Here is a 109,506-nt window from a genome sequence, read left to right as displayed (position 1 = left end):
GATGGCGGTGAGTCAGCCAATGCATAAGTTGACTGATTCACCGCTATCGGGAGCAAGCCCCCTCCCACATATGTTCTTTTTCAGGCTTTAGAAAGGAACGTCGCCCAGGATTGTCGCCCGGTGCATCACCCGCCGCTGCGGCCGGTAATCGTCCACCGCGTAATGCTGCGTCACACGGTTGTCCCAGAACGCCACGTCATTCTCCTGCCAGCGCCAGCGAATGGTGAATTCCGGGCGTGTGGCGTGGGCAAACAGCAGTTTGAGAATCGCCTCGCTTTCCGCTGGTTCCAGTTCATTGATCCGGGTGGTGAATCCCTCACTGACAAACAGTGATTTGCGCCCGCTCACCGGGTGCGTACGCACGACCGGGTGCGAGAGTGGCGGGTTTTTCTTGCGGGTTTCTTCCCAGCGCGCCAAGTCTTCGGCGCTGTTGCCAAAGCGCTCCAGCGGGAAAGACTTGGTGAAGTCGTGGGTGGCGGTCAGGCCGTTGAGTAAACGCTTCAGCGGTTCGGAGAGCGCCTCATAGGCGGCAATGCCACTGGCCCACAACGTATCGCCGCCAAACGCCGGCAGCTGCTTGGCGCTGAGTACCGCACCGAGTGCCGGGGTGGGCAGGAATGTCACGTCGGTATGCCAGACGGCGTTGTCGCGCACATCGGTGACGGCGGTATCGAGGATCAGCACTTCGGGCTGCTCCGGCACGTTGGGGTAGATCGGGTGAATGTGCAGGTCGCCAAAGTTCGCCGCGAACCGTGCTTGTTGCTGTGGGGTGATCGGCTGGCCACGGAAGAACAGCACCGAGTGGCTGAGTAACGCCTGCTCGATGGCATCGCGGTGTTCGGTGCTCAGCGGCTGGGTAATATCGACGCCGCTGATCTGTGCGCCCAGGGCAGTGCTTAGTGGGGTAACGGTCAGGCTGCTCAATTCAGTTCTCATCACTCAGTGTGCCTGGCCATGCCAAGGCACTAATTTACGCTGCAGGGCACGCAGGCCCATTTCCATGGCGAAGGCGATCAGGGCAATCACCAGAATCCCCAGCACCACCACATCGGTGACCAGGAACTGCGCCGCCGACTGCACCATGAAACCCAGGCCGCTGGTGGCGGCGATCAGTTCGGCGGCGACCAGGGTCGACCAGCCCACGCCCAGGCCGATGCGCACACCGGTAAGGATGTCGGGCAGTGCGCTCGGCAGGATCACGTGGCGAATCAACTGGGCACGGGTAGCGCCCAGCGATTGCGCGGCGCGTAGTTTGGCCGGGTCGACGGTGCGTACGCCGGTCGCCGTGGCGATGGCGATCGGCGCAAAGATCGCCAGGTAAATCAGCAGTACCTTGGACAACTCGCCGATGCCGCACCAGATCACGATCAACGGCAGGTAGGCCAATGGCGGGATAGGCCGGTAGAACTCGATCAGCGGGTCGAGAATGCCGCGAGCGATACGGTTGGCACCGATGGCGATGCCCACCGGCACGGCGGTCAGCACCGCAAAGCCCAGGCCCAGGCCGATACGACTCAAGCTCGAGGCCAAGTGCTGCCACAAGGTGGAATCCATGTAGCCCGTGGTCGCCAGCAGCCAGCCTTTTTGCAGCACCGCAGACGGTGGCGGCAGGAACAGCGGTTCGATCAGGCCAGTGGCGGTGACGGCCCACCAGAGCGTCAGCAACGCGACCAGGGTCAGCACACTGATCCAGCGCGTGCTCAGGCTGCGACGCACCGCGATAACCGCATGCGCCGGACGCTTGGCGGTGGTGGTGGAGGAAAGTTCGTAACTGCTCATGCGCGCACCTGCCGTTGCGAGAATACTTTGCCCAGCACGTGCTCACGGGTTTCGATAAAGCGTGGGTCGGACTTGATGGCTCGCGCCGATTCGCCGGCGGCGTAACGCTGGCCAAAGTCCAGGTGCAGGCGTTCGACGATCTGGCCAGGGTTGGGGGCCAGCAGGATCAAATCAGTGGCGAGGAACACCGCTTCTTCGATGTCGTGGGTAATCAGGAACACCGGCTTGGCCGTGCGCCGCCAGACCTGCAGCAGCAGTTCCTGCATCTGTTCGCGGGTGAAGGCATCGAGGGCGCCGAAGGGTTCGTCCATCAGCAACACACGAGGATCGGCCGCCAGGGCACGGGCCAGGCCCACGCGTTGTTTCTGGCCGCCGGAAAGTTGCCAGATACGGCGCTTGTCGAAACCCGCCAGGTCCACCAGGGCCAGCATTTCCCGGGCGCGCACTTCACGTTGTGCCTTGGGCACACCGGCCAGTTCGAGACCGAAGCCGACATTGGCCAGCACGTCCTGCCAGGGCAGCAGCGCGTCATCCTGGAACACCACGCCACGTTCGGCGCTGGGGCCTTTGACCGGCACGCCGTCCAGGGTGATGCGCCCGGCGCTGGGTTCGACGAAACCGGCTATCAGGTTCAACAGCGAGGTCTTGCCACTGCCGGACGGGCCGAGAGCGACCAGCAACTGCTGGGGCCCCAGGTCCAGTGAAATGTCAGCCAGTACCGGTGATGTGGCGCCTGGGTACTGTGCGCTGATGCGCTCCAGTTGTAGCAAGGCCATCGCTATGGACTCCCGATCAGTGGGTGATGAATTTGGCGCTGACGTAAGGTGCGTAGTCCGGCAGTACGGCGTCGACCTTGCCTTGCTCCTTGAGGAACACCGCCGTGTCGGTCACGGCCTGGGTGGTCGGTGCGCCCAGCAGGGTCACCTGGTCAGCGGCCAGCGGGTAGACATTGCCTTGCAGCAGCAGGGGGATATCAGTGGCCTTGGCGCCGGAGAGCTTCACCAGCTTGTCGACGTTGCCTTTATCGGCCAGCCAGGCTTGTGGGTCTTTGCGGTAGGCGGCGTAGGCATCCAGGGTGACTTTGGCGAACGCACTGACGATTTCCGGGTGCTTTTCGGCGAAGTCTTTGCGCACGATCCACGCATCGAAGGTCGGTGCGCCGAGCTTGGCCAGTTCGCCGGAGGTGATCAGCACCTTGCCGTTTTCCTTGGCTACGCCCAGGGCCGGGTCCCACACATAGGTCGCGTCAATGTCGCCGCGCTTCCAGGCGGCGATGATTGCCGGTGGCGCGAGGTTGAGGATGGTCACTTTGGACGGGTCGATATTCCAGTGTTTCAGCGCCGCCAGCAGGCTGTAGTGCCCGGTGGAGACAAACGGCACGGCGACCTTTTTACCGATCAGGTCCTGCGGGCTGTTGATCCCTGAACCATCGCGCGCCACCAGGGCTTCGGCGCCGCCGATCTGGGTGGCGACGAGGAAGGTTTGCACCGGCACTTTGCGGGTAATGGCTGCGGTCAGCGGGCTCGAACCGAGGTAGCCGATCTGCACGTCACCGGAGGCAATGGCGGCGATGATGTCGGCGCCGTTGTCGAATTTGCGCCAGTTGATCTTGGCCTGGGTGGCTTTCTCATAAGCACCGTCGGCCTGGGCGACTTTGGCCGGGTCTACGGTGGTCTGGTAAGCGATCGTCACATCCGCCGCCTGGGCAAACAGGCTGGCACCGGCCAGGGACAACGCCGCCAGAAGGCGCAGTGGGATTAAACGTTTCAAAGGGGATGCTCCTCAATCAGGCGGCCGAGGGTCGGCGTGTGAGGAGACTAAATGATCTAAGAACTCTAAAATAAATAACTTATTAGAATTAGCTTATGAGAAGAACGCTGACCTGTAGTGAGCGGGCTTGCCCCGCGCTGGGGGGCGCAGCCGCCCCAAATCCAGGCGCTGCGGTCTTTCTGAATCACCGCGGCGTCCTTGGTTAGGGCGGCTTCGCCACCCAGCGCGGGGCAAGCCCGCTCACTACTGAAGTCTCTTTAGTTGCTGATGGCCAGGATGCTGGCCTGGTACGAGCCAACAAACACATCGAAGTCGCCCACTTCGTTCTGTTCCAGCTCCGCTTGCTGTGCCAGCGACGTGCGTGCCAGCTCCTCAAAGCGCGCCTGTTCTTGCGCCGGCAGCGGTTCTTTGCGGAAGTGCTCAGCGTGCAGTTGGCTCTGGTGCAGGGAGAACTGCGCAAAACTCTCTTTACGCTCGGCCATTGCCGCCAACACTTGGGCCGACGGCGTCAGGGACGAATCCTTGACCTTCGCCAACTGGGCGTCCAGCGCCTGGCTGTGCTCGGTGATGCCGTGGCTCTCATCCAGCAGCGCGGCCAAGGGTGCGATCTTCTCCAGCAATTCGGTGGCCCATTGCTTCATGTCCACCGCCGCCCCGTCACGTTGCAACTGCAGGCCAGGGCGGCGACCTTCCTTGACCACACTGAGGAAGTTGGACGTGGCGTTGCCGCAGGCGTTGTTAGCGAACAGCGGGCTGTCGTTCAGGGCGCAGTACAGCAGGAAGGCGTCGAGGAAACGCGACTCCGGCAGGTCAATACCCATCGGCAGGAACGGGTTGATGTCCAGGCAGCGCACTTCGATGTACTGGATACCACGGGCCATCAGCGCCTGGATCGGCCGCTCACCGGTGTAGGTCACCCGCTTGGGGCGAATGTTGGAGTAGTACTCGTTTTCGATCTGCAGGATGTTGGTGTTGAGCTGAACCCACTCACCGTCCTTATGCGTGCCGACTTCGACATACGGCGGGTAGGGCGTCGCCACCGCCGTGCGCAGGCTATCGGTGTAGCTGGCCAGGTCGTTGTAGCACGGCGTGAGGCCGGCCTGGGCGTTGCTCTGGTAACCCAGGTCGCTCATGCGCAGGCTGGTGGCGTAAGGCAGGTACAGGGTGTCGGCGTCCAGCACTTCCAACTGGTGCGAGCGACCGCGCAGGAAACCGGCGTCCAGGGCCGGCGAGGCACCGAACAGGTACATCAGCAGCCAGCTGTAGCGGCGGAAGTTGCGGATCAGCGCGATGTAGGCATCGGACTGGTAGTCACGGTCGGTGCCGACGAAACCTTCGGTCTCCTTGAGCAACGGCCACAACGCTTCCGGCAGGGAAAAATTGTAGTGGATGCCGGCAATGCACTGCATGGTCTTGCCGTAACGCAGGGCCAGGCCCTTGCGGTAAACGTACTTGAGCTGTCCGATATTGGAGGTGCCGTAGTAGGCAATCGGAATGTCTTCCTCGGCCGGCAACGGGCACGGCATCGAGGGGCTCCACAGGTATTCGCTGCCGAGCTTGGTGTAGACAAACCTATGGATCTTGTCGAGGCTGCTCAGGGTGTCAGCCGGGTCGGGCAGGGCGGGAGTAATGAACTCCAGCAGCGACTCCGAGTAGTCGGTGGTGATCTGTTCGTGGGTCAACGCGGCGCCCAAGGCTTCAGGATGCGGTGTTTGCGCCAGGCGACCTTCAGCTGTGACACGTAGGCATTCGCGCTCGATGCCGTGCAAGCACTGCTCTAGCAGGGAGAGGTGTTCGCGCTTGCCGAGCAAGGCCAGGCGGCGGTTGAGAAGTTCGCTCAAGTTGGATTCCTTCACGCGTCAGTCGCCCCAATATGGGGGTGGGCAGGACGGTCTACAAGGGTGAAGTTAAAACTGGCGTGATCGCCTGGTTTAGAGTCGATATGACCCGATCAGTAAAAGCCGACTTCACTCCATGAATTGGGCTATAGCGCAGCAAGAAAATTCCGACGCTGTTATCGCAGCGCCGAAATTAACTCAAATCGAGGGTGGGGAGCTATAGGGCAGCGAACGTGCCTTGTGCTTTTGCGACTAATCGTTCGTCCTGATACACATCGGCTTCGACCACCAATGTGCGTCGACCCGCGTGGAGCACCCGGGCGGTACACAGCACGTCACCGTCAGACACGGCACGGATGTAGTTGATCTTGCACTCGATGGTCGCGCTCTGCTGGTCAAACCCATGGGAGCTGGAGCAGGCCAGCCCCATCGTAATGTCCACCAGGCTGAAAATCGCCCCGCCATGGAGCTTGCCCGCGCGGTTGCGCAGTTGCGGCTCCAGGGTCAGGGCCACCTCGGCAACGCCCTCGTCCAGGCGTTGCAGGCGGCAGCCGATCAGCTCGCTGAACGCGCTTTGGGTCAAGCCGGCCGGGATTTCCATCAGCGTTTCTTCAACTGTTTGGCATTGGCGAACAGTGAGGCCATGGCGTTGTTGCTCGGTGCGGCAGTCGCGGTTTCCTTGCGTGGCGCGTTGTTTTGCGACTGGCGCGGTGCCGAGCCCGGGCGGGCACCACGGGCGCCGTCGATTTTCTCGCCTGGGGTGTCGCTCATGCGCATCGACAGGCCGACGCGCTTGCGTGGGATGTCGACCTCCATAACCTTGACCTTGACCACGTCACCGGCTTTAACCGCTTCGCGTGGGTCTTTGATGAACTTCTCCGAAAGCGCGGAAATATGCACCAAACCGTCCTGATGCACGCCGATATCCACAAAGGCACCGAAATTGGTCACGTTGGTGACTACGCCTTCGAGGATCATGCCCGGCTGCAGGTCCTTGAGGTCTTCGACACCCTCCTGGAATTCAGCGGTCTTGAACTCGGGGCGTGGATCGCGGCCAGGTTTTTCCAGTTCTTGCAGGATGTCGGTGATGGTAGGCACGCCGAAGGTTTCATCGGTGTACTTCTTCGGGTCCAGGCGCTTGAGGAAAGCGGCGTCGCCGATCAGCGAGCGGATGTCGCGGTCGGTCTCGGCGGCGATGCGCTGTACCAGCGGGTAGGCTTCCGGGTGGACTGCGGACGCGTCCAGCGGGTTATCACCGTTCATCACGCGCAGGAAGCCGGCGGCCTGTTCGAAAGTTTTTTCACCCAGGCGTGCGACTTTTTTCAACGCGGCGCGGGTTTTGAAGGCACCGTTTTCATCGCGGTGGGTGACGATGTTCTGGGCCAGGGTGGCGTTGAGGCCGGAAATACGCGCCAGCAACGCTACGGATGCGGTGTTTACGTCCACGCCCACGGCGTTCACACAGTCTTCTACCACCGCGTCCAGGCCACGTGCCAGTTTCAGCTGCGACACGTCGTGCTGGTACTGGCCGACGCCAATGGATTTAGGGTCGATCTTCACCAGTTCGGCCAGCGGGTCCTGCAAGCGACGGGCGATGGACACCGCGCCACGGATTGACACGTCGAGGTCCGGGAATTCCTTGGATGCCAATTCCGACGCCGAGTACACCGAAGCACCGGCCTCGGAGACCATGACCTTGGTCATCTTCATGGCTGGGTATTTTTTGATCAGTTCGGCGGCCAACTTGTCGGTTTCGCGGCTGGCGGTGCCGTTGCCGATGGCGATCAGGTCCACGGAGTGCTTGGCGCACAGGGCGGCCAGGATCGCCAGGGTCTGGTCCCACTTGTTGTGCGGTACGTGGGGGTACACGGTGGCGTGGTCGAGCAGCTTGCCGGTGGCATCGACCACGGCGACCTTGCAACCGGTGCGCAGGCCCGGGTCCAGGCCCAGGGTCGCGCGCGGGCCCGCCGGGGCGGCCAGCAACAGGTCGTGCAGGTTGTGGGCGAACACGTTGATCGCCTCGGTTTCAGCGCCGTCGCGCAGCTCGCCCAGCAGATCGGTTTCCAGGTGGGTGTAGAGCTTGACCTTCCAGGTCCAGCGCACGACTTCACCGAGCCATTTGTCCGCAGGACGATTCTGATTCTGGATGCCGAATTGCTGGCCGATCATGCCTTCGCACGGGTGCATGGTGCCCGGCAGTTCGTCACCGACTTTCAGTGAGGAGCTGAGAATGCCTTCGTTGCGGCCACGGAAAATGGCGAGCGCACGGTGGGACGGCATGCTTTTGAGCGGTTCGTCGTGTTCGAAGTAGTCGCGGAACTTGGCGCCTTCTTCCTCTTTGCCGGCGATGACGCGGGCGCTGAGCGTGGCTTCCTGCTTGAGGAAGGTGCGCAGTTTTTCCAGCAGGCTGGCGTCTTCGGCGAAGCGCTCCATCAGGATGTATTTGGCGCCTTCGAGGGCGGCCTTGACGTCAGCGACGCCTTTGTCGGCATTGACGAAGCGGGCCGCTTCGGTGTCCGGGGTCAGCGATGGGTCGTTGAACAGGCTGTCGGCCAACTCACCCAGGCCGGCTTCCAGAGCGATCTGGCCCTTGGTGCGGCGCTTTTGCTTGTATGGCAGGTAGAGGTCTTCGAGGCGGGTCTTGGTGTCGGCGAGCTTGATGTCGCGTTCCAGCTGTGGGGTCAACTTGCCCTGCTCTTCGATGCTGGCGAGGATGCTGATGCGCCGTTCGTCGAGTTCTCGCAGGTAGCGCAAGCGCTCTTCCAGGTGGCGTAGTTGGGTGTCGTCGAGGCTGCCGGTCACTTCTTTTCGGTAACGGGCGATGAAGGGCACCGTGGAGCCTTCATCCAGTAGAGCGACGGCCGCTTCGACCTGTTGTGGGCGTACACCGAGTTCCTCGGCGATGCGGCTGTTGATGCTGTCCATAAAACCACCTGAAATTCTTGAAAGCAGCTCGCAGGCCCGGAAAACAAGGCTTGCAAGGCTGGTTGAGCGGCCCGTCTGGCGCCGCTGCCTGGGTCAAGAGGCAGCCTATTGACCCTCGAAATTGAAAAAATCACGACAAGCGGATGAAAAAAAGCCCGGCAGTAAACGGTAACGATCTGACGTTGCCCTGCACGAAGGCGCCGCATTATAACCAGCGTTCCGACCTTGGGGGGTACTGCGCCGCTGGTCGCCGCACGCGGGTTCGCTGGCGGCAGAGGAAAAATCTGCTAACAATGCACACGGTGCGTATAACGGCACCTAAGCCATAATGCGCGCCGAGATAAGAGGAGCATCCAATGAGCAGCACTGTACAAACTGCTGAAGGCGAAAAAATTCTCATCGTTGACGACGATCCAGGGCTGAGCAGCCTGCTGGAGCGCTTCTTCAACTCCAAGGGCTACCGTGCCCGCGCGGTGCCGAACACCGAGCAGATGGATCGCCTGTTGGGGCGCGAAGTGTTCAACCTGGTCGTACTCGACCTGATGCTGCCCGGCGAAGACGGCCTGACCGCGTGCAAGCGCCTGCGCGGTGCGAACAACCAGATTCCAATCATCATGCTGACCGCCAAGGGCGATGAGCTGAGCCGCATCAAGGGCCTTGAGCTTGGCGCTGATGATTACCTGGCCAAGCCATTCAACCCGGACGAATTGATGGCCCGGGTCAAGGCGGTATTGCGTCGCCAGGCTCCGCCGGTACCGGGCGCGCCAGGCAGCGAAGACGAAAGCGTCACTTTTGGCGACTACGAATTGTCGCTGGCCACCCGTGAACTCAAGCGTGGCGATGAAGTGCACATGCTGACTACCGGCGAATTCGCGGTCCTTAAGGCGTTGGTGATGAACGCGCGCCAGCCATTGACCCGCGACAAGCTGATGAACCTGGCCCGTGGCCGGGAGTGGGATGCCCTGGAGCGTTCCATCGACGTGCAGATTTCCCGTCTGCGCCGGATGATCGAGCCTGATCCGTCCAAGCCGCGGTATATCCAGACGGTGTGGGGCGTGGGTTATGTATTCGTGCCGGATGGCAATAAAACCAGTTGATCCATGATTTGCAGGGGCGGGTATTTCGGTGTTTGGCTCCATGAGAGTCAACGGGATGCCCGGCGTCTGCAATTCTGCGAGCGCCCCTCGTTCCTGCAAGGTATCTAGCTGTCCTCTATGAAAACCCCGCTGTGGTTCCCGCAAAGTTTCTTTTCCCGCACGCTCTGGCTGGTGCTGATCGTCGTTCTGTTTTCCAAGGCCCTCACGCTGGTTTATCTGCTGATGAACGAAGACGTGCTGGTTGATCGGCAATACAGTCACGGCGTCGCCCTGACCCTGCGCGCCTATTGGGCTGCCGACCCGGAGAACCGCGAGAAGATCGCCAAGGCCGCGACGCTGGTTCGCGTGGCGGGTGCGGGTGTGCCGGAGGGCGAACAGCATTGGCCCTACAGCGAGATCTACCAGCGACAGATGCAGGCCGAGCTGGGGGACGACACCGAGGTGCGGCTGCGCATGCATGTGTCGCCTGCGCTATGGGTGAGGGCGCCCAGCCTGGGCCAGGATTGGCTGAAAGTACCGCTGTACCCGCATCCGCTGCGGGGGCAGAAGATCTGGAACGTGTTGGGATGGTTCCTGGCCATTGGTTTGCTTTCTACCGCATCCGCCTGGATTTTCGTGCGCCAGCTCAACCAGCCCCTGAAACGTCTGGTGTTCGCAGCCCGCCAACTGGGGCAGGGGCGTAGCGTGCGCCTGCCGGTCAGTGATACGCCCAGTGAGATGACTGAGGTGTACAGCGCGTTCAACCAGATGGCGGAGGATGTCGAGCAGGCGGGTCGCGAGCGCGAGCTGATGCTGGCGGGCGTATCCCATGACTTGCGCACGCCATTGACGCGCTTGCGGTTGTCCCTGGAATTGATGGGCAGTCACAACGATCTGACGGATGACATGGTCCGCGACATCGAGGACATGGACGCGATTCTCGATCAGTTCCTGGCGTTTATCCGTGATGGACGCGATGAAGTGGTTGAAGAGGTCGACCTCACGGACCTGGTGCGTGAAGTCGTGGCCCCCTATAACCAGAACGGTGAGCAGGTGCGCATGCGTCTGGAGCCGATCCAACCGTTTGCGCTGCGTCGGGTGTCGATGAAGCGTCTGCTGAACAACCTCATCGGTAACGCCTTGCATCATGCCGGTTCAGATGTGGAAGTGGCGGCCTACGTGTCCGGCGACAGCGCCGCACCCTATGTCGTGTTGAGTGTGATGGACCGAGGTACGGGGATCGACCCGGCGGAACTGGAAGGTATCTTCAACCCCTTCACCCGTGGCGATCGTGCCCGTGGGGGCAAAGGCACAGGCCTGGGGTTGGCGATTGTGCGGCGGATTGCCTCGATGCACGGAGGCAATGTTGAGCTGCGCAATCGTGAGGAAGGTGGCCTGGAGGCTCGTGTGCGCCTGCCGCTTGGCTTGATGCTGCCTAGAGATGCGGTATAGGTATAGGAGCAGCTGCAAGCTATAAGCTACAAGCCACAAGAAAAAGCTGCCTGCCTTTCTCTTGCAGCTTTTAGCTTGTCGCTTGCAGCTGCTTCATTAGCCCTTCCCTTTGGTTCGGGTCATATTCGGCCCGCCATTCTTCTCCAGATGCTGAATGATGATCCCCGCCACATCCTTGCCCGTGGTGGTCTCGATGCCTTCCAGGCCCGGTGACGAGTTCACCTCCATCACCAGGGGGCCATGGTTGGAGCGCAGGATATCCACACCCGCCACGCTCAACCCCATCACTTTGGCGGCGCGCAGCGCGGTCATGCGTTCTTCCGGGGTGATCTTGATCAGGCTGGCGCTGCCGCCACGATGCAGGTTGGAGCGGAACTCCCCTGGTTTGGCCTGGCGCTTCATCGCCGCAATCACTTTGTCGCCCACTACGAAGCAGCGGATATCCGCGCCACCGGCTTCCTTGATGTATTCCTGCACCATGATGTTCTGTTTGAGACCCATGAATGCCTCGATCACTGATTCTGCGGCCGTTGCCGTTTCACACAGCACCACGCCAATCCCCTGGGTGCCTTCCAGCACCTTGATCACCAGCGGCGCGCCGTTGACCATGTCGATAAGGTCGGGGATGTCATCCGGTGAGTGGGCAAAGCCGGTAACCGGCAGGCCGATCCCCCGACGCGAGAGCAGTTGCAGCGAGCGCAGCTTGTCCCGCGAGCGTGCGATGGCTACCGATTCATTGAGGGGGAATACCCCCATCATTTCGAACTGACGCAACACCGCGCAGCCGTAGAAAGTGACCGACGCACCGATGCGCGGGATCACCGCATCAAAACCCTCCAGCGGTTTGCCCCGGTAATGGATCTGGGGCTTGTGGCTGGCAATGTTCATGTAGGCCCGCAACGTGTCGATCACCACCATTTCGTGGCCACGTTCGGTACCGGCCTCAACCAGGCGGCGGGTGGAATACAGACGCGGGTTTCGCGACAGCACAGCGATCTTCATGCAGCACCTGGGGCAGAAATAGTTGAGACCGGGAACACCGGCTTGTCTTGAACGTACTTGACGCCGGGATTGACCACCAACTGGCCGTCAATCAACGCCTTGGAACCGAGCAACAGGCGATAACGCATGGCCTTGCGGCAGGCCAGGGTGAACTCCACCCGCCATACCCGGTCACCCAGCGCCAACGTAGTGCTGATCACGTATCGCACCTGCGCATGCCCGTTGGAGCTCTTGATGGTTTTCATCGTCACCAGGGGCGCTTCACAACGGCGGTGACGCAGTTGCACAACGCTGCCCAGGTGCGCGGTAAAGCGAACCCACTTTTCACCGTCACGCTCAAAGGGCTCTATATCGGTGGCATGCAGGCTTGAGGTGCTGGCGCCGGTGTCGATCTTCGCGCGCAGGCCCGCTACCCCCAAATCAGGGAGGGCCACCCACTCGCGCAGACCCACAACGGTCAAATGGTCAAATGTCTTCAATATAGGTAACCGGTCAATTCGCCCAGGCGTGAGGGGAAACCTCGGCCAGGGCTTTGAATGCAGGCTTGGCGAACCAGAAGCCTTGCATCAGAAATATTCCGCAGTCGGACAGGAAGTCGCGCTCACCGGCACTTTCAATGCCTTCGGCGATGACGGTAACGCCCAACTGCTCACAAATTGTGACAATCCCCTGGACGATCACCTGACGGACACGGTCCTGATCGACATCGCGGATCAGCGCCATGTCGAGTTTGATCAAGTCAGGTTGGAAATCGGCCAGCAGATTCAGCCCCGAATAGCCCGCGCCGAAATCGTCGATGGCGGTCTTGAAACCGAATTCGCGATATTCACGCAGAATATTCGTCAAATGGCGATAGTTATCTACATGCTCGTTTTCAAGTGTCTCGAAAATCAGCTGGTCGAGCGGGAAGTTATGTGCCCGAGCCGCCTCTAGAGTGCTGCGGATACACAGCTCTGGCCGATAGACGGCATTGGGCATGAAGTTGATGGACAGGTGGGTTTGCATCCCCAATGCCGCTGCGCCGGCGATCGCCTGGGTGCGGCAACGCTGGTCGAAGCGGTAACGGTTGCTCTCGTTGACTTGCGCCAGTATCGATAGCGCCCCTTCGCCATTGACCCCCCGTACCAGGGCCTCGTTGGCGAAAATGGAATGATCGCGAAGGTCTACGATAGGCTGGTAGGCGAAAGCGAAGTCGAAACCCAGCGGCTCGCTTTGCTGGCAGCCCACGCAGCGTTGGCCAGGCGAGGTGAGTGAAACGGGGAAGTCGGTCACGGCGTATCCTCGCGAAAACAGGGTGCTACCTGGCGTATCTTAGGTGAGCCTTGGGGTTTATGCGTCGAAGGGGTTCAACGGTTAAGTTGCGACATTTTTCAGCGAGAGGAATTCAAGTGGCTCAGAAGCAGGAAGAGGACGAAAAAGTCCGTTTGGACAAGTGGCTATGGGCCGCACGTTTTTACAAGACCCGTGCCTTGGCCAAGGCAGCCATCGAGAGTGGCAAGGTGCATCACCGGGGCGAGCGCTGCAAACCGGGCAAGGAACCGCGCGTAGGGGATGAGTTCCAGATTCGTACCGGCTTTGATGAAAAGACCATTGTGGTTCAGGCTCTGTCGATTGTACGACGTGGCGCTCCCGAGGCTCAGACGCTGTATGCCGAGACTGATGCGAGTATCGCCAAGCGTGAGCATGCAGCAGCCATGCGCAAGGCGGGGGCTCTGGGGGTCAGTACCGATGGGAAACCGAGCAAGAAGCAACGCCGCGATCTGTTCAAGTTCCGTGGCAGTGGCGGTGACGAATAAAGTCGCCGGTAATCGCTTGGGGCTTCACTTGGCTTGGAACAAACCCGGATTGTTCATAAACTGCGTCATCTTCGCGTCAATATTATTCAACTCAGATACCCAGACCTATGACTGATCTACCGGATACCGACTTCACCCAACGCTTTATCTTCGACGAGACCGACGCCCGCGGCGAACTGGTCTCGTTGGAGCGCAGCTATGCCGAAGTCCTCGCCAAGCACCCCTATCCGGAGCCGGTCGCGCAACTGCTCGGCGAGCTGATGGCGGCGGCGGCGCTGCTGGTGGGTACCATGAAATTCGACGGTTTGCTGATCCTGCAAGCGCGTTCCGAAGGGCCGATTCCGCTGCTGATGATCGAGTGCTCCAGCGAGCGCGACATCCGTGGCCTGGCCCGCTACGACGCTGACCGGATTGCCGCGGACGCGTGCCTGGCCGACCTGATGCCCAATGGTGTACTGGCGCTCACCGTTGACCCGACCGAGGGCCAGCGCTATCAGGGGATTGTCGACCTCGATGGCGAAACCCTGTCGGACTGCTTCACCAACTACTTCGTGATGTCCCAGCAAGTCGGTACGCGTTTCTGGCTTAAAGCCGACGGCAAGCGTGCCCGTGGCCTGTTGCTGCAACAACTGCCGGCCGATCGCATCAAGGACGACGACGAGCGTGCCGAAAGCTGGCGCAACCTCACCGCACTGGCCGGCACCTTGACCACCGAGGAGTTGCTGGCGCTGGACAATGAAACCATCCTGCACCGCCTCTATCACGAAGAAGCTGTGCGGCTGTTCGATGCCCAAAGCCTGCGCTTCCATTGCAGCTGCTCGCGCGAGCGCTCGGCCAATGCACTGGTCAGCCTGGGCCTTGAGGATGCACAGAATCTGGTGGTGGAGCACGGCGGCCATATTGAAATCGACTGCCAGTTCTGCAACCAGCGCTACCTGTTCGATGCCGCTGATGTAGTCCAGTTATTCGCCGGCGCAGGCATCGACACCCCTTCCGACACCCGCCACTAAAACGTTTAAGCACAGGTAAATCACCTGACAAACGCCGGATTAGCGCAGTTCTGACGGGAGGGCCCTACTCTTTTTGGGCTTTTCTGGCATAATCCGGCCCACTTTTTTCGCGGTAGTAGTGCGCAACTTTCTACTACAAAACGTTTGGAGCACTCGGCTACAGGCCGACGGGGAACCTCATGACGCAAGCCAATAACGCTGTATACACCGATCTGAGTGTTGATGATCTGGTCAAAGAAGCCCTGCAGCGCGGTGAAGGCGTGCTTGCCGATACTGGCGCGCTGGTCGTAGAAACCGGTCACCGTACCGGCCGTTCGCCAGTCGATCGTTTCATCGTTGAAGAGCCTTCCACCCAGGACGCCATCGCCTGGGGCCCGATCAACCGCAAGTTCCCGGCCGACAAGTTCGACGCCCTGTGGGCGCGTGTCGAAGCCTTCAACAATGCGCAAGAGCATTTCGTTTCCCACGTTCACGTCGGTGCTGCGCACGATCACTACCTGCCCGTGAAAATGACCACCCAGACTGCCTGGCAGAACCTGTTCGGTCGTTGCCTGTTCATCAACCCGGCCCAGTACAACCCGGCCGGTCGTGAAGAGTGGCAGGTGCTTAACGTAGCCAACTTCGAGTGCGTGCCAGAGCGTGACGGCACCAACTCCGACGGTTGCGTGATCCTTAACTTCGCACAGAAAAAAGTGCTGATCGCCGGCATGCGTTACGCCGGTGAAATGAAGAAAGCCATGTTCTCGGTGCAGAACTTCCTGCTGCCGGCCGCCGACGTACTGCCGATGCACTGCGCCGCCAACATCGGCGAAGCCGGTGACGTGACCCTGTTCTTCGGTCTGTCGGGCACCGGTAAAACCACCCTGTCCGCCGACGAAAGCCGTTACCTGATCGGTGACGACGAACACGGTTGGGGCGAAGGCGTGGTGTTCAACATCGAAGGCGGTTGCTACGCCAAGTGCATCGACTTGTCCGAGAAGAACGAGCCGGTAATCTGGAAAGCCATCAAGCACGGTGCCGTGCTCGAAAACGTCGTGATCGACGACGCCAAGCACGCCGACTATGCCGATGTCAGCCTGACCCAGAACAGCCGCGCCGCCTACCCGCTGGAGCACGTGGCCAAGCGTTCCGAGAAGAACCTGGGCGGCGAGCCAAACGCTGTGATCTTCCTGACCTGCGACCTGACCGGCGTGTTGCCGCCAGTGTCTATCCTCAGCGAAGAGCAAGCGGCCTACCACTTCCTGTCCGGCTACACCGCTCTGGTGGGCTCGACCGAAATGGGTTCCGGCAGCGGCATCAAGTCGACCTTCTCCACCTGCTTCGGCGCGCCGTTCTTCCCACGCCCGGCCGGTGAATACGCAGAACTGCTGATCAAGCGCATCCGTGGCTTCGGCTCCAAGGTCTACCTGGTCAACACCGGCTGGACCGGTGGTGGCTATGGCGTCGGCAAGCGCTTCAACATCCCGACCACTCGCGGCGTCATCGCAGCGATCCAGAGCGGCGCGTTGATTGGTGCGCAAACCGAGCACCTCGACACCATCAATCTCGACGTGCCACTGGCCGTACCGGGCGTTGAAACCGGCCTGTTGAACCCACGTAACACCTGGGCCGACAAAGCTGCATACGACGAAGCGGCGAAGGCACTGGCCGGCCTGTTCATCGAGAACTTCAAGAAGTTTGAAGTGAGCGATGCGATCAAGGCCGCGGGTCCCAAGTTGTAAGGTTCGAACGTTGTAAAAAAGCCGCCCCTAGTGGGCGGCTTTTTTATTTTTGAAGTTTTGGGGCTTCTTCGATCAGAGACCTTCAATCTCTTGCTGCCTCGATCTATAGGTGCAAGATAATCGCCCCGACCAGCACTAACGCAACCCCTGACACCTGCACCGCCGACAGCCGTTCCTTGAAGAACACAAACCCCAGAATCGCTGCAATCCCGCCCGACAAAGTACTGATCACCGTCACTACTGACACCGACCCCGCCATCGCTCCCCACGAAAACGCCGAGAAACCGCCCAGGTTCATCAAACTCGCCCCGGTCAATGCCGCGCAGTTTTTTAGCGGCGGGATTTTCAAACCGTCCTTGATGTTAAGCACCATAACCACCAGCACGCACAGACCCACCAGGTAGCCGAGCCACAGCATAATGATTGGCCCCAGCACCGGCAGTGTGTAGCGGCCTTGCAGCCAGAAACTGGTGCCATACAGCAACGCGGCGAGCATGGCGTAGGCGATGGAAAGGCGTGGGTTGTTGTGGGGGAGGTCGTTGTCCTTGTGGATGCTGGAGAGCATCACTCCGACCACGCACAAGGCGATGCAGCCCAGTTGCGTCAGGCTGATGTGCTCACCGCTGGCCCAAGACAGCAAGGTGGTCACCACGCCGTAGGACGTCACCAGCGGCGCGACGATGGCCGCTTTGCCGAGGGCGAAGGCCTTGGACAGCGCAAGGGCCCCGGAGACAGTGAGCAGGGCGGCGGCGATGCCCAGGAGCCAGACGCTCAGCGGGGCATCCAGGGATTTGAACAAGAGGCTGGGGAGAATGACCAAGAACAGAGTCATGATCAGGAAACCCAGGGCTTGGCCGAAATAGACGGCGCGTTTAACGCCCACGGCTCGGGCGTTGAGACCCACGAGAAAATCCGTGCCGCCCCAGAGCAGAGCTGCCAGCAGGCCCATTATTACGTCCATGTAAGGTCCTTGTGTTTCAGCTCAGGTTTTCCAGCGTCTGCGTGTCCCAGCTTTGGGTCTTGATAGCCAGGTACAGCATACCGATCGTCAGCGGCACTTTGTCACCTCGTCCCTTGGCTCGACGTTTGAGAAACACATCAAACACCGGGGGGTTGAAGTAACGATAAGTGTCGAAGTCGCCCAGGTCGAGCGCGAATTCCTGTTCCAGTGCTTCCATCAGTAGTTTGGCTTCTCCACCGTCGCAACCCAGGTCGAGGTTGATCGAGGTTTCCAGGCGAAGGGTCTTGTGTTCCGGCAGGCCGATTTCTTCGTGCAGCAGTTGCAGGAGATGCTGCATAACGACGTCTTCGGGGAAGTTGGGGGCGAGGTTCATTGGTAGGGGCACGCAGAATTGGGTGAGGACAGGCGTTATGAGCCTGGCAAGAATAGAAACAGAGGAAATCGCTGAAGACAATGGCAACCTCGGGAAGACGAAATATCCAGGGCATTGCACATCGCATGAAGGCTTGGCAGTGCTTCAACAGGCAACACTGGTCTTTGGAGCGAGCTTGCTCGCGAAAAACCAAATGAGGCCGCGCGCCTTCTGGTTTACCGCGTCATCGTTGACGATTTTCGCGATCGAGCTCGCTCCTACACAGGGTGTCGCTTAGATTTGCGGTTGTGCGGGTTGCAGTTGAACGTGTTGCGCAGCTTCCAGCAGATCCGTGGCTGCGCGAATGCGTTGATGGGCGGCGGACTGTGAGCGGGTTGGCCAGCCGGAAACAGCACTCCGACACGTCCGAAGACGTCCCCTACACAGCCGCCATAGCACTGCGATACATCAGCGAGCAGGCGGGATAAAAACCACGTCACATTCTGTATAAAAAAAACGCAAGCAGTCTGAATTCAGCGTATGTTTCACCGCAAAATCTCGTAGGGCGATTCCGCCCACCACTTAAAGGGAGTTAAGCATGGGTTTGCTTCGTGTCGCCTCGGCGATGTCATTGTGTGCAGTGGCGTTTTCAATTCAAGCCGAGCAATTGCCGATTGAGGTGCTGAGTGCGGTGGTCAAGGACCAGAAGATTGCCGATGCCGAAGTGCTGTTGCAGCGTAATGGTGCGCAAAACGTCGTGGGCCGTACCAACGCCCAGGGCCAGGTGACACTGACCAGCGAAGCGGCCGACGATGCGTCCAACCTGCTGATCATCAAAAAAGCCGGCTACTCGAATCTGGTGGTGAAGTGTCCTTGCGCAGGGATGACCTACGCCATCAGCCCGGTCATGGAAAACCTCGACGGCCTGCGGGTCGTGCTGACCTGGGGCAAAACCCCGGAAGACCTCGACTCTCACATGATCTTCCCTGGTAACAATATCTTCTTCGGCAACCAGAAAGGCACCGACGCCGAACTGGATGTGGATGACACCGACAGCTACGGCCCGGAAACCATCACCCTGCAGAAAAAGCACTACGGCGAAAGTTATGTCTACGCCGTACATGACTTCACCAATAGCGGCAATCCAGGCTCTCGCCAGCTGTCCAACAGTGAGGCCAAGGTGTTCGTGTACATGGGCCAATCCCTGGTACGCACCTACTACGTGCCGAAAAACCGTAGCGGTAACTTGTGGACGGTATTCCGCATGACCGGCAGCGGTGATTTCCAGGACATCAACAATTTCAGTGGTGTGCAAGTCGATGCTCCGAACGTCCTCAACGAAGTCAAAGCGTTGCTGGATGACAGCGTTGCAGTGACCGCGGTGGCCGTCAGCTCTTCCGCACAAACCGATGCGAAGCGTCTGAACGTGCAGGGTGAAGCAGCCTACCAGGCAGGTAATCTGGACCAGGCCATCGAGCTGTTCCGTCAAGCCATCGAGTTGGATAACGGCTTCGGTAAAGCCTATGGCAACCTGGGCCTGGCGTATCAGAAGGCCGGTAACACCGCCGAGTCGATCTGGGCCAACCGCAAGGCTATCGCCCTGGCTACCGGTGCGAACGCTGCAACCGTGCGTGCAGGGGCCTACTACAACATTGCGCGCATCTACGAAGCTGCAGGGCAGTTCCCGGACGCCTTGCGTCACTACCAGTTAGCCAAGGAGCAGAAGGCCAACCCGGTGTATGACACGGCGATCGAGCGGGTACAGAACCGCTGATTCAGCCCCTGCTGTAGAACTAAGAATGTGGGGTGGGGTTTGCTCCCTCCCACATTTGGATCTGTATCTTTCCTGCCGGCACCTCGGATTATTCCCCCTTCGGCCCTGGGCCATCCCTGACCCCATGTATCATCCTGTCTCTTTTTACTTGCGACCTTTCTCGATTCGCTGAGATTCACAGGCTATGTTTTTCAGCCATCTCAGCAGTCAATGGAGTGACAGCCTATGCACGACACCCTCCAACAGGTCTTCGGTTATCCACAGTTCCGCCCGGGCCAGGAACAAACGGTCAGGGCCGTGCTGGCCGGCCGTTCGGCAGCCGCGATCTTCCCTACAGGGTCGGGCAAGTCCTTGTGTTACCAGCTATCGGCCGTGCTGCTTCCGCATCTGACGTTGGTGGTGTCGCCGTTGTTGGCGTTGATGCAGGATCAATTGGGCTTTCTGCAGCGTCACGGGATTTCAGCCGGCAGTATCGACTCGGCCCAGAGCCGCGATGAGGCCAATGAGGTAATGGCCCGTGCTCGCTCGGGCGAGCTGAAAATCCTGATGATTTCCGTGGAGCGCTTGAAGAACGAGCGTTTTCGTAATTTCCTGCAAAGCGTGCAGATCTCTCTGCTGGTGGTGGACGAGGCGCACTGTATTTCGGAGTGGGGCCATAACTTCCGCCCGGACTATTTGAAGCTTCCAGACTACCAACGGCAGTTCAATATCCCACAGGCGCTGCTGCTGACGGCCACGGCCACGCCTAAGGTGATTGCCGACATGCAGGCCAAGTTCAGCATTGCACCGCAGGATGTGGTGACCACTGGTTTCTACCGGCCCAACCTCAATTTGCTGGTGGAGCCGGTAAGCGGCCCCGACAAGCGTCGGCGTTTGGTCGAGTGGATGAGCGAGCGCGCCAACCAGCCGAGCATCGTCTATGTCACCCTGCAGAAGACCGCCGAGCAGATTGCCGAGCACCTGAATCGCAATGGCATCCAGGCTGAGGCCTACCATGCCGGTTTGCCCCACGATAAACGTGAGGGCATCCAGCAACGCTTCATGGGTGGACGCTCCAATTGCATCGTCGCCACCATCGCGTTTGGCATGGGCATCGACAAAAGTGATATCCGCAATGTGGTGCACTTCGACTTGCCCAAGTCCATTGAGAACTACAGTCAGGAAATCGGCCGTGCCGGGCGCGACGCTCAAGCCTCCGACTGCCTGGTACTGGCTAACCGCGACAGCCTCAACGTGCTGGAAAATTTCGTCTACGGTGATACACCCGAGCAAGAGGGCATTCTGCGTGTGCTGGAGGCATTGCAGGCGGCGCGGCCAGAGGGGCAATGGGAGTTTTTGCTGAGGTCATTGTCGGAGCACAGCAATATCCGCGAGTTGCCGCTCAAGACGTTGCTGGTGCAGTTGGAACTCAAGGGCGTGATTGCGCCGCGCTACGCGTTCTATGCTGAATACCGTTTCAAATACCTGGTCGAACCTGATGCGTTGCTGGCACGGTTTTCGGGGGAGCGACAACAGTTCGTCGCGGCGATCATCGAGGTGTGCAAGCGTGCGCGAACCTGGGCGACGGTGGATTTTGACACGCTGTATCAGCAGCACAACGCCGAACGCAATCGAGTGGTGAAAGCCCTGGATTACTTTCAGGAGCAAGGCTTGATCGAACTCGAAAGCAAGCAGATGACCGAGGTCTACAGCCTGCTCGATACCGACTTTGACCCACAGGTGTTGAGCGCCGAGTTATACACAGGCTTCAAGCAGCACGAGGTTACGGAGGTGGCGCGGATTCACGCCATGCTGGATCTGTTCGCCACCGAACACTGCCTGGGGCAGCGCCTGGCCGAATATTTTGGCGACGAAAACGCCCCTCAACGTTGCGGGCACTGTTCGGTATGCCACGGCCGCGTCGCGCACCTTCCGCCACCGCCAGGCTTGCCGCCCCTTGTGGATAAAAATTTCATGGAGCTGTGCGGGGATTTTATCCACAGGCATCATGCACTCACGGGCCAATTGCCTGGCTCCGAGCGGTTGACGCGGTTTCTCGGTGGTATCAGCGTGCCCTTGTTCAATTCATTGAAGGCGCGGGGTATCCCGGGGTTTGCTGCGCTGGAGGATTACCCTTACGCCGAAGTGCGCGAATGGGCCGAAGCCCATCTGAAGCACCTGTAAATTCACTTCACGAGACGAGCCCATGCCTGATTCAGTGCCAACCCGTGCCGACTACCCACACTTGCAACCGATTATCACGCGTTGGCACGACAACGATGTGTACGGCCATGTGAACAACGTCACCTATTACAGCTTCTTCGACACCACGGTGAATACCTACCTGATCGAACAGGGAGGGTTGGATATTCATGACGGTGAAGTGGTGGGATTTGTGGTGAGTTCTGCGTGCGACTATTTCGCGTCGGTTGCCTTTCCCGAACGCATTGACGTCGGCTTGCGGGTGGGCAAGTTGGGCAATAGCTCAGTGCAGTATGAATTGGCGGTGTTCAAGGCGGGCGAGGAGGACGCCTGCGCGGCGGGGCGTTTTGTACATGTGTTCGTGGATCGAGGGTCGAACCAGCCGGTCACTATTCCGGCGATGTTGCGCGAGGCGTTGCAGCGTTTGGTGGTGTAGGCGCGCACGCCTACACCCAGGACGAAGGCTTCAGGCCTTATCAATCATCATAACGGTGATGATGCTTGTTCTTGCGATGCCCATAAGCATGACCGCGCCCGCGATGGTCATCACGGTCGTAGCGACGGTTGTCACGCCCACGGTAATGGCGGTCTTCGTCATCGCTCTTGTTGCCCATGTAGTTGCCCAGTGCGCCACCTGCGCCGCCACCGGCTGCTGCGCCGATCAGGCTACCGGTGCTGCCGCCGACACTGCGGCCAACCACGTTGCCGCCTGCTGCGCCCAGTGCGCCGCCAATGGCGGCTTCGCCACGGCTGCGTTTGTCGGCGCCGACCGCACTGCCACCCGCGCCGCCCAATGCTGCACCGATGGTCGAACCGGTGTTGCCACCTAGCTGCTGGCCAACAACCGAACCTAGAACCCCGCCCAATGCGCCGCCCACGCCTGCTTCGGCGGTGCCACCGGCCATGGCTGCGCCACTGACCAGGCCAAGGGACAACAAGAGAATCGAGGAGAACTTCATTAGGGAGACCTCAAGAGGATGACGGCGCGATCTTGGGGCTGTATCGATACTGTGACAATAGAAATCCGACCAGTAGCACGAGTTGTACACAATTCTATAACTTACTGTTTTTACTGGGGAACTTAAGTGTTTTTTGTGAGTCTTTAGCTACTTGGGAAAGGCCGCTTTTATGCAAAAGCGGCCTTTTTTGTGCCTGGAATTTACGCCGAGCGCGCCATGATCAGGCCGTCGTCACTCGCCGCCTCCAGGCAAATAGCCACGAACTTCGATGTCGGTGTATGGCTGCCATCCCCGGTGCTTTCCAGTGGCACCAGCGGGTTCACTTCCGGGTAGTAAGCGGCTGCCTGCCCTGCCGGAATATCAAATGCGAGCAAGGTGAAGCCCTTCACACGGCGCTCACGCCCGTCTTCCCACAGCGACACGATGTCGGCCTTCTGCCCGGGCTTGAAGCCCAGGCGGATGATGTCGGCTTCGTTGACAAAGAGCACGTCACGCTGGCCTTTCACCCCACGGTAGCGGTCATCCAGGCCGTAAATAGTGGTGTTGTACTGATCATGGGAACGCATTGACTGCATGATCAGGTCCGGCACGCGGCCGGTCGCATGGGTGCGCTCGTGAATCAGGTCTTCAGGCAGGATATTCGGACGGAAATTGGCGCGCCCCGAAGGGGTGTTCCAGCGACGCGCGCCGGCAGCGTTGCCCAGGTAGAAACCGCCCGGATGCTTGATGTTTTCGTTGAAGCCCTTGAAGCCCGGGATGGTGTCGGCGATCAGGTCGCGAATGCGTCCGTAGTCAGCCACCAGCCAGTTCCAATCCACCGGCTTGCTGCCCAGGGTAGCGGCGGCGATACCGGCCAGGATCGCAGGTTCGGATTTCATCAACTTCGACAAAGGTTGCAACTGGCCATTAGAGCCGTGAACCATGCTGAACGAGTCTTCCACGGTGACCGCTTGCGGGCCGTTGGCCTGGATGTCGATATCGGTACGGCCCAGGCATGGCAGGATCAGCGCATCCTTGCCGTGCATCAGGTGGCTGCGGTTGAGCTTGGTGCTGATCTGCACCGTCAGGTCGCAGTTGCGCAGGGCCTGGAAGGTACGCAGGCTGTCTGGCGTGGCTTGTGCGAAGTTGCCGCCCAGGCCGATAAACACTTTGGAACGGCCTTCGAGCATGGCGTGGATCGCTTCGACCACGTTGTGACCGTTGGTGCGTGGCACCTGGAACTGGAAGCGGCGCTCCAGCGCATCAAGGAAGGCCACCGGCGGGCGTTCGTTGATGCCCATGGTGCGGTCACCCTGCACGTTACTGTGGCCACGCACCGGGCACAGGCCGGCGCCTGGACGACCGATGTTGCCGCGCAGCAGCATCAGGTTGGCAATTTCCTGGATGGTGGGTACCGAGTGGCGGTGTTGGGTGATGCCCATCGCCCAGCACATGATCACGTTCTTGCCTGTGGCGTACATTCGCGCCGCTTGCTCGATTTCCACCAGGGTCAGGCCGGACTGCTTGACGATTTCATCCCAGGAGGTGTCGTCGATCTGGCCCAGGTAATCGAGCACGTTGGCGGTGTGGGCGTTGAGGAAATCGTGATCGAACACGGCTTCCTTACCTTCAGCCTGGGCCTGGCGCTCCCACAGCAGCAGGAACTTGGCCATGCCGCGAAGGATGGCCATGTCGCCGCCCAGTGCGGGGCGGAAATAGGCGGTGTTGGTCGGCTTATCGCCGTTGGTCAGCATTTCCAGCGGATGTTGCGGATGCTGGAAGCGCTCCAGGCCGCGCTCCTTGAGCGGGTTGATGCACACCACCTGAGCGCCACGCTTGACGGCTTCGCGCAGCGGTTCAAGCATGCGCGGGTGGTTGGTGCCGGGGTTCTGGCCCCAGACGAAAATCGCGTCGGCATGTTCGAAGTCATCGAAGGTCACGGTGCCTTTGCCCACGCCCACGCTCTGGGCCAAAGCCACGCCGCTGGCCTCGTGACACATGTTCGAACAATCCGGGAAGTTGTTGGTGCCGTAGGCGCGCACGAACAGCTGATACAGGTAGGCCGCTTCGTTGCTGGCCCGGCCCGAGGTGTAAAACTCGGCCATGTCCGGGCTGGGCAGTGCGTTGAGGTGTTTGCCGATCAGCTCGAAGGCGGCTTCCCAACTGATGGGCTTGTAGCGGTCCGTCTCGGCGTCATAGCGCAACGGCTCGGTGAGGCGGCCTTGATACTCCAGCCAATAGTCACTCTGTTCCAGCAACGCGCTGACACTGTGCTTGGCAAAGAAAGCCGCGTCGACACGGCGTTTGGTGGCTTCCCAGTTAACCGCCTTGGCGCCGTTCTCGCAGAACTTGACCATGCCGCTTTCCGGCGAGTCGCCCCAGGCGCAGCCTGGGCAGTCAAAGCCGCCGTTCTGGTTGGTCTTGAGCATCATGCGCAGGTTTTTCAGCGCGTTGTCGCTGGTCAGCCAGGCTTGTGCCACGCTGATCAGTGCGCCCCAGCCACCGGCCGGGCCTTTATAGGGCTTGTAGCGCGGGGTAGGGGTTTGGTCGGCTTGGTGATGATTGCTCATGGCGGGTCTCCATCGCAGGGCTGTAAACCCGCGCGTACTACTCTGCGGCAGTGCTACCAGCGGATTGATCTAGGCTTAGACTAGGCGCGACAAAGGGTCGCGTCTAATTGCCAGTATTGATCTATTGATAGATGGCGTCGATCACGGGTCTTTGGTCGGCGTGGAACCCAAGTCTGTAGGACTGGTCTAGTCTTGGGCATCTGGAAACCAAATCCCAAGGAGAGCGCACTATGAGTATTCTCAGTTTTGTTAAGGAAGCAGGCGAAAAGCTGATCAATCTGCTGACGCCCGGTAATGCCAGCGCCAGTGACGAGCTGAAAAAGCATATCCAGGATGTCGGGCTGGGTAATCCGAACGTGCATGCCACCGTTGACGGTGACAAGGTCACGATTACCGGTGAAGTGGCCAGCCAGGAAGAGAAAGAAAAAATCATCCTGGCGGCAGGCAATATTGCCGGCGTAGCCAGTGTGGATGATCAAATCACTGTATCCGGGCCAGCTGTTGCGGCTGCCCGTTTCGTCGTAGTGAAAAAAGGTGACACCCTCAGCGCGATCTCGCTGGCGGTGTACGGTAATGCCAACCTGTACAACAAGATCTTTGAGGCCAACAAGCCATTGTTGTCACATCCTGACAAGATCTACCCAGGGCAGACGCTGCGTATTCCTGAGTAACAGGCTGGGCCTGATGAGGGAGGGGGGCAACCCCCTCCCTCATTGCGTTAAAGGCCGGCAATCAGATCACGGTAGTCTCCGACGGCGGCAAACTCTGCGGTGTCCTTGGGGCCTTTTCGGCTATCCGGTTCCTTCACTGCCAGCAAATGGCTCACGCCGAAATCCCGGGCGCTGCGCAGGATCGGCAAGGTGTCGTCGATGAACAGGCTGCGTGCCGGGTCGAAGCCGATGTCGGCGTGCAGGGCGTGCCAGAACTGCGGGTTTTCCTTGGCGAAGCCATAGTCGTGGGAACTGATCAAACGCTCGAAATACGGCGCCAGTTCAATGCGTTCCAACTTCAATGACAACGAATCACGATGAGCATTGGTGATCAGGATCACGCGCTTGCCGGCCTGCTTGATCGCCGCCAGAAAAGTGTCCGCATCCGGGCGCAAGGCGATCAGGTGGGCGGTTTCCAGCTTGAGCTCACGCACCGGAATGTTCAGCTCCGTGCTCCAGAAATCCAGGCAATACCATTGCAACTGTCCGGCGTTACGCTCGAACAGAGGCTGCAACTCCATTTCGGCCATGGCGCGGCTCACCCCATGCAGCTCGGCATAGCGCTGGGGCAGGTGCTCCATCCAGAAGTGGTTGTCGTAATGCAGGTCGAGCAAGGTGCCGTCCATGTCCAGCAAGACGGTGTCGATGGCGTGCCAGGGCAAAGAGGGCATGGGGTGGTCTCATGTAAGTAAAGATATCCGACACAGACAATCGGAAAAGCCACGGTATAGTAACCCGATCACGCCAAGGAGCCGCTTATGCGCCAGAAACCCACCGTTCTCGCCCGAGAAATAGTCGCCAGTAGCCGTTTGTTCCGCGTGGAGGAAGTGCAATTGCGCTTTTCCAATGGCGTTGAGCGCACCTACGAACGCCTGGTGGGGCGTGGTACCGGTTATGGGGCGGTGATGATTGTGGCGATGATCGATGCCGATCATGCGTTGTTGGTGGAAGAGTACTGCGGCGGTACCGATGAATATGAGTTGTCCCTTCCCAAGGGCTTGATCGAGCCCGGAGAAGACGTGCTGGCGGCGGCAAACCGCGAACTCAAGGAGGAAGCCGGCTATGGCGCGCGTCAACTGGAACACCTCACCGAACTCTCGCTGTCGCCTGGTTACATGAACCAGAAAATCCAGGTGGTATTGGCCACCGATCTCTACGAAGAACGCCTGGAAGGCGATGAGCCAGAGCCGATGCGGGTGGACCGGGTCAACCTGCGCGAGCTGTCGCAGTTGGCACAGAACGAGCAGTTCAGCGAAGGCCGCGCCCTGGCCGCGTTGTATCTGGTGCGAGACCTGTTGACCCAGCGTGGAGCGTTTATCGTATGAGCGAACTGTTTCTGGGCCATCCGTTTATCGCTCCTGTGATCGAGCTGGCCCGCCAGGCCGGTGAGGTCATCCTGCCTTACTGGCGGGCCGATGTTGCCGTCACCTCCAAGGCTGACGACTCCCCCGTAACGGCGGCGGACCTGGCCGCTCACCATCTGATTCTGGCCGGCTTGACCGCGCTGGACCCGAGTATTCCGGTGCTGTCCGAAGAGGACGCGAATATAGACCAGAGCGTACGTGCCGGCTGGCAGCGGTGGTGGCTGGTGGACCCGTTGGATGGCACCAAGGAATTTATCGGCGGCAGTGAAGAGTTCACCGTCAACATCGCGCTGGTTGAGCAGGGCCGCGTGGTATTTGGCGTGGTCTCCATGCCGACCAGTGGTCGCTGTTATTTCGGTGGCGCGGGCCTGGGCGCCTGGCGTTCCGATGTAAATGAAGCGCCCAGGCAGATTCAGGTGCGCGAGGCACCGGCAGTCGGCGAGCCCTTTACGGTGGTTGCCAGTCGTCGCCATACCAGCCCTGAGCAGGAGCGCCTGCTGGACGGTTTGAGCGCCGGGTTGGGCGAGCTGAAGCTGGCCAATATCGGCAGTTCGTTGAAATTTTGCCTGTTGGCCGAGGGCAGTGCCGATTGCTACCCGCGGCTGGCGCCGACGTCGCAATGGGACACCGCCGCTGCTCAAGGTGTGCTCGAAGGCGCAGGCGGTGAAGTGTTGGAGTTGAGTGGCGAGCCGTTCAGTTACCCGGCCCGGGAATCATTGCTGAATCCGTTCTTCCTGGCTCTGCCGGCCAAGGCGGCCTGGCGCGAGCGATTGCTGGCCCTGGCCCGCCGTTAAGATCCCACACGCCAAATGTGGGAGGGGGCTTGCTCCCGATAGCGGTGGGTCAGTCGACATATTCGTTAACTGACACAGCGCTATCGGGAGCAAGCCCACACACTCAGTTTTGCGTCGTAGCATCTAGCGGTGCAGGACGTACTGCCCAGTGAAGGCCACAGCGCGATCTGCACTGCCCTCGTTCACAATCCACGTCTCCAGCATCAGGCGTGCACGGCCATAGCGCTTGTATGTCGCCAAGAAGCGCTTCCATACCTTCTCTTCGGGGGCAGGGCACACTACGGTAGCATCCCGTGTGACCGGCAGCGGATAACTGATCTGTCCTTCCTGGATGACGATGTGCCCATCCTCAACCCCTTCTTCACGCAGCTTCAAGTGCAACCAGCCCCAGCCGGCCAATACCGCGCCGCAGTGGAGACTGCCGCCAAACATGGTGCTCTTGTGGTTGATGTTGGCCTGCAACGGCAGATGCAGCGCCAATTTGCCCTGTTGCCAGTCGAGTACCTTGAGACCCATTTCCCGGGTGAGGGGGATGTCATGGTGCAGCACGGATTCCAGGTAACGGCTGTCGCGGTTCATGTGGGCCTCTTGGTGTGTGTGGATCATTCTTCGTCGGTACTCTGGTTGGCGAAGATCAAGCCGTGCTTGCGCAATTTGTCGTGCAGGGTTTTGCGCGGGATGCCGAGCGCCTCGGCGAGGCTGCGCACGGAGCTGTGGGGGCGCGTCAGTTCGGCGGCGATCAGGCTTTTTTCGAACTGTTCGACTTGTTCGCTCAAGCCGCCCGGTGTGGAGGTGAGCACGGCCGTGGAAGGGCTGTCCTGGGTGTTGTCCAAGGCCAGTTCCAGGCCCAAGGCGAAGCGCTCGGCTGCATTCTGCAGTTCGCGCACATTGCCCGGCCAGCTGTGGCGCAACAGCAGCGCACGCTGGCCCGGTTGCAACTCCTGCAATGGCAGGCCGTGGCGGCTGCCGGCTTCGTCCGCGAAGTGTTGGAACAGCATCAACGCATCTTCCCCTCGTTCACGCAGCGGCGGAATGCGCAACGGAGCGACGTTTAGCCGGTAATACAGGTCGGCACGGAAGCGCCCTTGGTCGGCGGCCTGGCGCAGATCTTCCTTGGTGGCGGCAATGATGCGGATATCGAGCGGGATCAGTTGGTTACCACCCAGACGCTCGACCACGCGCTCCTGCAGCAGGCGAAGCAGCTTGACCTGGACATCCAGGCTCATGCTTTCGATTTCATCGAGGAACAGTGTGCCGCCGTTGGCAAATTCGAACTTGCCGATACGGCGCTTCTGCGCGCCGGTAAAAGCACCGGGCTCGTGGCCGAACAGTTCGCTTTCCACCACCGATTCGGCCAGGGCGCCGGCGTTGATCGCGACGAACGGCCCGCTGCGCCGGCTCGACAAGTCATGCAGCGCACGCGCCACGACTTCCTTGCCGGCACCGGTTTCACCGAGGATCAGTACGTCGGCCTTGGTCGCCGCCAGGGCACCGATCTGCTCGCGCAGGCGCAGCATTTGTGGCGAGTGCCCCACCAGACGCGTGCTTAGTTGCTGGCGGTCGCTGAGGGCCAGGCGCAGGCTGCGGTTGTCCAGCACCAGGCGGCGCAGCGCCAGGGCGCGGCGCACACTATCGAGCAGGGCGTCGCTGGCGAAGGGTTTTTCCAGAAAGTCGTAGGCCCCGGCACGCATGGCTTGCACCGCCAACGGCACGTCGCCGTGGCCGGTGATCAACAGCACCGGCAGGTCCGGGTCCTGGCCGTGCAGTTCGGCGAGCAGCTCCAGGCCGTCCATGCCGGGCATGCGGATGTCGCTGACCACTACCCCTGGCCAGTCCCGCGTCAAGCGCGCAGTGAGGCCGGTCGCTTCACCCAGCGTCAGGACAGCCAGCCCGGCCAGGTCCAGGGTCTGGCACAGGGCCTGACGCAGGTGTGGATCGTCGTCGATCAACACCACCTGAATCTGGTTATCGATACTCATACACTGCGGTCCTCGGACGGTTGCAGACTGACGCCCGGCGAACCGGCACGCAATTTCAAGGTTAACAACGCGCCGCCTTCCTTGTGGTTGGCAAATAGCAGTTCGCCGCCAAAGGCACGCATCAGGGTTTCGCAGATCGCCAGGCCCAACCCCAAGCCCTGGGTGCGGGTCTTGGTGGTGTAGAACGGTTCGCTGGCGCGGCCCAGGGCTTCCATGCAAAACCCGGGGCCGTTGTCGCGAATGTACAGGTTGACGCCCTGTTCAGTGGTTTGGGCACTCAACCAGAGTTTTCGCGGCGGGCCTTTTTCGGTGAGGGCGTCCAGGGCGTTGGCCAGCAGGTTGCCAAGCACTTGGCGCAAGCGGGTTTCCCCGGCTTGCACCCATAAGGTCGCCTCCGGCAGATCGCGGATCAGTTCGACTTCCATCGACCGCCGCCGCTTGGCCAGCAACGCCAGTGCATCATCCAGCGCCGGCTGCAGGGCCACGCTTTCCGGTGCATGGCGGTCGCGCCTGGCGAACGCACGCAGGTGCGCGATGATCGAGGCCATGCGCCCGGTCAGTTCGCTGATCAGCTTGAGGTTGCCCCGGGCGTCGTTGGTACGTTCATGGTCGAGCAGGATCTCGGCGTTTTCTGCATAACTGCGGATCGCTGCCAGGGGCTGATTCAGTTCGTGGCTGATGCTCGCCGACATGGTGCCCAGGGCTGACAGCTTGCCGGCTTGCACCAGGTCATCCTGGGCGCGCACCAGTTCCTGCTGGGCGTGCTCGCGTTCCAGTACTTCCTGTTTCAGACGCCGGTTAAGGCCCTCCAGATCGCTGGTACGCTCGGCCACGCGTGCTTCCAGCTCGCGGCGCGCCTTGGCTTCGAAGGCAATGCGCTCCAGGTAATGCCGCCGACGTTGCATCATCAGACCCAGCAACAGCATCAACACCAACAGCGTCGCGCCACCGACGGCGACCACCGTGCGCACCGGGCGATTGATCAGTGAGCGTGGCGCGAGAATCTCCACATTCCAGCCGGTTTCGGCGATGGCCGTGGATTGACGCAGCCATGCCGTGGCACTCAGCGCCAGCGGCTGTGGGTCGCGGGTGGGGTAAGGTTGGATCGCGATAATCGCCTCACGCTCTGCGGCGGTCAGTGGCCGGGTGGCACGAAACCGCCATTGCGGGCGCGAGGTCAGGATTACCACGCCATTGTGGTCGGTCACCAACAGCTGTTCCGGTGTATTGCCCCACAGGCTTTCGGTATGGTCCAGGTCGACCTTGACCACCAGTACGCCGATGATCTTTTCGCCATCGCGCACGGCGGCGGCAAAGAAGTAGCCGCGCTTGGCCGAAGTGGTACCCAGGCCGAAAAAACGCCCCAGACGCCCAGCCATGGCCTCGCTGAAATACGGTCGGAACGAGAAGTTACGGCCGACGAAACTGTCTTGCTTGTCCCAGTTGGAAGCCGCCAGGGTTTTGCCGGAGGTATCCATCAGGTACATCACTTCTGCCCCGGCCTGGGCGGCGACGTCCTGGAGCAACTGGTTGGCGTTGGCCAGGTTGGTGCTCACCTGAGGCGCGTCCAGGGCCGTGCGCAGGGCGGGCAGGTCCCCCAGGATCTGCGGCAAGACTTCGTAGCGGTGCAGGGTGCCCAACAGGTTGGCCACGTACAGGTCGAGGGTTTGCCGGTTCTGACCCGCTAACTCGCTGCCGTAATAGCGCTCGGCCAAGTGTTCCAGCGGCCACAGCAGCGGGGCCAGGCATAACGCCAACAGGGCGAGGCTGCGCCAGCGAGGTCTTCGTGGAAGGGGTGGAGTCATGGAAGTCATGCGCCTGTGGGTACAGGCGCATTATGCCTAGTGCTGCCCTGCAAGACACTCGCGCAATGCGTCTTGCCAACGCGGCTGGCTGACCTGCCATTGTTGCTGCAGGCGGCTGCAATTCAGACGCGAGTTCAGCGGGCGCTGGGCGGGCGTCGGGTAAGCGCTGGACGGGATCGCTTCCAGCTCGGCGCAAGGCTTGCCTTGCGCACGCAGGTGTTCGCCAATCGCCTGGGCAAAGCCGAACCATGAGGTCTCGCCCTGGGCGGTCAGGTGATACACCCCCCATTCACCCGCTTCGCCAGCCAACCAGCGCTCGATCAGGGCGCGGGTACTCTCGGCGATGCTGCCGGCCCAGGTCGGCGCGCCGATCTGGTCAGCGACGATGCGCATGTGCGGTTTTTCTTGCAGCAGACGCTGCATGGTCAGCAGGAAATTCTTGCCGTGGCTCGAATACACCCAGCTGGTACGTAAAATCAGGTACTCCCCGCCCACCGCTGCAATCGCCTGCTCGCCCGAAAGCTTGCTCTGGCCATAGACGCCCAGCGGGTTTGGCGCGTCGTTTTCGGTATACGGCGCCGGCTTGGTGCCATCGAACACGTAGTCGGTCGAGTAGTGAATCAGTGGGATGCCCAGGGCCTTGGCTTCTTCGGCAAGGATGCCGGGCGCGGTTGCGTTGATGGCAAACGCTGCATCCGGTTCGCTTTCGGCCTGATCGACAGCGGTGTGAGCCGCAGCATTGATGATCAGGCCGGGGCGATGGGTGCGAACCTGTTGGCGGATCTGCTCGACGTTGGCCAGGTCGAGTTGGTCGCGGCCCAGTACGATGAGTTCGCCCAAGCCCAGGAGCCGCTGTTGCAGCTCCTGGGAGACTTGGCCGTGTTGCCCGGTGATCAAGATTTTCAGACGGGAGGTCACGAGAACACGTCCGCGTCTTTGAAACTCTTGCCGTTCTGGTCTTTGGCGGACAGGATCGGCGGGCCATCGAGTTGCCAGTCAATGTTGAGCGTGGGGTCGTTCCAACTGATGCAACGTTCGGCTGCCGGCGTGTAATAGTCGGTGGTTTTGTAGAGGAACTCGGCGTAATCACTGAGTACCACAAAACCATGGGCGAACCCCGGTGGAATCCACAGTTGGCGACTATTGCCGGCAGACAGGCGCACGCTGGCCCATTTGCCGAAGTTGGGCGAACTGCGGCGGATATCCACCGCCACGTCCAGAACCTCACCGGCTGTCACACGCACCAGTTTGCCCTGGGCGTGCTCGACCTGATAGTGCAGGCCCCGCAACACGCCCTTTTGCGAGCGTGAGTGGTTGTCCTGCACAAACTGCTGTTGCAACCCGGTGGCTTGTTCAAAGTGCCGGGCGTTGAAACTTTCATAGAAAAAACCGCGATCATCGCCAAAAACCTTCGGTTCGATGATCAATACACCGGGCAATTCAGTCGCGGTTACATTCATTTAGTGTCCTCGTCGGCCAGTGAGTACAGGTATTGACCATAGCCGGTTTTTCCAAAGTATTTGGCGCGCTCCAGCAGATAGTCGCGGTCGATCCAGCCGTTCTGATAGGCGATCTCTTCCAGGCAAGCAACTTTCAGGCCCTGGCGATGCTCGATGGTCTGCACGTAGGTTGAAGCTTCCAGCAGGCTGTCATGGGTGCCAGTGTCGAGCCAGGCGAAGCCGCGGCCGAAACGTTCAACGTGGAGGTCACCTCGCTTGAGGTAGGCGTTGTTGACATCGGTGATTTCCAATTCGCCACGCGGCGAAGGCTTGACCGCCTTGGCAATCTGGATCACGTCGTTGTCGTAGAAATACAGCCCGGTCACGGCATAGCTCGACTTGGGCTTCGCCGGTTTCTCTTCGATGGACAGGGCACGGCCGTCCTTGTCGAAGTCGATCACGCCGAAACGCTCAGGATCCTTGACCCAATAGCCAAACACGGTGGCGCCGGACGGGCGTTGGGCCGCGGTGCGCAACTGCTCGCCGAAGTGCTGGCCGTGGAAAATGTTGTCGCCCAGGATCAGGCACACCGGGTCTTCACCGATGAATTCTTCACCAATGATGAAGGCTTGAGCCAGTCCGTCCGGAGACGGCTGTTCGGCATAGCTGAAGCGCACGCCGAACTGGCTGCCGTCACCCAGCAGGTTACGATACTGCGGCAAGTCCGTTGGTGTAGAAATCACCAGGATGTCCTTGATCCCCGCCAGCATCAGCACCGAGATCGGGTAGTAGATCATCGGCTTGTCGTAAACCGGCAACAGTTGCTTGGACACGCCCAGGGTGATGGGGTGCAAACGGGTGCCGGAACCGCCGGCCAATACAATACCCTTCATCATGCGATCAGATCCTTTGCGTCAGTGTTGCCGAGTCGTTCACCTTGATAACTGCCATCCTGGACCCTGCGGCACCATTCCAGGTTGTCGAGGTACCACTGCACGGTCTTGCGCAGACCTGTTTCGAAGGTTTCTTGCGGAACCCAGCCCAGCTCGCGTTCGATCTTGCTGGCATCGATCGCGTAGCGCTGATCGTGGCCTGGGCGATCCTTGACGAAGGTGATCAGGTCGGTGAATTTTTCCACGCCGGCCGGGCGTTGCGGCGCCAGTTCTTCGAGCAGGGCGCAGATGCCGCGCACCACATCGATGTTCTTCTGCTCATTGTGACCACCAATGTTGTAGGTCTCGCCGACTACGCCGGTGGTTACCACCCTGAGCAGGGCACGGGCGTGGTCTTCGACGAACAGCCAGTCGCGCACTTGCAAACCATCGCCATACACCGGCAGTGGCTTGCCCGCGAGGGCGTTGAGGATGACCAGCGGGATCAGCTTCTCGGGGAAGTGGAACGGCCCGTAGTTGTTCGAGCAGTTGGTCAGCAACACCGGCAGGCCATAAGTGCGCTGCCAGGCGCGTACCAGGTGGTCGGAGGCTGCCTTGCTCGCGGAATAAGGTGAGCTGGGTGCGTAAGGCGTGGTTTCAGTGAAGAGATCGTCTACACCGTGCAGGTCGCCGTATACCTCATCCGTGGAGATGTGGTGAAAGCGGAACGCGCTTTTGGCCGGTTCTGCCAGCTTCTGCCAATAAGCCCGTGTGGCTTCCAGCAGGCTGTAGGTACCGACGATGTTGGTCTGGATAAAATCCGACGGACCGTCAATGGAGCGGTCGACATGGGACTCGGCCGCCAGGTGCATGATCGCCTGCGGCTCGAAGCGCGCCAGTACGGCACTGACGGTGGCCTGGTCGACGATGTCGGCCTGGACGAACTCATAGCGGCTGTTGGACGCGATGCTGGTCAGCGACTCAAGGTTGCCGGCGTAGGTGAGTTTGTCCAGGTTAAGCACTTCGTGCTCAGTGTGTTCTATCAGGTGGCGAATCAGGGCGGAGCCAATAAATCCGGCACCGCCGGTGATGAGAATGCGCATGTCGAGGGCCTTTTCCTTAGACGGACACTGGGCGAAAGAAGCATAGCTTGAGTTGTGAGGCGGGCTGGTGCAAGCACGGCGAGCATGAGGGGTTGATTAACTGCCCATAACAATGGCGATATAGACGCCTGAAAAAACAGAGGGCGTCACAATGTTGCTTGCCACATTGATCCATCGTGCCAGTTTGCCTTGCCCACAAGTGAGCCCTGACCAAGCGGCGCAATTACTCAAGCAGCATTATGGCCTTGATGGTTCCTTGCAGTCATTGGGTAGCCAACAAGACGTCAACTACAAGATCGACAGCGAGCGTGGCCGGTTTGTTCTGAAAATCAGCCGGGGCGATTACGCCGCCATTGAATTACAGGCCCAGCATGCCGCCCTCAAGGACCTGCAGGGACGCGAGCACCTACGTGTGCCGAAGGTCATCCAGAGCCTCAAGGGCGACGAACTGCTGACGGTAAGCCTCGATGACCAAACCCTGCATCTGCGGCTGTTGGAGTATATCGACGGCCGGCCCCTGACCGATTTGCCGCACCTGAGCCGCGAAGTGATCCAAGGCTTCGGAGCGCTGTGCGGGCGGATGAGCCAGGCCCTGGCGGGCTTCGAACACCCGGGCCTGGAGCGTACCCTGCAGTGGGACCCGCGCCATGCACAGGAACTGATCACCCATTTGTTGACGACTCTGCAGGATCTGCCTCAGCGCGCCGCCCTGGCACAGGTGGCCCGGCAGGTCGAAGCGTACGTGAAGCCTCTGGCGCAACGGTTGCCATGGCAGGCGGTGCATATGGACATCACTGACGACAATGTCGTGTGGCAGCGCGACGCCCAGCGGCATTGGCAATGCCAGGGCGTGATTGATTTCGGTGATCTGGTGCACACCTGGCGCATTGCCGACCTGTCAGTCACCTGCGCGGCGCTGCTGCACCATGCCGAAGGGGATCCGTTTGCCATTTTGCCGGCGATCCAGGCGTGCCACGCAGTCACGCCGTTGCAACGCGAAGAGCTGCAAGTGCTATGGCCGTTGATCGTCGCCCGTGCGGCGGTGCTGGTGCTGAGCAGCGAACAGCAGCAACGCCTGGACCCGGACAATGCCTACCTGTTGAAAAACGCCGAGCACGAGTGGGAAATCTTCCATGTGGCGACATCGGTACCGTTCGAGTTGATGGAGGCCGCGATCTTCAGTTGCCTCGGTGACACGTTGCCGACGATTGCCGAGCAGGACTTTGCCCCTTTGCTGCCTGGCCTGGTAGGACGTGAGTTTGCGTTGATCGACCTGGGCGTACTCAGCCCGCATTTCGAGGCCGGCAACTGGGAAGTGCCGGGTATCGACCACCGGCTGCTGGATGAGGCGGCGGCGGTGCATGGGCTGGCGGCCAGCCGATATGGGCAGTATCGGTTGTCGCGCACGCGCCCCGACAGCGCCGCCGAGCCGGAAACCTTTGCCCTGCATGTGGAGCTGCATCTTCCCCATGGCAGTATCGTACAAGCGCCTTTTGCCGGGACATTGCACGCGGGCGCCGACGGTCTAGTGTGTTTGCAGGGTACGCCATTGAGCCTGCGCTTATGGGGCGTGAAGACGCAGTTGACGCCTGGCTCGGCACTGGTCAAAGGGCAGGTCCTGGGGCAAGTGCAGGCGCCGCTCACGGTCCAGTTGTGCCGGGCGGAGCTTGAGCCGCCGTTGTTTTGCACGCCCTCCAGGGCGCCGGCCTGGCAGGCGCTTTGCCCCTCACCCGCAACACTGTTGGGCCTGACCTGTGATGCCGAGCCGGAACTGGACCCCGAAGCCCTGCTGGCGCGACGTGACGCCAGTTTCGCGCGTTCGCAGAAGCACTATTACGTCGACCCGCCGCGCATCGAGCGGGGTTGGCGCAACCACCTGATCGACATGCAGGGCCGTTCCTACCTGGACATGCTCAACAACGTGGCGGTGCTGGGCCATGGTCACCCGCGCATGGCCGCAGTGGCGGCGCGGCAATGGTCGTTGCTCAATACCAACTCGCGCTTTCATTACGCGGCGATTGCCGAGTTTTCCGAACGTTTGCTGGCGCTGGCGCCGGATGGCATGGACCGGGTATTCCTGGTCAATAGCGGCACCGAGGCCAACGACCTGGCGATCCGCCTGGCATGGGCCTACAGCGGCGGGCGCGACATGCTCAGCGTGCTGGAGGCGTACCACGGTTGGTCGGTGGCGGCGGATGCGGTGTCCACCTCGATTGCCGACAACCCCCAGGCATTGAGCAGCCGCCCGGATTGGGTGCACCCGGTGACCGCACCGAATACCTATCGAGGTGAGTTCCGCGGGCCGGACAGCGCGCCGGATTACGTGCGAAGCGTGGAGCATAACCTGGCGAAAATCGCCGCGAGCAAACGCCGGTTGGCGGGCTTCATCTGCGAGCCGGTGTACGGCAATGCCGGTGGCATTTCCCTGCCGCCGGGCTATTTGCAGCAGGTATATAGCCTGGTACGTGCCCAGGGCGGTGTGTGTATCGCCGATGAGGTGCAGGTGGGCTACGGCCGCATGGGGCATTTTTTCTGGGGTTTTGAGGAACAGGGCGTGGTGCCGGACATCATCACCATGGCCAAAGGCATGGGCAACGGCCAACCGCTGGGTGCGGTAATCACCCGACGGGAGATCGCCGAAGCGCTGGAGGCCGAGGGCTATTTCTTCTCGTCGGCAGGGGGGAGCCCGGTCAGTTGCCGTATCGGCATGGCGGTACTGGATGTGATGAAGGAAGAAAAGCTGTGGGAAAACGCCCAGGTAGTGGGAGGGCATTTCAAGGCTCGCCTGGAGGCACTGATCGACCTTCACCCGTTGGTAGGGGCTGTTCACGGCTCTGGCTTCTATCTGGGATTGGAGCTGGTTCGTGATCGGCAAACCCTGGAGCCCGCCACTTTCGAGACCGCGCTGTTGTGCGATCGTCTGCGCGAGCTGGGCATCTTCATGCAGCCGACCGGCGACTATCTCAACATCTTGAAGATCAAGCCGCCGATGGTCACGTCCAGGCGCAGCGTGGATTTCTTCGTCGACATGCTGTCGAAGGTGCTGGATGAGCAATTGTAGATAGCCGATTTTTATCGACCAATTTATGTAATGTTTTCCTTGTATGATCTTTTGTTGCTTTTAAAGCCGATTTTTATTCGCTATAAAGTCGGCCATTCCCCCATTCGGAGTCCTGAACGCCATGACCACCCTGCACAGCACACCTCGCGCCGATGGCTTCTATATGCCCGCCGAATGGGCGCCACAGACCCAAACCTGGATGATCTGGCCCGAGCGTCCGGACAACTGGCGCCTGGGCGGCAAGCCGGCGCAGGCGGCTCATGTGGCGGTGGCCAAGGCGATTGCGCGTTTTGAGCCGGTGACGGTTGCTGTTTCCGCCGGCCAGTACGAAAACGCCCGCGCACGTTTGGATGTGCCCAATATCCGTGTCGTGGAAATGTCCAGCGACGACGCCTGGGTGCGAGACACCGGCCCGACTTTTGTCATCAACAACAGCGGTGAGGTGCGTGGGGTTAACTGGGACTTCAACGCCTGGGGCGGTTTTGACGGGGGGTTGTATGCGCCGTGGAACCGTGACTCGCAGGTGGGCGGCAAGATCCTGGAGATCGAGCGCGCACCGCGTTACCGCACCGAAGGGTTCGTGCTGGAAGGCGGTTCTATCCATGTCGACGGCGAAGGCACGCTGATCACCACCGAAGAATGCCTGCTGAACCGTAATCGCAACCCGCATCTGGATCGCGCGGCCATCGAGTCCGTGCTGAGCGCCAATCTGGCTGTGGATAAGATCATCTGGCTGCCGGACGGTCTGTTCAACGACGAAACCGACGGCCATGTGGATAACTTCTGCTGCTACGTACGCCCAGGCGAAGTGCTGCTGGCCTGGACCGACGACCCGCAAGACCCGAACTATGCGCGCTGCCACGCGGCCATGGATGTGCTGCAAAGCAGCACTGACGCACAGGGACGCTCGTTCATCGTGCACAAAATGCCGATCCCGGGGCCGCTGTTCGCCACCAAGGAAGAGTGCGCAGGCGTGGACCCGGTGGATGGCAGCCAGGAGCGTAACCCGAGCGTTCGGTTGGCCGGTTCCTATGTCAACTTCCTGATCGTCAACGGCGGCATCATCGCGCCGAGCTTTGACGATCCGATGGACGGCCAGGCCAGGAGCATCCTGCAGCACCTGTTCCCGCAGCACGAAGTGGTGATGGTGCCGGGCCGTGAACTGTTACTGGGTGGCGGTAATATCCATTGCCTGACCCAACAACAGCCCGCCCCGCACAAAAACTGAGTGCAGTTGTAACAGCGCTGGCATCAGCGCTGCGCGCTACCTCTTTAGAGCGCCCATAGCAAGCCCGCGGCCCAGCAAGGTCGCGGGCTTTTTTATGCTCTAAAGCCTGCAAACACGGGACATTGGCATAGCTCTTGTATCGGTGTTGTCACCATGATCAAGGTTTGATGACCGCGCAGTTCTGTCATAAACCTTGAGTAAGTTAGCCGCTCACGCAGTAGGAGAGAGCGCTGAAATGAATGCCGATATCAACCTGATCTACACGCGCCCGTTCCACCCGACGCGGGTCAACGGTGATGCGATCCACGCATTGGCGCTGTGGTTGAAGGCAAATGGACCGCGACCAGCCAGGCGGGCAGACCTGCGCAGCGTGGTGATGCAGCGCTATCCGGTGGGGTTGTTCAGTGACGATGAAGTGCAAGCATTGTGTGAGTTATTGAAGAACTGAAGAGCGCCACGCGCAACTGCCGGTTTGCGCATACCCATCCACAGTGGGCGCAGTAGGACGCTGCTTAGAATTATTTCGCCTAAATACAGACGATTCACGAAATTGACACATAGTTCAACGGGCGCATAGGATTGCGCCCAACGCCTGTGGCTAACCGCCATGACTTACTCCAATAAAAAAAGGCCCGCGGCAGTTCAGTCGTCCGCGGGCCTTCTTTTTTCCGGAAAAAGCCGACACCAGAAAAGCGACACGGAGCCTGGTGTCACAGCGCGTACTCAACCAGTAATAAGGAATATAAGAATATGTTGAAGCAACGGATGAGTTTGATCGCTCTGGGGATTTTGAGCGCATCGACAGCCATGGCAAACGACCAGGAGCAATCCAAGGGTTTTGTTGACGACAGCCACCTGAACATTGCTGCCCGTAACGCCTACATCAGCCGCGACTACAAAAACGGCAAGCAAGACAAAGCCGAATGGGGCCAGGGTTTCATCGGCAAGTTCGAGTCCGGTTTCACCCAAGGCACAGTCGGTGTGGGTGTGGACGTGATCGGCCAGTACGCCATTCGCCTGGATGGTGGCAAAGGCCGTAGCGGCGCTGGTGGTATCGACTTCTTCAAACAAGGCGACAGCGGCGAAGCCGCCAACGACCTGGCCAAGGGTGGCGCAGCCGTCAAGGCGCGCATCTCCAATACCGTGATCAAATACGGTCAGCAGATGCCAGCCGTACCGGTCCTGCAGTACGACAACTCCCGCCTGTTGTCGGAAACCTATGAAGGCACCTCGATCGTCTCCAAAGAGATCGCCGGCCTGCAACTGGACGCCGGTCACTTCACCAAGGAAGCTCGCAAGAGCGCCGAAGGCAGCGACAGCGGCCGCCTGAAAAGCATCGACTACATCGGTGGTAGCTACAAATTCACCGAAAGCCTGTCGGCTGCACTGTATGCCTCCAACATGCAGGACGTGCTGAAGAAGCAATACGTCAACGTCAACTACGTGCTGGCCCTGCCAGAGAAACAGTCCCTGACGTTTGACTTCAACGGCTACAAAACCAAGCTGGACCGCAGCTTCGCCCTGGAAAACCAAGGTGATGCGGACGCTCGCGACAACAAGATCTGGAGCCTGGGCGCTACCTGGGCGGTCGGCCCGCACAGCTTCACCGTCGCTCACCAGCGCAGCACCGGCGACACCGGCTACCTGTACGGCGGCTACCGCAACGCCGGCGGCATCGGCGACGGTGGCAACACCATCCTGCTGGCCAACTCCTACTGGTCTGACTTCAACGGCAAGGACGAGCGTTCCTGGCAGGTTGGCTACGGCATCGACTTCGCCACCTTCGGCGTACCGGGCCTGACCTACAACGTTGCCTACGTTCGCGGTACCAACATCGACGACGGTAGCAACCGTGGCGACGGCACCGAGCGTGAAATCTGGAACCAGTTCAAGTACGTCGTACAGAGCGGCCCAGCCAAAGACCTGAGCCTGCGTGCGCGTGCGTCCTGGTTGCGCGTCTCCAACAACGCCAGCAACTACAACGTAGGCGGTAACGAAATCCGTCTGTTCGCCGACTACCCGATCAACGTTTTCTGATTGATCGCAAGTCGCGCCTGATCCCAGGCGATAAAAACCCCGACTGGTTCGGGGTTTTTTTATGTGCAGGCGATCACTTATCGGGTGCGTGTCGGGCGTGGTCATCCCGAGGCGAACGCCCGAAAAAAGCCTTATAGGCCCGGCTGAACGCTGCCTCGGACTCATAGCCCACCGCAAACCCAACCTCGCCGATGCGACCTCCCTGCCGGGAAAGCATGGTTTTTGCCAAGGTCAGCCGCCACTCATTCTGATAGCGCAACGGTGAGCGCCCGACCAACGTACTGAACCGCTCGCAGAAATTGGAACGCGACATGCCGGCAACTTCCGCCAGCGCATCAATGCGCCACTGCTGGCCGGGCGTTGCGTGGATAGCCCGCAGCGCCCGGGCGATACGCGCATCCGATAACCCGCCGAGCCATCCCGACGCACCACCCTGTTGAACCCAGGTGCGCAGGATGCGAATCACCACCAGATCGATCAGGCGCGAAATCATCAACGCACCGCCGGGCTGCGTGTCATGGGCTTCGAGCAACATGAAATGCAGAATACCTTCGGCCCAGGCCGCCGCTTCGGTCTGTCGGATGTGGATCAACTGCGGCAGGGCAAACAGCATCGCCTGGAAACTGCTCGCATCGAACCAGAATCGGCAGACCACCACCGTGGCCGGCCCACTGCATGCCGTAATCCTGATACCTGTGGGGTCGTGAGGGAGTAGCAGCACATCGCCCTGTTCCAGCATCACCGGTGGTTGACCACCACTCTCCAGTTGCAACCCGCCTTGCTGGACTACGCAGATATGCGCGCTCTTTTCATCAAGTTTGAGCGGCTGCCCGATGGTCAGCTCAGAGGCATAAACGCGGTCGCCCGTCAGACGAATCTGCGCCAGTACCTGAGACAAAAGGTCGCCTTTGGCCAGGCCCTCCAACTGCATTTCCGGATGAATGATCAAATGTTCGAGGGGATTGGTCATGTCTGCACGGCCACGCCTTCAATAAGCTGATTCCCGGATCATAACGCGCCGAGGCGATCTGGATGAGCGTTTCCAGCGCAGGTCGTTTATGCACATCTTCCAATCACACGGGAAACGCAAAATGTTCGGAATCTCCACCCTCGGCTGGATCCACACCCTCGGCAGCCTGCCCGCCATTCCACTGGCGGCCTACATGTTCATCCGCTCCGGGCGCATCGTTCCCCGCTCAACACCGGGCAGGTTCTATCTGGCATCGATGCTGATCGGTGCTTTCAGCGTGTTCCTGGTCGCCAAACAACCGGTCAGCAACCTCATTGGCGTCATCACGATTGCCTTGCTCGTGGCCGGTTATGGCGTTGCGCACCTGGCCTGGCTGGGCCGTGCGCGGATTTATCTGGAAACCATCTTCCTGAGCCTGACGGCGTTTTTCCTGATGGTGCCGACGGTGTCCGAGACATTGCGCCGGGTGCCTGATGGTCATCCTTTTGTTACCGATTTGAAATCGCCGGTGCTGATCGGTGCGCAGGGCGGGATAGCGCTGGTGCTTGTTATCGGCGTTACTGTGCAGATGATCTACTTGCGCAGGAGAGGGGGGCGGGTTGCTTGATTGTCTTCACCGCCAATCGAAACGGCTTTACCTACTTTGCAGATACGGCGCCATCAAGCTGGCAAACCACTCGATGAAGGCACTGAGGCGGCGAGAGCGTTGGCGACGATCCGGATACAGTACAGACACGGTCATCGACGGCGGCCGGTAAGCTGCCAGCACTTCCACCAACTCGCCGCTATCGAGTAGATGCTGCACATCGAACAACGGCACCTGAATCAAACCGAGGCCTGTGCGGCATGCGGTGATATAGCTTTCCGCACTATTGACCACCAAGCGACAGGGCAGTGGCAACGAATGCCGGACGCCGTCGAGACAGTATTCCCACTGAACCTCCTGCCCGCTCGATCCCGCCACATAGCCGACGCATACGTGCCGCTCCTGCAACTCGGCAAGGTCGGTGGGTACGCCAAACTCGCTCAGGTAAGCGGGACTGGCACAGTTGATCGTCAACACCTGCCCTAACGGTTTCACTACCAGGCTGCTGATCTGCGGCGTGCCGAAACGAATCACACAATCGACGCCCTCCTGCACCAGGTCTATCGAGCGGTCGGTGGAACCCAGGCCCAGTTCCAGGTGCGGGTAACGCTGGAGAAAATCGGGCAGCGCAGGAATGAGCAGGCGCCGGGCGATACGACTGGGCACATCGACCTCCAGGCGCCCCATCACCTGCTCTTGATGGGTGTGGAACAGTTGGTCGATCTCATCGATCTCGACTAATACCTGGCGTGCGCGCTGCAGTAACTGGCTGCCATCGGTGGTCAACGACACCTTACGCGTGGTGCGGTGCAGCAAGCGCGTTCCGGTATTGGCTTCCAATTGTTGAATCGCCGCCGATACCGTGGCACGCGGCAGTTTCAGCAGGCGTGCGGCCTGGATGAAGCTGCCGAGCTCAGCCACCTGAACGAAAATTTGGTACTGGTCGATGCGGTCCATGGGTTATCAGTGCTCGACGACGGCGTTAGCCTGTTTCACTCGAAACCGGCGGGTGATGTGCAGACTGATCGACGCTCATAGCAACCCCACGGCCTGGTTTGTCGGGAAAAGTGTCAACGCCGCATTACGGGGTTGCAATCGCTTTTCGCCCGTTACTTGGTGGTATACCCGCCGTTGATCAAAATCGTCTGGCCCGTCACCCACCAGCCATCACTCACCAGGTTGCGAATGAACGGGACCACATCCTCGATATCAGTCAGGCCCGTGCGTGAGAACGGCGAAAGCGCCGCGGCGGTCTTATGATAGTTCACCGCATCCTGACCTTCGGCCGGATAAAAAAACGGTGTATCCATCGGGCCCGGGCCCACTGCCGTCACCGAAATACCACGCGCGCCGAGTTCTTTTGCAGCCGCTCGGGTGAACTGCTCCACCGGCGCTTTACTGCCGGCATACGCCGCGTAGAACGGCGTGAACGCGCCGAGCAGCGAGGTGACGATGGTGCAGATCTTGCCGTTGTCGTTGAGGTGCTTGCCGGCTTCCTTGAGAAAGAAAAACGCGGTTTTAGAGTTAACCGCCATCATCTCGTCGTACTCAGCTTCAGTGATCTCAGCTATGGGTTTCTTCAACACCTTGCCCACGGTGTTGATCGCAATATCCGGACGCCCGACTGCGGCCACGGCATCGCTGAACAGCTTTTCCACGGCCCCGGCTGTGGTCAGGTCTGCCTGCAACACCACCGCCTGGGTTCCCAGCGCCTCGAGAGCCGCCGCAGTGGCGTTGGCATCGCCCTGGCTGGAGGCGCTGTTGTAATGCACCACTACCGCCTTGGCACCCTGCTGGGCGAGATCGCGGGCGAGCAAACCGCCGAGATTTTTCACACCGCCGGCGATCAGTACGACCTTGCCATTGATTGAATGTTTGGACATGACCATGCTCCTTGGGCTGGGAAAGGTACGACCCAGTCTAGAGAGGCAGGGGGCAAAGATAAGCACGCTGATGCTGGATGCACTGTTCAGTGTTTTCGGCCAATAGGTGTGAAGTTACTTACGTTGTGTTGGTGTATTGGCTGGAAGATTGTCAGTGGGTTGACGGAAAAATGGACGTTCCAGAAACGACAAAGCCCTCGCATTTCTGCGAGGGCTTCGTTTTGTATGGTGCCGGCACCAGGAGTCGAACCCGGGACCTACTGATTACAAGTCAGTTGCTCTACCAACTGAGCTATACCGGCGTGTTAGGGCGACGATTATAGCGATTGGTAGGCATCTGTAAACCCCTGAATTCTGACTATTTTTGCAAATACAGAGGTTTTCTTGAGCAGGCCGTATTTTCATTGCGGCGAGTCGTGCTCCGGTGCCGTCAAATCAGCTCAGTTGCCATCGCCACAGTTGTCCGTGAATTTCATGTAATCCAACACCTGCGTCTGGCCCTTTGAGTCGAGATAGGTCATTCGCGCGTTCACTATGCCGCATCCCGAGCGGGAGTCTTCGCTGGTGGAGAGTACGCGCTGGATGTCTGGCTTGGGGGTTACGCCGGCGTGTGCGGTGGCGGTCAGTGCAAGCAGGGCGGCGGCGATCAGGGGTTTCCAGTTGTTGGGGTTCATCGTGGTGTCCTCAGGGTCAGTGATGGGGTGAGGTCATTGAGCGCCTGGGAGGTATCTGGTCTGTGTCGTCGATCTTGGGTTTTGTCTCGTTGTGTATTGGCTGAATATTTATGTACTTGCCGATACGAAGGAGGGCTGAAGGGGAAGGGGCAGTACGTGGCTGGAGAGCCATTTAATTGACTTAAAGCCGTTCGTCCGAAAAATAATCTGCTAAAACATCAAAATAATGACACTTTTCTGTGCCTGACCCAGAATGCATTCACCGGGACGCCTATAAAAAAGACCTGCGGCTAGTGCCTGCTTGCCGAACTTCACGTCTTTAAGCTGCGTCGTGAGGAGAAGGCTATGAGCCTCAGCGAAGAACTTTTGGCGTTATTTGGCAAAGATGTCAGCCACGATGCCCAAGGCATCAATGCGCGGATGCACTTTTTTGGCAGTGTGCCTGGCGACGAAAACACCCACTCACATTCCCCGCCCGCCGATATCGCGGTTGTGCGCGCCAAGGTCGTGGCGCTGGTGTCTATCAATGGCGGCGTTGGGCGCAGCACGTTGGCCACGGCCTTGAGCAGTGGCTTGCAGCGTCATGGTGAGTCAGTGGTGGCGCTGGATCTGGACCCGCAAAATGCCTTGCACCATCACTTTGGCGTCAGTGCGGCGTTGCCCGGTATTGGTCGCACCAGTCTGGAGCATGGGCAGTGGGGGGATTTGCAACAGGTCAGCTTCGCCGGTTGCCAGGTGATTACCTTTGGCGATATCGATTTCCAGCAGCAGGAAAACCTGGAGCGTTGGCTCAAGCATGAGCCCGGTTGGTTGGCGCAGCGTCTCGCGTCCCTGGGCCTGAGCGAGCGGCAAACGCTGATCATCGATACGCCTGCCGGTAATAACGTCTACTTCCATCAAGCGCTGAGCGTTGCCGACGTGGTGCTGCTGGTGGTTCATCCCGATGCTGCGTGTCTTGCCACTCTGGAGCATTTTGACCAACTGCTGGCGCCCCATCTTGAGGGCTCTCGCCCACCCTCTGTGCATGTAGTGGTCAATCAGGTGGACGAGAGTGATGCCTTCGGCCTGGACATGGTCGAGGCCTTCAAGCAGCGCCTGGAGTCCCCACCATTTGAAGTACATCGTGACGTGGCAATCAACGAGGCGCTGGCCTTTGCGGCAGACCCGTTGGACGGCGCAGCCAAGCGGCTGGCCGGAGACGATATCAATGAGATTTGCCTGGCATTGAAGGCACCGAAAAAGAAACCATAAAGTGCGCTTTATAGGCTTAATGCCAGATGCTTATGCACAATCGGTTGGTTGCGGCTGTCAGGCGACGGCCATTTTGTGGAGCGGTTCTCAACACGCTGCAACTGCCTGTTTTGTGTGCATTTTATTTTGTGAACAAAAAATGACCAGCGTGCCTTTTGGCCTGCAGCGCTGATGGGAACAGCCTCTGTAAAGAATCCATCAACAGAGTTATCCACAGGGGCATGTAGGAAATTTTGCCCCTTAATCGCGCTCGGCCAGCACCATCAAGTTGCGTGGGGTCAGGGCGGGCTCACAGAAGCTGCCTATCTCGACCTTATAGCCCTGTTCCGACAGATAGAGCGCCCGGTCCAACACTAGCCACATCTCCAGCGGGCGTCGAAACAAGCCTCGCACCAATTCCAGGTTGCGTACCTGTGCAAGGCGGCGCCAACCCTCGGCCTCCAGTGCAGCCCAATCCTGTTCACCTGTGGATAAGCCCTTGAGATTCGCCAGTTCCCGGCAGTAGTCGGCGAAGGATTTGCCCAGCCAACTGGCGGGCAGCGAGGGGGTGGGTAAGTAGTCGTCGTGGCCGCGTAACTGGCGTTGCAAGTGATCAAAGCCCAGGCGTCGAGCCATGGAGGTGTCACGTTGTTGGCGCACGCGATTGCCGGCGGTGACGGTTTCGCTCAATGGCAGGCCCAAGTCATCTTTTGACAGGCGCAGGCCTGACGTACGGCCGGCGCTCGATAGCGGTTGGTAGTGCTCGCCATTGATGCGGTTATAGCAGCAGGGCGCCAGCGCCAGTTTTTTGCAGCCGGCAGCACTGGCCAGTTGCAACAGGCGCACGTGCAAGTCGCCGCAGGCGTGCAAGGCGACGGGCGTGTGGGCGGGGCTGAGTGTCACATCCGCCATCACGTCTTGCAGGCGATGCGTGACCGGCAATCGGTGGTGCTCGCTCAGCGCCTGGCCTGAGGCGATCAGGGCCGGGTCGTATTCCAGGCAAGTCAGTTGCTGGCCGGGTTGCAGCAGGCGACGGCCGAGATGACCTTTGCCGGCACACCAGTCCAGCCAGTGGCCAGGTGTTTCGGTGAATTGCAATGCGGCACCGAAGGCTTCGATCTGCTGCCATTTGCGGCCGGGCACGTCGACGTTCAGGCGGTGGCGGGCCGGCTCCAGTGCGCGTTTGGGTAACTCGTCCACTGCACTGAGGCGCAATGCCCGCTCCGCCAACTGTGGAAAAGGCGCAGGCGCCGCTAACGCGTGGGCATGATTGTGGCTGGCTTCGGCATCCGCCAACGAGCGTTGGCGAAGCCAGTGGGCCAACTCGGGATGCGCGGCTTCCCAGGGTAATTGCAGGTGTGTAAAGGGTCGTGGTCGCCACAGCCTTTGATGCTCGACCAGAAACGCATCCAGCGCTTTGAAACGGGCCTCAGCGTCCCTGGCAGGCATCGACGCGCAACCAGCGTTCGAGCAGTTTGAAGCCGCGCACCAGGATGTAAGCCATCAGCAGGTAGAACAACCCGGCGGCGAAGAAGATCTCCACCGGTAAGTAGGTGCGGGCGATGATCGTACGCGCCATGCCCGTCAGCTCCAGCAAGGTCACGGTGCTGGCCAGGGCGCTGGCCTTGAGCATCAGGATCACTTCGTTGCTGTAGGCCGGCAGGCCGATGCGCGAGGCGCGGGGCAGGATGATGTAGAACAACGTCTTGGGCTTGGACATGCCCAAGGCGCGTGCCGCTTCGATCTCACCCGGCGGGATGGCCTGGATCGCGCCGCGCAGGATCTCGGCGATATAAGCGGCGGTGTGCAGGGTCATCGTCGCCGTGGCGCACCAGAACGGATCGCGCAGGTAGGGCCAGAGGACGCTCTCACGGACCGTATCGAACTGTGCCAGGCCGTAGTAGACCAGGAACAACTGCACCAGCAGTGGCGTGCCCCGGAAGAAGAAAATGTAGGCGTAGGGCAGGGCGCTCACGTACCAGCGGCGCGAGGAACGGGCGATGCCCAGCGGGATCGCCAGCAGCAGGCCGGCAATCACCGCGATGGCGACCAGTTCCAGCGTGAGGGTGGCGCCCTGGGCGAGCTTGGGCAGCCACTTGATGATCACGGCCCAGTTCAGGCCCAGGTCGAAATGCGCCAGCCAGCTGTAGTCGCCGCTCATTGGGTGCTCCTTGCAAAGCCGCGGGCGGCGCGTTTTTCCAGGAAGTGCATGCCGGTCATGGCCAGCACGGTGAGGCCCAGGTACATGAATGCCGCGACCATGAAGAAGGTGAAGGGCTGCTTGGTCACGGTCACGCCGATCTGGGCGTGGCGCATGATTTCTTCCAGGCCGATCACCGAAACCAGTGCGGTGTCCTTCATCAGAATCATGAACAGGTTGCCCAGGCCGGGCAGGGCGATGCGCCACATCTGCGGCATGATCAGGCGGGTGAAAATCCTGAACTTCGACAGCCCCAACGCCACACCCGCTTCGCGGTGGCCCTTGGGAATGGCGAGGATCGCGCCACGGAACACTTCCGTGGCGTAGGCGCCAAAGCACAGGCCGAGGGCGATCACCCCGGCGGCAAAGGCACTGAGAGAAAGGTCGGGGTTACCGAAGAACTCACCGAGGGCACGCATCAGGTTGACCGTGCCGAAATAAATCAGCAGCACCCACAGCAATTCGGGAATACCGCGGACGATGGTCGAGTAAGCGCCGCCAAGCCATTGCAGCGGCTTGTACGGGGACGTCTTGGCCAAGGCGCCGGCAAGGCCCAGCACCAGCCCCAGGCACAGGGCCGTGAGCGCCAGTTTGACGGTCATCAGCGCGCCGGCGGCAAGTGCCGGGCCGAATCCGTAGAGATCGAAATTCATGGTGTTTTCATATCGCAAGGCAGAGCTTAAAGCCGGCGTGCTCCGCTGAGCACGCCGGGCAAGTCGTTCAGGTCATTCGATGCTGAACGGGAAGTACTTGTCGTTGATCTTCTTGTAGGTGCCGTCTGCCTTGATCTCCGCCAGGGCTTTGTTCAGGCGCTCGCGCAGTGGGTCGCCCTTGCGTACGGCGATACCGATCTTGTCGCTTTCTACCACCGGGTCGCCTTTGAACTCGTAGGCCGAACCGTCTTTGCTCTTGAGCCATTCGTACTGCACGTACTTGTCGGCGAGGATGCCGTCCAGGCGCCCGGACGTCAGGTCGAGGTAGGCGTTTTCCTGGGTGTCATAGAGCTTGGCGGTGGTGTCCGGCAGCTTGTCTTCCAGGTAAGTACCGGCCAGGGTCGCTCGCTGTGCACCGATGGTTTTGCCCTTCAGGTATGCCGCGTCGGTCTTGAAGTCCGCAGTGGCTTTCGGCGCGATGAATTGCAGCTTGTTGGAGTAGTACGGGTCGGTGAAGTCGACGGCCTGCTTGCGTTCATCGGTGATCGACAGCGAAGACACCAGGAAGTCGAATTTCTTGGCGTTCAGGGCCGGGATGATGCCGTCCCAGTCGGAGACATACACTTCACACTTCTCGACTTTCATCTTGGCGCACAGGGCGTCGCCGATGTCTTTGTCGAAGCCGACGACGTTGCCGCTGGCGTCTTTATTGTTGAAGGGCGGGTAGGCCGCTTCGATCCCCATCTTCAGGGTTTCCGCCATGGCTGTGGCGCTGAACGCCATCGAAACGGCCGCGGCCAGAAGGAATTTTTTATAGTTCTGCATGCATGTTGCTCCGTTAGCGGTTGCTGGACATGAATTGTTTGCAGCGTGCCGAAAGCGGGTTTTCAAACACCTGCTGTGGCGATCCTTGCTCTTCGACCAGGCCCTGGTGCAAGAACACCACTTCGCTGGACACCTGGCGGGCAAAGCCCATTTCATGGGTGACCAGCAGCATGGTGCGGCCTTCTTCGGCCAGTGCGCGGATCACATTAAGTACTTCCTGAACCATTTCCGGGTCAAGGGCCGAGGTCGGCTCGTCGAACAGGATGACCTTGGGCTGCATCGCCAGGGTGCGCGCAATGGCCGCCCGTTGCTGCTGGCCGCCGGACAGTTGCGCAGGGTAAGCGTGGCGTTTGTCGGCGATGCCGACCTTGGCCAGCAGGGCTTCGGCCACTTCAATGGCTTCGGCCTTGCTCTGGCCGAGCACGCGGCGGGGCGCCTCGATGATGTTGTCGAGGATGCTCATGTGCGGCCACAGGTTAAAGTTTTGAAACACAAAACCAATTTCGCTGCGCAGGCGGTTGATCTGTTTGCCGTCGGCAGCCATCAGCTCGCCGTTTTTCGCGGCCTTGAGCTTGAGTTCTTCACCGGCGACTAGGATCTGGCCCTGATGGGGGTTTTCCAGCAGGTTGATGCAGCGCAAAAAGGTGGACTTGCCGGAACCGGAGGAACCCAGGATCGAGATCACGTCGCCGTCGCGGGCGGTCAGCGAGATACCTTTAAGTACCTCCAGCTCACCATAGCGTTTATGCAAGTTGCGGATTTCAAGCGCGGGCGTGGCCTCGGCCATGTGCGGTCCTCATTGTGTTCGTTGCGTTCGACGCTGTTGGGCCGCCTTCCTGGCGAGGCGCCAAGCTAGCATAGCGTTCGGATGGCAGCCAACAGCGCTGCGGGCGGTTAACGGGTGGTCTGCGGCAGGGTGTCGCATCGGCACAGCAGCGTGTCGCGCCATCTACAACCTGACAGACGTTTGAACCCGGTAAATCCACAGGCTTCGCGTAAAAAAGGGCGCGATGGTGCCAGCTTTGGGCGGGTGTTGGAAGGGTTAACCGGGCAAACGGTGCTTATCAGCCCTTTTATGAGGCGTCACGTACTTTTTGTGTGTGCTTTTGGTGCGTTTGTTCGTCTTGAAAGTGGGTCGCACGGTAACGCTATAGCGGAATGCCATTGTTCTCAATGACTTGCGTCGGTTGTTGAATCGTCCTACAGCCCGCGTCAATCGCGGCTTTGTAACATTTTGGCGCAAATCTTGCGTAAAAAATAAAGAACGCCCCGTTGGTTTCTTTTCACGAGAAAGACTGCAGGCGGGACGGACCGTTTTCGCAATTCCTCGCAAAGGTGTGTCAATGAGTAGTACGCAAAGCTCCAATGACCTCGAACAGGGGCTCAAACCGCGTCATGTCACCATGCTGTCGATTGCCGGCGTTATTGGTGCCGGTTTGTTTGTCGGCTCCGGCCATGCGATCGCAGCAGCCGGCCCGGCCGTGTTATTGGCCTACGCGGCGGCCGGTACGCTGGTGGTATTAGTGATGCGCATGTTGGCCGAAATGGCCGTTGCGTCGCCGGACACCGGTTCGTTTTCCACTTATGCCGACCGTGCGATCGGCCATTGGGCCGGTTTCACCATCGGCTGGTTGTACTGGTGGTTCTGGGTGCTGGTGATTCCGCTGGAGGCCAACGCCGCTGCGACCATCCTCCATGCCTGGTTCCCCGGCGTGGCAATCTGGGCGTTTACCCTGATCATCACCTTGCTGCTGACGGCGACCAACCTGTTCAGCGTGAAGAACTACGGTGAGTTCGAGTTCTGGTTTGCACTGATCAAAGTGGTGGCGATCGTCGGCTTCGTGATCCTTGGGTTGGCGGCGGTTTTCGGTTTCCTGCCAACCAGCCAGGTCAGTGGCGTCTCGCACCTGTTCGACACCCAGGGCTTCATGCCTAATGGCATCGGCGCAGTCTTGGCGGCCATCCTGACGACGATGTTCTCGTTCATGGGCACTGAGATCGTCACCATCGCGGCGGCTGAATCGAAGAACCCCGGCCAACAAATCACCAAGGCCACCAACTCGGTGATCTGGCGGATTGGTTTGTTCTATCTGTTGTCGATTTTTATCGTCGTATCCCTGGTGCCATGGAACGATCCGACTCTGGCGGCGGTAGGTTCCTACCAGACGGTGCTGGAGCGCATGGGCATCCCGAATGCCAAGCTGATCGTCGACCTGGTGGTCTTGGTTGCCGTGACCAGCTGCCTGAACTCGGCGCTGTACACCGCCTCGCGCATGCTGTTCTCCCTGGGGCGTCGCGGTGATGCGCCGGCTGTGTCCAAGCGCACCAACAAAAGCGGCACGCCTTACTGGGCGGTGTTGCTGTCCACTGGCGCGGCGTTCCTGGCGGTGTTTGCCAACTACGTGGCGCCGGCGGCAGTGTTCGAGTTCCTGCTGGCCAGTTCTGGTGCCATCGCGTTGCTGGTGTACCTGGTGATTGCGGTGTCGCAACTGCGCATGCGCCAGAAGCGCACGGCGGCGGGCGAGAAGATCGCGTTCAAAATGTGGCTGTTCCCGGGCCTGACCTACGCGGTGATGGTGTTCATCGTCGGTACGTTGACCGTCATGCTGTTCCAGGAAGCGCATCGGGTCGAGATTATCGCGACCGGCATCTTGAGCTTGTTGGTGGTGTTGGCGGGGTTGGTTGTGGCAAGCCGTCGCAAGGCTCAAAGAGTGGGTGCTGCAGTACTGAACTGACACGCCGCAGAACAAAATGTGGGAGGGGGCTTGCTCCCGATAGCGGTGTGTCAGTGCCAGATGCTCTGGCAGACCTGATGCTATCGGGAGCAAGCCCCCTCCCACATTTCGTTTTGCGTCAGTCTTCCGAGTTGGCGAGCGCTTGGGAAGCTGCCACGTAATCGGCCTGGAACTCTGACGATTCGATCCACGCCAGCGCCGCCGCTTCGTCATCGCTGTCCGTGGCCCACTGCCGATACTCGATCAGCGCCGCCAGGATAAAATCGGTGGCTTCCTCTTCGCCTTCCTGCTCCAGCACCAGTGCCAGCAAAGGGTGCGACAGGAATGCCGCACACAGCGCCTGCTGGCTGATTTCACCGGCTGTGCGCATTTCAACAAACAGCTCGGTCAAATCCACCGATTCAAGGTCGATACGGCTGTCATCGCCGGCGAACGCATCCGGCTTCGCCGCGACGGCGCGTTGGGTGCGGTTTTGCTTGGCCTTGGCCTTTGCCCGGTGGGCGCGTTTTTGCTGTTTGTTTGGCGAAGCCATGGGCTTGCGTCCTTGGTTCAGGATCGGGGTCGGGTATTGAAGCGCAGGTTGGGTGAAATCCCAAGGGAATCTACGTGCGTTCCGTCACTCGGTGCCCGGGCGTACCGTCTGCCATCTTGCCTTTTTGTAGCCACGCCAGTGCGATGGGCCATAGTCGGTTCTGGTACTCGCTACGGAAGAACGCGAAATGTCCGACGTTTTTCTCGCCGATATTTTCGGGGGCAATCCGCCAGTGAGTGCATTCGCTGTTGTTGAAATAGCCCAGTAACCGTTCGATGGCCGCCACGGTGCCAAACGGGTCGTCGGTCATGCTGATGGCCAGTATCCGCGCCTTCACGCGGCTAAATGGCAGCTCACCCAGGATGCGACCGCTGGGGCGTCTTTCGTAACTCGAGGTCGGTGTGGCCCAATCCTTCACCACGCCCGTCGGCGTGTCCTCCAACCAGCCCAGGCGCTTGCCTGGGAAGTAACCGCACAGTGCCGTCAGCAAGGGCATCGCCACATGCCATTTGGCAAGCATGCGCCAGCGTTCGCTTGCGTGATAATCGCGCCAGTAGGCGAACTGCGCGCCTACCGTGACAACCCGCCGAATCACCGCTCCCGATGCCCCCAGCCCGGCAGCGCAACCGCCGAAACTGTGGGCGACCACATCAATCGGTTGCCCGGGAAATTCTCGCTGAGCCCGTTGCAGCATTGCCTCGAAATCCAGCACGCCCCAATCTGACCAAGAGGCCTTGAAGCCGCGCAGGGAGCCGTCCCTGGATTCGCCGATGCCGCGATAGTCGTAAGTGATGACGTCCAAGCCATTGGCAAACAGATAGTCGGCAAAGCGTGAATAATGGCGGCAGCGCACGGACGTGGCAGCGTTGATGATGACCACCGGGCGTGTTGGGTCGGTACGGATGTGCCGCCAGGTGAAGCCGCCGATAAGGTAGCCGTCGGCGGCAGCTTGTCGAAAGGTTTCCGGGGCAGGTCGGGTCGGCAGGTTCATCGGTTGCCTCAATCCATGCGCTTGTAGGGTAAGCCTGAAGACTCATGCGCTTTTTTATAAGAAGCCGAAATTACCAAATTTAACCTGCCATGCGTGCAGAAAGTGCCGGTATGCTCGGTGTATCGCGTCGGCCGCCCAGGCTTGCGATCGTGTTGATTGAACAGAGTTGGCCCATGACCCGCGACACCCTCGAACATCACCAGATTCCTGTGTACTTTGCGGCGGTCCTGCTGGCTGCCTGCTTCGGCTTGCTCGCGCCCGTGGCGGCCCAGGGGCTTGGCATGCTGGTCATGCCCGCCATTGCGGTGCTGATGTATGCGATGTTCCTGCAAATTCCGTTTCTGGACCTGCGCCAGAGCTTGATCAACAAACGCTTCCTCTGGGCATTGTTGCTGGCCAATTTCGTCCTGGTGCCATTGCTCGTGTGGGCGTTGACACTTGGCCTGGTGGAGCACCCGGGGTTGCTGGTGGGGGCGCTGTTGGTGCTGCTCACGCCGTGCATCGACTACGTGGTGGTGTTTACCCATATCGGCAAGGGCGATTCGCGGTCAATGCTGGCGGCGACGCCGCTGCTGTTGTTGCTGCAATTGGTGTTGCTGCCGGTTTACCTGAGTTTCCTGTTGGGCGCGCAGTTTGAGGGGGTAGTGGCGGTGGGGCCGTTTGTCGAGGCATTCCTGGGGTTGATCGTGGCGCCGATGATCCTTGCGGTGCTGACCACGGCTCTGGCGCGCCGCTCCAAGATTGTCGGCGCGTGGAACAATGCCTGGGCCTGGCTGCCGGTGCCGGCGATGGCGCTGGTGCTGTTTGTGGTGATCGGCGGGCAGATCAGCGCAGTGGTGCGCGATATCGGCCTGTTGTTGCCGGTGGTTCCGGTCTACCTGGGCTTCCTGTTGTTGGCGCCGCTGATGGGCGCGTTTGCATCGAAGTTGTTCGCTTTGCCCGCGATGACGGCGCGGGCGGTGACCTTCAGTGCATCGACCCGCAATTCGCTGGTGGTGCTGCCCCTGGCGTTGGCTCTGCCCGAAGAGGTGCGAGGTATTGCCGCAACGGCAGTCATCCTGCAAACACTGGTCGAGTTGGTGGGGGAGCTGATCTACATTCGCCTGGTGCCACGGTGGGTGTGGCCCGCCAATCGGTAAAGCGTGAATGTTGGGTTTTGTTCAGGCGTCATTCAGGACGGGCTGCGGCACCATAAGTCGGCGCACCCTACCTGAAAGGACAATCGATGGACCACCGCAGTCGTTTTCGCCTGGAGTCCCTGGGCATTTTTCTGATCGCCTTACTGCTATTCACCCTAGGGATCTGGGATCAGCAGCCCCAGGGTTTTGATGGGCGTTGGGCGCTGTTTATGCAGGAAATGTTTCGCCATGGTGCGAGCCTTTTCCCTACTACCTATGGTCAGCCGTATGCGGATTACCCCGGCACGGCGACTTTCTTCAGTTTTGTGTTTGCCCGGTTGTTTGGTGCGCCGAATCACTTGGCGAATGTGCTGCCTACGGCGCTCGCCTCGGCAGGTGTGGTCGCCCTGATCTACCGCTTGCTGGCGCCTGCCGGCCGTCCTTGGGCGTTGCTCACGGTGTTGCTGACGCTGCTCACGACCCAGTTATTGGAAAAATCCCGCTCGGTATGCCTGGACCAGATGGTCGCGTTGTTGTGCGTCGGCAGTTTTTATCTGCTGCACAGCGGCGAGCGTCTGGGTTCGCGGGTGCGGCAGTTGGCGGTGTTCCCGCTGTTCGTCCTGGGCTTCGCGATTCGCGGGCCGCTGGGGTTGATCGAGGTGTGCGGGGTGGTGTGCGTGTATTGGGCGCTGGCTCGGCCAGGCGAGAGGGTCAAGCAGGTGCTGGTCCACGGCGTTGTCGGGTTGGTGCTACTTGCGGCGTGCTGGTGGCTGCTGATGAAGCTGGCACGTATCAGTGGCGGCGATGCCTTTGCCGATGAAGTGTTCAAGATGCAGGTGGGTGGCCGTCTTGATGAGTCGGGCGAGCCATTTTATTTCTACTTCAAGCTGAGTTTGTACCGCTACTTCCCTGTGGTGCCGTTGGCGCTGGCGACCTTGATTGCGCTGCGTCATCGTTGGTCTGAGCGATGGGCGAATGAGGACATGCAGCTATTTTGGCGTCTGGGCGCGTGTGGCTTGATGATTTTGCTCGGCCTATCGGTGCCACACTTCAAGCGTGCTTACTACATCCTGCCGATGGTGCCGATGTTTGCCGCTGTCGCCGCCTATGGGCTGCTTTACGCGCAAAATTGGTTGGTGGGTGTACGTCGCGGTTATGAATGGCTTGTCGCAGCGCTACCGGCCTTGGGCGTGGTTGTGCTCTTCGTCTGTCGACAGGTATGGCAAAAGCACGGTTACTGGCCCGATGTTTCGCTGCCGCTGCTGATCGGTGTGCTGGTCATTCTTCAAGTGGCGGCCCTGGTGGCCTGGCGGCGGGAGCTGAGGTTGGTGTCGCTCAGTGTGATCGCGCTGGCGGCGCAATGGCTGCTGCTGGTGGCGGTGATCGAGCCGGCCAAGGACCTGCAATTCGATACGCAGCGGTTCGTCAGCCAGGTAGAAACACTTCGGGTATCGCAGCCCGGCCCGTTGGTGTTTGTCGATCTGGCGCGGGACACCTGGGCCATACGCTACATGATGAACCTGGACCACGATGAGCAGCCGCTGTTCGTGGGGCGTAACGAGCTTGAGAAGTTGAACGCGTTGCCGCGTCCATCCTGGGTGATTGTCTCGCGTAAAGAGACTGCGCTGTTGAAGGGCACGCCGGTGGAGCAACTGGCGCCCAGCTTCGAAGGGCGCTTGAATGACAATCCGTTGATGGTGTTTTTGCTCAATTAAACCGCGAATCCAGTGCAGGCTACTTGCACTGGTAGCCCTCCGGCATCTTCACGGTGTAGTTGCGTTGGACGCGATCCTGAAAATTCAGGTTCTGCAAACTCTGCTCAACCAGGAACGCCTCGACTTTGGCCGCCTGGCAATCCTCGTTGTAGGACGTTGCCCGAAGCACATACACCGCGCGCCGGCTCGCTTCGTCCCGAGCCGTGGCGGTGAACGTGGTGAGTGTGGTGTAGCCGGTTCGCTCCGAGGTGCCCACTGGGCCATAGGTGGTATTGGGTTTGCTGGTGCAGGTCAGTTGATCGTCTTTTTTCTTGCTCTTCTTGCACTCAGTGGTAGTGCTGGTCGGCACCTGGCCGTACTCGGTGGCGGTGTAGCGGTAAGTGACCTGGCGGCTGTCGACATCGAGCGTGACGGTCATTCTGATCGGCGCGGAGTTCTGAGGCAGGGTGGTGTCAGTGAACACGTTGCGAAAGCCCTGGTCCTTCATGGCCCTGACCATGTCTCGAAGGTAGTAGCGCGCATTGAGCGTGTTCTGCGCATTGCCGCCAACGGAGGTCGTCACCAGTACGGTTGCCTCTCGATCAAAGTGATAGTCCGGATCAGGCGTTGCGTTGATCGAAACATCCATTTGCGTGGCGCATCCGCTGAGCAGTGCAGCCAGCAGTAACAGCGCGCAGGACAAATACCGGGTCATGAAATCACTACCTTGCAGCCAGAAATGTAAAAACTAGACGATTGAGCCGCACGATAAACAAGCTTCAATTGGGGGCAGTCCGGCGTGGCCCTGAGTTCGTCCAGCCGGCGTTAAATCGTGGGCAATAAAAAACCCCAAGGAATCATCTTCGCTTGGGGTTTTTCGGTATTAGTGGTGCCCAGAGACGGAATCGAACCGCCGACACGGGGATTTTCAATCCCCTGCTCTACCGACTGAGCTATCTGGGCAACGGGGCGCATTAAACGGGTTTTTCAGGGGGTCGTCAAGCAAGTTTTCAAAAAATATTTAATTATTACCGTCGCTTACGTTCCGACCCCGGTTTTTGATCAGTTATTGAGCAGGTGGCACGTAGCCGTCGGCCTTGGCGTAATCTTCGCCGGAAAAGAACTTGTCCATTTCGCCCTGCAAGTATTTGCGGTCTTCGGCGTTCATCATGTTCAGGCGTTTTTCGTTGATCAGCAGGGTCTGGTGTTTCTGCCAGTCGGCCCATGCCTGGGCAGACACGTGATCGAACACATCCTGGCCCTTGGCGCCCGGATACGGTGGGCGTTCCAGGCCCGGCAGTTGTTCTTTGTACTTGCGGCACATTACGGTGCGGGTCATGACGACTCTCCTGCGTTCAATACATCGGCCGCGCGCTTCAGCAATTTTTTGACCGGGGCGGCGAGGCCCAGGCGCGGCGGGGTGGCGAGGTTATACCAGAGCCAGTCGGCCTCGGCCACGTGATGGACGGTTTCCTCAACCTGCACCAGCCAGGGCTCGATGGCCAGCTGGAAGTGGCTGAAGGTGTGGATCAGCCCGGGCAGTGGCTGCTGCTTACCCAACGCCAGCGCGTGCTGGTTGGCGAGGTGGTCCAGGTCTTCCAGGTCATCCAGCTCCGGCAGGCTCCACAAACCGCCCCACAGGCCCGTGGACGGGCGTCGGTAAAGCAGGATCGCGCCTTCGGTATTGGCCAGCAGCGGCATCAGTGTGCGCTTTTGCGGGATGGTCTTGCGCGGCTTGGGGATCGGGTAGCGCGTCTCCAGGCCGAGCATGTGGGCTTCGCAGTCTTTTTCCAGCGGGCACAGCAGGCAGCTTGGCTTGCTGCGCGTGCAGAGCGTGGCGCCCATATCCATCATCGCCTGGGTATAGGCGTTGACCCGGTCATGCGGTGTAAAGCGCTCTGCGGTAGCCCACAGCTGCTTGGCGACCTTGGGTTCGCCGGGGTAGCCCTCTTGCGCGGTAAAGCGCGCGAGCACGCGTTTGACGTTGCCGTCGAGGATCGGGGCGCGCAGGCCCATGCTCAGGCTGGCGATCGCGCCGGCGGTGGACAGGCCGATACCGGGCAGCTCGGTGAGTTTTTCGACATCGCGGGGAAATTCGCCGCCGTATTCGGCGACGACGATCTTGGCGGTCTTCTGCAGGTTGCGGGCACGGGTGTAGTAACCCAGGCCCGTCCACAGGTGCAGCACCTCGTCTTCCGGCGCGGCGGCCAGGGCCTCGACCGTCGGCAGCGAGGCCATGAAGCGATCGAAGTAGTTCAACACCGTGCTGACCTGGGTCTGCTGCAGCATGATCTCCGAGACCCACACCCGGTAAGGCGTGATGCCCTGTTGCCAGGGCAGGTCATGGCGCCCGTGGCGGTCGTACCAGTCGAGCACCGCCTGTGAAAATTGCTCGTTTCTCATCGCTTGAACAGGCCTTTCAGGGCGTCTTTCAACTGTGGGTTGACCTTGTCGAGCTTCTCTTCAAGCTTGTCGCTGAGCTTGTTGCCGGCCGCCTTGAGCGCCACCTGGGTCAAGCCATCCTTGTCCAGGCGGCAGGCCTTGGCGCCCAACTCCAGCGGGCCACGGCAGCGTAGCGGTACTTCGATACCCTGGAAGTTGCTGCCGACCTGGCAGGCCGGGTCCGGAACGTCGCGCTTGTCGCCTTCGACGATGATGCCGACGCGGTAGTCCATGCCCAGTACGCGCAGGTCGACGTCACCGTTGCCGTTGACCGTCAAGCCCGGGATGCGCACTTTCAGGTCCGGGTTGCTGGCCACGCCGTTACGGAAAGTCAGGTTGCCGCGCAGTTCCTGGAAGGGCGTGTCCTTGCCCTGTGGGGTGCTGCTCAGAGTCTTGCGGTTGAGCAGGGCGATGCCGGTGCACAGTTGCTGTTCAAGGTTGGCATTGAGCAGCATGCCGTTGTTGATCACAAAGCTGGCGGTGCCGTTGAGGCTGTCGACCAAGGCTTTCTGGCTGTTGCCACGGCCTGTGAGGTTGCTGTCCAGGGTGACCTGGCCTTTCACCGGCGGGTTTTGCCCCTGGGCCTGCAGGATGCGTTCGACCGGCACTTGCTTGATATGGGTTTGCAGTGCCACGACCGGGATGTCTTGGCGCACATCCAGCGTACCGTTGGCTTGGAACGTACCGTTGTAGAGACCGCCACTCAGGTTGTCGAGCTTGAGTTGGCCGTCGATGCCGGAGGCTTGGAGTGCAGCATTCTGGATCGGCAGCTTGCTCAGGGTCAGTTGGCCGAAGGCCAGGTCGGCGTTCACATCCAGGGTGCGCAGGCGGGTCAGCGGCAGCAGCCTGTCGGTGCTCCAGGCGCCTTTGGTCGGGGCGTCCGGCAGTGGTGTGGTGCCACCGGCGGCCATGGCGCCCATTTCGCTGTTCTGGACTTCGGCCTGGCGTGCGGCGGCGGCGCCTTTGGCGGACTCGGATTTAGGCGGCAAGTAGTTGTCGGCATTGAAGGTATCGCCCTTGAGCTGCACGCGCAGGGACTGCTTGGCGAAGTCATCCACGGCAACGCGACCGGTGAAGGTGCTGCCATCCAGCTTGAGGTTCAGGTCTTCCAGGGCCACGCTGGTAGGCGTGCCCTTGAGGCGGCTGACCAGTTCGACCTTGCTCAGGCTGCCCTCGGCCATCGCCGGTAATGGGTGGCCGACGCTTTCGAGAAACTTGGCCAGGTCAAATTGGGCAATGGACAGGGCACCGTTGAGCTGCGGGGTTTTGTTCAGGTCGTTGACCTTGAGTTCACCCAGCGCGCGTAACTGGTTGGCGGACAGTTTCAGGTTGGTCCATTCGGCGATATTGGCCGCCAGGTCTACGAGCACCTGACCCTGGGTGGAATAGGTCATGGTCTTGCCCTGCAACGGCTCGCCGGTGGCCTCGCCGCTCAATCGCATGTCTTCGAGCTGATAGCGTTTGAGGGCGTTCTGGATGCGCAGGTTGCCGGTGAGCTCGGTCTTGACGCGCATCAGCGGTTGGCTGGTGCCCAGGAATGCGGTGAGTTTCAGCGGGATGCTGGCGCCTTCGTGGACGGCGCCGGCACTCAGTTGGATGCTTTCGGCGCTGAACTGCTTGCCGGTCTGCTCGTCGTTGTATTCAACGCGGGCGTTGTTGATGGTCAGGCTGTCGATGTCCAGGCGGATCGGCTTCGGCGGTTTTTCAGGCTCCGGCTCGGCAGGTGCTTGCACGGGAGCGGGAACCGGGGCGTCGGCGCTCGCCACAGGCACGTTCTTGCCGATGTCTTCCCAGTCACCGTGGCCTTGCTTGTCGCGGTTCAGGCGCAGGTTGAGGCCCTCGACGCGCACGTCGCTCATCTGCACTTCACGACGCAGCAGCGGCAACACACGCACCGAGAGGCCGAGCATCTGCAGGTCGGCGAATGGCTTGGTCGGGTTGGTCAGGGTGGCGACGCTGGCTTCGTGCAGCTCCAGGCCCAGCCAGGGGAACAGGCTCCAGCCGATGTCGCCATTGAGCGTCAGCTCGATGTGGGCCTTGTCGCGGGCAATCTGGCGAATCTCGTCTTTGTAGTCGTTGGGATCGAAGAGGTGGGTCAGGGCGAAGCCCAGGGCCACAATGATCAGCAACAGCCCGAGAAGTACCAGACCCAGGATTTTGCCGAACGCTTTCATGGGCGAGTCCTTGTATGTCGAATTCAAAATTTAGCCGAAGAGTATAACGCCCGCAGGCTCTCGTCAGTTCACGGATCGTTACATTGTATCTAGACCCTGTGAAACGGGATTTTGGCGCCAAAAAATACAGTTATTGCGAAAAAGGTGATATCAGTTTGGTTTTTCTGTCATCCGCAGGTGCTAATCTGCGCGGGTTCGTCTGCCTTCTGCGACACTGCGTCGCGCCCTTAAGGAGCTTCTCCTCAACAAAAACGGCCATCGCTTTGCGTGTAAGGCCGAGTGAGAGAGCGCCCGACGAACAACAATCAATAACTGGGGGAAACACCAATGAGCACTAGCACTGCGACGAGTAGTACTGTCGCGCAGCCTGCGTTCCTGTCCAAGGAACGCATCATCGCCAAGCCAGGGTTTAACCGCTGGCTGGTTCCGCCGGCCGCCCTGGCCATTCACTTGTGCATCGGCATGGCCTACGGTTTCTCGGTGTTCTGGCTGCCGCTGTCCAAGGCGCTGGGCATCACCGCGCCTGTCGCCTGCGCGCCGGACATGAGCTTTATTGCCCAAGTTTTCTCATCCCAATGTGACTGGCCCATCTCCATGCTGGGCTGGATCTACACGCTGTTCTTCATCTTCCTGGGTTGCTCGGCAGCGATCTGGGGTGGCTGGCTGGAACACGCCGGGCCACGCAAGGCGGGCGTTGTATCGGCTCTGTGCTGGTGCGGCGGCCTGTTGATCTCGGCGTTGGGTATCTATACCCACCAGATCTGGCTGATGTGGATCGGCTCCGGGGTCATTGGCGGCATTGGCCTGGGCCTGGGCTACATCTCGCCGGTATCGACCCTGATCAAGTGGTTCCCGGACAAACGCGGCATGGCGACCGGCATGGCAATCATGGGCTTCGGCGGCGGCGCGATGGTTGGTGCACCGTTGGCTGCGGCGTTGATGGGCCACTTTGCGTCGCCAACCAGTGTAGGCGTCTGGCAGAGCTTCCTGGTGATGGCGGCGATTTACTTCGTGTTCATGATTGGTGGCGCCTTGTCGTACCGCGTCCCGCCGACCGGCTGGAAGCCTGAGGGCTGGACCGCTCCGGCGAAAAAAGCCAGCAATGCGATGATCACTCACCGTCACGTCCATGTGAACGTGGCCTGGAAAACCCCGCAGTTCCGCCTGGTATGGCTGGTGCTGTGCCTGAACGTTTCCGCCGGTATCGGCATCCTCGGCATGGCTTCGCCGTTGTTGCAGGAAGTGTTTGGCGGCAAGTTGCTGGGTGTCGATGTGCCGTTCGGTCAGTTGGATGCGGGGCAGTTGGCTTCCATTGCGGCGATCGCGGCCGGTTTCACGGGGCTGTTGAGCTTGTTCAACATTGGTGGCCGGTTCTTCTGGGCGTCGTTCTCCGACTACCTGGGCCGCAAGAACACCTACTTTGTGTTCTTCGCCCTGGGCTTTGCCCTGTATGCGCTGATTCCGAACCTGGGGCACCTGGGTAACGTGGCGCTGTTCGTGGCGGCGTTCTGCATCATCCTGTCGATGTACGGCGGTGGTTTCGCGACGGTTCCGGCTTACCTGGCCGACCTGTTCGGCACCCAGATGGTCGGCGCGATCCACGGTCGCCTGCTGACCGCCTGGGCCGCGGCGGGCGTGTTGGGTCCGGTGCTGGTGAACTACCTGCGTGAGTATCAGTTGAGCATCGGTGTTGAGCGGGCTGCGGCCTACGACATCACCCTGTACATCCTCGCCGGGCTGTTGGTGCTGGGCTTTATCTGCAACATGCTGGTACGTCCGGTGGCCGACAAGTACTTCATGACCGACGCCGAATTGGCCGCCGAACAGGCGCTGGGCCATGACAAGGGCGCGGATGCCACCACTTCCCTGGAGTGGAAGGCAGCGTCCGGTAGCGTGCCGTTGGCCATCGCCGCGTGGCTGGTAGTGGGCATTCCGTTGGCGTGGGGTGTGTGGGTGACCCTGCAGAAAACCGCAGTCCTGTTCCACTGATACAACCTTGTAGTGAGCGGACTTGCCCCGCGCTGGGTGGCGTAGCCGCCCCAACGAGAACGCGCCGCGGTGTTTCAGGAAAACCGCGGTGCCCGCATTTGGGGCGGCTGCGCCACCCAGCGCGGGGCGAGCCCGCTCACTACAGGCTTTCACATGTATGCACATGTCTATCCTCGCTTCAACTCGTCAGTCTTGTCCCCTTCGATGTTTCTGTTTAGCGCCCGCACCCCTATAATGGCTGCCTTTTTCGCCCAATGATTTTGCGGAGTTGGTGATGGCCGAACGTAAGGCGTCCGTCGAGCGCGATACTCTGGAAACCCAGATCAAAGCCTCGATCAACCTGGATGGCACCGGAAAGGCCCGATTTGATATCGGCGTCCCTTTTCTTGAGCACATGCTGGACCAGATCGCCCGTCATGGGTTGATCGACCTGGATATCGTCAGCAAGGGCGACCTGCATATCGACGACCACCACACAGTGGAAGACGTGGGCATCACGCTGGGCCAGGCTTTTGCCAAAGCCATCGGCGACAAAAAAGGCATCCGTCGCTACGGTCACGCCTATGTGCCGCTGGATGAAGCGCTGTCGCGCGTGGTCATCGACTTCTCCGGTCGCCCAGGCCTGCAGATGCACGTGCCCTACACCCGCGCCACCGTGGGCGGCTTCGATGTCGACCTGTTCCAGGAATTCTTCCAGGGCTTCGTCAACCACGCATTGGTCAGCCTGCACATCGACAACCTGCGCGGCACCAACACTCACCACCAGATCGAAACCGTGTTCAAGGCTTTCGGCCGCGCCCTGCGCATGGCCGTGGAGCTGGATGAGCGCATGGCCGGGCAAATGCCCTCGACCAAGGGCGTCCTGTAATGCAGACGGTCGCGGTTATCGATTACGGCATGGGTAACCTGCACTCGGTGGCCAAGGCCCTCGAACATGTAGGCGCCGGCAAGGTACTGATCACCAGCGATGCCAAGGTGATTCGCGAAGCTGACCGGGTGGTGTTCCCTGGTGTGGGCGCGATCCGCGATTGCATGGCTGAGATCCGCCGCTTGGGCTTTGACAGCCTGGTGCGTGAAGTCAGCCAGGATCGCCCGTTCCTCGGCATCTGCGTGGGCATGCAAGCCTTGCTCGATCGCAGTGAAGAGAACGATGGCGTTGACTGCATCGGCTTGTTCCCCGGCCAGGTAAAGTTCTTCGGCAAGGACCTGCACGAAGACGGCGCCCACCTGAAAGTCCCGCACATGGGCTGGAATGAAGTCAGCCAGACAGTGGAACACCCGCTGTGGCACAACATTCCGGATCTGGCGCGCTTCTACTTTGTGCACAGCTACTACATTGCCGCCGGTGACCCGCGCCAGGTGGTGGGTGGCGGGCATTACGGCGTCGACTTCGCCGCAGCGCTGGCCGAAGGTTCGCGCTTTGCCGTGCAGTTCCACCCGGAGAAGAGCCACACCCATGGCCTGCAATTGCTGCAGAACTTCGCCGCGTGGGATGGTCGCTGGTAAATGGCCAAGAAGCCCAGGCCGCCGATCCTGAACCTCACGCCCGAACAGGAGCGTGAGGCTACCCACAAGATCAAGGTCTTCATGGAGGACCGCTTCGAGCTCACGCTGGGCTCGTTTGAGGTGGCCGAGATTCTTGAGCTGTTCACCACCGAAGTAGCGCCGCACTATTACAACCGGGCGATTTTCGACACGCAGACGCTCCTTAAAGAAAGGTTCGAAAGCATCGAAAGCGACCTGTGGTCGCTTGAGAAGCCCTGACTTCCCAAGCATTGCTGAATATCGAATAAGGTTTGCCAGATGCTGATTATCCCCGCTATCGATCTCAAGGACGGCGCCTGCGTACGTCTGCGCCAAGGCCGCATGGAAGACTCCACCGTGTTCTCCGATGACCCGGTGAGCATGGCCGCCAAATGGGTGGAAGGGGGTTGCCGTCGCCTGCATCTGGTGGACCTGAACGGCGCCTTCGAAGGCCAGCCGGTCAACGGCGAGGTGGTGACCGCCATTGCCAAGCGCTACCCGAACCTGCCGATCCAGATCGGCGGTGGCATCCGCTCCCTGGAAACCATCGAGCACTACGTCAAGGCTGGCGTGAGCTACGTGATCATCGGCACCAAGGCCGTGAAAGACCCGGCGTTCGTGGCTGAAGCCTGCCGTGCATTTCCAGGCAAAGTGATCGTGGGTCTGGACGCCAAGGACGGTTTCGTCGCCACCGACGGTTGGGCTGAGATCAGCACCGTGCAGGTGATCGACCTGGCCAAGCAGTTCGAAGCCGACGGCGTGTCTGCCATCGTTTATACCGACATCGCCAAAGACGGCATGATGCAGGGCTGCAACGTACCGTTTACCGCGGCGTTGGCGGCGGCAACCCGAATTCCGGTGATCGCATCCGGCGGCATTCACAACCTGGGTGACATCAAGTCGCTGCTGGACGCCAAGGCGCCTGGCATCATCGGCGCCATTACCGGCCGCGCGATCTACGAAGGTACCCTGGACGTCGCCGAAGCCCAGGCTTACTGCGATGCCTACAACGGCTGAGGACTGACCATGGCGCTGGCCAAACGCATCATCCCTTGCCTGGACGTCGACAATGGTCGCGTGGTCAAGGGCGTCAAGTTCGAGAACATCCGTGACGCCGGCGACCCGGTGGAAATCGCCCGTCGCTACGATGAGCAAGGTGCCGACGAGATTACCTTTCTCGACATCACCGCCAGCGTCGACGGCCGCGACACCACGTTGCATACCGTGGAGCGCATGGCCAGCCAGGTATTTATCCCGCTGACCGTGGGCGGTGGCGTGCGCACCGTGCAAGACATCCGCAACCTGCTCAACGCGGGGGCGGACAAGGTCTCGATCAATACCGCTGCCGTGTTCAACCCGGAGTTCGTCGGTGAAGCGGCGCAACACTTCGGTTCGCAGTGCATCGTCGTCGCCATCGACGCCAAGAAGGTTTCCGGCCCGGGTGAGACCCCGCGTTGGGAGATCTTCACCCACGGTGGTCGCAAGCCCACCGGCCTGGACGCAGTAGAGTGGGCGATGAAGATGGAGGGCCTGGGGGCTGGTGAAATCCTGCTGACCAGCATGGACCAGGACGGCATGAAAAACGGCTTCGACCTGGGCGTTACCCGTGCCATCAGTGATGCGTTGGGCATTCCGGTGATCGCCTCCGGTGGTGTCGGCAACCTGCAGCACCTGGCCGACGGCGTGATCGAAGGCCACGCCAGCGCCGTGCTGGCGGCGAGTATTTTCCACTTTGGCGAATACACCGTTCCCGAAGCCAAGGCGTACATGGCGGCGCGCGGTATCGTCGTTCGCTAAACGCTGCTGGACACCCTGGCAGGCGCGGGGCACTCTCTGCGCTTGCCATGGATTCCGGTAACCTTCATGTTCAGACACCTGCTGCTCGCCCTCGCCAGTTCTTGCGCCGTGCTGGCCGGCTCGGCGAATGCCGAAGCGCCGTCCGACGTCTCCCTGGTGTTGCTGACGGAAAACTTCCCGCCCTACAACATGGCGAAAAACGGCAAGAACTTCGCCAAGGACGAGAACATCGAAGGCATCGCCGTGGACATCGTGCGTGAAACCTTCAAGCGTGCCGGCATTTCCTACAACCTAACCCTGCGTTTCCCCTGGGAACGAATCTACAAACTCGCCCTGGAGAAACCCGGCTACGGCGTGTTCGTGATGGCGCGCCTGCCGGACCGTGAAGGCTTGTTCAAATGGGTCGGCCCCATCGGCCCGGACGACTGGGTGATGCTGGCCAAGGCTGACAGCACTATCCAGCTGCCGGACCTGGAGCACGCCCGGCATTACAAGGTAGGCGCCTACAAGGGCGACGCGATTGCCGAGACCCTGGAAAAACAGGGTCTCAAGCCGTTAGTCGTACTGCGCGACCAGGACAATGCGCAGAAGCTGCTGGATGGCCAGATCGACCTGTGGGCCACCGGTGATCCCGCCGGGCGTTACCTGGCGCGCCAGGTCGGTGTGACCGGGCTCAAGACGGTACTGCGCTTTAACAGTGCCCAACTGTACCTGGCGCTGAACAAGGATGTGCCCGACGACGTGGTAGCCAAGCTCCAGGCCGCGCTCGATCAGTTACGGGGCGATGGTTTCATTGACGAGATCATGGCCCGCTATCTCTAGCGCCGGTTCTGTCTGTGCAGCGGCGTGCTCCAGCGCCACCTCGGTTGTGGGTAGGGGCTCGGGCAACTCAGTCTTGCTGACGTCGGGTACCGGCTGATCCTTGGGATACTCACTCATGTAAATGTGATCGCCGTTGATGTAAGTGACGGTCGCCGCCACCTGGCTGCCGTCCTGGCGCAGCAAGCGGTATTCGCTTTGGATCAGGTAAGCCGCCACGGCTTTTTGGGCCGGAATGTAGGTGATGATTTCCAGGGGCGAGGCATAGTTCCAACCTTTGGCGGACCGCTGGGTATGAGTGAAGGCCGGCTCCAGGTTCGCCGAGAAGCTCAACTGGAACGGACGCAGGCTCGCCGACCATTTGCGCCACATCGAAACGCGAGAGATGGCTGACAGAGCGAGCGAGTAATCGCCGATCTCGCCTTTGGTCGCTGTCCACATGAACGGTTGGCTGGTGGCGCTGGTGTTGTGCCCGAAGCCGGCAAACTGATGGCGGTCAGTGCGCTCCAGTCGGTAGGTCGGCGACGATAGCAACTGCTCGTTTGTGCTCAGTTCCGGGTCCTTCACGCAGAACCAGGGCAGTTCACAGACCTGCGGCGGCGCAGGAGTTTCTTCTGTTGCAGGCGGCTCATAACCCGTCAGTGCCGGCGGGGATAATGGTTCGCCCGGTTGCGCGGTCAGGTCCAGGCGCAATGCGTAGGTCGGCAGATCAGGCTTGGCGTAGCGTGCATTGCCGATAAAGGTGCCAGGTGCCAGGTAGATCTCTCCAGGCTCTGCGTCCGGAGGCGTGATCGACCAGGCGCTGAAGTCCTTGGAGGCGCCACTGCCGTAATCATTCCAGATCAAGTCACCGGGTTTTGCATTGACGACCAAGTCGGCGCGGACACAGCGTACGGCGTTGCGCGAAGGCTTTTCATAGCCCACGCCGCACACCAGGCCCATGGCGACATAGCCTTCGGGTGCCAGCGGCCGCCATATGGAAAAGTCGGTGCGTGCGCCTGAATCCGTGTCTTTCCAGACCAGTTGGTAGTCTTCCGGCGAACGCAGGGCGGTGCCGTCGACTTTATTCGCGTCACTGACCACGGCGACGATCTTGCGCTGGTTGATATTGCGATAGCTGTCGGTGGCGATATCGCCCACGGGGAAAAACTGGCCCAGGGCGTCGGCGGAGGTGCTGGGGCGCCACAGGCTGACCGCTTTGTGAGCGCCGGACCCCAGGTCATTCCAGAGCGGCAGGAATTCGCTGGTGAAGCTGATGAGCAGGTCTTTGAACTGTAGATGGGGCATTCGAAAGCTCTCCGATGAATGGGAGGAGCGACTATCGAAGAATGCCGCAAGGGCGGGGCAGTACTTATCTACGCGCGGGTGAATAGGTGCCGTTTTTTCCGTGGCCGGCCATCGCTTGATTGCTGCGCACGCTGATCATCAACTTGATATCGATCCACTCCACACCCTGCGCCTTGAGCTTGGGCAACTCCCGCTCCAGCACCGCCAGGGTTTGCGGGTAGGGATGGCCGATCATCACCGCCGAGCCCTGCTTGTGGGCCAGCTTGATCGCGGTTTGCAGTTGCGTGGTGATTGCGCCTTCGGTGCGTTCGTCATCGAGAAAAACGTCCCGCGAGACGCTGGCCAGGCCGATCTTCTGCGCTTCGGCAGCGGCGACGGTCTGCGCGCTGGTGCGGCTGTCGACAAAGAACTTGTTGCGCCGTTGCAACTCAGCCATCAACCAGGCCATCGCGGCCGATTGCGCGGTCATGCGGCTGCCCATGTGGTTGTTGATGCCGGCGGTGTAGGGCACCGCCTGGAAGGCGGCATCCAGGCGTTTGCCCAGTTCTTCGATCGGCAGGTCGGGGTGCCAGGCGAACGGGCCGGTGGCCGGGTCCATGGGCATGTGCAGGATCACGATCTTGCCGGCCTTGTGGGCCTCGCGGGCGAATTCGGCGGCGTGGGGCGTGTCGGGCATGATCGCCGTGGTCACCGGCCCAGGCAGGGCCAGCACGCGGCGATCCCTCGGCAGGTTTTGCCCAAGGTCGTCGATGATCAGGGTCAGGTAGGCTTTGTGTGGCTCGCCGGCAGGGGTCGCGTGGGCGACCCCTGCCAGGCTGCACAGTACAGCGATGATCAAGGCAAAACGCATATCAACGGCTGCGGGTGATGCTCAAGCCCTTGAGCAGGCTCAGTGCCTGGGCGAGTTGATAGTCGTCGTCCTGCGGCATCGGCTTGGCTTTCGCGCCACTGCCGGTAGGCTGGTCGGCACCGCCGTTGCCATTGCCCAGGTGACCCTGCAGGTCAGCTTCCTTGTAGAACTCGCTATCGGTCTCGTTGGTGATCTTGGCGCGGCGCACCTCGATGTCCGGGACGATGCCCTGGGCCTGGATCGACCGGCCATTGGGCGTGTAATACAGCGCCGTGGTGATCTTCAGGGCTCGTTCGTTGTTCAGCGGCAACACGGTTTGCACCGAGCCTTTGCCGAAGCTGGTAGTGCCCATCAGCACGCCACGCTTCTGGTCCTGCAGGGCACCGGCGACGATTTCCGAGGCCGAGGCGCTGCCGCCGTTGATCAATACCGCCAGCGGCACACCTTCGCTCAGGTCATTGCCGGTGGCCGAGAAGCGCAACTCGGAGTTGGCGATCCGGCCTTTGGTGTAGACGATCAGGCCTTTGGTGATGAAGTGGTCGACCACCTCCACCGCCGCCTGCAGCACACCGCCCGGGTTGTTGCGCAGGTCGAGCACGATGCCGTTGAGCTTCTTGCCGTTGTCTTTGCGCAGCTTGGCCAGGGCCTTGGCCACTTCGTCGCCGGTCTTGACCTGGAACTGGGTGATACGGATGTAACCGTAGCCCGACTCCAGCAACTGGCTCTTCACGCTCTTGACCGTGATGGTCGCGCGGGCCAGGGTCACGTCAAACGGAGCACCGCCGTCGCGTACCAGGGTCAGGGTGATTTTCTGGCCGAGCTTGCCGCGCATCTTGTCGACGGCTTCGGTCATGGTCTGGCCGCGAGTGGGCTGGCCGTTGATCTTCACGATCAGGTCGCCGGCCTGGATACCGGCTTTGGACGCCGGGGTGTCGTCGATCGGCGACACCACTTTGATCTGGCCATCTTCGGAGCCCACTTCGATGCCCAGGCCACCGAATTCGCCGCTGGTGCTTTCCTGCAGCTCAGCGAAATCTTCCGGGCCGAGGTAGGCGGAGTGCGGGTCGAGGTTGCTGAGCATGCCCTTGATGGCATTTTCCAGCAGGGTCTTGTCGTCTACGGGTTCGACATAGGCCGCCTTGATCCGGTCCATCACCTCGGCAAAGGTACGCAGCTCTTCCAGCGGCAACGGCGCCTTGGTGGTCACTGCGGAGGTCGCGGCGGGTGCAGCCGGTGCGGCCTGGTCGGCAAAAGCCAGAGGCGCGCCGATCACCAGGGCGATCGTCAGGGCCAGCGAAGTGAGGCGGGACAAATGCAGCATGTCGAACGAACTCCTAATGTAGGCGCGACCCTTATCCTTGGGTTCTGCACCATTGTGCGGGATCGCTCGGGCGACCCTGCTGACGAATAGCGAAATACAGCGCCGGAGTGTCCTGGCCACCACTGTTACCGACAGTGGAGATGGATTCACCGGCTTTTACAACATCACCTGCCGACTTGAGTAAAGTCTGATTGTGGCCGTAAAGGCTCAAATAGCCATTACCGTGGTCAAGAATCACCAGCAAGCCGGCACCGCGCAGCCAGTCGGCGAACACCACACGCCCGCCGTGGACGGCGTGGACCTGGCTGCCGGCAGCGGCGCTGATCATCACACCATCCCACTTGGCGCGGGTGTCATCGCCACGGGTTTCCCCAAAACGAGCCAACAATCGACCATCAACAGGCCATGGAAGTTTTCCGCGAGCTGAAGCAAAAGGGCCGCCGAACGATTCTCCCGCACTGGAAACCAGCGGGCCAGGTGCGGAATGCGCAGGTTTGCGGGGCGCCGGGGCATCCGTCGTGGCAGCCAGTTCGGCCTCACGCTGGCGCTTTTTTTCCGCTTCCTGCTGGGCGATCAGCGCTTTTTGCCGCGCTTCTTCTGCCTCGCGAGCCTGGCGGGCCAGGGTTTCCTCGATGGTCTTGAGCACTTTGGCCAGGTCGGCCTGGTCTTGCTCACGGGCCTGGAGCTTGGCGTCGCGCGCTTTGACATCGTCGTTGAGCTTGGCCAGCGCCAGCTGGCGTTCCTTGCGGACCTTGTCCAACTGGTCGCGCTGGGTGTCGAGGGCGCTTTTCTGGTCGAGCAACTGCGACTGTTGGTCGGCGATTTCCTGTTCCACGTTGGCCAATTGGCGCAAGGTTTCGTTGAAACCCTTCAATTGCTCCAGGCGGGCCTTGCTCAGGTAGTCGTAATAGGTGAGGGTGCGCGCGAATTTCTCAGGGTTCTGCTGGTTGAGCAGCAGCTTGAGATACTCCTGGCGGCCGCTCTGGTAGGCGGCGCGGGCCTGGATCGCGATCAGGCGTTGTTGCTCAACGCGGGCGCCCTGGAGTTTTTTTTTCTCAGCGTCGAGTCGCTCCAGTTCCGACTCGCTCTTCTTTAGTTCTTTTTGCAGCTCCTGGACCTGCTTCTCCAGCTTGCCCATCTCGGTTTCCGTGCTGCGCAGGTCTTTCTGCACGCCGGATTTTTCTTCCTGGAGCTTGCCGAGCAGTTTTTTCAGCTCGGTAATGTCCTGACGCGTAGCGTCCAACTGTTGTTGGGTTTGTGCGCGCTCATCGGCAAAAGCCGGTTGGAGCAGGCAGACGAGAGCGAGGGTAATCAAGGCGCGAAGCATAGAGGCGGGCGACACCAGGGAAAGGGACGGCCTAGTATGCCCGCCAAGCGCTGCAAAAAAAACGCCCAATTGGGGCGGGATGCCAAGATAGGTGCCGAGTGGCAGCGGTATGGCATAAAGACATCTACCAAACACCGAAGATCACATGTGGGAGGGGGCTTGCTCCCGATGGCGGTGGGTCAGTCAAATGGATGTCGACTGACACGATGCTATCGGGAGCAAGCCCCCTCCCACCAGGGTTTCGATCGTTCCCACGCAGAGCGTGGGAACGATCAGGGTGAGTCAGACCAGAATCGAAGTGCCGGTCATCTCTTTCGGCTTCTCCAGGCCCATCAGCTTGAGCATGGTGGGCGCCACATCCGCCAATACGCCGCCTTCACGCACTTTCAGGTCGCGTTTGCCAACATAGATGAACGGTACCGGCTCGGTGGTGTGGGCAGTGTGGGCCTGGCCGGTCGATTCGTCGGACATCTGCTCGCAGTTGCCGTGGTCGGCGGTGATCAGTGCTTCGCCGCCGACTTTTTCCAGGGCGTCGACGATGCGGCCGACACAGGTGTCCAGGCATTCCACAGCCTTGATCGCCGCTTCCAGGTTGCCGCTGTGGCCAACCATGTCGCCATTGGCGTAGTTGACCACGATCACGTCGTAACGCTGGTGGTCGATGGCATCGACGATCTTGTCGGTCACTTCCGGTGCGCTCATTTCCGGCTGCAGGTCGTAGGTGGCGACTTTCGGCGACGGGATCAGGATGCGTTCTTCGCCCGGGAATGGCTCTTCGCGGCCACCGGAGAAGAAGAACGTCACGTGGGCGTATTTCTCGGTTTCGGCGATGCGCAGCTGGGTCTTGCCGTTTTTCGCCAGATAGTCGCCCAGCACGTTGTCCAGGCTGCCCGGGGCAAATGCCGAAGGGGCCGGGATGTTGGCGGCGTATTGGGTCAGCATCACGAACTCGACCTTCGGCTGGCGCGAGCGCTCGAAATCCTTGAAGCCGTCGTCGACGAACACGTGGCTCAGCTCGCGGGCGCGGTCGGCGCGGAAGTTCATGAACACCACGGCGTCGCCGTCTTCCACTTTCACCGGCTCACCGATGGTGGTGGCTTTGACGAACTCATCGCTCTCGCCGCGCTCGTAGGCAGCTTGCAGGCCGTCCTGTGCGGTGGCAGCGTTGAAGTCGGCCTGGCCGTTGACGATCAGGTTGTAAGCCTGGGACACGCGGTCCCAACGGTTGTCGCGGTCCATGGCGAAGTAACGACCCACCAGGCTGGCGATGCGGCCCTTGCCGAGGGCGGCGAAGGTGGCGTCCAGCAGTTCGATGGACGATTGCGCGCTTTTCGGCGGAGTGTCGCGGCCGTCGAGGAAGGCGTGCAGGTAGATCTTGTCGGCGCCGCGCTTGAAGGCCAGTTCGGCCATGGCGACCAGGTGATCCTGGTGGCTGTGAACGCCGCCGTCGGAGAGCAGGCCCATGAAGTGCACGGCCTTGCCGGCTGCGACTGCTTTATCCACCGCCGCACAGATGGTCGGGTTCTCGAAGAACTCGCCGTCGCGGATCGCTTTGGTCACACGGGTGAAGTCTTGGTATACCACTCGTCCGGCGCCGAGGTTCATGTGGCCGACTTCCGAGTTGCCCATCTGGCCGTCCGGCAAGCCCACGTCCATGCCGGAACCGGAGATCAGGCCATTGGGTACGGTAGCGGTCAGGCGGTCCAGCACGGGCTTGTTGGCCGAATACACGGCGTTGTCGTGGTGGCTTTCACTGTGTCCGAAGCCATCGAGAATTATCAGGACCAAAGGTTTAGGCGTGGTAGTCATAGATCCTCTCGCGGCGCTAATAAGGAAGAGAATTGAAAAGTGAGTGGCAGTTTAAAGCGAAGTTCCCACCACGTCACCGCTTTACGGGGGTTGGCCCCCCCGGACGGCTGTGTATACTTACCGCCATTTTAACGCCCTGGAACCTCCTTGATGGTTGATCACCTGATTGCATTTGCCACTGCCCACTACCTGCTCGCGGGTGCCTTTGTCATCCTGCTGGCGCTGCTGATCGCTCATGAAATGAGCCGCGGTGGCCGCAGCCTGAGCACGTCGGAGCTGACCGCGCTGGTCAACAAGGATGAAGCCGTTGTCGTGGATATTCGCCCGGCCAAGGAATTTGCCGGCGGCCACATTGTTGGCGCCCTGAACATTCCGCAGGACAAGCTGATCGCACGCCTGGCCGAGCTGGAAAAATACAAAGCCAAGACCATCATCCTGGTCGACGCCCAAGGCCAGCACGCCGGCACCCACGCTCGCGAAATGCTCAAGACCGGTTTCACCGCCGCCAAACTGTCCGGCGGTATCGGCAGCTGGAAGGCCGATAACCTGCCGCTGGTGAAGTGATATGAGCCAGGTTGTCGTGTATTCCAGCGATTGGTGCCCTTACTGCATGCGGGCCAAGGCCTTGCTGGAGAAAAAGGGCATTGCCTTCGAAGAGATCAAGGTCGACGGCAAACCCCAGGTGCGTGCCGAAATGGCCCAGAAAGCGGGGCGCACGTCCGTGCCGCAGATCTGGATCGGCACCCGGCACGTCGGTGGCTGCGATGACCTGTTCGCCCTGGAGCGCGCCGGTAAACTCGATGCGCTGCTGCTCGTCTGACTCCTAAACCCTAAAGACCCCAAGATTAAGAAGGATCTGTGATGACTGACCAACAGAATACCGAAGCAGCAGAAGCCCAAGGCCCACAATTTTCGCTGCAGCGCATCTACGTTCGCGACCTGTCGTTCGAAGCGCCGAAAAGCCCGGCCATCTTCCGCCAGGAGTGGACCCCAAGCGTTGCCCTGGACCTGAACACCCGCCAGAAATCCCTGGAAGGCGACTTCCACGAAGTGGTACTGACCCTGTCGGTAACCGTCAAGAATGGCGAGGAAGTGGCCTTCATCGCTGAAGTGCAACAGGCCGGTATTTTCCTGATCCAGGGCCTGGACGAAGCGTCCATGAGCCACACCCTGGGCGCGTTCTGCCCGAACATCCTGTTCCCGTATGCCCGCGAGACCCTGGACAGCCTGGTCACCCGCGGCTCGTTCCCGGCGCTGATGCTGGCTCCGGTGAACTTCGATGCCCTGTACGCTCAAGAGCTGCAGCGCATGCAACAGGAAGGTTCGTCGACGGTTCAGTAATCTCGAACCCGACGCAGAACCCAATGTGGGAGGGGGCTTGCCCCCGATGGCGGTGGATCAGTCACATAGATGTCGACTGACACTCCGCCATCGGGAGCAAGCCCCCTCCCACATTTGTTATGGGTGTTACTTGAAGCCCAGCTGGCGCCAGCCTTCGTAGACGGCAACGGCTACGGTGTTGGACAGGTTCAGGCTGCGGCAACCCTCACGCATCGGCAGGCGCAGGCGGTGGCCGTCGGGCAGGGCGTCGAGCACCTCGGCCGGCAGGCCGCGGCTTTCCGGGCCGAACAGGAAGGCGTCGCCTTCGGCAAAACTGGCATCATGAAACGGCCGCGAGCCTTTGGTGGTGAACGCGAACAGGCGCGGGTGGCCCAGGCTTTCCAGGCAGCTGGCAAGGTCGGCGTGGCGCTTGAGGGTGGCGTACTCGTGGTAGTCCAACCCGGCGCGACGCAGGCGCTTGTCGTCCATGTCGAAGCCCAGCGGCTCGATCAAATGCAGGTGGCAGCCACTATTGGCGCACAGCCTGATAACGTTGCCGGTATTCGGCGGAATTTCTGGTTGAAAAAGGATGACGTGAAACATGCACGGCTCCGAAGGCAAAGATGCGTTGCATTCTACCCCTGAAGACGACCCAAGGCCGAAGCTATTGCCACGGGTCATGGGCTCTTTGGCGATTGTCGGCCTGATGATCGGCTTGATGATCGGCCGCCTGACCACACCCGACCCGGTCGAGTTGCAGCAGGTCGAGACCCGCGCGGATGGCATGGTGGTGTGGTTCAACAGCGAACCCAAGCTGCACGGCGAGCATATCGACGGCGCGGTGGCGTTGCTGTTCGACGCCCAGGGCAAGGCTGGCGGTGGGCAACTCAAGGTCAACGACAAGGATGTGAACTGGCGCGTGCGCAAGACCGATCGCGGCTTGCTGCTCAACCTGGTGGCCGCGCGACCGTTGCGTGGAGAGTGGAACGGGGGAAAAACCGACGGCCGCTGGCGGCTGGAGATCCATCTCCGGGAGGAATAAAAGAGGGAGTTCCCGGCCTGCCTGTACCAGGGCTCCCAAAACGGGTGTGGGGCACGATGCTGTTAGCATCAAGCGCCCCGGTGTAAAGAGGGGATTCTCGGCCTGCCTGTACCAAGGTCCCCGAAACTGGGTTGTAAAAGGGTTAATGCAGGGCGCGTGCCAGAACTTGTAATTTGTACCGAAAAAAGTCTCCAGAAAGCGAAAAGCCCCGAAATACGGGGCTTTGGTGTTTTTGGTTTTCAGATTTTTCTCAGCTTGGCTGAGATTTTAAGCATTGCATCTGTGCGCGATGACGGTTCGTGGTGCATTGAAGCGGTGCACGAAGATCGGGTTTGATCGTTCCCACGCTCCGCGTGGGAATGCATCCTGTGACGCTCCGCGTCATGACTCTAAAAGCGGACGCAGAGCGTCCAGGGCGGCATTCCCACGCAGAGCGTGGGAACGATCAGAGACCTGATACTCAGCCTTCATCACCCTCATCATCATCCCCGCCATCGACCTTCATCCCCAGTTCCTTGATCTTGCGAGTCAGGGTATTGCGGCCCCAGCCCAGTAGCACGGCGGCGTCGCGGCGGCGGCCGGCGGTGTGCTTCAGGGCGGTTTCGATCATGATTCGCTCGAAGGCCGGCACAGCGCTGTCCAGCAGGTTCGACTGGCCACGTGCCAGGGCCTGATCAGCCCATTGGCGCAGCGCCTGCTCCCAGTTGGTCACGGGGGCCGAATCTTGCGGCAGGCTCAACAGCTCCGGCGGCAGATCGCTGATATGCACTTCGCGTCCGGACGCCATCACGGTGATCCAGCGGCAGGTGTTCTCCAACTGGCGCACGTTGCCGGGCCACGGCAGGTTCTTCAGGTATTCCTCGGTCTCGCTCTTGAGCAGCTTCGGTTCGACGGCCAGTTCCTGGGCTGCACGGCTGAGGAAGTGGCGGGCAAGGGTCGGGATGTCTTCACGGCGATCCGACATGCGTGGGATGTGGATACGGATGACGTTCAGGCGGTGGAACAAGTCCTCACGGAATTTGCCCGCGTGCACCAGGGTTTCCAGGTTCTGGTGGGTCGCGGCGATGATGCGCACGTCCACTTTGACGGGGGTATGCCCGCCGACACGGTAGAACTCACCATCGGCCAGCACGCGCAGCAAGCGCGTCTGGGTGTCGGCCGGCATGTCGCCGATTTCGTCGAGGAACAACGTGCCGCCATCGGCTTGTTCAAAGCGGCCACGGCGCAGGTTGGCGGCACCGGTGAAGGCACCTTTTTCATGGCCGAACAACTCGGACTCCATCAAGTCCTTCGGGATCGCCGCCATGTTCAGGGCGATGAACGGCGAGGCTGCCCGTGGGCTGTGACGGTGCAGGGCATGGGCCACCAGTTCTTTACCGGTGCCCGATTCGCCGTTGATCAGCACGGTGATGTTGGAATGGCTCAAGCGCCCGATGGCACGAAAGACTTCCTGCATCGCCGGCGCTTCACCGATGATTTCCGGAGTGCGGGTCAGGGTCGGCGGGGCTTCCTGGTTTTGCTGTTCCTGGGCGTGCTGGTTGGCGCGCTTGACCAGCGCCACCGCTTCGTCCACGTCGAACGGCTTGGGCAGGTATTCAAAGGCGCCGCCCTGATAGGACGCGACAGCGCTGTCCAGGTCGGAGTGCGCCGTCATGATGATCACCGGCAAGCGCGGGTGCTGCTCGCGGATGCGTGCCAGCAAGTCCAGGCCACTGGCGCCGGGCATGCGGATGTCGGAGATGATCACGTCCGGCTGTTGGCGGGCCAGGCGGCTCATCACGCCGTCGGCGCTGTCGAAGCTCTGGGTGGCCATGCCTTCCTGTTGCAAGGCTTTTTCGAGGACCCAGCGGATAGAACGGTCGTCATCGACGATCCACACAGTTTCACTACGGCTCATGTCGATGGGGCTCCTTGTTCCAGTGGTAGAAAGATCGAGAAGGTGGTGTGGCCAGGATGGCTCTCACATTCGATCAGACCCTGGTGCTGGCTGATGATGTTCTGGGTAATGGCCAGGCCCAGCCCGGTACCGTCCGGGCGGCCGCTGACCATGGGAAAGAAGATGGTTTCCTGAAGTTCCGCCGGAATTCCGGGGCCGTTGTCGATGATTTCGACTTTGGTCACCAGGCGATGGCGCACATGCCCGATGGTGAACTGGCGCAGGGCACGGGTGCGCAGGCTGATGCGGCCCAGGCGCAGTTCGTTCTGGCTGCTGATGGCCTGCATGGCGTTGCGCACGATATTGAGCACCGCCTGGATCATCTGTTCGCGGTCGATCAATACGTCGGGAATGCTCGGGTCGTAGTCGCGTACCAGGGTGATACAGCCTTGGCTTTCGGCTTCCACGAGCTGGCAGACGCGCTCCAGGACTTCATGCACGTTGGTCAGCGCCAGCGACGGCAGCTTGTTGGAGCCGAGCATGCGGTCCACAAGGTTACGCAGGCGGTCGGCTTCTTCGATGATGACGTTGGTGTAGTCCTTGAGATGCTCCTCCGGCAGCTCGCGGGCCAGCAACTGCGCCGCGCCGCGAATGCCGCCCAGCGGGTTCTTGATCTCATGGGCGAGGCCGCGCACCAGCATTTTGCTGGTTTCCTGCTTGGACAACTGGGCCTCTTCCTTGGTGATGCGCAGCAGGCGATCGCGGGGGTGCACTTCCAGCAGCAGCAAGGTGGCGCCGTTGCTCAGGATCGGGGTCACGGCGTAGTCGACGGTCAGCGTCTGGCCGGTGAGGGCGGTCAGCATCGCCTCGCGCTTGGTGAACGGGTGTGCCTGCTCCACTGCCTGGCGCAACGAGCTCAGGGCTTCGGCCGACTCGGTGAACAATTCGCTGATGAACTGTCCATGGCTGCGCTGGCCACTGATAGCCAGGAGCATCTCCGCCGCCGGGTTCATGTACTCAAGGCGCAGGTCGTCATTGAGCAGAATGGTTGCGGTGGTCAGGTTGTCGAGTAGCAAACGGTGCAGTGCATCGCTGATGGTCATCAGGACCTCTTTTGGAGCAAGGCGCGGGCTTGAGGCACACGCTGATACCAGGAAAATGCAAAAACCAAACCAAGGCTCCGAAAAGAAGCGCGAAACCTCTGGAATGGGGGGTTAAGGCGCGAAACTGTGGCGTTCTGCCAGCTTGATCGTGAAGTTTCGAACCAAAATGGGCTGGACAGAGGGGAAGAGTGCAACCCGATGCACCAATATAGTGCTGTTTTGAAAGGTCCGTTCAGGAAAGCCAGGCGGCTTTCCTGGCGGTCAGCCTTTGAAGATGCACAGCTCAGCCGTGGCGCGAATCATCGCCAGTTGCCGCATTGGGTCGTTCAGTGGTTCATGGACGGCCTGTGCCAGCCATTGCGGGCACTGCGGGTCGGTGCGTTGCGGGGTGAAATCCGCCAGCTGCTGGAGCATGCGCTTTTGCAGTTCGTCCAGTCGTGGGCGAATCTGCTTTACCAGATCCGGGCGTGGCTCGTCGGGCGCCTTGCCCTGGAACTGCCAGTCGGACAGCAGGGTGTATTGCACCAGTTTGTTGGCTTCGATCTGCGCCGAGAAGAATTGCTCCGCCGCGTCAGGTGCCAGTTTGTAGGTCGGTGCCTGGGCGGCGACGCTGGCGATCACCTCTTGTTCGCGCTTCTTGTCTTCCACTGGCTTGTGGCTGTCCCATTTGCTCAGGGCGACCTGGTCAGCGATCTCCAGGCGTTCGGCGATGCTGTTGAGCAGTGGTTCCAGGGTGGGCGGCGCGGCGCTCGCACTGACACTGACGAATAACAGGGCTGACAAAAGTCTATGTTTCAACGCAGATCTCCTTGTGGGGGGGGGGGCTTGCTCCCGATGGGGCCTGTGAATACAGGTGCTGGCTGACACTCTGCCATCGGGAGCAGGTCCCCTCCCACATTTTTAATAAAACCGAGGCAAAAAAAGACCTCCCGAAGGAGGTCTTTTTCGTCATCACGCTACGTCAAGCAGCGCTACTGGATCAGCAGCTGTAGTACAGCTCGTATTCCAGTGGGTGTACGAAGGTGCGTACTTTGATTTCTTCTTCGCTTTTCAGCTCGATGTAGGCATCGATGAAGTCGTCGCTGAATACGCCGCCTTTGGTCAGGAACGCACGACCTTTGTCCAGCTCTTCCAGGGCTTCTTTCAGGCTGCCGCACACTTGTGGGATCTCTTTGGCCTCTTCAGGCGGCAGGTCGTACAAGTTTTTGTCGGCGGCATCGCCAGGGTGGATCTTGTTCTGGATACCGTCCAGGCCAGCCATTACCAGGGCAGCGAAGGCCAGGTATGGGTTGGCTGCCGGATCCGGGAAGCGGGCTTCGATACGGCGAGCGCGTGGGCTGGACACGTAAGGAATACGGATCGAAGCGGAGCGGTTACGCGCCGAGTAGGCCAGCATCACCGGAGCTTCGAAGCCTGGGACCAGACGCTTGTAGGAGTTGGTCGACGGGTTGGTGAAGCCGTTCAGGGCCTTACCGTGCTTGATGATACCGCCGATGAAGTACAGGGCAGTGTCGGACAGGCCGGCATAACCTTCGCCGGCGAAGGTGTTCTTGCCTTCTTTGGCGATGGACAGGTGAACGTGCATACCCGAACCGTTATCGCCGTACAGTGGCTTAGGCATGAAGGTTGCGGTACGGCCGTAGGCGTCAGCCACGTTGTGTACGCAGTACTTCAGGGTCTGAACTTCGTCAGCCTTGGCAACCAGGGTGTTGAACTTCACACCGATTTCGTTCTGGCCGGCAGTCGCCACTTCGTGGTGGTGAACTTCGATGACCAGGCCCATTTCTTCCATGGCGTTGCACATGGAGGTACGGATTTCGTGGTCGTGGTCGAACGGCGGAACTGGGAAGTAGCCGCCTTTGATACCTGGACGGTGGCCTTTGTTGCCGCCTTCCACGTCCTGGTCGGACATCCACGAACCTTGCTCGGAGAAGATCTTGAACATGGAGCCGGAGATGTCGGACTTGAACTTGACCGAATCAAAGATGAAGAATTCTGGCTCAGGGCCTACGAATACGGTGTCGCCGATACCGGTCGACTTCAGGTATTCCTCGGCACGCTTGGCGATCGCACGTGGGTCGCGGTCGTAGCCTTGCATGGTCGAAGGCTCGATCACATCGCAAACGATGATCAGGGTTGGGTCTTCGGTGAACGGGTCGAGAACGGCAGTGCTGTCGTCCGGCATCAGGATCATGTCGGAGGCTTCGATGCCTTTCCAGCCGGCGATGGAGGAACCGTCGAACATTTTGCCTTCTTCGAAGAAAGCATCATCCAGCGCATCACGCGCCGGCATGGTCACGTGGTGCTGAGTACCTTTGGTGTCCGTGAAGCGCAGATCAATCCATTTAACGTCATGATCTTTGATGAGTTGAACCGACTTCGACATAGTGTCCTCCGGGTGGCTTCGGGCTGGGTAGTGGAGTTAGCCCTTAGAATGTGGGTGATGCCGGCGCGGATAGTCCGCCAAGGCAACCTGCCTCACAAGAGAGCAAATTGCATGCCAGTGCGCCAACATGGGTTTTCTGCTCCAAAAACGCCCCTATAAAGGTGCATTGCGACAAAAGCCCAGAAATAGCGCACCTCAATGTAGCGCAGAGGAGTGAAAATGCACCTGATTAGTGCATTGCGTGTGCTGTGCATATTAACTGGTTAAACCTTGAGCGATTTCCGCTATAATCCGCGCCCCCCTTTTTCAGCAGGCCCGGCGCGCGCTGTTTCCATGAAATTAATCGTTAAAGTCTTCCCCGAGATCACCATTAAAAGCCGACCGGTACGGACGCGTTTCATCCGTCAATTGGCCAAGAACATCCGTGCCGTGCTCCGTGACCTGGACCCGGCTGTGGTGGTGAATGGCGTGTGGGACAATCTCGAGCTGGAAACCCGTGTCACCGACGCCAAGGCCTTGAAAGACATGACCGAGCGCCTGAGCTGCATGCCGGGCATCGCGCATTTCCTGCAGGTGGATGAATACCCGCTGGGCGACTTCGACGACATCACCGAAAAGTGCAAGCAGCACTACGGTAGTTCGCTTGAAGGCAAGATCTTTTCTGTACGTTGCAAGCGTGCCGGCAAGCATCCGTTCAGCTCCATGGATGTCGAGAAATATGTCGGCAGCAAGCTGCGTCGTGAATGCGGCGCAGCCGGAATTTCGCTGAAAACGCCGGAAATCGAAGTCCGAATCGAAATTCGCGACCAACGGTTGTTTGTCATCCACAGCCAGCACAACAGCATCGGCGGCTACCCACTGGGCGCCCTGGAACAGACCCTGGTATTGATGTCCGGCGGTTTCGATTCCACGGTGGCGGCCTACCAGATCATGCGCCGCGGCCTGATGAGCCACTTCTGCTTCTTTAACCTGGGCGGGCGTGCACACGAATTGGGCGTGATGGAAGTTGCGCACTTTATCTGGAAGAAATACGGCAGCTCCCAACGCGTGCTATTTGTAAGCGTACCGTTCGAGGAAGTGCTGGGCGAAATTCTCGGCAAAGTCGATAACAGTCATATGGGCGTGGTATTGAAGCGTATGATGTTGCGCGCCGCGTCGAGCATCGCCGACCGCCTGCACATCGACGCGCTGGTGACCGGCGAGGCGATCTCCCAGGTTTCGAGCCAGACGCTGCCGAACCTGTCGCTGATCGATTGTGTGACCGAAAAGCTGGTATTGCGCCCACTGATCGCCAGCCACAAGCAGGACATCATCGACCTGGCGCAAGAAATCGGCACCGCCGACTTTGCCAGGCATATGCCCGAGTACTGCGGGGTCATCTCGGTGAACCCCAAGACCCATGCCAAGCGCCACCGCGTGGAGCATGAAGAGAAAGAATTCGATATGGCCGTTCTGGAGCGTGCGCTCGAGAACGCCAAGCTGGTGCCGATCGATCGCGTAATCGATGAATTGGGCCAGGATGTACAGATCGAAGAAGTCAGCGAGGCTCTGGCCGGCCAGATCGTCATCGACATCCGTCACCCGGATGCCGCTGAAGATGAACCGTTGGAAATTGCTGGCATCGACGTGCAAACGCTGCCGTTCTACGCACTGAACGCGCGTTTCAAGGAACTGGATGACAGCCGTCAGTACCTGCTGTATTGCGACAAAGGCGTGATGAGTCGCCTGCATGCCCACCATTTGCTCAGTGAGGGGCATGCCAATGTGCGCGTTTATCGACCGAGCTAAGAGCCCGGGGCTGTTTGCCTGTGGCCTGCGTCACCGGCCCCCCGACTCTGCCGTCAAGCTGTAACGGCAAGGCCTGACTCTATTGTTAATCGCTGCCACGACCTGTCAGCACACCGAATCCTCTGATCGAGATACACAAGTGATCGAAAATCTACGTAACATCGCCATCATTGCTCACGTTGACCATGGTAAAACCACCCTGGTAGACAAACTCCTGCGTCAATCCGGCACCCTGGAGCGCAACGAGCTCAACGACGAGCGCGTGATGGACTCCAACGACCAGGAAAAAGAGCGCGGTATTACCATCCTGGCAAAAAACACCGCCATCAACTGGAACGGCTACCACATCAACATCGTGGACACCCCGGGCCACGCCGACTTCGGCGGCGAAGTAGAACGCGTAATGTCGATGGTCGACTCCGTTCTGCTGCTGGTTGACGCTCAAGACGGCCCTATGCCGCAAACCCGTTTCGTGACCAAGAAGGCGTTCGAAGCCGGCCTGCGTCCGATCGTGTGCATCAACAAGGTTGACCGTCCAGGCGCGCGTCCGGACTGGGTTCTGGACCAGATCTTCGACCTGTTCGACAACCTGGGTGCCACCGAAGAACAGCTGGACTTCAAAGTCGTCTACGCCTCGGCCCTGAACGGTATTGCCGGTCTGGACCACAACGACATGGCTGAAGACATGACCCCGCTGTACCAGTCGATCGTCGACAACGTACCAGCGCCGGCTGTTGACCGTGACGGTCCGTTCCAGATGCAGATCTCCGCACTGGACTACAACAGCTTCCTGGGTGTTATCGGCGTTGGCCGTATCGCTCGTGGTCGCGTCAAGCCGAACACCCCGGTTGTGGCTATCAGCGCCGACGGCAAGAAGCGCAACGGTCGTATCCTGAAGCTGATGGGTCACCACGGCCTGCACCGCATCGACGTTGAAGAAGCGGCAGCCGGTGACATCGTGTGCATCAGCGGTATGGACTCGCTGTTCATCTCTGACACCTTGTGCCACCCGGATACTCCGGAGGCGATGAAGCCTCTGACCGTTGACGAGCCAACCGTTTCCATGACCTTCCAGGTAAACGACTCGCCTTTCTGCGGTAAAGAAGGCAAGTTCGTGACCTCCCGTAACATCAAGGAGCGTCTGGACAAAGAGCTGCTGTACAACGTTGCACTGCGCGTTGAAGAAGGCGACTCGGCTGACAAGTTCAAGGTTTCCGGCCGTGGTGAGCTGCACCTCTCGGTACTGATCGAAACCATGCGTCGCGAAGGCTTCGAAATGGGTGTTGGTCGTCCTGAAGTGATCATCCGTCAGGTTGACGGCGTGAAGCAGGAACCGTTCGAAAACGTCACCATCGACACCCCTGAAGAATCCCAGGGCAAGGTCATGGAAGAGATGGGCCTGCGTAAGGGCGACCTGACCAACATGGTGCCGGATGGCAAAGGCCGTGTGCGTCTGGAATACAACATCCCTGCTCGTGGTCTGATCGGTTTCCGTAACCAGTTCCTGACCCTGACCAACGGTGCTGGCATCCTGACCTCGATCTTCGATCGCTACGACACCATGAAGTCCGGCGACATGTCCGGCCGTCAGAACGGTGTTCTGGTATCGGTAGAAACCGGCAAGGCGCTGACCTACTCCCTGGAAACCCTCCAGGCACGTGGCAAGCTGTTCGTTGAGCACGGTCAAGAGATCTACAACGGCCAGATCGTTGGTCTGAACAGCCGTGACAACGACATGGGCGTCAACCCAACCAAAGGCAAGAAGCTCGACAACATGCGTGCTTCGGGTAAAGACGAAACCATCGCCCTGGTTCCACCTGTTCGCTTCACCCTGGAACAGGCTCTGGAATTCATCCAGGACGACGAGCTGTGCGAAGTTACACCTAAGTCGATCCGTCTGCGCAAGAAGATCCTGGACGAAGGCGAGCGTACCCGCGCTGCCAAGAAAGCCAAGAACTGAGTTAGCTCAGGCTGAATAAAAACGCCCCCGGTCGAAAGGCCGGGGGCGTTTTTTTATGCCTGATCGTTCCCACGCTCTGCGATTGATCGTTCCCACGCTCTGCGTGGGAATGCAGCCCTGGACGCTCTGCGTCCGCTCTTGATGGGACGCAGAGCGTCCCAAGAGGCATTCCCACGCAGAGCGTGGGAACGATCATCAGAACTTGTCGAGAGTCTTGAAGTTGGTCTCGCGCACCACTTCTTTCGGCTTGTATGCGCAATAACCCGGCCGCGGCCCGATCTTCGGGTGGTTGCGGCAGGTATCCGGGCGCTTGTCATAAATAGTGCAGAAGCGCGTCTTACGATCCAGGTACAGGCAGTCGTTGTTGCTCATACGCTGCAGGGTAAAAATTTCCGACTTGGAATTGAAGCGCTCGACAATGCCTTCCTTCTGCAGCCGCTTGGCGATGTTCTTCGGCGGGTCGCCGCGCTCGAATTCATCGACGATACCAATGCGGATCAGGTCCTTGATCTTCACTTCGACCGGCAGCGTGCAGCAGCTGGACACACAGCCGCCGCACATGTGGGCGGAATATTTCTGCCAGGTCTCAAGACGGTCGAGTTCCGCGGCGGCGATCAGTTGAGGCTTCATCAGGGTTCCAAAAGGTGGGGCTGTATCCGGGCGCGCGATCATACCGGGATTGGTGGTTTTTTGAACAATATTTTGCGGGTTTCAGCTCAAAGGCTGATCGGCACGACCCCTGCATTAAATTTGCGCATAGGTGAATGAGTAAAAAAACTGCCGAACCAGCACGTCTACCGTCTGTCAGACCGACTAGGCTCTAGCAACTCCTTCAATCTCGCCCGAGGTCGCACCGATGTCTCAGGAACCGCTTGCACGAGAAGCAGAGGTAGCCGCATTTCGCGATGCCGTCTTGACCAAACTCACCTACGCGGTGGGCAAGGACCCGGATCACGCCTTCGACCATGACTGGTTCGAAGCCATTGCCCTGGCCGCCCGCGACCAGATGGTCGATCACTGGATGGACCATACCCGGCGCATTTATCGCAAAGGCCAGAAGCGGGTGTATTACCTCTCTCTGGAATTTCTCATCGGGCGCTTGCTCTACGACAGCCTGAGCAACCTTGGCGTGCTGGAAATTGCCCGCGAAGCCCTGGCGGAGCTGGGCGTGGACCTGGAGCGCATCCGCCTGCTGGAGCCCGACGCGGCGCTGGGCAACGGGGGCCTGGGGCGCCTGGCGGCGTGCTTCATGGAAAGCATGTCGACCTTGGGCATTGCCGGCCACGGTTATGGCATTCGCTACGAGCACGGCTTGTTCCGCCAGGCGATTGTGGATGGCTGGCAGCAGGAGCAGACCGAGCGCTGGCTGGATTTCGGTAACCCGTGGGAATTCGAGCGGGCCGAAGTAATTTACCCGATTGGCTTTGGCGGCAGCGTCGAAACCCTGGCTGACCCCTCCGGCAAGATGATCCAGGTGTGGACACCCAACGAAACCGTGCGCGCGGTGGCCTATGACACGCCGGTGGTCGGCTGGCGTGGCGCGAGCGTCAACACCTTGCGCCTGTGGCGTGCGCGTGCGGTGGAAGACCTGCACCTGGAGCGCTTCAACGCCGGCGACCACCTGGGCGCCGTGGCCGAAGTTGCCCGTGCGGAGAGCATCTCGCGCGTGCTTTACCCGGCCGACAGCACCGAAGCGGGGCAGGAACTGCGCCTGCGCCAGGAGTACTTCTTCGTCGCGGCATCGTTGCAAGACCTGCTGCGCCGCCACAAAAACATGCATGGCTCGGTGCTGAGCCTGGGTGAGCACGCCGCCATCCAGCTCAACGACACCCACCCGTCCATCGCCGTGGCCGAATTGATGCGCCAATTGGTCGACCTGCACGATATTCCCTGGGAAGCGGCGTGGGACGTCACCGTAGAAACGCTTTCGTACACCAACCACACCCTGTTGCCCGAAGCCCTGGAGACCTGGCCGGTCGGCCTGATGGAGCGCATGTTGCCCCGGCACATGCAGATCATCTACCTGATCAATGCACAGCACATTGACTCGCTGCGCGCCAAAGGCATCCACGATTTCGATGTGCTGCGTTCGGTGTCGCTGATCGAAGAAGACAACGGCCGCCGCGTGCGCATGGGCAACCTGGCGTTCCTCGGCTCCCATAGCGTCAACGGCGTGTCCGGCCTGCACACTCAACTGATGCGCAGCACGGTGTTTTCCGAGCTGCACAAGCTGTACCCGGAGCGCATCAACAATAAAACCAACGGCATCACCTTCCGCCGCTGGCTGTACCAGGCCAACCCCAAGCTGACCGCGATGCTGGTGGAGGCGCTGGGGCCCGATATCCTCGACAAGCCTGAAGAGCGCCTGGTCGAGCTGGAACCGTTTGCCGAGAAGCAGACGTTCCGCAAAGCCTTCGCCGAACAACGCCTGCACAGCAAGCGCGCACTGGCCGAGATCATTCACGAGCGGCTGGGCATCGCCGTCAACCCGGCGGCGATGTTCGACGTGCAGGTCAAGCGCATCCACGAGTACAAGCGCCAACTGCTCAACCTGTTGCACACCGTCGCGCTGTACCAGGCGATCCGCGCCGAGCCGGAAACCGACTGGGTGCCCCGTGTGAAAATTTTCTCGGGCAAGGCGGCGGCCAGTTATCACCAGGCCAAGCTGATCATCAAACTGACCAACGACATCGCCCGCACCGTCAACAACGACCCGACCGTGCGGGGCTTGCTCAAAGTGGTGTTCCTGCCCAACTACAACGTCAGCCTGGCGGAAAGCATCATTCCGGCGGCGGACTTGTCGGAGCAGATTTCCACCGCCGGCTTCGAAGCCTCAGGCACCAGCAACATGAAGTTCGGCCTCAACGGCGCGTTGACCATCGGCACTATGGATGGCGCCAACGTGGAGATGCACGAGCGCGTCGGTGCCGAGCACATGTTTATCTTCGGCCTCAGTGCGCAGCAGGTCGAGGCGCGCAAGCATGCCGGTGAGTTCCACGCAGGCCCCGATATTGCGGCGTCCCATCGCCTCAATGACGTGCTGCAGGCGATTCGCGGCGGGGTGTTCTCTCCGGATGACCCGGGGCGCTATGTGGGGTTGATCGACGGCTTGGTCAGTTACGACCGCTTCCTGGTGTGTGCCGACTTTGATTCCTACTGGGACGCCCAGGCGCGGGTCGAGGCGCATTGGCATGACTCCAAGGCATGGTGGCGTTCGGCGGTACTGAATACGGCGCGGATGGGCTGGTTCTCCTCGGATCGCACCATCAGGGAGTACGCCACCGAGATCTGGAAAGCCCTCGACTAAACACAACTGTCCAAAATGTGGGGGGCTTGCTCCCGGTGACGGTATTCAGTTAGCAAATATGTGGACTGATACACCGCTATCGGTGGGCAGGCCCCTCCCACATTAAATCCTGGTCGATATACTGAGCGCCGGTTTGCCCGCCTCGGGTTAATTAGGGATATCGACCATGCAATGGATTTTCATGCTGATTGGCCTGGTGCTCGGCTGGACACTCGACGAGTCGTTCAGTGATGCCGGCATCGGTGCGCTGCTGGGCTTGGGCATTGGCCAGGCGATTCGCCTGTCGCAGCTGGCGGCCCAGGCGCAACAGCAGGCGGGTCAGTTGGAAACCACGCAGAAGGCGCTGATCGCACTGGGTGAGCGCCTGCGGCAACTGGAAGTCCCTGCGCCGACGAACAATGTGAGCGTAGAACCGCTTGCGCCTGAGCCGGCACCGGTTATAAAGGCGCCCGAGCTGGTCTGGGAACTGCCTGCCGAAATCGCCCCCATGGTCGTGGTCGCCGAAGCGAGCCAACCGCTGCCGGATGACGTCTGGGCATCAACGCCGGCGCCTCGCCCTGCAGAACCTGCCATCCCCCGTGGCCCCAACCTGATCGAACGCGCCCTCAGCGGTGCGCGCAATTGGCTGTTCGGCGGTAATACCGTATTGCGCGTCGGCGTGGTGCTGCTGTTTCTCGGCCTGGCGTTCCTGCTGCGCTACGCCACAGAAGGCATGGTGGTGCCGATCGAGCTGCGTTACGCCGGTGTTGCCGCTGCCGCCGTCGGCCTGCTGGGCCTGGGCTGGTGGCTGCGGCTGCGCAATAGCAATTACGGTTTGATGCTGCAAGGCACCGGGATCGCGGTGCTGTACCTGACCGTCTTTGCCGCGATGCGTCTGCACCCGCTGATTGACCCGGGTGCGGCCTTGGGCCTGCTGGTGGCGGTCACCGTGTTCTCGGCGATCCTGGCGGTTACCCAGGACGCCCTCGGCTTGGCTTGCGCGGCGGCGTTGGGTGGTTTTGCCGCGCCGATCCTCACCTCTACCGGCGCCGGTAACCATGTGGCGCTGTTCAGCTATTTCGCCTTGCTGAATGCCGGCATCCTCGCCATCGCCTGGTTCAAGGCTTGGCGCTTGCTGGATCTGATCGGGTTTGTGGGCACCTTCGGTATCGGTTTTGCCTGGGGCATGCGCTCGTATACGCCGGAGCTGCTATGGAGCACCGAGCCGTTCCTGATTCTGTTCTTCCTGATGTACCTGGTGATCGGCCTGTTGTTCGCCCGCCGCAAATTGCTGGAGATGAGCGACGCCCCCGAGGACGACAGCCGGGGTGCCTTGTTGCGCTGGTCGGCGGCCAAGGGCAACTACGTTGATGGCAGCCTGTTGTTCGGCCCGCCGCTGGTGGGGTTTGGCTTGCAGTTCGCGCTGGTGCAGCATTTGGAGTTTGCCGCTGCTTTCAGCGCATTGGGCCTGGGCATCATCTACATGGTCCTGGCCCGGTGGCTCAGTGGCGGGCGTGCCTTGTTACTGTCGGAAACCTGCCTGGCGCTGGGGGTAATCTTCGCCAGCCTGGCGATACCCTTGGGCCTGGATGCGCGCTGGACGGCCGCAGCCTGGGCGGTGGAAGGCGCCGGGATCGTCTGGCTTGGCCTGCGTCAGCAGCGACCGTTGGCGCGGGCGTTTGGCCTGTTGCTGCAGTTGGGGTCGGCGCTGGCGTTCTTCAGTGAACTACGGGTGGGCGACCTGACCTTGCTTGAGGGCGCGCCGCTGGGGGCATTGCTGCTGGGCGCCGCGTTGCTGTTCAGCTTTGATCAATTGCGCAAGGCATCGACCGAGCAGACGGCGGTTTGGGAGCGCAAAGGCTTGCCGGTGCTGGCGAGCCTGGGCTTGAGTGCTTTGTACCTGCTTGCACCGTTGTTTTTGCTGACCCAAGGCACGGCCATCAGTTGGGCAATGGCCGGTCTGGTCACGTTGTGGATTGGGTTGCGCATCAGCTCGCGTACTTTCCTGTTCACCGCCTTCGCCGTGCAGTTGCTGGGCGGCGCGTTGTTCCTGTTGCGCCTGCAGGGGGGTGACGGGGCGGCGGTATTCAGTGCGGGCTGGAGCGGCCTGATGAGCGCGTCGCTGATCGGCCTGGCCTTGGTGGGCGGCATGTTACTGGCTGCGCGCGATGACCAGGTGCGCAGCGATGTGCGGCTGCTGCGTGGATTGTCGGTGGTATTGCTGGCGGGGCTGGTGCTGATCAACCTGGCGGTGCTGTTCGTACTGCCCTGGGAAAGTGCCAGCGGTGTGTGGGCGGCCAGTGGTTTGTTGATCATCTGGTTGAGCCTGCACCTGCAACAGCGCGTCAGCTTCGTGTTTGGCTTGCTGTTGCAACTGGTCGGTGGCGCCTCTTTCCTGCTGGCGGTGCCGGAGCTGCTCGGGCCCATGACCGGCGACGGCTTGCGGCCGTTGGCCCACAGTGGGTTCTGGACACCGATGGTGCTGGGCCTTGCTGCTCTGGTCGGCGCCTGGCGCTTGCAGCGTGAACCCCAGGCGCCGGTATTTACCGTGTTGAAGCTGCAGCGCCTGTCCGACCTGTTGCTGGTGTGGGGCGCCGCCTGGTGGGCACTGGCATTGATCGGTGAAGTGTTGCGGTTTATCCCAGAGGAACTGCAAGGCCCGTTCCTGCTGGCGATAGCCGCGGTGAGCGTGGCGATTTGGGCGCTGTTGGCCGAACGCCTGCGCTGGGCCTCGCTGGGCATGCTGTGCACCTTGCTGATGCCGGCGGCGGGCCTGGTATTGCTGGTGTCCGCCCATGCCTATTACCACCCGGCGGCCCACTACGGTTGGCTGGCCTGGTTGGCGGTGTTCGCGGTGCATTTCATTGCGCTGCGCCGCTTGGCTGCGGTGGTGCCAGGCAAGGTGTTGAGCATCGCTCATGTGCTTGGCTGCTGGATGTTGATCGGCGTGCTGGCCCTGGAATTGCGCTACGGCCTGTTGTTGCTGTCGAGCGAGTACAACGCCTGGCGCTGGTTGGGTTGGGCCATTCTGCCGAGCCTGTATCTGGTGCTGGCGGCCGCGCCACGCGGTTGGCCGTGGCCGGTGGCGGCTTATCCGCGTGAGTATCGCGTGCTGGCGGCATTGCCGTTGGCGGTGTTGATGCTTGGCTGGTTCTGGCTGGCGAATATCTTCAGCGACGGCACGGCCAGGCCGCTGCCTTATGTGCCGCTGCTCAACCCGTTGGATCTGGGCTTGCTGTTCGCGCTGCTGGGGGTGTACCTGTGGTCGCGCAGCGTGGCGCCGCAACGCGGGCCGCAGGCTGAGCTGATCGCCCAGGGTGTCGCGGGTGTTTCGCTGTTTGCGTTCTTGACGGCATTGGTGATGCGCACCGCCCACCATTGGGGCGGCGTGCCGTTTCACTGGGATGCGCTGCTGGAGTCGATGCTGGTGCAGGCCGGACTGTCGATCGTCTGGACCCTGATCGCCCTCGGCCTGATGATCGGCGGTCACCTGCGCCATCGTCGCGAAGTGTGGCTGATCGGCGCGGCGCTGATTGCGGTGGTGGTGGCCAAGCTGTTCTTTGTCGAACTGAGTAACCGCGGCGGTCTGGCGCGGATCGTGTCGTTTATCGGCGTCGGCGGGCTGTTGCTGGTGGTGGGCTACTTTGCACCGCTGCCGCCCAAGCGCGCCGAACCTGTGATTCAAACCGAAGGAGCGTCTTCTTGATGGGCAAGCTGAGTCTGGCTGGGTGGATGGTAGGGCTGCTGTGTTCGGCGGTTTACGCGCAGGAAGGGCCGGCTGACTTCACCACGCAGGTGCCGCTGGCCGTGAGCGGCAATGGCCCCTGGTATCGCCTGGAGCTGCCGCTGGCGGTGCAGTTGAGTGCGCGGCAGGCCGATCTCAGTGATGTGCGGGTGTTCAACGCCGCAGGGGAGCCACAGGCTTATGCGTTGTCGCGCCAATCGGCGCAGCGTACTGAAAGCCGCGACGTTGCCGATGTGAAGTGGTTTCCGCTGTACGCCGCTGACGCGCAGCAAGCGTTGCCCGGCGTGGTGATGAAATCCACCACCGAGGGCACCTTGCTGGAGGTGCGCCCTGCTATCAAGACGGACAAACAGGTGCTGCGCGGCTGGGTGCTGGACGCCAGTGCGATCAAGGCGCCGTTGCAGCAACTGAGCCTTGACTGGAGTCGCGAGCAGGATGGCTTCCAGCGTTTCAGCATTGAAGCCAGTGATGACCTGCAACACTGGCAAGCCTGGGGTGATGGCCAAGTGGCGCGCTTGTCGTTTGCCGACGAGCGGGTCGAGCAGCATGACGTGAGTCTGCCGGGGCAGTCGGCACGCTATCTGCGTTTGGTCTGGCAGGGCCAAGCCGCGCCGCAGTTGACCTCGGCCAAGCTGGTCAGCGCGACCAGCAGCAGCCTGCCGCTGCCGTTGGTGTGGTCGCAGCCGTTGTCGGGCACGCGGCTCAACGCCGGCGAATACAGCTGGCAGTTGCCGACGGGGCTGCATGTCGAGCGCTTGCGCGTCGAGTTGAAGCAACCCAACACGTTGGCCCCCGTGACCTTGGCCGGGCGCCTTGAGGCCAATCAAGCGTGGCAGCCGCTGAGTAATGGTTTGTTGTATCGCCTGACCCGTAATGGCCAGGACGTGGTGCAGGATGAGTTGCAATTGCCGGGCGTGGCCGTTGCGCAGCTCAAGTTGCAGGTGGATGAGCGGGGCGGCGGTCTGGGGATCGAAGCACCGGCCCTGCGGTTTGCCGTGCGCTCCACGCAATTGGTGTTCCTGGCACGGGGTGAGCCGCCGTTTACCCTGGCGCTTGGCAATGCTTCGGTGAAGGCGGCGAATTTGCCGTTATCCACGTTGATTCCCGACTACAGTGCCGAACGGCTCAAGGCATTGGGCCAGGCCAGCGTCACGGGAGAGGTTGTGGTCAAGCCCGCCGCCGTGGCCGTTTCGCCTGAGGTAGGTAGCGACTGGAAGAAGTTGGGCCTGTGGGCTGTGCTCCTGTTGGGCGTGGCGGCACTGGGCGCCATGGCCTACAGTTTGTTGCGCAAGCCTCAGGGTACCCCCTGAACTCTATTGGCTTTAAATCCTCTGATTAGAGGATTTAAGCCTCGACTCGCGTTAAACTGCGCGGGTTTTTAAGCCCCCCATTCTTCGGAGCCTTCCATGTCCCGCGTTACCTTGAGTCGCTATTTGATCGAGCAGACCCGCAGCAACAACACGCCTGCCGATCTGCGCTTCCTTATCGAAGTGGTGGCGCGTGCTTGCAAGGAGATCAGCCACGCCGTTTCCAAGGGTGCACTGGGTGGTGTCCTGGGCAGCATGGGCACTGAAAACGTCCAGGGCGAAGTGCAGAAGAAACTCGACGTACTGTCCAACGAGATCCTGCTCGAAGCCAACGAATGGGGCGGTCACCTGGCCGGCATGGCGTCCGAAGAAATGGACAATGCCTACCAGATCCCGGGCAAATACCCGAAAGGCGCGTACCTGTTGGTGTTCGACCCACTGGACGGTTCGTCCAACATCGACATCAACGCTCCGGTCGGCACCATCTTCTCGGTACTGCGTTGCCCGAATGAATACCTGAGCCAGAACGAAGCCCTGAACGAGAAGGCTTTCCTGCAGCCAGGCACCGAGCAGGTCGCTGCCGGCTACGCGATCTACGGCCCGCAGACCATGCTGGTGCTGACCCTGGGCGACGGCGTCAAAGGTTTCACCCTGGACCGCGAAATGGGCAGCTTCGTACTGACCCACGAAGACATCTCCATCCCTGCGTCCACCCAGGAATTCGCCATCAACATGTCCAACCAGCGCCACTGGGAAGCTCCGGTGCAGCGTTATGTGAACGAGTTGATGGAAGGCGAAGAAGGCCCGTTGAAGAAGAACTTCAACATGCGCTGGGTCGCTGCGATGGTGGCTGACGTGCACCGTATCCTGACCCGTGGTGGCCTGTTCATGTACCCACGTGACAGCCGCGAACCCTCCAAGCCGGGCAAACTGCGCCTGATGTACGAGGCCAACCCGATGTCCTTCCTGGTTGAACAGGCGGGCGGTGCGTCTACCGACGGCCACCAGCGTATCCTCGACATCCAGCCTGAAGGCCTGCATCAGCGTGTGGCGGTATTCCTGGGTTCGAAGGAAGAAGTTGAGCGTGTGACGGCTTACCACAAGCAGTAAGTTGCAGCGACCGGTTATCCGCGTTGTTGTGAGCCGGATCACCCTTGAAGAAGCCCCGAAACGTTTCAGCGTTTCGGGGCTTTTTTTGTTTTTGCCTATCGGGAACCAGACACCTGTTTTCCCTTCTAAGCTTCTGGCAGATACCCCAGCTGCTTTGTCTCTCCAGGAGCTTTTCCATGTCTCTACGCCGTCTCGCCTTGTTGGCTTTTTGCGTGCTCTTAGCCGCTTGCAGCAAGGTCACTCAAGAAAACTACGCGAAGCTGTCGGCCGGCATGGCCAAGGCCGAGGTTGAGTCGTTGCTGGGCAAGCCGACCGATTGCTCCGGTGCGCTGGGTATGTCCAGTTGCACGTGGGGTGATAAAAACAGCTTTATCAGCGTGCAGTACGCCGGTGACAAAGTTCTGATGTTTTCCGGGCAAGGCCTGAAGTAAACCGGGGCGCGAGCCTGCGGGAGAAGAAGAATGATGCGTTTTGTTTTATGCCTTTGCGCCAGCCTGTTTTTGGCGGGCTGTGCCAGCCATTCTGGCGACGATCTGCAACCCAAGACCGCGAGCAACGTCAATCTCAAGCGTTACCAGGGCACCTGGTATGAGTTGGCCCGATTGCCGATGTACTTCCAGCGCAACTGCGCACAGTCCGAAGCCCGCTACACCCTGCTGCCGGATGGCGACATGTCGGTGTTCAACCGCTGCCTGACGAGCGAATGGAAGTGGGAAGAAGCCAAGGGCACGGCCACGCCGCAAGTGCCGGGCAAGACCGACAAGCTCTGGGTCGAATTCAATAACTGGTTCACGTCGCTGCTGCCGGGCGTCGCCAAGGGCGACTACTGGGTGCTGTACGTCAGCGATGACTACAAGACGGCCATCGTCGGCAGCCCGAGCCGGCGTTACATGTGGATCTTGTCGCGCACGCCGACGGTGAGTGCCGACACCCGCGAAGACTTGCTGAGCAGGGCGCGCCAGCAGGGGTATGACACCACGCGGTTGATCTGGCGTACGTCGGACAAACAGATGGCCAAGACCTCGCAATAAACTTGAGAGTATCGCTAAACAAAATGTGGGAGCGGGCTTGCTCGCGAATACGGTGTATCAGTATCAGATGTTCTGACTGAAAAACCGCATTCGCGGGCAAGCCCGCTCCTACATTTGTCATATGTCGCCAGTTAGCTCAGTAAATCCTTCAAGACTTGCGTGAACGCCCGGCTGCTTTCTTCCTCGCCGGCATGATGACCATCGCGCACCACCCACTTGCCGTTCACCAGCACATCCCGCACCTGGCGATCACCACCGGCAAACAGCCAGCGATTGAGAATGCCGTCGTCTACCGCAGTCGCCAGATACGGATCGCTGCCGTCCAGCACAATCCAATCCGCACGCTTGCCCACTTCCAGGCGACCAATCGGCTGCCCCAGCGCCTGGGTGCCGCCATCCAGTGCCGCATCGAACAGCGTGCGGCCAACCATCGGCTGATCACTGCGATACAAACGATTACGCCGCTGGTCACGCAGGCGTTGACCATATTCCAGCCAACGCAACTCTTCCACCACACTCAGCGAGACATGGCTGTCGGAACCGATGCCCATGCGCCCGCCCTGGGCAAGGAAATCTACGGCTGGGAAAATGCCGTCACCCAGGTTGGCTTCAGTCGTCAGGCACAAACCGGCAATCGCGCGGCTCTGTGCCATGCGTTTCACTTCGTCGGCATCCGCATGGGTGGCGTGCACCAGGCACCAGCGCTCATCGACCTCGACGTTGTCATACAGCCACTGGAGTGGGCGCTTGCCGCTCCAGGCCAGGCAGTCGTCGACTTCTTTCTGCTGTTCGGCGATATGGATATGCACCGGGCAGGCCTTGTCGCTGGCGGCCAGGACAGCACTGATCTGCTGTGGCGTGACGGCACGCAGGGAGTGAAAGCACAGGCCCAGCGCCTGCGCCGGTTGCGTTGCAAGAATCGGTCTGAGCCGCGCCTGCAGGTCGAGGTAATTTTCGGTGCTGTTGATAAAGCGTCGCTGGCCGTCATTCGGTGCCTGACCGCCAAAGCCTGCGTGGGTGTACAGCACCGGCAGCAACGTCAGGCCGATGCCGCTGCTCGCTGCCGCCTGGCTGATCTGCCGCGAAAGCTCCGTGCGGTCGGCGTATGGCTGGCCGCTGGCGTCATGGTGCACATAATGAAATTCGGCCACCGAGGTGTAACCGGCCTTGAGCATTTCGATGTACAGCTGACGGGCGATAACATGCAGTTGGTCCGGGTTGATCTTGCCGACCATGCGGTACATCAAGTCACGCCAGGTCCAGAAACTGTCATTCGGGTTGCCTGCCACTTCCGCCAAGCCGGCCATCGCGCGCTGAAACGCGTGGGAGTGCAGATTCGGCATACCGGCCAGCATCGGGCCTCTCAGCCGTTCGGCAGCGTCTGCACTGGCATTGACCTCAACTTTCGTCAGCAGCCCATCGGCGCCGACTTCAAGACGTACATCATTGGCCCATCCATTAGGCAGCAGCGCGCGTTCGGCAAAGAAAGCGGACATGATCAAGGCACCCCGGTCGTGTGTTTATTTGTATATACATATACAGACGTTTGCCTGCTCGGTAAACTCCGGCAATCTATGCATCTTTTCCCCCTGCAAGGATTCCCTGTGCCGACTCCGCCCGCCAACTCTTCGCTGGCTGCCCACATGGACGAAAGTCCGGCGCCCTTGTATGCCCGCGTCAAACAGATGATCAGCCAGCAAATCCTCACCGGCAACTGGCCGCCGCATTACCGCGTGCCGTCGGAGAGTGAACTGGTCAGCGAGCTGGGCTTCAGCCGCATGACCATCAACCGCGCCCTGCGTGAACTGACCGCCGAAGGTTTGCTGGTACGCATGCAAGGCGTCGGCACTTTCGTTGCCGAGCCCAAGAGCCAATCGGCGCTGTTTGAAGTGCACAACATTGCCGATGAGATCGCCTCGCGTGGTCATCGGCATACGTGCAAGGTCATCCACCTGGGCGAAGAAGCGGCCGGCTCCGAACGCGCCGTTGCCCTGGAAATGCGCGAAGGCGGGCGGGTGTTCCACTCGCTGATCGTGCATTTCGAAAACGATATTCCCGTGCAAATCGAAGACCGTTTCGTCAACGCCCTGGTCGCACCGGAATACCTGCAACAGGATTTCACCCTGCAAACGCCCTACGCGTATTTGAACCAGGTCGCGCCGCTCACCGAGGGCGAGCACGTGGTCGAGGCGATCCTCGCTGACGCCGAGGAGTGCAAGCTGTTGCAGATCGAACCGAGCGAGCCGTGCCTGTTGATTCGCAGGCGTACCTGGTCGGGCCGTCAGCCGGTAACGGCGGCGCGGTTGATCCACCCCGGTTCCCGTCACAGCCTGGAAGGACGTTTCAGCAAATGAGTGCAGTGAAAGTCTGGCGCGCCACCGATTACGTGCGCATGCCGTGGAAAAACGGCGGTGGCAGCACCGAAGAAATCACCCGCGACTCAGGCATTGGCCTGGATGGTTTTGGCTGGCGCCTGTCGATTGCCGATATCGGCGAATCCGGTGGCTTCTCGACCTTCGCCGGCTACCAGCGCGTGATCACGGTGATCAAAGGTGCAGGCATGGTGCTGACGGTGGATGGTGAAGAGCAGCGCGGGTTGTTGCCGTTGCAGCCGTTCGCGTTCAAGGGTGAAAGCGAGGTGTCATGCCGCCTGATCACCGGGCCCATCCGTGATTTCAACCTGATTTATTCGCCGCAGCGTTACCACGCACGGTTGCAGTGGGTGGATGGCGTGCAACGTTTTTTCAGTACGGCGCAGACGGTGTTGGTGTTCAGCGTGGCCGATGAGGTGAAGGTGCTGGACCAGACGCTGGGCCATCACGATTGCCTGCAAATCGACGGTAACACCGGCCTGCTGGATATCGCTGTAACAGGCCGCTGCTGTCTGATCGAACTGACGCCACTCGGTTAAAACTGTGGGAGGGGGCTTGCTCCCGATAGCGGTGGATCAGTCAGTTCATCTGTAGCTGACCCACTGCAATCGGGGGCAAGCCCCCTCCCACATTTGTTTCCCATTGCTCTCAAGATCTGTTTCCAACCCGCGCACCAGTTTGTTACCGAACGCCCCAGCGTGGCGCAAAGCCACGCCGTCGTGACAAAACCCCCTCCCTGTAAAACGTCGTCGTAAGAAATTTCACCATGTCTCGAAGCCTTGATTTTCAAGGCTTGCGCGCGCCTTCAAAAAAACCTGCAGCGCTCCTTCCAAAAAGTTGGCCGCTTGATTGCATATGCTTGTATGTACAAGTAAAGATGTGTGCGTAAGACTCTCCTTCGCACCATCCCAGTTCGCGCATCATGCCGAGGAGTCCAGTCGTGACCGATTTTTCTAAAGCCAAGCCTACAAAATACCGTGACGTCGAAATCCGCGCGGCTCGCGGTAACACACTCACCGCCAAAAGCTGGCTGACAGAAGCGCCACTGCGCATGCTGATGAACAACCTCGACCCACAAGTGGCCGAAAACCCGAAAGAATTGGTGGTGTACGGCGGTATCGGTCGTGCGGCGCGCAACTGGGAATGCTACGACCAGATCGTCGAGAGCCTTACTCAACTCAATGACGATGAAACCCTGCTGGTGCAATCCGGCAAGCCGGTCGGCGTGTTCAAGACCCACAGCAATGCACCGCGTGTGCTGATCGCCAACTCCAACCTGGTACCGCACTGGGCCAGTTGGGAACACTTCAACGAACTGGATGCCAAGGGCCTGGCCATGTATGGTCAGATGACCGCCGGCAGCTGGATCTACATCGGCAGCCAGGGCATCGTCCAGGGCACCTACGAAACCTTCGTCGAAGCCGGTCGCCAGCACTACAACAGCGACCTTACCGGCCGCTGGGTTCTCACCGCCGGCCTCGGCGGCATGGGCGGTGCGCAACCTCTGGCTGCCACCTTGGCCGGCGCGTGCTCGCTGAACATTGAATGCCAGCAGGTCAGCATCGACTTCCGCCTCAACAGCCGTTATGTCGACGAGCAGGCCACCGACCTCGACGACGCCCTGGCCCGCATCGCCAAATACACCAAGGAAGGCAAAGCCATCTCTATCGCCTTGCTGGGTAACGCTGCGGAAATCCTGCCGGAGCTGGTCAAGCGTGGCGTGCGCCCGGATATGGTCACCGACCAGACCAGCGCCCACGACCCACTCAACGGCTACCTGCCGGCCGGCTGGACCTGGGACGAATACCGCGCCCGCGCCAAGACCGAACCGGCTGCCGTGATCAAGGCCGCCAAGCAGTCGATGGCCGTGCATGTCAAAGCCATGCTGGAATTCCAGAAGCAAGGCATCCCGACGTTCGACTACGGTAACAACATCCGCCAGATGGCCCAGGAAGAAGGCGTGGAAAACGCATTCGACTTCCCAGGTTTCGTACCGGCCTACATCCGCCCACTGTTCTGCCGTGGTATCGGCCCGTTCCGTTGGGCGGCGCTGTCCGGCGACCCGCAGGACATCTACAAGACCGACGCCAAAGTCAAAGAGCTGATCCCGGACGACGCCCACCTGCACAACTGGCTGGACATGGCCCGCGAGCGCATCAGCTTCCAGGGCTTGCCGGCACGTATCTGCTGGGTTGGCCTGGGCCAGCGCGCCAAGTTGGGTCTGGCGTTCAACGAAATGGTGCGCAGCGGCGAGCTGTCGGCACCGGTGGTGATCGGCCGTGACCATCTGGACTCCGGCTCGGTATCCAGCCCGAACCGCGAGACCGAATCGATGCAGGACGGGTCCGACGCCGTTTCCGACTGGCCGTTGCTCAACGCCTTGCTCAACACCGCCAGCGGCGCGACGTGGGTTTCGCTGCACCACGGCGGCGGCGTGGGCATGGGCTTCTCCCAGCACTCCGGCATGGTGATCGTCTGCGACGGTACCGATGAAGCGGCCGAGCGCATTGCTCGCGTGCTGCACAACGACCCGGCAACCGGCGTGATGCGTCACGCGGATGCCGGTTACCAGATCGCGATCGACTGCGCCAAGGAACAGGGCCTCAATCTCCCGATGATCAAATAACCCCATTTGACGGGCAATCAACCAGAAAACAATCCATCAGAGGTTGAACACACATGGCTGCAAATGACGCACGTGCAAGCACCACCCCGTTGATCGAAAGGCGTTCGATCGACTACATCCCGGAAGCGGAAAGACACGGTCGTCTATTTAGCCAGTTCACCCTGTGGATGGGTGCCAACCTGCAAATCACCGCGATTGTCACCGGGGCCCTGGCCGTGGTGCTGGGCGGTGATGTGTTCTGGTCGTTGATCGGTCTGTTGATCGGCCAACTGATCGGCGGGGGCGTCATGGCGTTGCATGCGGCGCAGGGGCCCAAGCTTGGCCTGCCGCAGATGATCTCCAGCCGGGTGCAGTTCGGCGTGTATGGCGCAGCCATCCCGATCGTGCTGGTCTGTCTGATGTACCTCGGCTTCACCGCCACCGGGACGGTGTTGTCCGGTCAGGCGCTGGGTCAGTTGTTCGGGGTCAGCGACAGCGTCGGCATCCTGCTCTTTGCCAGTGTCATCGTGCTGGTCACGGTCCTGGGTTACCGCGTGATCCACTTCATCGGCCGTGTCGCCAGCGTGATTGGGGTGATCGCCTTTGTGTACCTGTTCAGTCGCCTGATGAGCCAGACCGACATTGGCGCTCTGCTGCAGATCCGCCACTTCAGCTGGAGCAGTTTTCTGCTGGCGGTGTCGCTCGCGGCCTCCTGGCAGATCGCCTTCGGCCCTTACGTGGCGGACTACTCGCGTTATCTGCCGAGCAAGACGTCATCGGTGAAAACCTTTTTCGCCGCCGGCGCAGGTTCGGTCGTCGGCGCACAGGTGGCGATGATCCTCGGCGTGTTCGCGGCAGCCATGTCCAACGGGCAGTTCGCCGGTCACGAAGTGGCCTACATCGTTGGCTTGAGCGGTACGGGGGCCACCGCTGCGTTGCTGTATTTCAGCATCGCGTTCGGCAAGGTCACCATCTCTACGTTGAACTCCTACGGCAGTTTCATGTGCATTGCGACCATCATCAGCGGCTTTCGCGGTCGCCTGGAGGTCACGCGCCTGCAGCGCCTGGTGTTCGTGCTGGTCATTGTCGGCACCGCAACCCTGATCGCGTTGCTCGGCCAGCATTCGTTCCTCGGGGCGTTCAAGTCTTTCATCCTGTTCCTGCTGGCGTTCTTTACGCCCTGGAGTGCGATCAACCTGGTGGACTACTACTGCATTACCCGCGAGCGCTATGACGTGCCGGCGCTGGCCGACCCGAACGGTCGTTACGGTCGCTGGAACCTGCTCGGTATCAGCGTCTATGTCTTCGGCGTGCTGGTGCAGTTGCCGTTTATCTCCACCAAGTTCTACACCGGTCCCCTGGTCGCCGCCCTGGGGGACGTGGACATTTCCTGGATCATCGGCCTGGTACTGCCGGCGGCCCTGTATTACGTGTGTGCGAAAAAATGGCACGGCACGGTACCCGACCACCTGATCCTGCCGGTAGAGCAGGGCGCTACACCAACAACGACAAACGGGCTGGCTGCACAAGCCTGATGGGACGTGGACAGGGCAGGATGCCTACTGACTGCCGTAATCCATTTCAAGTTTGGGAGCGTTACAACAATGAAAATGAATAAGACCCTGCTGGCCAGCGTGCTCTGTGCCGGTTTACTCGCCAGCGCTGGTGCCCAGGCAGCAGGTTGGTGCGAATCCGGTAAACCGGTGAAGTTTGCCGGCCTGAACTGGGAAAGCGGCATGTTGCTCACCGACATCCTGCAAACCGTGCTTGAAAAAGGCTACGGCTGCAAAACCGACAGCCTGCCGGGCAACTCCATCACCATGGAAAACGCCCTGAGCAGCAATGACATCCAAGTGTTTGCCGAAGAGTGGGTCGGCCGCAGCGAAGTCTGGAACAAAGCCGAGAAGGCCGGCAAAGTCGTCGGCGTCGGTGCGCCTGTGGTCGGCGCTATCGAAGGCTGGTACGTGCCGCGCTACGTGATCGAAGGCGACGCCAAGCGCAAGCTGGAACCCAAGGCGCCGGGCCTGAAGAACATCGCCGACCTCGCCCAATACGCCTCGGTCTTCAAGGACCCGGAAGAGCCGTCCAAAGGCCGTTTCTATAACTGCCCGGCCGGTTGGACCTGTGAGCTGGACAACAGCGAAATGCTCAAAAGCTACGGCCTGGAAAGCACCTACACCAACTTCCGTCCGGGCACTGGCCCCGCGCTGGATGCGGCGGTGCTGTCGAGCTACAAGCGTGGCGAGCCGATCCTATTCTACTACTGGTCGCCGACGCCGCTGATGGGCCAGGTCGACCTGGTCAAGCTGGAAGAAAAACCGGGTGTGGATAAAAGCGTGAGCATCAAGGTCGGCTTGTCCAAGACCTTCCACGAGCAGGCGCCGGAACTGGTGGCCGTGCTGGAGAAGGTCAACCTGCCGATCGACTTGCTGAACCAGAACCTGGGCCGCATGGCCAAAGAGCGAATTGACTCGCCAAAACTGGCGAAACTGTTCCTCAAGGAACATCCTGAAGTCTGGCACGCATGGGTGAGCGACGACGCAGCCAAGAAAATCGACGCGGCCTTGTAGGTCAAGCGTACCCGGCTACCCTGAGGGGCGAGCCGGGTGCCTGCCCACAACCCACTGGATCGAGAGCACGCTATGTTTCCTGAGAGTTTTACGTTTTCCATTGCCGACTGGGTCAACGGTTGGGTGGACTCGCTCGTCACCAACTACGGCGATGTGTTCCGGCACATTTCCGACACCCTGCTATGGGCCATCGTCAACCTGGAAGGCTTGCTGCGCGCAGCGCCCTGGTGGCTGATGCTGGTCATCGTCGGTGGCGTCGCGTGGCACGCCACCCGCAAAGTGGTCACCACTGTCGTCATCGTTGGCCTGCTGTTCCTGGTGGGCGCGGTTGGCCTGTGGGACAAACTGATGCAAACCCTGGCGCTGATGATGGTCGCCACGGTGATTTCGGTGCTGATTGGCATTCCCTTGGGCATTCTGTCGGCGCGCAGCAACCGCCTGCGTTCGGTATTGATGCCGTTGCTGGACATCATGCAGACCATGCCCAGCTTCGTGTACCTGATCCCGGTGCTGATGTTGTTCGGCCTGGGCAAGGTGCCGGCGATCTTCGCCACGGTGATCTACGCCGCACCGCCGCTGATTCGTCTCACCGACCTGGGGATTCGCCAGGTCGACGGCGAAGTCATGGAGGCCATCAACGCGTTTGGTGCCAACCGCTGGCAACAACTGTTCGGTGTGCAGCTGCCGCTGGCTCTGCCGAGCATCATGGCCGGGATCAACCAGACCACCATGATGGCGTTGTCCATGGTGGTGATCGCTTCGATGATCGGCGCCCGTGGCTTGGGTGAGGATGTGCTGGTCGGCATCCAGACTCTCAACGTCGGCCGTGGCCTTGAAGCGGGCCTCGCGATCGTGATTCTTGCAGTGGTCATTGACCGCATTACCCAGGCCTATGGGCGTCCACGGCATGAGGCGAGCAAATGACTACCGTCAGCAAAATCGAAGTTAAAAACGTCTTCAAGATTTTCGGCAACCGCGCCCAGGAAGCCCTGGCGCTGGTGGGCCAGGGCAAGACCAAGGACCAGGTGCTGGCCGAGACCGGTTGTGTGGTCGGCGTGAACGATTTGTCCCTGAGCATCGGCACCGGCGAGATCTTCGTGATCATGGGCCTGTCCGGCTCCGGCAAGTCCACGCTGGTACGCCACTTCAACCGCCTGATCGACCCTACCAGCGGCGCGATCCTGGTGGACGGCGAAGACATCCTGCAACTGGACATGGAGGCCCTGCGCCAATTCCGTCGACACAAGATCAGCATGGTCTTCCAAAGCTTCGGCCTGCTGCCCCACAAGAGTGTGCTCGACAATGTCGCCTACGGCCTGAAAGTGCGCGGCGAAAGCAAGCAGGTCTGCGCTGAACGTGCCCAGCACTGGGTCGAAACCGTGGGCCTCAAAGGCTACGAAAAAAAATATCCGCACCAGCTCTCCGGTGGCATGCGCCAGCGCGTGGGCCTGGCGCGTGCGTTGGCGGCCGACACCGATATCATCCTGATGGACGAAGCCTTCAGCGCCCTCGACCCGCTGATCCGCGCCGAAATGCAGGACCAATTGCTGGAACTGCAGAAGACCCTGCACAAAACCATCGTGTTCATCACCCATGATCTCGATGAGGCCGTGCGCATCGGCAACCGCATTGCGATCCTCAAGGATGGCAAGCTGATTCAGGTCGGTACGCCACGGGAGATCCTGCATTCACCGGCGGACGAGTATGTGGACCGGTTTGTTCAGCGGCGGGCGGCGGTGGTCTAGATGATGATTGTTCCCACGCTCTGCGTGGGAATGCATCCCGTGACGCTCTGCGTCACTCCCTACAGCGGGACGCCTAGCGTCCCAGGCGGCACTCCCACGCAGAGCGTGGGAACGATCAAAAGGTATGAAGATGTCCCAGCCTGCAAAAATCATCATCGCCGACGCTCCGCTGCGTTGGCAGGACGTGGTCGCCGTGGCCCGTCACGGCGCGGTACTCGAGCTTTCGGGGCAGGCCTGGGCGCGGATCGACAATGCCCAGGCCATCGTGCAGCGCATCGTCACCAGCGGTGAGCGCGCCTATGGCGTGAACACCGGCCTGGGCGCGCTGTGCAATGTGTCGCTCAAGGGTGAGCAGCTCAGCCAACTGTCACGCAATACGCTGCTGAGCCATGCCTGTGGCGTCGGCCCGGTGCTGAGTGACGAGCAGACCCGCGCAATCATTTGCGCGGCCGTGATCAATTACAGCCATGGCAAATCCGGCCTGCACCCGCAGGTGGTGCATTCGTTGCTGGCGCTGCTCAACCACGGCATCACACCGCAAGTACCCTCCCAGGGTTCGGTGGGCTACCTGACCCACATGGCCCATGTCGGCGTGGCCTTGCTGGGGGTTGGCAACGTGAGCTATCGCGGCCGGATCGTCACGGCGCAACAGGCCCTGGACGCGGAAGGTCTGCAACCGGTGGTGCTGGGTGCCAAGGACGGCTTGTGCCTGGTCAACGGCACGCCGTGCATGACTGGCCTCAGCTGCCTGGCCCTGGCCGATGCCCATCATCTGCTGCAATGGGCCGATGTGATCGGGGCCATGAGCTTCGAGGCGCAGCGCGGGCAAATGGATGCGTTCGACGAAGCAATCATCGCGCTTAAACCGCACCCCGGCATGCAACAGGTCGGCATCAACCTGCGCGCCTTGCTCGACGGCAGCGAGGTGATCGCCAGCAGCAAAGGCATCCGCACCCAGGACGCGCTGAGCATCCGTTCGATCCCGCAGATCCACGGCGCGGCGCGTGATCAAGTGGAACATGCTACCCGCCAGATCGAAACCGAACTCAACAGTGCCACTGACAACCCGTTGCTGCTCGGCACGCCGGACCACTACCGCGTGGTGTCCCAGGCCAATCCTCACGGCCAGTCCGTCGCTTTGGCGGCCGACCTGCTGGCGATTGCCATGGCCGAAATCGGCTCGGTGGCCGAACGTCGCCTGGACCGTCTGATCAACCCTCATGTCAGCGGGTTGCCGGCATTCCTGGTCAGCAACCCCGGCGTCAACTCCGGGATGATGATCGTGCAGTACGTGGCCGCTTCCCTGTGCGGGCAGAACCGTCAGTTGGCGCAACCGGCGGTGCTCGACAATTTCGTCACTTCGGGCCTGCAGGAAGACCACCTGAGCATGGGCACCAACGCTGCGCTCAAACTGCATCAGCTGTTGGCCAACGTCACCCAGATCCTGGCCATCGAGTACCTGCTGGCGGCCCAGGCATTTGAATTCCTCAAAGATCAGCGCTTCGGCGCAGGTACCGACAAAGCCTGGCGTTTGCTGCGTGAAGTGGTCCCCGCGTACGAGCAGGACCGCTGGCTGGCGCCGGATATTGCAGCCGCCGCCCAGTTGCTCAAAGACACTGAACTACCGAATTTGCACTGAACCCCTATCCCGTATTCAAAAGAATAATTCACAAGGAGTATGAATGTGACTGCGCTAAATCTGATTCCAGGCCAACTGAGTCTTGCTCAACTGCGGGCCATCTACCAACAGCCGGTAACCCTCAGCCTGGATGACAGCGCCACGGCGCAGATCGATGCCAGCGTCGCCTGCGTGGAGCAGATTCTCGCCGAGAACCGCACCGCCTACGGCATCAACACCGGGTTCGGCTTGCTGGCCTCGACCCGTATCGCCAGCGAAGACCTGGAAAACCTGCAGCGCTCCCTGGTGCTGTCGCACGCCGCCGGCGTCGGCGAGCCGATCAGCGATGCGTTGGTGCGGCTGATCATGGTGCTCAAGGTCAACAGCCTGAGCCGTGGCTTCTCCGGGATTCGCCGCCAGGTGATCAACGCGCTCATCGCGCTGATCAACGCCGAGGTGTACCCGCACATTCCGCTTAAAGGCTCGGTGGGTGCCTCCGGTGACTTGGCGCCATTGGCCCATATGTCGCTGGTGCTGCTCGGCGAAGGCAAGGCGCGTTACAAGGGCCAATGGCTGGAAGCCACCGAAGCGCTGAAAGTCGCCGGCCTGACGCCACTGACCCTGGCCGCCAAAGAAGGTCTGGCGCTGCTCAACGGTACCCAGGTGTCCACGGCCTATGCCCTGCGTGGCCTGTTCGAAGGCGAAGACCTGTTCGCCGGCGCCCTGGCGTGCGGTGGCCTTACCGTGGAAGCCGTGCTCGGTTCGCGCTCGCCGTTCGATGCGCGCATTCACGCGGCACGCGGCCAGCGTGGGCAGATCGATTCGGCAGCGGCCTACCGTGACCTGCTGGGCGACAGCAGCGAAGTGTCCAAGTCGCACCAGAACTGCGACAAGGTGCAAGACCCGTACTCCCTGCGCTGCCAGCCGCAAGTCATGGGCGCCTGCCTGACCCAGTTCCGCCAGGCTGCCGATGTGCTGGTGGTGGAAGCCAATGCCGTGTCGGACAACCCACTGGTATTTGCTGCCGAAGGCGACGTGATCTCCGGTGGTAACTTCCACGCCGAACCGGTGGCCATGGCTGCCGACAATATCGCCCTGGCCATCGCCGAAATCGGCTCCCTGAGCGAGCGTCGTATCTCGTTGATGATGGACAAGCACATGTCGCAACTGCCGCCGTTCCTGGTGGGCAATGGCGGGGTGAACTCCGGCTTCATGATCGCCCAGGTGACGGCGGCGGCGCTTGCCAGTGAGAACAAGGCGTTGGCCCATCCCCATAGTGTCGACAGCCTGCCGACGTCCGCCAACCAGGAAGACCATGTGTCGATGGCTCCAGCCGCCGGCAAGCGTTTGTGGGAAATGGCTGAAAACACTCGTGGCATCCTGGCAGTGGAATGGCTGGCTGCCTGCCAGGGCCTGGATCTGCGCGATGGCTTGAAAACCTCGACGAAACTGGAAAAAGCTCGCGGCCTGTTGCGCGCTAAAGTCGGTTTCTACGACAAGGACCGCTTCTTCGCCCCGGATATCAATGCCGCCAGCGAACTGCTCGCCAGCCGCTGCCTGAATGAACTGGTGCCGGCCAAGTTGTTGCCAAGCCTCTAACCGCAAACTTGTAGTGAGCGGGCTTGCCCCGCGCTGGGTGGCGAAGCCGCCCCAACAAGGGCGCCGCGGTTCTTCA

The 109,506-nt window shown here is 60.5% G+C and carries 98 protein-coding genes and 2 tRNA genes; 49 read left to right on the top strand and 51 right to left on the bottom strand.

Annotated elements, in window-relative coordinates; translation table 11 throughout:
- Nucleotides 1-87 precede the first annotated feature (87 nt).
- The 7 genes from tauD to ACQRBT_RS07860 form a co-directional block, all read right to left on the bottom strand.
- A complete protein-coding gene (gene tauD / locus ACQRBT_RS07890; protein ID WP_060754673.1) occupies nucleotides 88-936 on the bottom strand; it encodes a taurine dioxygenase in 849 nt (282 codons plus the stop codon).
- Between the two features lie 3 nt (nucleotides 937-939).
- Entirely contained in the window at nucleotides 940-1,779 is an 840-nt protein-coding gene (gene tauC, locus ACQRBT_RS07885; RefSeq protein ID WP_104995229.1) for a taurine ABC transporter permease TauC, read from the bottom strand.
- The gene (tauB, locus tag ACQRBT_RS07880) at nucleotides 1,776-2,555 is read right to left on the bottom strand and encodes a taurine ABC transporter ATP-binding subunit (protein ID WP_060754671.1); all 780 of its coding nucleotides are present in this window, start codon (nucleotides 2,553-2,555) and stop codon (nucleotides 1,776-1,778) included. Before tauB ends, tauC begins: the two co-directional genes overlap by 4 nt.
- A gap of 16 nt (nucleotides 2,556-2,571) precedes the next feature.
- Entirely contained in the window at nucleotides 2,572-3,549 is a 978-nt protein-coding gene (gene tauA / locus ACQRBT_RS07875; protein ID WP_060754670.1) for a taurine ABC transporter substrate-binding protein, read from the bottom strand.
- A 257-nt stretch (nucleotides 3,550-3,806) separates the two neighbouring features.
- Nucleotides 3,807-5,390 carry a glutamate--cysteine ligase gene (gshA, locus tag ACQRBT_RS07870; protein WP_412046544.1) on the bottom strand — a complete coding sequence of 528 codons (1,584 nt, stop codon included), beginning with the start codon at nucleotides 5,388-5,390 and terminating at the stop codon, nucleotides 3,807-3,809.
- 214 nt (nucleotides 5,391-5,604) lie between these two features.
- Nucleotides 5,605-5,988 (bottom strand): PaaI family thioesterase, encoded by a 384-nt coding sequence (locus tag ACQRBT_RS07865; protein WP_060754668.1) that lies wholly within the window; start codon nucleotides 5,986-5,988, stop codon nucleotides 5,605-5,607.
- Nucleotides 5,988-8,312, bottom strand: coding sequence for a Tex family protein (locus ACQRBT_RS07860; RefSeq protein ID WP_060754667.1), 2,325 nt, complete (start codon nucleotides 8,310-8,312; stop codon nucleotides 5,988-5,990). Before ACQRBT_RS07860 ends, ACQRBT_RS07865 begins: the two co-directional genes overlap by 1 nt.
- A 356-nt stretch (nucleotides 8,313-8,668) precedes the next feature.
- Here ACQRBT_RS07860 and ompR point away from each other — a divergent pair, with 356 nt between their 5' ends.
- Nucleotides 8,669-9,409 carry a two-component system response regulator OmpR gene (gene ompR, locus ACQRBT_RS07855; protein WP_090367501.1) on the top strand — a complete coding sequence of 247 codons (741 nt, stop codon included), beginning with the start codon at nucleotides 8,669-8,671 and terminating at the stop codon, nucleotides 9,407-9,409.
- A gap of 117 nt (nucleotides 9,410-9,526) precedes the next feature.
- Nucleotides 9,527-10,840, top strand: a complete 1,314-nt coding sequence (locus ACQRBT_RS07850; protein ID WP_060754665.1) for an ATP-binding protein — start codon at nucleotides 9,527-9,529, stop codon at nucleotides 10,838-10,840.
- Between the two features lie 96 nt (nucleotides 10,841-10,936).
- Here the strand turns inward: ACQRBT_RS07850 and rimK are convergent, their stop codons facing one another.
- Genes rimK through ACQRBT_RS07835 form a run of 3 tightly spaced genes read right to left on the bottom strand, consistent with a single transcriptional unit; the run spans nucleotide 10,937 to nucleotide 13,114 of the window.
- Nucleotides 10,937-11,842 (bottom strand): 30S ribosomal protein S6--L-glutamate ligase, encoded by a 906-nt coding sequence (rimK, locus tag ACQRBT_RS07845; protein WP_010214091.1) that lies wholly within the window; start codon nucleotides 11,840-11,842, stop codon nucleotides 10,937-10,939.
- Nucleotides 11,839-12,288: an ATP-dependent zinc protease family protein gene (locus ACQRBT_RS07840; protein WP_169868620.1), complete on the bottom strand. Its 450-nt coding sequence runs from the start codon at nucleotides 12,286-12,288 to the stop codon at nucleotides 11,839-11,841. Before ACQRBT_RS07840 ends, rimK begins: the two co-directional genes overlap by 4 nt.
- A 46-nt stretch (nucleotides 12,289-12,334) precedes the next feature.
- Nucleotides 12,335-13,114, bottom strand: coding sequence for an EAL domain-containing protein (locus tag ACQRBT_RS07835; RefSeq protein WP_161547667.1), 780 nt, complete (start codon nucleotides 13,112-13,114; stop codon nucleotides 12,335-12,337).
- 116 nt (nucleotides 13,115-13,230) lie between these two features.
- Here ACQRBT_RS07835 and ACQRBT_RS07830 point away from each other — a divergent pair, with 116 nt between their 5' ends.
- The 3 genes from ACQRBT_RS07830 (at nucleotide 13,231) to ACQRBT_RS07820 (ending at nucleotide 16,369) form a co-directional block, all read left to right on the top strand.
- Nucleotides 13,231-13,638 (top strand): RNA-binding S4 domain-containing protein, encoded by a 408-nt coding sequence (locus tag ACQRBT_RS07830; protein WP_060754663.1) that lies wholly within the window; start codon nucleotides 13,231-13,233, stop codon nucleotides 13,636-13,638.
- A 107-nt stretch (nucleotides 13,639-13,745) separates the two neighbouring features.
- A complete protein-coding gene (hslO, locus tag ACQRBT_RS07825) occupies nucleotides 13,746-14,648 on the top strand; it encodes an Hsp33 family molecular chaperone HslO (RefSeq protein WP_060754662.1) in 903 nt (300 codons plus the stop codon).
- Nucleotides 14,649-14,827: 179 nt separating this feature from the next.
- Complete coding sequence (locus ACQRBT_RS07820; protein ID WP_060754661.1) at nucleotides 14,828-16,369, top strand: phosphoenolpyruvate carboxykinase; 1,542 nt, start codon at nucleotides 14,828-14,830, stop codon at nucleotides 16,367-16,369.
- A 103-nt stretch (nucleotides 16,370-16,472) separates the two neighbouring features.
- Here ACQRBT_RS07820 and ACQRBT_RS07815 read toward each other — a convergent pair whose 3' ends face one another.
- The gene (locus tag ACQRBT_RS07815; protein WP_244701516.1) at nucleotides 16,473-17,330 is read right to left on the bottom strand and encodes a DMT family transporter; all 858 of its coding nucleotides are present in this window, start codon (nucleotides 17,328-17,330) and stop codon (nucleotides 16,473-16,475) included.
- Nucleotides 17,331-17,346: 16 nt separating this feature from the next.
- The gene (locus ACQRBT_RS07810; protein ID WP_104995235.1) at nucleotides 17,347-17,703 is read right to left on the bottom strand and encodes a DUF1493 family protein; all 357 of its coding nucleotides are present in this window, start codon (nucleotides 17,701-17,703) and stop codon (nucleotides 17,347-17,349) included.
- Between the two features lie 37 nt (nucleotides 17,704-17,740).
- On the opposite strand from ACQRBT_RS07810, the gene ACQRBT_RS07805 reads away from it, so the two are divergent.
- The 4 genes from ACQRBT_RS07805 to ACQRBT_RS07790 all read left to right on the top strand — a co-directional run bounded on the left by ACQRBT_RS07805 (nucleotide 17,741) and on the right by ACQRBT_RS07790 (nucleotide 22,073).
- On the top strand, nucleotides 17,741-17,980 hold the full coding sequence (locus ACQRBT_RS07805; RefSeq protein WP_244701519.1) for a hypothetical protein: 240 nt from the start codon (nucleotides 17,741-17,743) through the stop codon (nucleotides 17,978-17,980).
- A 300-nt stretch (nucleotides 17,981-18,280) separates the two neighbouring features.
- Nucleotides 18,281-19,456, top strand: coding sequence for a tetratricopeptide repeat protein (locus ACQRBT_RS07800; protein WP_060754658.1), 1,176 nt, complete (start codon nucleotides 18,281-18,283; stop codon nucleotides 19,454-19,456).
- Between the two features lie 225 nt (nucleotides 19,457-19,681).
- Nucleotides 19,682-21,619, top strand: a complete 1,938-nt coding sequence (locus tag ACQRBT_RS07795) for a RecQ family ATP-dependent DNA helicase (RefSeq protein WP_412046545.1) — start codon at nucleotides 19,682-19,684, stop codon at nucleotides 21,617-21,619.
- Between the two features lie 22 nt (nucleotides 21,620-21,641).
- Nucleotides 21,642-22,073 carry an acyl-CoA thioesterase gene (locus tag ACQRBT_RS07790; protein WP_104995237.1) on the top strand — a complete coding sequence of 144 codons (432 nt, stop codon included), beginning with the start codon at nucleotides 21,642-21,644 and terminating at the stop codon, nucleotides 22,071-22,073.
- Between the two features lie 40 nt (nucleotides 22,074-22,113).
- Here the strand turns inward: ACQRBT_RS07790 and ACQRBT_RS07785 are convergent, their stop codons facing one another.
- Both ACQRBT_RS07785 and ACQRBT_RS07780 read right to left on the bottom strand, forming a co-directional pair.
- Nucleotides 22,114-22,596: a glycine zipper domain-containing protein gene (locus ACQRBT_RS07785; RefSeq protein WP_060754655.1), complete on the bottom strand. Its 483-nt coding sequence runs from the start codon at nucleotides 22,594-22,596 to the stop codon at nucleotides 22,114-22,116.
- 200 nt (nucleotides 22,597-22,796) lie between these two features.
- Nucleotides 22,797-25,145, bottom strand: a complete 2,349-nt coding sequence (locus ACQRBT_RS07780; protein WP_412046546.1) for an FdhF/YdeP family oxidoreductase — start codon at nucleotides 25,143-25,145, stop codon at nucleotides 22,797-22,799.
- Between the two features lie 230 nt (nucleotides 25,146-25,375).
- Between ACQRBT_RS07780 and lysM the strand changes: the two genes are divergently transcribed.
- Nucleotides 25,376-25,816: a peptidoglycan-binding protein LysM gene (gene lysM / locus ACQRBT_RS07775; protein WP_060754653.1), complete on the top strand. Its 441-nt coding sequence runs from the start codon at nucleotides 25,376-25,378 to the stop codon at nucleotides 25,814-25,816.
- Nucleotides 25,817-25,863: 47 nt separating this feature from the next.
- On the opposite strand, the gene yrfG is transcribed toward lysM, so the two are convergent.
- Nucleotides 25,864-26,526: a GMP/IMP nucleotidase gene (gene yrfG, locus ACQRBT_RS07770; protein WP_060754652.1), complete on the bottom strand. Its 663-nt coding sequence runs from the start codon at nucleotides 26,524-26,526 to the stop codon at nucleotides 25,864-25,866.
- 87 nt (nucleotides 26,527-26,613) lie between these two features.
- Here yrfG and nudE point away from each other — a divergent pair, with 87 nt between their 5' ends.
- Together nudE and cysQ are read left to right on the top strand one after the other, a co-directional pair.
- Entirely contained in the window at nucleotides 26,614-27,180 is a 567-nt protein-coding gene (gene nudE, locus ACQRBT_RS07765) for an ADP compounds hydrolase NudE (RefSeq protein WP_412046547.1), read from the top strand.
- Complete coding sequence (gene cysQ / locus ACQRBT_RS07760) at nucleotides 27,177-28,013, top strand: 3'(2'),5'-bisphosphate nucleotidase CysQ (RefSeq protein WP_060754650.1); 837 nt, start codon at nucleotides 27,177-27,179, stop codon at nucleotides 28,011-28,013. The genes nudE and cysQ overlap by 4 nt, the downstream gene beginning before the upstream one ends.
- A 123-nt stretch (nucleotides 28,014-28,136) precedes the next feature.
- Here the strand turns inward: cysQ and ACQRBT_RS07755 are convergent, their stop codons facing one another.
- Genes ACQRBT_RS07755 through rfbB form a run of 7 tightly spaced genes read right to left on the bottom strand, consistent with a single transcriptional unit; the run spans nucleotide 28,137 to nucleotide 35,211 of the window.
- Nucleotides 28,137-28,592, bottom strand: coding sequence for a YiiD C-terminal domain-containing protein (locus tag ACQRBT_RS07755; RefSeq protein WP_412046548.1), 456 nt, complete (start codon nucleotides 28,590-28,592; stop codon nucleotides 28,137-28,139).
- Nucleotides 28,593-28,615: 23 nt separating this feature from the next.
- On the bottom strand, nucleotides 28,616-29,992 hold the full coding sequence (locus tag ACQRBT_RS07750) for a sigma-54-dependent transcriptional regulator (RefSeq protein WP_090367471.1): 1,377 nt from the start codon (nucleotides 29,990-29,992) through the stop codon (nucleotides 28,616-28,618).
- Nucleotides 29,989-31,797, bottom strand: a complete 1,809-nt coding sequence (locus tag ACQRBT_RS07745) for a sensor histidine kinase (protein ID WP_060754647.1) — start codon at nucleotides 31,795-31,797, stop codon at nucleotides 29,989-29,991. The genes ACQRBT_RS07750 and ACQRBT_RS07745 overlap by 4 nt, the downstream gene beginning before the upstream one ends.
- Nucleotides 31,798-31,833: 36 nt before the next feature.
- Complete coding sequence (rfbD, locus tag ACQRBT_RS07740; RefSeq protein WP_412046549.1) at nucleotides 31,834-32,715, bottom strand: dTDP-4-dehydrorhamnose reductase; 882 nt, start codon at nucleotides 32,713-32,715, stop codon at nucleotides 31,834-31,836.
- Complete coding sequence (gene rfbC / locus ACQRBT_RS07735; protein ID WP_090367467.1) at nucleotides 32,712-33,257, bottom strand: dTDP-4-dehydrorhamnose 3,5-epimerase; 546 nt, start codon at nucleotides 33,255-33,257, stop codon at nucleotides 32,712-32,714. Before rfbC ends, rfbD begins: the two co-directional genes overlap by 4 nt.
- Nucleotides 33,254-34,132, bottom strand: coding sequence for a glucose-1-phosphate thymidylyltransferase RfbA (gene rfbA, locus ACQRBT_RS07730; protein ID WP_161547672.1), 879 nt, complete (start codon nucleotides 34,130-34,132; stop codon nucleotides 33,254-33,256). The genes rfbC and rfbA overlap by 4 nt, the downstream gene beginning before the upstream one ends.
- Nucleotides 34,129-35,211 (bottom strand): dTDP-glucose 4,6-dehydratase, encoded by a 1,083-nt coding sequence (gene rfbB, locus ACQRBT_RS07725; protein WP_412046550.1) that lies wholly within the window; start codon nucleotides 35,209-35,211, stop codon nucleotides 34,129-34,131. Before rfbB ends, rfbA begins: the two co-directional genes overlap by 4 nt.
- A gap of 151 nt (nucleotides 35,212-35,362) precedes the next feature.
- Between rfbB and ACQRBT_RS07720 the strand changes: the two genes are divergently transcribed.
- The 4 genes from ACQRBT_RS07720 (at nucleotide 35,363) to ACQRBT_RS07705 (ending at nucleotide 41,537) form a co-directional block, all read left to right on the top strand.
- Nucleotides 35,363-38,272, top strand: a complete 2,910-nt coding sequence (locus ACQRBT_RS07720) for an aminotransferase (protein ID WP_412046551.1) — start codon at nucleotides 35,363-35,365, stop codon at nucleotides 38,270-38,272.
- Between the two features lie 121 nt (nucleotides 38,273-38,393).
- Nucleotides 38,394-39,500 (top strand): agmatine deiminase, encoded by a 1,107-nt coding sequence (gene aguA / locus ACQRBT_RS07715; RefSeq protein ID WP_412046552.1) that lies wholly within the window; start codon nucleotides 38,394-38,396, stop codon nucleotides 39,498-39,500.
- A 235-nt stretch (nucleotides 39,501-39,735) separates the two neighbouring features.
- Entirely contained in the window at nucleotides 39,736-39,948 is a 213-nt protein-coding gene (locus tag ACQRBT_RS07710; protein WP_090367457.1) for a hypothetical protein, read from the top strand.
- 302 nt (nucleotides 39,949-40,250) lie between these two features.
- Nucleotides 40,251-41,537: an OprD family porin gene (locus tag ACQRBT_RS07705; protein WP_104995247.1), complete on the top strand. Its 1,287-nt coding sequence runs from the start codon at nucleotides 40,251-40,253 to the stop codon at nucleotides 41,535-41,537.
- Between the two features lie 73 nt (nucleotides 41,538-41,610).
- On the opposite strand, the gene ACQRBT_RS07700 is transcribed toward ACQRBT_RS07705, so the two are convergent.
- Nucleotides 41,611-42,507: an AraC family transcriptional regulator gene (locus ACQRBT_RS07700; RefSeq protein ID WP_104995248.1), complete on the bottom strand. Its 897-nt coding sequence runs from the start codon at nucleotides 42,505-42,507 to the stop codon at nucleotides 41,611-41,613.
- 121 nt (nucleotides 42,508-42,628) lie between these two features.
- Here ACQRBT_RS07700 and ACQRBT_RS07695 point away from each other — a divergent pair, with 121 nt between their 5' ends.
- Nucleotides 42,629-43,114 (top strand): hypothetical protein, encoded by a 486-nt coding sequence (locus tag ACQRBT_RS07695; RefSeq protein ID WP_412046553.1) that lies wholly within the window; start codon nucleotides 42,629-42,631, stop codon nucleotides 43,112-43,114.
- 27 nt (nucleotides 43,115-43,141) lie between these two features.
- On the opposite strand, the gene ACQRBT_RS07690 is transcribed toward ACQRBT_RS07695, so the two are convergent.
- From ACQRBT_RS07690 to ACQRBT_RS07675, 4 genes are all read right to left on the bottom strand, one after another.
- On the bottom strand, nucleotides 43,142-44,050 hold the full coding sequence (locus ACQRBT_RS07690; RefSeq protein ID WP_161547680.1) for a LysR family transcriptional regulator: 909 nt from the start codon (nucleotides 44,048-44,050) through the stop codon (nucleotides 43,142-43,144).
- A gap of 152 nt (nucleotides 44,051-44,202) precedes the next feature.
- Nucleotides 44,203-44,976, bottom strand: coding sequence for an SDR family oxidoreductase (locus ACQRBT_RS07685; protein WP_412046554.1), 774 nt, complete (start codon nucleotides 44,974-44,976; stop codon nucleotides 44,203-44,205).
- A gap of 226 nt (nucleotides 44,977-45,202) precedes the next feature.
- A tRNA-Thr gene (locus ACQRBT_RS07680) sits at nucleotides 45,203-45,278 on the bottom strand.
- A gap of 138 nt (nucleotides 45,279-45,416) precedes the next feature.
- On the bottom strand, nucleotides 45,417-45,650 hold the full coding sequence (locus ACQRBT_RS07675; protein WP_104995262.1) for a DUF2790 domain-containing protein: 234 nt from the start codon (nucleotides 45,648-45,650) through the stop codon (nucleotides 45,417-45,419).
- A gap of 345 nt (nucleotides 45,651-45,995) precedes the next feature.
- Between ACQRBT_RS07675 and bcsQ the strand changes: the two genes are divergently transcribed.
- Complete coding sequence (bcsQ, locus tag ACQRBT_RS07670) at nucleotides 45,996-46,901, top strand: cellulose biosynthesis protein BcsQ (RefSeq protein WP_161547684.1); 906 nt, start codon at nucleotides 45,996-45,998, stop codon at nucleotides 46,899-46,901.
- A gap of 240 nt (nucleotides 46,902-47,141) precedes the next feature.
- On the opposite strand, the gene ACQRBT_RS07665 is transcribed toward bcsQ, so the two are convergent.
- From ACQRBT_RS07665 to ACQRBT_RS07645, 5 genes are all read right to left on the bottom strand, one after another.
- Nucleotides 47,142-48,329, bottom strand: a complete 1,188-nt coding sequence (locus tag ACQRBT_RS07665; RefSeq protein WP_060754626.1) for a methyltransferase — start codon at nucleotides 48,327-48,329, stop codon at nucleotides 47,142-47,144.
- Nucleotides 48,310-48,999, bottom strand: coding sequence for an ABC transporter permease (locus ACQRBT_RS07660; RefSeq protein ID WP_060754698.1), 690 nt, complete (start codon nucleotides 48,997-48,999; stop codon nucleotides 48,310-48,312). Before ACQRBT_RS07660 ends, ACQRBT_RS07665 begins: the two co-directional genes overlap by 20 nt.
- Before the next feature lie 38 nt (nucleotides 49,000-49,037).
- A complete protein-coding gene (locus ACQRBT_RS07655; RefSeq protein WP_053253867.1) occupies nucleotides 49,038-49,733 on the bottom strand; it encodes an ABC transporter permease in 696 nt (231 codons plus the stop codon).
- 72 nt (nucleotides 49,734-49,805) lie between these two features.
- Nucleotides 49,806-50,558 (bottom strand): ABC transporter substrate-binding protein, encoded by a 753-nt coding sequence (locus ACQRBT_RS07650; RefSeq protein WP_060754625.1) that lies wholly within the window; start codon nucleotides 50,556-50,558, stop codon nucleotides 49,806-49,808.
- A 13-nt stretch (nucleotides 50,559-50,571) separates the two neighbouring features.
- Nucleotides 50,572-51,345, bottom strand: coding sequence for an ABC transporter ATP-binding protein (locus ACQRBT_RS07645; RefSeq protein WP_010213906.1), 774 nt, complete (start codon nucleotides 51,343-51,345; stop codon nucleotides 50,572-50,574).
- Between the two features lie 556 nt (nucleotides 51,346-51,901).
- Here ACQRBT_RS07645 and gabP point away from each other — a divergent pair.
- Nucleotides 51,902-53,293 (top strand): GABA permease, encoded by a 1,392-nt coding sequence (gene gabP, locus ACQRBT_RS07640; protein WP_060754624.1) that lies wholly within the window; start codon nucleotides 51,902-51,904, stop codon nucleotides 53,291-53,293.
- A 118-nt stretch (nucleotides 53,294-53,411) separates the two neighbouring features.
- On the opposite strand, the gene ACQRBT_RS07635 is transcribed toward gabP, so the two are convergent.
- Together ACQRBT_RS07635 and ACQRBT_RS07630 are read right to left on the bottom strand one after the other, a co-directional pair.
- The gene (locus ACQRBT_RS07635) at nucleotides 53,412-53,825 is read right to left on the bottom strand and encodes a hypothetical protein (protein ID WP_060754623.1); all 414 of its coding nucleotides are present in this window, start codon (nucleotides 53,823-53,825) and stop codon (nucleotides 53,412-53,414) included.
- 70 nt (nucleotides 53,826-53,895) lie between these two features.
- Nucleotides 53,896-54,816 carry an alpha/beta hydrolase family protein gene (locus ACQRBT_RS07630; protein WP_104995266.1) on the bottom strand — a complete coding sequence of 307 codons (921 nt, stop codon included), beginning with the start codon at nucleotides 54,814-54,816 and terminating at the stop codon, nucleotides 53,896-53,898.
- Nucleotides 54,817-54,989: 173 nt separating this feature from the next.
- Between ACQRBT_RS07630 and ACQRBT_RS07625 the strand changes: the two genes are divergently transcribed.
- The gene (locus tag ACQRBT_RS07625) at nucleotides 54,990-55,955 is read left to right on the top strand and encodes an arsenic resistance protein (protein ID WP_412046555.1); all 966 of its coding nucleotides are present in this window, start codon (nucleotides 54,990-54,992) and stop codon (nucleotides 55,953-55,955) included.
- A gap of 86 nt (nucleotides 55,956-56,041) precedes the next feature.
- Nucleotides 56,042-57,649 (top strand): ArnT family glycosyltransferase, encoded by a 1,608-nt coding sequence (locus tag ACQRBT_RS07620; RefSeq protein WP_412046556.1) that lies wholly within the window; start codon nucleotides 56,042-56,044, stop codon nucleotides 57,647-57,649.
- 19 nt (nucleotides 57,650-57,668) lie between these two features.
- Here ACQRBT_RS07620 and ACQRBT_RS07615 read toward each other — a convergent pair whose 3' ends face one another.
- The 5 genes from ACQRBT_RS07615 to ACQRBT_RS07595 all read right to left on the bottom strand — a co-directional run bounded on the left by ACQRBT_RS07615 (nucleotide 57,669) and on the right by ACQRBT_RS07595 (nucleotide 62,244).
- Nucleotides 57,669-58,343: a hypothetical protein gene (locus ACQRBT_RS07615; RefSeq protein WP_412046557.1), complete on the bottom strand. Its 675-nt coding sequence runs from the start codon at nucleotides 58,341-58,343 to the stop codon at nucleotides 57,669-57,671.
- Nucleotides 58,344-58,515: 172 nt separating this feature from the next.
- Nucleotides 58,516-58,591: transfer RNA gene (locus tag ACQRBT_RS07610), tRNA-Phe, on the bottom strand.
- Between the two features lie 103 nt (nucleotides 58,592-58,694).
- Nucleotides 58,695-58,967 (bottom strand): oxidative damage protection protein, encoded by a 273-nt coding sequence (locus ACQRBT_RS07605; protein ID WP_060754618.1) that lies wholly within the window; start codon nucleotides 58,965-58,967, stop codon nucleotides 58,695-58,697.
- A complete protein-coding gene (gene mutY / locus ACQRBT_RS07600; protein WP_161547688.1) occupies nucleotides 58,964-60,031 on the bottom strand; it encodes an A/G-specific adenine glycosylase in 1,068 nt (355 codons plus the stop codon). The genes ACQRBT_RS07605 and mutY overlap by 4 nt, the downstream gene beginning before the upstream one ends.
- Complete coding sequence (locus ACQRBT_RS07595; RefSeq protein WP_060754616.1) at nucleotides 60,028-62,244, bottom strand: AsmA family protein; 2,217 nt, start codon at nucleotides 62,242-62,244, stop codon at nucleotides 60,028-60,030. The genes mutY and ACQRBT_RS07595 overlap by 4 nt, the downstream gene beginning before the upstream one ends.
- A gap of 327 nt (nucleotides 62,245-62,571) precedes the next feature.
- Between ACQRBT_RS07595 and ACQRBT_RS07590 the strand changes: the two genes are divergently transcribed.
- The 7 genes from ACQRBT_RS07590 (at nucleotide 62,572) to ACQRBT_RS07560 (ending at nucleotide 68,376) form a co-directional block, all read left to right on the top strand.
- Nucleotides 62,572-64,233, top strand: coding sequence for an OFA family MFS transporter (locus tag ACQRBT_RS07590; protein ID WP_060754615.1), 1,662 nt, complete (start codon nucleotides 62,572-62,574; stop codon nucleotides 64,231-64,233).
- Nucleotides 64,234-64,507: 274 nt separating this feature from the next.
- Nucleotides 64,508-65,101, top strand: coding sequence for an imidazoleglycerol-phosphate dehydratase HisB (hisB, locus tag ACQRBT_RS07585; protein ID WP_017849940.1), 594 nt, complete (start codon nucleotides 64,508-64,510; stop codon nucleotides 65,099-65,101).
- Entirely contained in the window at nucleotides 65,101-65,739 is a 639-nt protein-coding gene (gene hisH, locus ACQRBT_RS07580; RefSeq protein WP_060754614.1) for an imidazole glycerol phosphate synthase subunit HisH, read from the top strand. The genes hisB and hisH overlap by 1 nt, the downstream gene beginning before the upstream one ends.
- Complete coding sequence (locus tag ACQRBT_RS07575) at nucleotides 65,740-65,997, top strand: DUF2164 domain-containing protein (RefSeq protein WP_060754613.1); 258 nt, start codon at nucleotides 65,740-65,742, stop codon at nucleotides 65,995-65,997.
- Between the two features lie 39 nt (nucleotides 65,998-66,036).
- The gene (hisA, locus tag ACQRBT_RS07570; protein WP_008435688.1) at nucleotides 66,037-66,774 is read left to right on the top strand and encodes a 1-(5-phosphoribosyl)-5-[(5-phosphoribosylamino)methylideneamino]imidazole-4-carboxamide isomerase; all 738 of its coding nucleotides are present in this window, start codon (nucleotides 66,037-66,039) and stop codon (nucleotides 66,772-66,774) included.
- A gap of 9 nt (nucleotides 66,775-66,783) precedes the next feature.
- Nucleotides 66,784-67,554: an imidazole glycerol phosphate synthase subunit HisF gene (gene hisF / locus ACQRBT_RS07565; protein WP_003171107.1), complete on the top strand. Its 771-nt coding sequence runs from the start codon at nucleotides 66,784-66,786 to the stop codon at nucleotides 67,552-67,554.
- A gap of 66 nt (nucleotides 67,555-67,620) precedes the next feature.
- Nucleotides 67,621-68,376: a substrate-binding periplasmic protein gene (locus ACQRBT_RS07560; protein ID WP_060754611.1), complete on the top strand. Its 756-nt coding sequence runs from the start codon at nucleotides 67,621-67,623 to the stop codon at nucleotides 68,374-68,376.
- Here the strand turns inward: ACQRBT_RS07560 and ACQRBT_RS07555 are convergent.
- The 5 genes from ACQRBT_RS07555 to gpmI all read right to left on the bottom strand — a co-directional run bounded on the left by ACQRBT_RS07555 (nucleotide 68,329) and on the right by gpmI (nucleotide 74,967).
- Nucleotides 68,329-69,744: a Vps62-related protein gene (locus ACQRBT_RS07555; protein WP_427851668.1), complete on the bottom strand. Its 1,416-nt coding sequence runs from the start codon at nucleotides 69,742-69,744 to the stop codon at nucleotides 68,329-68,331. The two genes, ACQRBT_RS07560 and ACQRBT_RS07555, sit on opposite strands and share 48 nt — an antisense overlap.
- Nucleotides 69,725-70,510, bottom strand: coding sequence for a divergent polysaccharide deacetylase family protein (locus ACQRBT_RS07550; protein WP_412046558.1), 786 nt, complete (start codon nucleotides 70,508-70,510; stop codon nucleotides 69,725-69,727). The genes ACQRBT_RS07555 and ACQRBT_RS07550 overlap by 20 nt, the downstream gene beginning before the upstream one ends.
- A gap of 1 nt (nucleotide 70,511) precedes the next feature.
- Nucleotides 70,512-71,831 (bottom strand): S41 family peptidase, encoded by a 1,320-nt coding sequence (locus tag ACQRBT_RS07545; RefSeq protein WP_244384602.1) that lies wholly within the window; start codon nucleotides 71,829-71,831, stop codon nucleotides 70,512-70,514.
- A 31-nt stretch (nucleotides 71,832-71,862) separates the two neighbouring features.
- Nucleotides 71,863-73,158: a murein hydrolase activator EnvC family protein gene (locus ACQRBT_RS07540; protein WP_090367365.1), complete on the bottom strand. Its 1,296-nt coding sequence runs from the start codon at nucleotides 73,156-73,158 to the stop codon at nucleotides 71,863-71,865.
- A gap of 282 nt (nucleotides 73,159-73,440) precedes the next feature.
- Nucleotides 73,441-74,967 (bottom strand): 2,3-bisphosphoglycerate-independent phosphoglycerate mutase, encoded by a 1,527-nt coding sequence (gpmI, locus tag ACQRBT_RS07535; protein ID WP_060754606.1) that lies wholly within the window; start codon nucleotides 74,965-74,967, stop codon nucleotides 73,441-73,443.
- Nucleotides 74,968-75,117: 150 nt separating this feature from the next.
- Here gpmI and ACQRBT_RS07530 point away from each other — a divergent pair, with 150 nt between their 5' ends.
- From ACQRBT_RS07530 to secB, 3 genes are read left to right on the top strand one after another with little or no spacing between them, the layout of a single operon-like run.
- Nucleotides 75,118-75,531 carry a rhodanese-like domain-containing protein gene (locus ACQRBT_RS07530; protein WP_060754605.1) on the top strand — a complete coding sequence of 138 codons (414 nt, stop codon included), beginning with the start codon at nucleotides 75,118-75,120 and terminating at the stop codon, nucleotides 75,529-75,531.
- Nucleotide 75,532: 1 nt separating this feature from the next.
- On the top strand, nucleotides 75,533-75,787 hold the full coding sequence (grxC, locus tag ACQRBT_RS07525; protein WP_060754604.1) for a glutaredoxin 3: 255 nt from the start codon (nucleotides 75,533-75,535) through the stop codon (nucleotides 75,785-75,787).
- Nucleotides 75,788-75,828: 41 nt separating this feature from the next.
- Nucleotides 75,829-76,308, top strand: a complete 480-nt coding sequence (secB, locus tag ACQRBT_RS07520) for a protein-export chaperone SecB (RefSeq protein ID WP_090367361.1) — start codon at nucleotides 75,829-75,831, stop codon at nucleotides 76,306-76,308.
- Nucleotides 76,309-76,434: 126 nt separating this feature from the next.
- Here secB and ACQRBT_RS07515 read toward each other — a convergent pair whose 3' ends face one another.
- Nucleotides 76,435-76,890 (bottom strand): tRNA (cytidine(34)-2'-O)-methyltransferase, encoded by a 456-nt coding sequence (locus ACQRBT_RS07515; RefSeq protein WP_003171120.1) that lies wholly within the window; start codon nucleotides 76,888-76,890, stop codon nucleotides 76,435-76,437.
- On the opposite strand from ACQRBT_RS07515, the gene ACQRBT_RS07510 reads away from it, so the two are divergent.
- Nucleotides 76,889-77,329, top strand: coding sequence for a hypothetical protein (locus tag ACQRBT_RS07510; RefSeq protein ID WP_090367358.1), 441 nt, complete (start codon nucleotides 76,889-76,891; stop codon nucleotides 77,327-77,329). The genes ACQRBT_RS07515 and ACQRBT_RS07510 overlap by 2 nt on opposite strands.
- Nucleotides 77,330-77,789: 460 nt before the next feature.
- On the opposite strand, the gene ntrC is transcribed toward ACQRBT_RS07510, so the two are convergent.
- From ntrC to glnA, 4 genes are all read right to left on the bottom strand, one after another.
- Entirely contained in the window at nucleotides 77,790-79,226 is a 1,437-nt protein-coding gene (ntrC, locus tag ACQRBT_RS07505) for a nitrogen regulation protein NR(I) (RefSeq protein WP_060754601.1), read from the bottom strand.
- Entirely contained in the window at nucleotides 79,223-80,308 is a 1,086-nt protein-coding gene (gene glnL, locus ACQRBT_RS07500) for a nitrogen regulation protein NR(II) (protein WP_060754600.1), read from the bottom strand. The genes ntrC and glnL overlap by 4 nt, the downstream gene beginning before the upstream one ends.
- Before the next feature lie 261 nt (nucleotides 80,309-80,569).
- A complete protein-coding gene (locus ACQRBT_RS07495) occupies nucleotides 80,570-81,106 on the bottom strand; it encodes a chorismate mutase (protein ID WP_244384600.1) in 537 nt (178 codons plus the stop codon).
- A gap of 181 nt (nucleotides 81,107-81,287) precedes the next feature.
- Nucleotides 81,288-82,694 carry a glutamate--ammonia ligase gene (glnA, locus tag ACQRBT_RS07490; protein WP_024072899.1) on the bottom strand — a complete coding sequence of 469 codons (1,407 nt, stop codon included), beginning with the start codon at nucleotides 82,692-82,694 and terminating at the stop codon, nucleotides 81,288-81,290.
- A 333-nt stretch (nucleotides 82,695-83,027) separates the two neighbouring features.
- Between glnA and thiI the strand changes: the two genes are divergently transcribed.
- Both thiI and typA read left to right on the top strand, forming a co-directional pair.
- Nucleotides 83,028-84,482: a tRNA uracil 4-sulfurtransferase ThiI gene (gene thiI / locus ACQRBT_RS07485; protein ID WP_060754597.1), complete on the top strand. Its 1,455-nt coding sequence runs from the start codon at nucleotides 83,028-83,030 to the stop codon at nucleotides 84,480-84,482.
- 139 nt (nucleotides 84,483-84,621) lie between these two features.
- Entirely contained in the window at nucleotides 84,622-86,442 is a 1,821-nt protein-coding gene (gene typA / locus ACQRBT_RS07480) for a translational GTPase TypA (RefSeq protein ID WP_060754596.1), read from the top strand.
- 195 nt (nucleotides 86,443-86,637) lie between these two features.
- On the opposite strand, the gene ACQRBT_RS07475 is transcribed toward typA, so the two are convergent.
- Nucleotides 86,638-87,072, bottom strand: a complete 435-nt coding sequence (locus ACQRBT_RS07475) for a YkgJ family cysteine cluster protein (RefSeq protein ID WP_003237464.1) — start codon at nucleotides 87,070-87,072, stop codon at nucleotides 86,638-86,640.
- Nucleotides 87,073-87,298: 226 nt separating this feature from the next.
- Here ACQRBT_RS07475 and ACQRBT_RS07470 point away from each other — a divergent pair, with 226 nt between their 5' ends.
- The 6 genes from ACQRBT_RS07470 (at nucleotide 87,299) to ACQRBT_RS07445 (ending at nucleotide 96,921) form a co-directional block, all read left to right on the top strand.
- Entirely contained in the window at nucleotides 87,299-89,749 is a 2,451-nt protein-coding gene (locus ACQRBT_RS07470; RefSeq protein WP_060754595.1) for a glycogen/starch/alpha-glucan phosphorylase, read from the top strand.
- A 166-nt stretch (nucleotides 89,750-89,915) separates the two neighbouring features.
- Entirely contained in the window at nucleotides 89,916-93,434 is a 3,519-nt protein-coding gene (locus tag ACQRBT_RS07465; protein WP_412046559.1) for a DUF2339 domain-containing protein, read from the top strand.
- A complete protein-coding gene (locus tag ACQRBT_RS07460; protein ID WP_412046560.1) occupies nucleotides 93,434-94,783 on the top strand; it encodes a DUF3999 domain-containing protein in 1,350 nt (449 codons plus the stop codon). Before ACQRBT_RS07465 ends, ACQRBT_RS07460 begins: the two co-directional genes overlap by 1 nt.
- Nucleotides 94,784-94,879: 96 nt before the next feature.
- Nucleotides 94,880-95,890: a class 1 fructose-bisphosphatase gene (locus ACQRBT_RS07455; protein WP_060754592.1), complete on the top strand. Its 1,011-nt coding sequence runs from the start codon at nucleotides 94,880-94,882 to the stop codon at nucleotides 95,888-95,890.
- Between the two features lie 176 nt (nucleotides 95,891-96,066).
- A complete protein-coding gene (locus ACQRBT_RS07450; protein ID WP_060754591.1) occupies nucleotides 96,067-96,321 on the top strand; it encodes a hypothetical protein in 255 nt (84 codons plus the stop codon).
- 30 nt (nucleotides 96,322-96,351) lie between these two features.
- On the top strand, nucleotides 96,352-96,921 hold the full coding sequence (locus ACQRBT_RS07445) for a lipocalin family protein (RefSeq protein ID WP_060754590.1): 570 nt from the start codon (nucleotides 96,352-96,354) through the stop codon (nucleotides 96,919-96,921).
- A gap of 131 nt (nucleotides 96,922-97,052) precedes the next feature.
- Here ACQRBT_RS07445 and ACQRBT_RS07440 read toward each other — a convergent pair whose 3' ends face one another.
- Entirely contained in the window at nucleotides 97,053-98,417 is a 1,365-nt protein-coding gene (locus ACQRBT_RS07440) for a formimidoylglutamate deiminase (protein ID WP_412046561.1), read from the bottom strand.
- A 147-nt stretch (nucleotides 98,418-98,564) separates the two neighbouring features.
- On the opposite strand from ACQRBT_RS07440, the gene hutC reads away from it, so the two are divergent.
- From hutC to hutH, 9 genes are all read left to right on the top strand, one after another.
- A complete protein-coding gene (gene hutC, locus ACQRBT_RS07435; RefSeq protein WP_235594029.1) occupies nucleotides 98,565-99,275 on the top strand; it encodes a histidine utilization repressor in 711 nt (236 codons plus the stop codon).
- A complete protein-coding gene (locus ACQRBT_RS07430) occupies nucleotides 99,272-99,832 on the top strand; it encodes a HutD/Ves family protein (RefSeq protein ID WP_123716259.1) in 561 nt (186 codons plus the stop codon). Before hutC ends, ACQRBT_RS07430 begins: the two co-directional genes overlap by 4 nt.
- A gap of 401 nt (nucleotides 99,833-100,233) precedes the next feature.
- The gene (gene hutU, locus ACQRBT_RS07425; protein WP_411985311.1) at nucleotides 100,234-101,919 is read left to right on the top strand and encodes a urocanate hydratase; all 1,686 of its coding nucleotides are present in this window, start codon (nucleotides 100,234-100,236) and stop codon (nucleotides 101,917-101,919) included.
- A 53-nt stretch (nucleotides 101,920-101,972) separates the two neighbouring features.
- Entirely contained in the window at nucleotides 101,973-103,433 is a 1,461-nt protein-coding gene (locus ACQRBT_RS07420) for a purine-cytosine permease family protein (RefSeq protein ID WP_161547699.1), read from the top strand.
- 69 nt (nucleotides 103,434-103,502) lie between these two features.
- Nucleotides 103,503-104,468, top strand: coding sequence for an ABC transporter substrate-binding protein (locus tag ACQRBT_RS07415; protein WP_060754584.1), 966 nt, complete (start codon nucleotides 103,503-103,505; stop codon nucleotides 104,466-104,468).
- Between the two features lie 72 nt (nucleotides 104,469-104,540).
- The gene (locus tag ACQRBT_RS07410; RefSeq protein WP_123716255.1) at nucleotides 104,541-105,392 is read left to right on the top strand and encodes an ABC transporter permease; all 852 of its coding nucleotides are present in this window, start codon (nucleotides 104,541-104,543) and stop codon (nucleotides 105,390-105,392) included.
- Nucleotides 105,389-106,213, top strand: a complete 825-nt coding sequence (locus tag ACQRBT_RS07405) for a quaternary amine ABC transporter ATP-binding protein (RefSeq protein ID WP_060754582.1) — start codon at nucleotides 105,389-105,391, stop codon at nucleotides 106,211-106,213. Before ACQRBT_RS07410 ends, ACQRBT_RS07405 begins: the two co-directional genes overlap by 4 nt.
- Nucleotides 106,214-106,343: 130 nt before the next feature.
- Complete coding sequence (locus ACQRBT_RS07400; protein WP_412046562.1) at nucleotides 106,344-107,852, top strand: HAL/PAL/TAL family ammonia-lyase; 1,509 nt, start codon at nucleotides 106,344-106,346, stop codon at nucleotides 107,850-107,852.
- A 39-nt stretch (nucleotides 107,853-107,891) separates the two neighbouring features.
- A complete protein-coding gene (hutH, locus tag ACQRBT_RS07395) occupies nucleotides 107,892-109,430 on the top strand; it encodes a histidine ammonia-lyase (RefSeq protein WP_244701639.1) in 1,539 nt (512 codons plus the stop codon).
- The last annotated feature ends 76 nt before the right edge of the window (nucleotides 109,431-109,506 follow it).

Origin of the sequence: Pseudomonas sp. R19M, from assembly GCF_050312585.1 — a bacterium.
GTDB lineage: Bacteria > Pseudomonadota > Gammaproteobacteria > Pseudomonadales > Pseudomonadaceae > Aquipseudomonas > Aquipseudomonas palleroniana.
Note: the sequence above shows the minus strand (reverse complement) of the source record. Positions and strands in the feature narration are given on the sequence as shown.

Excerpts from the sequence above, each read along its gene's own strand:
- ACQRBT_RS07690 (WP_161547680.1), bottom strand. The coding sequence starts at position 44,050 with ATGGACCGCATCGACCAGTACCAAATTTTCGTTCAGGTGGCTGAGCTC.
- glnA (WP_024072899.1), bottom strand. The coding sequence starts at position 82,694 with ATGTCGAAGTCGGTTCAACTCATCAAAGATCATGACGTTAAATGGATT.
- ACQRBT_RS07790 (WP_104995237.1), top strand. The coding sequence starts at position 21,642 with ATGCCTGATTCAGTGCCAACCCGTGCCGACTACCCACACTTGCAACCG.
- hutH (WP_244701639.1), top strand. The coding sequence starts at position 107,892 with ATGAATGTGACTGCGCTAAATCTGATTCCAGGCCAACTGAGTCTTGCT.
- ACQRBT_RS07665 (WP_060754626.1), bottom strand. The coding sequence starts at position 48,329 with ATGCCTGCCAGGGACGCTGAGGCCCGTTTCAAAGCGCTGGATGCGTTT.
- cysQ (WP_060754650.1), top strand. The coding sequence starts at position 27,177 with ATGAGCGAACTGTTTCTGGGCCATCCGTTTATCGCTCCTGTGATCGAG.
- ACQRBT_RS07645 (WP_010213906.1), bottom strand. The coding sequence starts at position 51,345 with ATGGCCGAGGCCACGCCCGCGCTTGAAATCCGCAACTTGCATAAACGC.
- ACQRBT_RS07805 (WP_244701519.1), top strand. The coding sequence starts at position 17,741 with ATGAGCCTGGCAAGAATAGAAACAGAGGAAATCGCTGAAGACAATGGC.
- hisB (WP_017849940.1), top strand. The coding sequence starts at position 64,508 with ATGGCCGAACGTAAGGCGTCCGTCGAGCGCGATACTCTGGAAACCCAG.
- secB (WP_090367361.1), top strand. The coding sequence starts at position 75,829 with ATGACTGACCAACAGAATACCGAAGCAGCAGAAGCCCAAGGCCCACAA.
- ACQRBT_RS07850 (WP_060754665.1), top strand. The coding sequence starts at position 9,527 with ATGAAAACCCCGCTGTGGTTCCCGCAAAGTTTCTTTTCCCGCACGCTC.
- rimK (WP_010214091.1), bottom strand. The coding sequence starts at position 11,842 with ATGAAGATCGCTGTGCTGTCGCGAAACCCGCGTCTGTATTCCACCCGC.
- yrfG (WP_060754652.1), bottom strand. The coding sequence starts at position 26,526 with ATGCCCTCTTTGCCCTGGCACGCCATCGACACCGTCTTGCTGGACATG.
- grxC (WP_060754604.1), top strand. The coding sequence starts at position 75,533 with ATGAGCCAGGTTGTCGTGTATTCCAGCGATTGGTGCCCTTACTGCATG.
- ACQRBT_RS07550 (WP_412046558.1), bottom strand. The coding sequence starts at position 70,510 with ATGCGTTTTGCCTTGATCATCGCTGTACTGTGCAGCCTGGCAGGGGTC.
- ACQRBT_RS07410 (WP_123716255.1), top strand. The coding sequence starts at position 104,541 with ATGTTTCCTGAGAGTTTTACGTTTTCCATTGCCGACTGGGTCAACGGT.
- ACQRBT_RS07860 (WP_060754667.1), bottom strand. The coding sequence starts at position 8,312 with ATGGACAGCATCAACAGCCGCATCGCCGAGGAACTCGGTGTACGCCCA.
- ACQRBT_RS07685 (WP_412046554.1), bottom strand. The coding sequence starts at position 44,976 with ATGTCCAAACATTCAATCAATGGCAAGGTCGTACTGATCGCCGGCGGT.
- tauC (WP_104995229.1), bottom strand. The coding sequence starts at position 1,779 with ATGAGCAGTTACGAACTTTCCTCCACCACCACCGCCAAGCGTCCGGCG.
- ACQRBT_RS07455 (WP_060754592.1), top strand. The coding sequence starts at position 94,880 with ATGTCCCGCGTTACCTTGAGTCGCTATTTGATCGAGCAGACCCGCAGC.
- ACQRBT_RS07795 (WP_412046545.1), top strand. The coding sequence starts at position 19,682 with ATGCACGACACCCTCCAACAGGTCTTCGGTTATCCACAGTTCCGCCCG.
- rfbB (WP_412046550.1), bottom strand. The coding sequence starts at position 35,211 with ATGCGCATTCTCATCACCGGCGGTGCCGGATTTATTGGCTCCGCCCTG.
- ACQRBT_RS07470 (WP_060754595.1), top strand. The coding sequence starts at position 87,299 with ATGTCTCAGGAACCGCTTGCACGAGAAGCAGAGGTAGCCGCATTTCGC.
- ACQRBT_RS07545 (WP_244384602.1), bottom strand. The coding sequence starts at position 71,831 with ATGCTGCATTTGTCCCGCCTCACTTCGCTGGCCCTGACGATCGCCCTG.
- ACQRBT_RS07440 (WP_412046561.1), bottom strand. The coding sequence starts at position 98,417 with ATGTCCGCTTTCTTTGCCGAACGCGCGCTGCTGCCTAATGGATGGGCC.
- ACQRBT_RS07710 (WP_090367457.1), top strand. The coding sequence starts at position 39,736 with ATGAATGCCGATATCAACCTGATCTACACGCGCCCGTTCCACCCGACG.
- hutC (WP_235594029.1), top strand. The coding sequence starts at position 98,565 with ATGGACGAAAGTCCGGCGCCCTTGTATGCCCGCGTCAAACAGATGATC.
- ACQRBT_RS07865 (WP_060754668.1), bottom strand. The coding sequence starts at position 5,988 with ATGGAAATCCCGGCCGGCTTGACCCAAAGCGCGTTCAGCGAGCTGATC.
- hisH (WP_060754614.1), top strand. The coding sequence starts at position 65,101 with ATGCAGACGGTCGCGGTTATCGATTACGGCATGGGTAACCTGCACTCG.
- ACQRBT_RS07595 (WP_060754616.1), bottom strand. The coding sequence starts at position 62,244 with ATGAAAGCGTTCGGCAAAATCCTGGGTCTGGTACTTCTCGGGCTGTTG.
- ACQRBT_RS07540 (WP_090367365.1), bottom strand. The coding sequence starts at position 73,158 with ATGCTTCGCGCCTTGATTACCCTCGCTCTCGTCTGCCTGCTCCAACCG.
- mutY (WP_161547688.1), bottom strand. The coding sequence starts at position 60,031 with ATGAGAAACGAGCAATTTTCACAGGCGGTGCTCGACTGGTACGACCGC.
- ompR (WP_090367501.1), top strand. The coding sequence starts at position 8,669 with ATGAGCAGCACTGTACAAACTGCTGAAGGCGAAAAAATTCTCATCGTT.
- glnL (WP_060754600.1), bottom strand. The coding sequence starts at position 80,308 with ATGACCATCAGCGATGCACTGCACCGTTTGCTACTCGACAACCTGACC.
- ACQRBT_RS07745 (WP_060754647.1), bottom strand. The coding sequence starts at position 31,797 with ATGACTCCACCCCTTCCACGAAGACCTCGCTGGCGCAGCCTCGCCCTG.
- rfbC (WP_090367467.1), bottom strand. The coding sequence starts at position 33,257 with ATGAATGTAACCGCGACTGAATTGCCCGGTGTATTGATCATCGAACCG.
- gabP (WP_060754624.1), top strand. The coding sequence starts at position 51,902 with ATGAGTAGTACGCAAAGCTCCAATGACCTCGAACAGGGGCTCAAACCG.
- hisA (WP_008435688.1), top strand. The coding sequence starts at position 66,037 with ATGCTGATTATCCCCGCTATCGATCTCAAGGACGGCGCCTGCGTACGT.
- ACQRBT_RS07820 (WP_060754661.1), top strand. The coding sequence starts at position 14,828 with ATGACGCAAGCCAATAACGCTGTATACACCGATCTGAGTGTTGATGAT.
- ACQRBT_RS07635 (WP_060754623.1), bottom strand. The coding sequence starts at position 53,825 with ATGGCTTCGCCAAACAAACAGCAAAAACGCGCCCACCGGGCAAAGGCC.
- ACQRBT_RS07430 (WP_123716259.1), top strand. The coding sequence starts at position 99,272 with ATGAGTGCAGTGAAAGTCTGGCGCGCCACCGATTACGTGCGCATGCCG.
- ACQRBT_RS07800 (WP_060754658.1), top strand. The coding sequence starts at position 18,281 with ATGGGTTTGCTTCGTGTCGCCTCGGCGATGTCATTGTGTGCAGTGGCG.
- ACQRBT_RS07475 (WP_003237464.1), bottom strand. The coding sequence starts at position 87,072 with ATGAAGCCTCAACTGATCGCCGCCGCGGAACTCGACCGTCTTGAGACC.
- ACQRBT_RS07605 (WP_060754618.1), bottom strand. The coding sequence starts at position 58,967 with ATGACCCGCACCGTAATGTGCCGCAAGTACAAAGAACAACTGCCGGGC.
- gpmI (WP_060754606.1), bottom strand. The coding sequence starts at position 74,967 with ATGACTACCACGCCTAAACCTTTGGTCCTGATAATTCTCGATGGCTTC.
- ACQRBT_RS07630 (WP_104995266.1), bottom strand. The coding sequence starts at position 54,816 with ATGAACCTGCCGACCCGACCTGCCCCGGAAACCTTTCGACAAGCTGCC.
- ACQRBT_RS07510 (WP_090367358.1), top strand. The coding sequence starts at position 76,889 with ATGCACGGCTCCGAAGGCAAAGATGCGTTGCATTCTACCCCTGAAGAC.
- ACQRBT_RS07400 (WP_412046562.1), top strand. The coding sequence starts at position 106,344 with ATGTCCCAGCCTGCAAAAATCATCATCGCCGACGCTCCGCTGCGTTGG.
- aguA (WP_412046552.1), top strand. The coding sequence starts at position 38,394 with ATGACCACCCTGCACAGCACACCTCGCGCCGATGGCTTCTATATGCCC.
- ACQRBT_RS07460 (WP_412046560.1), top strand. The coding sequence starts at position 93,434 with ATGGGCAAGCTGAGTCTGGCTGGGTGGATGGTAGGGCTGCTGTGTTCG.
- ACQRBT_RS07590 (WP_060754615.1), top strand. The coding sequence starts at position 62,572 with ATGAGCACTAGCACTGCGACGAGTAGTACTGTCGCGCAGCCTGCGTTC.
- ntrC (WP_060754601.1), bottom strand. The coding sequence starts at position 79,226 with ATGAGCCGTAGTGAAACTGTGTGGATCGTCGATGACGACCGTTCTATC.
- ACQRBT_RS07620 (WP_412046556.1), top strand. The coding sequence starts at position 56,042 with ATGGACCACCGCAGTCGTTTTCGCCTGGAGTCCCTGGGCATTTTTCTG.
- ACQRBT_RS07720 (WP_412046551.1), top strand. The coding sequence starts at position 35,363 with ATGTTGCTTGCCACATTGATCCATCGTGCCAGTTTGCCTTGCCCACAA.
- ACQRBT_RS07815 (WP_244701516.1), bottom strand. The coding sequence starts at position 17,330 with ATGGACGTAATAATGGGCCTGCTGGCAGCTCTGCTCTGGGGCGGCACG.
- ACQRBT_RS07675 (WP_104995262.1), bottom strand. The coding sequence starts at position 45,650 with ATGAACCCCAACAACTGGAAACCCCTGATCGCCGCCGCCCTGCTTGCA.
- ACQRBT_RS07405 (WP_060754582.1), top strand. The coding sequence starts at position 105,389 with ATGACTACCGTCAGCAAAATCGAAGTTAAAAACGTCTTCAAGATTTTC.
- ACQRBT_RS07810 (WP_104995235.1), bottom strand. The coding sequence starts at position 17,703 with ATGAACCTCGCCCCCAACTTCCCCGAAGACGTCGTTATGCAGCATCTC.
- ACQRBT_RS07695 (WP_412046553.1), top strand. The coding sequence starts at position 42,629 with ATGTTCGGAATCTCCACCCTCGGCTGGATCCACACCCTCGGCAGCCTG.
- ACQRBT_RS07560 (WP_060754611.1), top strand. The coding sequence starts at position 67,621 with ATGTTCAGACACCTGCTGCTCGCCCTCGCCAGTTCTTGCGCCGTGCTG.
- ACQRBT_RS07655 (WP_053253867.1), bottom strand. The coding sequence starts at position 49,733 with ATGAATTTCGATCTCTACGGATTCGGCCCGGCACTTGCCGCCGGCGCG.
- ACQRBT_RS07445 (WP_060754590.1), top strand. The coding sequence starts at position 96,352 with ATGATGCGTTTTGTTTTATGCCTTTGCGCCAGCCTGTTTTTGGCGGGC.
- ACQRBT_RS07705 (WP_104995247.1), top strand. The coding sequence starts at position 40,251 with ATGTTGAAGCAACGGATGAGTTTGATCGCTCTGGGGATTTTGAGCGCA.
- hslO (WP_060754662.1), top strand. The coding sequence starts at position 13,746 with ATGACTGATCTACCGGATACCGACTTCACCCAACGCTTTATCTTCGAC.
- ACQRBT_RS07625 (WP_412046555.1), top strand. The coding sequence starts at position 54,990 with ATGACCCGCGACACCCTCGAACATCACCAGATTCCTGTGTACTTTGCG.
- rfbA (WP_161547672.1), bottom strand. The coding sequence starts at position 34,132 with ATGATGAAGGGTATTGTATTGGCCGGCGGTTCCGGCACCCGTTTGCAC.
- bcsQ (WP_161547684.1), top strand. The coding sequence starts at position 45,996 with ATGAGCCTCAGCGAAGAACTTTTGGCGTTATTTGGCAAAGATGTCAGC.
- ACQRBT_RS07515 (WP_003171120.1), bottom strand. The coding sequence starts at position 76,890 with ATGTTTCACGTCATCCTTTTTCAACCAGAAATTCCGCCGAATACCGGC.
- ACQRBT_RS07780 (WP_412046546.1), bottom strand. The coding sequence starts at position 25,145 with ATGAGCAATCATCACCAAGCCGACCAAACCCCTACCCCGCGCTACAAG.
- tauD (WP_060754673.1), bottom strand. The coding sequence starts at position 936 with ATGAGAACTGAATTGAGCAGCCTGACCGTTACCCCACTAAGCACTGCC.
- nudE (WP_412046547.1), top strand. The coding sequence starts at position 26,614 with ATGCGCCAGAAACCCACCGTTCTCGCCCGAGAAATAGTCGCCAGTAGC.
- ACQRBT_RS07785 (WP_060754655.1), bottom strand. The coding sequence starts at position 22,596 with ATGAAGTTCTCCTCGATTCTCTTGTTGTCCCTTGGCCTGGTCAGTGGC.
- ACQRBT_RS07465 (WP_412046559.1), top strand. The coding sequence starts at position 89,916 with ATGCAATGGATTTTCATGCTGATTGGCCTGGTGCTCGGCTGGACACTC.
- tauB (WP_060754671.1), bottom strand. The coding sequence starts at position 2,555 with ATGGCCTTGCTACAACTGGAGCGCATCAGCGCACAGTACCCAGGCGCC.
- thiI (WP_060754597.1), top strand. The coding sequence starts at position 83,028 with ATGAAATTAATCGTTAAAGTCTTCCCCGAGATCACCATTAAAAGCCGA.
- hisF (WP_003171107.1), top strand. The coding sequence starts at position 66,784 with ATGGCGCTGGCCAAACGCATCATCCCTTGCCTGGACGTCGACAATGGT.
- ACQRBT_RS07755 (WP_412046548.1), bottom strand. The coding sequence starts at position 28,592 with ATGAACCGCGACAGCCGTTACCTGGAATCCGTGCTGCACCATGACATC.
- ACQRBT_RS07575 (WP_060754613.1), top strand. The coding sequence starts at position 65,740 with ATGGCCAAGAAGCCCAGGCCGCCGATCCTGAACCTCACGCCCGAACAG.
- ACQRBT_RS07615 (WP_412046557.1), bottom strand. The coding sequence starts at position 58,343 with ATGACCCGGTATTTGTCCTGCGCGCTGTTACTGCTGGCTGCACTGCTC.
- ACQRBT_RS07750 (WP_090367471.1), bottom strand. The coding sequence starts at position 29,992 with ATGAGTATCGATAACCAGATTCAGGTGGTGTTGATCGACGACGATCCA.
- ACQRBT_RS07650 (WP_060754625.1), bottom strand. The coding sequence starts at position 50,558 with ATGCAGAACTATAAAAAATTCCTTCTGGCCGCGGCCGTTTCGATGGCG.
- lysM (WP_060754653.1), top strand. The coding sequence starts at position 25,376 with ATGAGTATTCTCAGTTTTGTTAAGGAAGCAGGCGAAAAGCTGATCAAT.
- ACQRBT_RS07420 (WP_161547699.1), top strand. The coding sequence starts at position 101,973 with ATGGCTGCAAATGACGCACGTGCAAGCACCACCCCGTTGATCGAAAGG.
- ACQRBT_RS07700 (WP_104995248.1), bottom strand. The coding sequence starts at position 42,507 with ATGACCAATCCCCTCGAACATTTGATCATTCATCCGGAAATGCAGTTG.
- ACQRBT_RS07450 (WP_060754591.1), top strand. The coding sequence starts at position 96,067 with ATGTCTCTACGCCGTCTCGCCTTGTTGGCTTTTTGCGTGCTCTTAGCC.
- ACQRBT_RS07415 (WP_060754584.1), top strand. The coding sequence starts at position 103,503 with ATGAAAATGAATAAGACCCTGCTGGCCAGCGTGCTCTGTGCCGGTTTA.
- ACQRBT_RS07530 (WP_060754605.1), top strand. The coding sequence starts at position 75,118 with ATGGTTGATCACCTGATTGCATTTGCCACTGCCCACTACCTGCTCGCG.